This is a genomic window from Streptomyces avicenniae, assembly GCF_000719135.1.
Classification (GTDB): Bacteria; Actinomycetota; Actinomycetes; order Streptomycetales; family Streptomycetaceae; genus Streptomyces; species Streptomyces avicenniae.
This window is the reverse complement of the sequence record NZ_JOEK01000001.1, coordinates 450543-562212: the sequence shown is the minus strand read 5'-3', so window position 1 is coordinate 562212 and position 111670 is coordinate 450543. Positions and strand designations below refer to the sequence as shown.

Genomic DNA, 111670 nt, shown 5'->3' with positions numbered 1-111670 from the left:
GGCGCTCGCGAGGGTGCCGCTCGCAGCCGCCGTACTGCCGATCGACGCGAGGGCCGCCGCCATCCGCGTGCGGTCATCGGCCGACACGAGCCCCCAGGCGAGCGGATCGAGGCCGAGTTCGGCGGCCAGTTGAGGGGCCACCTCCCCGAGGGCCACGGCGACCCCGGGCCGCACCTCGACCAGGACCGTCGGTTCCGCCTCAGGCGACTCCGAGTCGTCGTGCATGCGATATCCCCCCAGAGTGCGTGCGACGGCCATACGCCGACGGCGCTCACAGCCGCACAGTACGGCAGGCCGTGGCGCGGCGGGTGACGTTTCGCCAGGGAGGGGATCGCCGAGGTGCGCCGCCCGTCCCTCGGTTCTCCAGCTCACGATCTCGCAGAAGAGGGCGCGACTGTCAGTGCCGGATGGAACACTGCGCGCAGGGAGAACCACCGTGCGGGACGGCCCGGCCCGGCCGGTCGGTGCTCCTGGCCGAGGGGCACGGGCGGGGACGTCCGTGACAGCTTCCGTCCGAGTGCCGCAAGAGAGGGATGCGCATGCGGAACCCTGTACGCGCCGCCGACCGGCGTATGGCCGCGCGGGACGCGGTCATCGCCGTCGAGCAGAAGGCGGTGGACCACGCCTACGCCTGCTACGAGGCGCGGTTGGCCGAGCTGACGGACAACTCCGTCGCCCACGCCTCCGCGAGCGGCAAGGACAGCGTCGCCAACCGCCTCGCGAACGAGGCCAGGGCGGACGCGTACGGGGGGCTCGGCGGCGAGGCCCTGGTCATCAGCCGCATCGACGTGCGCGAGGACCCCGGGCCAGGCACCGAGACGCTGTACGTGGGGCGGCGGGCCGTCTCCGACGTCCGTACGCGGGACATCGTCGTGGTGCTGTGGACCAGCCCGCTGGCGAAGAGCTGGTCCGACGCGCTGCCGGAGGCGCCGGGCGAGGTCCTGCTGCGCCGACGGCTGCGCTGCTCGGAGCGGGTGGTCGAGGACTACCACGACGACATCGACCTCCTCCCCGCGACCGCCCCGACCGCCGCGCCCGCCGCGGACGTCCCCGCGCAGCGCACGCCCGCACAGCCCCCGCGCCGCGCGCCCGCGCAGCCGGACGACTTCCTCCTGCGCGAGCTCCAGCGCTCGCGCGGCGGCCTGATGCGCGACATCGTGGAGACCATCCGCCGCGACCAGATGGCCCTGGTCACCGGCTCCCCCACCGACATCCTCGTGGTCCAGGGCGGGCCAGGCACCGGCAAGTCCGCCGTGGGGCTGCACCGGGTGACGTGGATGGTGGACAACAAGCACGTCCGTGCGCAGGACATCCTGGTCGTCGGCCCGCATCAGCACTTCCTTGAGTACGTCGGCCGCGTGCTGCCGACGCTCGGCACGCGGGACGTCAACTCCGTCCAGCTCGCCCGCATGTGAGCGGGCGAGGTCCGTGGCATCGACTCCGACGCCGCCCGGCTGGTGAAGTCGGACGAACGCATGGCCGCCGTCCTGCGCCGCCGCGTGGAGGACGAGTGCCGCCCCGGCGCCGTGGACGACCTGACGACCGCGGGCGCGTTCGAGGGCGAGGAGCCGGTCTTCACCGTCTCGGTCGGCAGCACCACGCTGCGCCTCCCGAGGTCCGGGGTCGTGGCGCTGGTCGAGGCGGCCCGCCGCGGCGACGGCTCGTACCGTGAGCGGCGCGACCGCTTCCGCAGCAGGCTCGTGGACCTGCTGCTCCAGGAACTCGTCGCCGTCGCCCCGCGCCGCAGCCGTGACGCGACGATCCGCCGGGACCTCGAACGCAACCGGCGCGTCGAGCGTCTGCTCGAACGGGTCTGGCCCTCGCCCGGCGCGCGCGAGGCGCTGCGCACGCTGTACGACTCCCCCGACCTGCTGCGGGCGTGCTCCGATGGCGTCCTGGACGATGCCGAGCGCGCCGCGCTGCACCGGCCGCGCTCGGCGGCGGCGGCCGACGAGCCGTGGACCTTGGACGACCACGTGTGCCTGGAGGAGCTGCGCCACCTCATCGACGGCGAGACGCCCCGCCGTTACGGCCACATCGTCATCGACGAGGCGCAGGACCTGACGCCGATGCAGGCGCGCGCCCTGCGTCGGCGGTGCGCAGCGGGCGGCTCGATGACGGTCCTCGGCGACCTCGCGCAGAGCACGGGCCCGCACGCCTACGCCGACTGGGACCGGCTGGGGACGCTCCTTTCCGACCACGGGGACTGGAAGGTCGAGACCCTCGGCACGAGTTACCGCGTGCCGTCCGAGGTGATGGGGTTCGTCGCGCCGCTCGCCCGGGTGGCGGGCCCCGACGTCCCCGTGCCCGCGGCGGTGCGTGCGGCGGGCGAGGGCGCGGTCACGACGGTCGCCACGGACGCGGCGCGGCTCCTGGCCGACGCCGAGGCGCAGGTGCGCCGCCTGCTCGGCTCGGACGACGGCCGCACGCTCCGCTCGGTCGCCGTGGTCGTCCCGGACACGGACTCCGCGCTGTTCGACGGGATCACCGCACGCCTCGCCGCCCTGCCGGACGTGGGCGACGACGAACGCGGCGCCGTCTCCGTCCTGACCGCCGCGCAGGTCAAGGGCATGGAGTACGACCACGTCCTCGTCGTCGAGCCGTCCGCGATCGCGGACGGCGGGCCGGTGGGGCTGCGCCGCCTGTACGTCGCGCTGACACGGAGCACGCAGAGCCTGACCGTGCTGCACACGGCCCCCCTTCCCGAGGCCCTGCTCCCGGGCGACGGCGGGGGCGACGCGCACGAGGCCGACCTCGGCCCCGCCGCCGCTACGGCGCGCCCGGAGATCGGCACGGACGTCCGCGTCCGCGTGCTCGGCCACACCGGTGGCGGGCACTACAAGGTGGAGGCGGTGCAACCACGCCTCGAACGGCCGCTGTTGCTCGCCGTGCGCCACGGATCGGCTCCCCCGCCGGTCGGTTCCCTCCTCGACACATGGGTCCTGCGGCACACCTCCGCGGTCAGCTTCGTGACGGTGGACGGCCGGGGAAGGCAGCCCATCTCCCCACGGATGAGCGTCCGTTACCTCGCGGCGCTCGACGTGCCGGCGCTGCTCGCCGCCGGTACCGTCCCGGACGACGCGCGGACGCGGCTCTCCGAGCTGAAGGGCATGGCGAACCGCTGCCTCCGCCTCGACCAGCAGGACTGGCTCGACGTGTGGCGTCTCCTCGGATCGCCCGACAGGGAGCGGCTGGCCGCGCTGCGCGACCTGGCGGGCGAGGCGGGCCGGGCCGTTTCCTCGGGGGCGTTCGACACGGCGGCCTTCCGGTCGGTGTGGGAGGCCAGCGGCTGGCCGGACGCGCTGCTGGCCGCCCGCCGTGACCTGGAGCGCCGAGCGGCCGACGCGTCAGGCGGGTCGGGCGAGTCAGGCGCCACGCCCGCGCCCCCCGCCGTCAGCACGCCCCAGGACACCGCCACCACGGTCGTCGCCGAGCCCGAGCCGAAGGACCAGCCCATGCCTGTCATCTCAGCCGACGTCACCGCACCGGCGGCGGAGCCGGACGCCACGGACCCCGTGGACGCGAGCGCGTCGCTCCGGGAACTCCTCGGTTCCGAGGCGGCGGCCGACCGGACGTGCCACCGGCACGAGTCGGTGCGGCACCGGCTCCTCTCCCGGCTCCACGACGCGGGCCTCTCTCCCGTGTCCGACCCGATCGTCGATGTCCGGGTGACCGCCGACTCCGGGCTGTGCGTGCTGTTCGAGGTCCTCGGCGAGGGCCGGACGACGTACGCCGATCTGCGTGCCGGGGCGTCGCGCCTGCGGGAGATCGACAGCGCGCGGTCGCTGACGGCCGATCGCCACTGCCTCGTCCTCAGCGGTCCTCCCGCCGAGCCCTGGTCCGTGGAGGCCGCGCGGGACAGCCACGGCATCGACGTCGTGTGGCTCACGCCCGACGGCTCGTGGGAGGGCGCCGGGGCGGACGGGGTACCGGGGCTGGGCTGACCTCCGCCGAGGGCCGTCGCCTCACGCGGCCCAGGGCAGGGGGCGCAGCCGCGGGTCGTCGGGCGTCGAGACGCGGCCCGCCACCGGCATGCAGACGAGCAGCTCGGCCCCCTGCTCCCCGGCGGTGATCCGCCGGTCCTCGCCGGGCGGCAGGACGACGGTCTGGCCCAGAACGGCCCGTTCCTCTCCCGCATCGGTCGTGACGGTGATCGATCCGGTCAGGACACACCAGATCTGCTCACGATCGACCTGGTGCACGGGCCCCTGGGCCCCGGCCGCCATCCGGGCGGTCCAGACGGCCGTCTCGCCCGCGCCGTGCGCGGGGGTGGCGCGGCGGGTCATGACGGCGTTGGGCGTGGTGATGACATCGACGGGGGCGGGAGTGACGACATGCATGGGAGGACCTCCGGGACCGGGACACGACAGGCGAGTAAAGTCGCCTTACTCATCGCACGAGTAAAGCAGCTTTACTCACATGTGTCACCATGGACCCGTGCCGCACGACCACGACCACGACCCGCTGCGCGACCTGGAGCTGCTGCTGCTCCTCGGCCTCGGCTTCCAGTCGCTCGTCACCGAGTTCACCGCGCGCCTCACCGCCGAGGGCGAGGGCGGCCTGCGCCCCGCGCACGGCCTCACGTTCCAGGCACTCGGCCCGCACGGCGCCACCGGCAGCGAGCTGGCGCAGCGGCTCGGCATCACCAAGCAGGCCGCTGGCCAGCTCGTGGACGACCTCGAACGCCGCGGCTACGTCCGGCGAGAACCGCACCCCGCGGGCGGGCGGCGCAAGCTCGTCGTCCTGACCGACGCCGCGCACCGGCACCTCGCCGTCGCAGGGGACGTGCTGCACGGTCTCGAGGACGAACTGGCGGCCCACCTCGGCGGCCCGGCCGCGATGCAGCGCCTGCGGGACGGGCTCGCCGCGCTCGTACGGGAACTGGCCGGGGAGACGCCGCCCCCGCTGCGCCCCGTCTGGTAGCCAACGGTGATACGTGACACCGCGCCTGACGTTCCCCCAGATCCTCCGCGCCGTCAGCCCAGCGCGACCGAGTAGGGCGCGAAGCGCCGGGTGATGTCGCCGGGGATGTCGGGGGCGCCGAGGATCATGAGATCGCAGACGGTGTCCCCGGTGAGCCCGTTGGCCGCGAGCCAGTCGCCCATCTCCGGGTGGCGCGCGTCCAGGTCGTAGCGCAGCGGCGGCCCGGCGGGCGCGCCCTCGGCGAGCCGGGCGACCAGCGCCTGCGCCGTCGCCACGTCGCGCGCGACGACCGGGCCGACGACCGTCGCGCCCGGCTGGGGCCACGCCGCCGCGAAGCCGGTGAGCCGCCCGTCCGCCTCGGCGACGAGGAACTGGTCGGCGAAGGACGGCAGCCGCGTCAGCAACTCCGTCCTGTCGGTGCCGAAGGCGGGCAGGTCGAAGGCGAGGATGCCCGGCAGGTCCGCCGCGGCGGCCGAGCGTACGCCCGCCGCCTCGGGCGCGGGGGCGGGCCGCGCGCCGGTGAAGTGGCCGAGGAGCGTGGTGGTCGTCCCGACGGTGCGGAAGCCGAGCCGCGCGTACACCGGCCTGCCCTGCGGCGTCGCGGTCAGGAAGACGGGCAGCCCACCGGCCTCGGCGACGGCGTGCCGCACCACCCGCCGCGCCAGTCCGCGCCGCCCGTACCGCTCCGCCGTGACGACCATGCCCAGGCAGCGGTAGGCGTCCGTGTACGGCGTCGAGACGACCGCCGCGATCAGCCCGCCCGCCGGGTCGTCCGGCGGGGCGTCGATCCCGTAGCCCTGCCCTGCGACGAGCAACAGCCGCCAGCGGTGCGCCTCGCGGGACCACCCACGGCTCTCGGCCAGGTCGAGACAGGCGTCGAGGTCGGCGAATCCGAGGCGCCGGATCGGCAGCGCGTCCGGATCGAGAGGGGTCGAGTCGGGCGGTGCGGTCGTCGTCACCCGACCAGCCTCCCCGATCCACGGGCGCGGTGGCGAGCCGTTTGTGCGAGTGCTCCGTCACACGTGGGGCGCGCGGACCGGCCGCACGGCGCGCGGCGGCGGGTGTGGCGTCCGGCGCGCGGGACCGGTAGGCATGGGGCCCATGACGGAATCCTCCACGCCCGGCGCCGACGTCCCCCTTCCCGCCACCCGCCGGGCCCTCGACCACCGGCTCGCCACCGCCCAGTCCGGCGGCCGTACGCCCTCCCTGCTCGCCGGGCTGGTGCGGGACGGACGCCTCGTCTGGTCCGGCGCGCGCGGCGAGCTGCCGGAGGACGCGGACCCCACGACCGTGCAGTACCGGATCGGGTCCCTCACGAAAACGCTGACCGCCGTCGCCGTCCTGCGGCTGCGCGACGAGGGGCTGCTCGACCTCGGTGACCGGATCGACGCCCACCTGCCCGCGCCCCACGCCCCCGGGGCCACCGTGGCGCAGCTGCTGTCCCACACGTCCGGCCTGGCCGCCGAGGCGCGCGGGCCGTGGTGGGAGCGGACGCCGGGCGAGCTGCGCCCGCGGCTGGCCGACGTCTTCGGCGCCGACCCGCACAAACATCCGGAGGGGCGCCGCTTCCACTACTCCAATCCCGGCTACGCCGTCCTCGGCGCCCTGGTGGAGGAACTGCGCGGCGCGCCCTGGGCCGAGGTGCTGCGGGAGGAGGTGCTGGAGCCGCTCGGCATGAGCCGTACGTCCCCGCAGCCGCAGGCCCCGCACGCGCAGGGCTGGGCCGTCCACCCGTACGCCGACGTCCGGCAGCCGGAGCCCGCCGTGGACACCGGCCGCATGGCGCCCGCCGGGCAGTTGTGGTCCACGGTCGGGGACCTGGCGTCGTTCGCCGCCTTCCTGACGGGGCAGCGGGCGGACACGGCGGTCCTCGCGCCGGAGACCCTGGCGGAGATGCGCGCCCCGGCCGCGCCGCCCGAAGTGGCGGACTGGGACACGTCGTACGGCCTCGGCCTCCAGCTGTTCCGGCGCGGCGGGCGGCTGCTGGCGGGGCACGGCGGCTCGATGCCCGGCTTCCTGGCGAGCGTCGTGACGTGCCCCGACGAACGGATCGCGGCCGTCACGCTGGCCAACGCCACCTCGGGGCCGCCCGTCACGGCCCTCGCCACCGACCTGCTGGCGCTCGCCGCCGACCTGGAGCCCGCGTTCCCCGAGCCTTGGCGGCCCCTGAGCGCCGCCGACGCCGATCCGGCGCTTCTCGCGCTCACCGGCACCTGGTACTGGGGCACCACGCCGTACGCGCTGCGTCTCGCGGCGGGCCGCAAGGTCACGCTCGGACCGGCGGGCGGGGCGGGCCGCCGCTCGGCGTTCCGCCCTGACGGCGCCGACGGGCGCACCTGGACGGGCCTCGACGGTTATTACGCGGGCGAGACGCTGCGCGCCGTCCACCACCCCGACGGCCGGGTCAGCCACCTCGATCTGGGCACGTTCGTCTTCACCAGGGAACCGTACGATCCGGCCGCGCCGCTGCCCGGTGGAGCGGATCCCGCCGGGTGGCGTTGATCACACGACCCGTCAGATCGGGAGATTGCGAGAAGTATCACAGCGTCAGTTTGTAACCGACATGTGTCGGGCGAAAGCCGAGCCGTTCGTAGAAACGGTGGGCGCCGGTACGCGTCCGGTCGGACGTCAGCTGCACGAGAGCGCATCCCTGACGCCGCGCCTCCTCGACGGCGAGCCGGATCAGCTCGCTCCCGATCCCGGCGCCCCGCGCGTCGGCGCGCACCCGTACGGCCTCGATCAGCGCACGTGGGGAGCCCTGCCGTGACAGGCCGTACAGGATGGCCAGTTGCAGCGTGCCGACCGTGCGGCCGTCCCGCTCGGCGACGAGGAGGTGCTGCGACGGGTCCGCGTCGATACGTGCGAACGCCGCCTCGTAAGGGGCGAGTTCCGCCGGATTCTCGCGGCCGGAACCGAGGATGTCGTCGGCGAGCATGGCGACGATGTCGGGGACGTCCGTGGCAGTGGCCGGCCGCAGGGTGATATCCATGGCGGCAGTCTAGGAATGCGACACGGCAGAAATTCAGCGGAAAGGCTGAAAAGGAACGAAAGGCACGTTACCGCCAGGGGGTTGAGTCTCAGCCGTATAACGGTAGGGTCGGACCGCATCCAGGCGGTGGGAAGCCGTTCAGTTTATGAGATGCGGGGGGCGTGAGGGCCGGGGTTTCCGGTTCACCACCCGCTCCCGGTGAGCACGCTGCCACGCTGTGCCACCAGGAGTTGATCGAGGCGAGGCAGGGTCATGACCGCGATATCGGCCGGTGACGGCGCCACCAGCACCACCACCGGAAATGGGCACGGGCCGGACAGCAGGCCGCCGTCGCACGACGCGCTGGTCATCCGCCGGACACTCGCGGAGATAGAGCCCGTGGCGGACAAGGCCACGTCGTACTTCTACGCGCTCCTCTTCGTCCAGGCCCCCGCGCTGCGCGAGTTGTTCCCCGCCGCCATGGACGCCCAGCGCGACCGCCTCTTCGGCGCGCTGCTCGTCGCGGCGGAACACATCGACGACTCGGCCGTCCTGACGGAGTACCTGGTCAACCTGGGCCGCGGCCACCGCAAGTACGGCACCCGCGCGGAGCACTACCCGCTCGTCGGCGAATGCCTGATGGCCGCGCTGGAACGGTACGCGGGCAGCGCCTGGGGCCCCGACGCCGAGGCCGCCTGGGTCCGCGCCTACACCACCATCTCCCAGGTCATGATCGACGCGGCGGCCGATGACGAACTGCGCGCCCCGCCGTTCTGGTACGCCGAGATCGTCTCCCACGAGCGCAGGACGCACGACGTCGCCGTCGTGACGCTGCGCCCCGACCAGCCGTACCCGTACCGCGCCGGGCAGTACGCGGCCATCGAGACACCGTGGTGGCCGCGCGTCTGGCGGTACTACTCCTTCGCGTCGTCACCGCGGCCCGACGGCCTGCTCTCGCTGCACGTCAAGTCGGTCCCCGCGGGCTGGGTCTCCCGCGCGGTCGTCCACCGCGCGCGGCGCGGCGACATCATCAGGATCGGCCCACCGGCCGGCTCGATGACGATCGACCACGCCTCGTCGCGCGGCCTGGTCTGCGTCGGCGGCAGCACCGGCATAGCCCCCATCAAGGCGCTGGTCGAGGACGTCGCCGCGCACGGCGGGCGGCGCCCGGTGGACGTCTTCTTCGGGGCCAACCGCGACACGGAGCTGTACGACCTCGACTCCTTCCTCGACCTGGAGCGGCGCCTGCCCTGGCTGTCGGTGCGCCCCGTGGTCGCCGAGTTCGCGACGCGCGGCATGCCCGGCCTGCTGCCGGAGGCCGTCGCGCAGTTCGGGCCGTGGCGGGAGAGCGACGGGTATCTCTCCGGTCCGCCGCAGATGATCCGCAAGAGCGTCGCGGCGATGGTCTCGGCGGGCATTCCCGCCGATCGGATACGGCACGACTTCATGGGCACCCTGGTGGGATCGTCGCAGTAGGCGACCGCAGCGGAAGAGGTGTGTGGGGGCATGGCAGGCATTTCAGGGGCCGGGTCCGGCGGGACCAGGGGGCGTCACCGAGGGGGACGGCTGCTGCCCGTGCGGCGCGGCGCCCCGCCCGCACCCTCCGTACCGTCCACGCCGCCGGTTCCTCCGGCGCCGCCGTCCGGGCCGCCCGCGCTGACGGCGTCGTCCTTCCCGGTACCGCCCGCGCTGCCTCCCGCGCCGCCGCTGCCCCGCCGGATCGCTCCCCAGGGCCGTCCGGGCAGCGACGGGGAGCACGCCGTGCAGCGGGCGATGGGCAGCGAGGACCGCGCGCAGCGGTTCTACGACGACCGGGTCCTGGACCATCTGAACGACCGGATGCGGGAGTTCGTCGCGCGCCAGGAGATGTTCTTCCTCGCGACTGCTGACCGGCACGGCGAGTGCGACAACACTTTCCGCGCGGGGCCGCCAGGATTCCTGCACGTCCTGGCGCCGGACGCCCTCGCGTTCCCCGAGTACCGGGGGAACGGGGTGCACGCCTCGCTCGGCAACATCTCGGAGAACCCGCACGCGGGCCTGCTGCTGATGGACTTCCAGCACTCCCGCATCGGCCTGCACATCAACGGCCGCGCCCGCATCGTCACGGACGCCGAGCTGCGCGCCCAGCACCCCGACCTGCCCGCCGACCCGCTGCCTGGCCGCCGCGCCGAGGTGTGGGTGCGGGTGGACGTCGAGGAGGCGTACGTCCACTGCGCCAAGCACATCCCGCATCTGGTGAAGGTGGACCGGCGCACGGCCCGCGAGTGGGGCACGGACGACGTCAAGCGCAAGGGCGGGGACTTCTTCGGCGCCGCGCGGGACGCCCAGGTGCGGCGTGCGCGTGAGTTGGGCGGCCGTCCCGCGCAGCACGCGCTGCTGCCCGCCGCGAGGCCGCCGCAGCAGCCACGACCGCCGCAGCCGACCCCGCCGTCACAGCCGGTCCCGTCCGCGGCGGCCTGGCGCGAGGAGGCCAGGCGCGCGCTGGAGCGGGCGCAGCGGGCCGCCACGGGTGCGGACGGCGGTGACTGGTTCGGCTCGGGCGGCGGCTGAGGCGGCGCTCAGCCGAGATCGGGGGCCAGCAGCGCCCGGATGCCCGCGATGTTGCGGATCAGGTAGGCGGCGAGCGAGGCGGGCACGATGTCGGCCGACACGAGGCCGCGCGGGGTGAACGGCAGCCGCACGATCTCGTACGTCCCGCGCGGCTCGTCCACCTCGGGGCCGTGCCGCAGCTCCGGGTCCATCGAGGCGAGACGGCAGACGAAGAAGTGCTGCACCTTGAGACCGCCGGGCGGCACGTCCTCGCCCGGCTCCGGCAGGTGCGGCACGGTGTCCACGAAGGCGGGCACCACGTCGGTGACCTTCGCGCCCAGTTCCTCGTCCACCTCGCGGTGCAGCGCCTCGACGACCGTGGCGTCGCACGGCTCGACGCCACCGCCCGGCGTGATCCAGTACGGGGCGCGCCCGGGCTTGGTGCGCTTGATGAGCACCAGTTGCAGCGGGCCGGTCGGGTCGGTGTCGTCGAGCAGGATGGCCCGCGCGGTGCGCTTGACAACGGGACGTGCAGAAGCCATGGAAGACTTGTCGCCCGCGCGCACCCCGGCGAAACCTCCCGTCCACCGGGGCGGTGCCGCCCGCGGCGACCGGCCACGGGGGACAGGTCAGCGGGACGCCGTGTCGAGCGCGGCGAGAAGGTCGGCGATCAGGTCGTCGGCGTCCTCGACGCCCACCGAGAGGCGGATGAAGCCCTCCGGCACCTGGTCGCCGCCCCAGCGACCCCGGCGCTCCGCGATCGAACGGACACCGCCGAAGCTCGTCGCGTCCCCGACGAGCCGCAGCGCCCCGAGGAACCGGTCGGCGAACTCCCGGTCGGGCAGGGTGAACGACACGACGCAGCCGAAGTGCCGCATCTGCCGCGCCGCCAGGGCGTGCGAGGGGTCCTCGGGCAGACCCGGGTAGCGCAGCCCGGTGACCTCGGGACGGTCGCGCAGCGCGCGGGCGACGGCGAGGGCGTTGGCGTCCTGCCGTGCGACGCGCAGGTGCAGCGTGGCGATGCCGCGGTGCGCCAGCCAGGCTTCCATCGGGCCGATGATCGCGCCGACCTCGGTCCGCCAGGCGCGGACGCGGGCGGCCAGCTCGGGATCGCGGGTCACGACGTACCCGAGGAGGACGTCGCCGTGGCCGTTGAGCGCCTTGGTGCCGCTGGCGACGCTCAGATCGGCCCCGAGGTCGAGCGGTCGCTGACCGAGCGGGGTGGCGAGGGTGTTGTCCACGGCGACGAGCGCGCCACGCGCGTGGGCGGCGTCGGCGAGGCGGCGGATGTCGCAGACGTCGAGCCCCGGGTTGGCGGGCGTCTCCAGCCACAGCAGGCGCGTGGCGTCGTCGAGGGCACCGAGCTGGGCGTCGCCGCCGGTCGGCGCGGTGCGGACGGTGACGCCGAAGCCCTCCAGGCGTGCCCGCACGCGGGGCAGCAGCTGGTAGCCGTCGTCGGGCAGGACGACGGTGTCGCCCGGCCCGGAGAGGCCGAGCAGCACGGCGGAGATGGCCGCCATGCCGGAGGAGAAGACGACGGCGTGTGCCTCCTGGCCGGGCGATTCCAGCTCGGCGACGGCCGCTTCGAGCGCGGTCCAGGTGGGGTTGCCCTGACGGCCGTAGGCGTAGGGGGCCGCGGCCGGGTCGCCGGGGAGGTGGAAGTGGGCGGCGAAGACCGGACCGGGGACGGGCGGCTCGTACGGCTCCGGCGTGGGCACGCCCGCCTGTACGGCGCGGGTTCCTTCTCCGGTCATGGGCGCTCCTGGTGCTGTCCGTCCCTGGCGCGCCCGCTCGGCCCGCCCTGTGCCCGACCAGCGTAAGAGGTCGCCTTCACGCGCGGCCGAGGAGCCGGTACCGACCCGGCGGCAGGGGGTCCGGGGTCAGGGGGAGGGGCGTCACGCGGCGGCGAGCGCCGCGCGTGCCGCCGCCCCCGACTCCCGCCCGTACGGTCCGCCGAACAGCACGGCGTGGACGAGGAGATGCTGGAGCTGGTGCAACGGCACCCGGGCGGCGCGGCCGGGCACCGGCCGGGTCTCCGCGTAGGCGGCGAGCAGCGCGTCGAGGTGCGGGCAGCCGAAGAGATCGAGCAGCGCGAGATCCGTCTCGGGGTGGCCGCCCTGTGCGGCGGGGTCGATGAGCCGCGGACGGCCGTCCGGCGACCACTGGACATTGCCCGACCAGAGGTCGCCGTGGATGACGGCGGGCGGCTGCGGCGGCCCGGCGATCTCGCCGATGCGGTTGCAGAGCCGTTCGACGGCGCGGGCGTCGGCCGGGGCGACCCGGCCGAGGTCGGCCGCCTGCCGCAGAAGGGGCAGAAGGCGATGTTCCACGTGAAACATCGCCCAATCGCCCGGTGTGTCCCCGGGGGCGGCGGAACCCGTCTGCGGAACGCGCCCCAGGAAGAGCGGGCCGTCCGTGCCGTACCGCGCGGCGGGGGTGTGGTGCAGGGCGGCCAGGTCCCGGCCCAGCCGCTCGGCCTGCGCACGGTCGGGGGCGGCGGGTTCCAGCCATTCCAGCAGGATGATCCCGGGGTCGTCCGGACCGCCGGTGGCCAGCACGTCCGGGACGGCGACCGTCCCCGTGCCGCGCAGGAGGGCGAGCCCGGCCGCCTCCGCGGCGAAGAAGCGCGGAGGCGCGTCGGCGAGCGTCTTGGCGAAGACGGTGCGGCCGTCGGCCAGGTCGATCCGGTGGGCGTCGGAGATGTCGCCGCCGGTCAGGGGCCGGACGGCGGTGACCGTGCCGTCCAGCAGCCGCCCCGCACGGGAGGCGAGGGCGGCGGTGTTCACCGGTGCCCGGCGTCGGTCTCGACGAGCCAGGCGGCCAGGCCCGGCATCGCCTCCTCGATGATCCGGAGCGAGTCGGCGAAGTCGGAGTCGTCGCCGTAGTACGGATCGGGCACGTCGAGGTCACCGGTACGCGCGGCGCCGGGGGCCGCCGCGCCGGGCCCGGTGGTGAAGGTGCGCAGCAGCTTCACCTTCGCCCGCTCCTCCGGTGTCGCGGCGAGGGCGCGCAGGGCGCGTTCATGGCCACGGTCCATGGCGACGACCACGTCGTAGCGCGCGAACCAGTCCCGCGCGAAGGCCCGCGCGACATGCGCGTCCGGCGCGGTGTCGTACCCCGCCGCGAGCAGCGCGTCCGTGGTGCGCGGGTCGGCGTGGTCGCCCGCGTGCCAGTCGCCGGTCCCCGCGCTGTCCACCACGAACCGGTCCCCCTCGCCCGCCTCGGCGAGCCGTGCGCGCAGCACGACCTCGGCCATCGGCGAGCGGCAGATGTTGCCCGAGCAGACCATGCAGACGCGGCGGGGAGCCGTCCCGTTCATGGATCAGTCCTTGTCCCGGTCGAGAACCATGTTCACGGCCCACGACACGATCGAGATGATCAGGCCGCCGAGGAACGCGGCGCCGAAGCCGCCCACCTCGAAGCGGTCGTCACCGGCGATCCAGCTCGTCAGCAGCAGCATCAGGGCGTTGATCACCAAGGTGAACAGCCCCAGCGTCACGATGAGCAGCGGAAGTGAGAAGAACTTGACGATGGGCTTGACGATCACGTTGACCACGCCGAAGATCAGCGCGACGACGAGCAGGGTGACGGTCTGACTGCCGGTGTCGGCGTCGCTCTCACCGAGGGTGATGCCGTCCACCAGCCAGACCGCCACGGCCAGGGCTACCGCGTTGGCTATGAATCGGAACAGAATGCTTGTCATACAGAGATCGTTACAGATGGCACGGTCGGCGCAAGGGGTTGGCGGAGCGATGAAGGAATTCCGGCTGGATCAGCTGGAGGCGGAGCGGACGGCGCACGACGGGGCCTATCTCCGGTTCCTCACCGAACGCACCATGTCGGCCGGACTCTACGCCCTCGACGTCGGCCAGCAGGACGGCCAGCGCCCGCAGCGCCAGGACGTCATGAACTTCGTCGTCAGCGGCCGGGGCTCCCTCACGGTCGGGGAGGAGACGACGACCGTCGCGCGCGGCAGCGTCGTGTTCGTCCCGGCCGGGGTGCAGGCCCGCTTCCACCACATCACCGAGGACCTCCGCGTCATGGTGATCTTCTCGCCGCCCGAGGGCAGCTGAGGCGGGGCCGTACCTCCCCGGGCCGCGGCGGCGCCGCGGCTCTCAGGGTCGCGTCAGGGGACGGTCAGGGGCAGACGGGGGCTTCCCGGCCTCCCACCTGCCGCCGGGCGGATCTAAGCTCGGAGACGTCGGAGCGCGCACGAACCGATACCGACGCTGTCGAACAGGAGCCCCGGACCATGAAGGAAGCGTTCAAGACCCTGCCCTGGTGGGTGCGGTGGATAGCCATCCCCGCCCTCGCCCTGGTGGTGTTCGGCAGCATCCTGCTCACGGTGATCACCTGGGTCGTCAGCGTGCTGTTCCGCGTCCTGCTGTTCGCCGCGCTGGTGGCGATCCTGATCTTCGTCGTCCGGAAGATCACCTCTTCTTCCTCCTCCTCCGGTGGCGGCTGGTAGCCGTCCCCGCGAGCGGCACGGAGGGCGCGCCGGGTTCCGTACCGGCCGCCTGGGCGGGCAACGCCGCCGGTGCGCGCGGCGGCCGGTCCGCGGTCACGACGAGCGCCGCGAGCAGCGTCGTCACCGGCACCGACGCCACCAGGCCGATCGACCCGACCAGGGTCCGCACGATCTCCTCGGACACCAGCTCGCTGAACGCGACGCTGCTGACGCTGCTGCGCGCGATCATGAACAGCAGCAGCAGCGGCAGCGCCGCTCCCGCGTAGGCCAGCACCAGCGTGTTCACCACCGACGCGATGTGGTCGCGGCCGATCCGCATCCCCGACCGGTAGAGCGTGAGCCAGCCGGCCGAAGGATCGGCCTGCTTCAGCTCCCACACGACCGACGTCTGCGTGACGGTCACGTCGTCCAGCACGCCGAGCGAGCCGATGAGGATGCCCGCCAGCAGCAGACCTTGGACCTCGATGCCGGGGTAGAGGCTGTGCACGAGCCCGGTCTGCTCGTCGGTGTTCCCTGTCAGGTGCGCCCAGCCGATGAACAGCGACCCCAGGGCGCCGATGAGCAGCAGCGACACCAGCGTGCCGAGCACGGCGACGGAGGTGCGCGCGGTCATGCCGTGGGTCAGGTACAGCGTGGTGAGCATGATCACGCTGCCGCCGATCACCGCGACGACCAGCGGGTTCGAGCCGTGGAGGATCGCGGGCAGGATGAACGTCGTCAGCACGGTGAAGCTGACGCCGAGGCCGATCAGCGCGAGCAGCCCGCGCAGCCGCCCCACCACCACGACCGCCAGCGCGAAGATGCCCGCGAGCAGCAGGATCGGCAGCTGCCGGTCCACGTCACGCACGCTGTACTGGAGTTCCTCCGGCGCGTCCGGCGCATAGGCGACGATGACCTCCTGGCCGACGTCGTACCGCTGTGTCGCGTCGGGCGGCACGACCTCGGTGAACGTACGCCCGGCGTTCTCGCCCGTGGTCACCTCGACGGTCGCCCGCTCGCACGGCCCCTCGCTGCCCCGGGGCACCTGCACGCCCAGGTCCTCGCACGGCGACTCCTCGACCTCGGTCACGCGCGCCTGCTCGGTCTGCTGGTCGAAGCCCACGCCCGTGTGCTCGTCCTGCTCCGGCGTACCCCCCGGCCACAGCAGCACGAGGCCCGCCGCCATCACGGCGGCGAAGGGGATCAGCACGGCCGCTATCACCTTGCGCAGCCGGGCCGAGACGGGCGCGGCGGGACCGTGCTGGTGCCCGTGCGCGTGGGAGTGCGGGTGCCCGGGAGGCGCGTCGTCGAGTCGGCTCACGCTCAGATCATCGCGTAAGAATCACGGCGCCCTGTTCAGCACACCCCGACGCGGGCTAGCGTGGGGCCGCTGATCAAGCACATCGCGGGAGCTCCGAGCACGGGGCTGAGAGGGCGCTGGGGCTGCGCCGACCGCCGAACCTGTTACCGGGTAATGCCGGCGTAGGGAGTGGGTCCGATGACCTCGCACGACACACGCATGTCCGACGTGTCCACCGTCGGCTCGCACAAGGGATATCTCACCGGTTCGCGCCCCGATCTGCGGGTGCCGGTGCGCCGTGTGCACCTGACCGACGGGACCGACGTCACCCTGTACGACACCTCGGGTCCTTGGACCGACCCGGAGATCGAGACTGACGTCCGCCGTGGCCTGCCGCCGCTGCGCGCCGGGTGGATCGCGGAGCGCCGCGCGGACGGGACGTCCGCCGTCACACAACTGGCGTACGCCAGGCGCGGGGAGATCACCCCGGAGATGGAATACGTCGCGCTCAGGGAGAACCGCCCGGCGGCCTTCGTCCGCGACGAGATCGCGGCGGGCCGCGCGGTCCTGCCGGTGAACGTCAACCACCCGGAGTCCGAGCCGATGATCATCGGCCGGAACTTCCTGGTGAAGGTCAACGCCAACATCGGCAACTCCGCCGTCACCTCGTCCGTGGACGAGGAGGTCGAGAAGATGACGTGGGCGACCCGCTGGGGCGCCGACACGATCATGGACCTCTCGACCGGCCGCGACATCCACCGGACACGGGAGTGGATTCTGCGTAATTCACCCGTACCGGTGGGAACCGTGCCGATCTACCAGGCGTTGGAGAAGGTGAACGGCAGGGCGGAGGAGCTGACATGGGAGATCTACCGCGACACGGTGGTCGAACAGGCCGAGCAGGGCGTGGACTACATGACGGTCCACGCGGGTGTCCTGCTCCGATACGTGCCGCTCACCGCACGGCGTAAGACGGGCATCGTCTCGCGCGGCGGCTCGATCATGGCCGCCTGGTGCCTGGCGCACCACCAGGAGAGCTTCCTCTACACGCACTTCGAGGAGCTGTGCGAGATCCTGCGCGCGTACGACGTCACGTTCTCCCTCGGTGACGGGCTGCGCCCCGGCTCCATCGCCGACGCGAACGACGAGGCGCAGTTCGCCGAACTGCGCACGCTGGGCGAGCTGAACCGCGTCGCCAAGGCCCATGACGTCCAGACGATGATCGAGGGCCCAGGGCACGTCCCGATGCACAAGATCAAGGAGAACATCGACCTCCAGCAGGAGATCTGCGACGAGGCGCCGTTCTACACGCTCGGGCCCCTGACCACGGACGTGGCACCGGCGTACGACCACATCACGTCGGGCATCGGTGCGGCGATGATCGCCTGGTGGGGCACGGCGATGCTGTGCTACGTCACGCCGAAGGAGCACCTCGGGCTCCCGAACCGGGACGACGTGAAGACCGGCGTCATCACCTACAAGATCGCCGCCCACGCCGCCGACCTCGCCAAGGGCCACCCGGGCGCCCAGGCATGGGACGACGCGCTGTCCGACGCGCGGTTCGAGTTCCGCTGGGAGGACCAGTTCAACCTGGCCCTCGATCCCGACACGGCACGGGCGTTCCACGACGAGACGCTGCCCGCCGAACCGGCCAAGACGGCGCACTTCTGCTCGATGTGCGGCCCGAAGTTCTGCTCGATGAAGATCAGCCAGGACATCAGGAACGACTACGGCGACGCGCTCGGGCTGACCGGCGAGGAGCAGGCGGCGCTGGCGGGCATGGAGAAGAAGTCGCAGGAGTTCGCGGACTCGGGCAACCGCGTCTACCTCCCGCTGACGGACTGACCCCTTCCCCTGGCCACACCCCCGGCCCGGCGTCTCCCCACCGGGCCGGGGGCTTCAGGTGCCGTGGTCGGCGCTTCTCCAGGATGCAGAGGTGCCAGGATTCGGGCGGGCCGATGTACGTCCAGAGGACGGGCGCGGCGTGGCTGCCCCATGTCCGATAGTCGGCCCACAACGTGCCGTCGGGGACTTCCAGGTGGACTTCCGTGGCCTGATCGTCGTCGGTGTCGGCGCTCTCGGACACCTCCCAGGTGCCCGGACCGCTCGCGGTGGAGAAGGCGGATCCCTCGTCACCCGGCGAGGCGGAGCGGTTGTGGAAGTACCCGCATGCGTGGGAGACGCTGAGCATGCCGTCCGCGGCGAGCACCAGCAGACCGCCCTCGTCGTCCTCCCACGTGCCCACCAACTGGCTCTCCACCAGTACGAGGGGGTCGCCTTCCGGTTCGGGAGGCGGGAGCAGGTCCCTCAGCGCGAGCAGCACCGTCAGCCCCAGGATGGCGACGAAGGGCATCGCCGCCACGATCCCGATGCAGATCAGGACGCGGCGGACGAGGGCGAACGGCCCTTTTCTCCGCCGGGATCTCGCATCGTCGTGGCGCCCGTGCGGATAGCCCACCGGCCCGTCGGTCTTCGGCATGCGCCACCCCCACAGAGCTCGCACCGGCCGATGAACATCTTCCACCCCCGGGTCTCGGCGGCGTGCGGTGGGTGGCGGTATCCCGGGTGGGGCTGCTCGATGAGGATCGGTCAGGATCGGCGAGGGTGTTCGCAACCTCCGCCCCCCTGGCCACCCGCCGGGACGGCCGATTGTCAGAGGTCCCGGTTACTGTCAGTACAGGAATCGGGGAACACACCGGTCAGGCAGGGGGTGGGGGCGTCATGACGAGCGCGGCCGAGGTGACGGCGGTGACAGCGGTGACGTACGCGGAAGGCTGGGACCTGTCCGCGTGCCGCCCGTTGACACCGCTGTCGAGGGCAGAGGCCGAGGGGCGGGACGCGGCGGGTGAGCCGTACGTGGTCGTCCACCGGGCGGCCGGGCGGTCCGTCCCCGTGGAGGTGCATCTCATCGCATGGGAAGCCCTGTACGTGGGCGTCTGGGCATACGACGCGCGGGGGCGTCGTGTTCGTGAGACGGACTGGCGTCTCATCGAGCCGGACCGCCTGTTCCTGCGCCATGCCGAGGAGTGGCGCTACGACGACGAGGACGCGGCCGAGTTCGCGCCCGACGTGTGGCACACCACGGTCGATGTCTTCCCCGGTGACAACGGATTCCGGACGGTCGAGCCGGACGGTCGGCGCGGTATACAGCTGCACGCCCCCACCGGTGTGCCCGAGGAGGACCGGTGGCGCGGGAGAGCGGCGTTCGGCGTGCACGCCCTCGCATCCCCAGGTCCTGAGCCTGCCCCGGGGACGCACGAGGACGGCGGGGACGGCGGGGACGGCGGGGACTGCACGGCCGGGGAGCCCGCCACCCGCTGGCTGCCACCCCGCCCCGCCGAAGCGGCCTTCCTGCGCGAGCTGTTCGAACCGGGCACGCGTCTCGCGACGGACATACGGCCGGAGATGACGGTCGGGGAACCACGGGAGATAGCCCGGCTCCGCCTGCCGAGCGGCAGGTTGGCGGTCGCGGACCCCTAAGGCGAGGAGCCCTGCCGCGAACTGACGCAGGAATTCCCGCCAGGCGCCCACCCGTTGCAGTCCGCTGTCCTCACCTTCGAGACGGAGTACGAGGGCAGGCGGTCCCGCCGCATGAGCGAGGTGGCTATCCGCCTCCTCCTCACGCCGGAGGCGCCGGTCTCGTGGGAACTGGCCACCGCCGCGGGCGACGACGTCCGGCTGCCGCGCGACGATGAGATCGTCGGCTTCGGCACGGACGGCGCCGCCGGGGCGTTCGCCGACGCCTCCGGCTGGGACGTTCTCGCGGACAGGTACCGGCGCTACCTCGACGAGGAGGACGACGACGCCGGGGAGACGCTGGACGAGGGGTACCTCCGGACCACGGACGAGGTGACGAGCGGCGATCTCGTCTCCTTCCTCACCGAAGGCGACGGGACCTTGCCCGTCTGGCTCGGGCGTTCCCGCACCGGTGATCCGGTCTCCGTCGTGGTGGTGACCGACTGGCTTCCCGGGCTGCGGCTGCTCGGGGCGGCCGACGTCAGCTCAGGGTGACGGTGTAACGGTTGGCCGTCCGGTCGAAGGTGACCGTGCTCGGGGGGACCGGGAAGCCGAAGTGCTCGGCCGCCCACTGGAGGACGGCCAGGGCCATCGCCTCGGGCTGGTGGTCGGTGAGGGGGTAGAGGAACCGTTCGACGGTCACCGTCACATGTCCCGCTCCGGCGGCGGCCGTCACGGCGGGCGCGACATGTCGCAGCCCCTCGTGCAAGAAGGCCAGGTCGTCCTCCACCGCGTGCGGTTCCCGGACGCGCAGCGACAGGCGGTCCGTGACGGGCACGCCGTCCGGCGGCGGCGGGCCGGTCAGCGCGCCCGCGGTCAGTCGGACGTACAGGCCCCACGGCCCTGCCAGATGACGGTAGACGGTGGTGGTCGTCTCCATGGCTGCCCCCTTCGTTCCTCACGGCGCCGGTACGGTGGGCCGCCCCGCCCCCGTCCCCGCCGGTGACCCGGCGGTCGTGGGCGTACCGGCCGTGGAGGAAGGTCTCCTGGCCGGGCGGCCCGAGATCCGGCGCGAGGCCCACCGACGCCCCGCCCGCCGAGGACGTGATCCGCGGGCCGGAGCGGCGTACCGCGCGGTCGGGCGACACCGCCGTACGGCCGCCTCCCCGCGAGGGGACGGCCGTGCGGGGGCCTGGTCAGAGCTGGCTCAGGATGGTCGGGTCGGTGATCGCGGCGTCGTCGGCGAGGAGGAACGCCTTGCTGAGGATGACGGACAGCATGCCGTCCCCCTCGAACGGCAGGTACGCCGCCGGGTGACGCCCGCCGTCCGCCTTGGGGACGACACAGAGGTAGCGGTCGTCGGGAATGATCATGATGTTGGCCGAACCGAGGTGTATGCGGTACGTGTGCAGGCTCCCCTTCACCTGGAGGAAATGGCCGTCGAGGGTGCAGCGATCGGCTATCGCGAGCCGGGGCACGAGCCGTTCGAGGAGCGCCCGGCGCGTCCGCGCCGACTCGCTCAACGTGCCGAACCCGTAGGACGCCCAGTACGCGCGGTGCCGCCCGCCGGGGCCGCCGTCCTGCCACGTCGGGTCGTTGCCGACGCTCGCCACGCCGACGAACAGATCGACGTCACGCAGCACTTCGCTGAGCACGAGCGGCGGTATCGACTCCAGGGCGAGCGGTTCGGTGTGCGGGCGCATCACGTAGGCGCCGCCCCCGCAGTGGGCCGAGTTCCGCGGCGCGTCGATCGGGTAGAAGCGCACCTGGTCGGTGACCAGCCGGGCGTAGGCGCCCGAGTCGGTGAGGTCGAGGTCGCGGTGGTCGCCCGAGTCCGCCTCGATCCAGAACTCGGCGCGCAGCCCCCAGCGCGGCAGGTCGCGGGTGGCGGGCGGGGCCTCGTCGTCCACCGCGAGCCGCAGTTTGTTGCGCCAGCCGCGGACGGCGGCGAGCGAGTGGAACTGGTGCTGACGCAGGACGTGGGCGGCGAAGCGGTTGGAGTACGTGCCGGTGGCGCGTTCGGCGTCGGTCAGCGGATACACCTCGCGGTGGGCCTGCTTGAACGGCTGGGTGATCATGCGTTCCTCAAGCCAGGCACGCCAGGCCGCCGTCTCGGCGGGCTCCCGGCCCGCCGGGTGCCACAGCGCCACCTCGGGACCGTCGGCCCCGGGACCGGCCGCCGCGGCGGGGCTCACCAGGTCTCCGGCGAGCGTGCGCGGGCCGCCGTCCGCCCAGCACACGGTCTCGCCATCGACGGTCCACAGGAGGCGGCGGGCGAGCGTGCCGACGAGCGGGTGGTCGAGATACCGCTCGCGCCAGGCCGCGTAGGACCACGTCCTGCGCGCGAGGAACAGCCGGTCGAGCCGTTCGCCCTGCGCCCGCAGGGTCCGGTCGATGTCCTTGACCGAGGACTTGAGCGCCTTCAGTTCCTCCGCGTGGTCCCGGCGGACGGCCACCGGGACGCTCCTGGTGACGCGTCCCGCAGCGGTACGCCAGGTGAGGACCGCCTTCGTGCGCTGGACCTCCAGGTGGGCGGTCGCCTCGCCGAAGGTCAGGACACGCCGCCCGCCCTCGGCCAGTCCGTGGGTGGGGACGGCCAGTTCCTCGATGTCGTCGCGGGTGATGCCGAGTTCGGCGGCGCGGGACTCCAGCGCGCCGTCGAGCATCCGCGCCGTCGCCCTGGCGGTGACGCGGGTGGTGAGCCGCGCCATCTCGGCGAGCGCGGCGTCGCCCTCGATGCGGGAGAGGGCGAGGACGGCGGCGTTGGCGACCTTCGGGTTGCGGGGGCCGGTGCCGGGGATCTTCCGGAGCGCGGCCTCCACGAGGACGCCGAGGGCGCTCGCGACGTCGGGATGCGGGGGCAGGCAGGTCGTGAGCCAGGCGAGACCGCGCAACGCGACGGCGTTGTAGGAGTCGAAGAGTTCGTTGACGCCCCGGTCGTACCGGACGCGCAGCGGCACGGTGCGGGGCCGTCCGACCAGCGCGGCGAGCGGCTTGACGGCGGCCAGCACCCTGTCCTGGCCGACCGCCTCGATCCGGGCGGCGGCCACCTTGCGCCAGGCGACGGTGGGCTTGGCGGCCGTCGCGGTCGTGAGATGGCGCAGCAGGGCGAGCCAGGGGTCGTCCGGCCCGTCCGCCAGGGACATCGCGTGTTCCGCCCACGGCTCGCCGACGTTGAGCACGGGCTCGGTGAGGCGCTTGCCGAGGGTCTGCATGCGGTCGGACGGCAGGATGGGGTGGTAGGGGTCGAGAAGGCTGCGGCGGACGGCGGCGACGACGGCCGGGTCCACGGCGCGGCCTGCGTCCAGTTCCGCGTGGGCGAGATGGCCGAGGCCGTCCCACTCCCAGATGAGGAAGTCCTCGGCGGCGTCGGCCAGTTCGCGCACGCGCTCCGCGGCGAGGCGGTCGGGCCCGGCCGCGGGCGGCAGGCGGGAGAAGAGGACGAGGACGCGCCGTCTGGTCTCCGTCCCGGTGACGGCGGTGAGCCGGTCGGCCACCTCGTCGGTGAACCGGCCGCGTACGTCGGCGGGGAGCGCGCTCAGGGTCGAGAGCTCCCAGTCCCAGACGACAGGGGCGTTTGGGACCTGCGCGGCCTCCAGGAGGAGATCGGCCGCCGTGTCCAGGGCGTCGGCGGCGACGGCGGTGCGGAAGCGGCGGACGCGGTCGATGAACTCCATCGCGTCAGCCCCCGGCCAGGGGGACGAGCCGGAGGAACGTGACCTCGGCGCCGGACGTCAGGTCCATCTCCTCGTCGAGGTCGGTGATCTGACGCTCCCCCACCAGGACCACGAACCCGTTGCCCGCGAACTCCTTCAGCGCCCGCTCCGTCCGCGCGGCGACGTCCGCTTGACGGGGTGTCCGCGGCGCGAGGCCGCCCGGCGCACGGTCGTCGGACTCCGCCACCTCGTGCTCGACACGGCGCCGTATCAGCTCGCGCAACGGGAGCCGCCCCTCGGCGACGTCGATCCCCCGGCCGGTGCTCCGGCCCCCCGATGTCGTCTCCTCGACGAACGTGACCTTTCCCATGACCAGGACCGTACGAGACGCCACTGACAATCCCGGGTTTACAAGTTTTACGTAGGTACGTAATATCCCCCCATGGAACTGGACGAACGCGTCGCCGCACTGGAGCGACGCGTGGCGGAGCTGGAGCGCCGTGGCACGGGCGAGCCCGGCGACGGCGGAGGCCGTGACGGCGCGGCGCCCGGCGGCGGGGAAGGGGGTCGGCCGTCCGCCGACCCCTTCTGGGCGCTGGAGGGCCTCAAGTCCGCGCTGGCGGACGAGGAGGCGGCCGACGGCGGCGTCCTGTTCACCGGCGCGGTCCGGCTGCCCACCGGCGAAGCCGTCGAGTGGCAGTGGAGCCGGACGACCGACGTGCTCCTGGAGAGCGACTGGACGGACGCGGCCGAGGTGTTCGCCGCGCTCGGGCACCCCGTGCGGATGCGGCTGCTCAAGGAGATCCTCGCCGGACGCCGGACCGTCGCCGAGCTGGCTGCCCTGGACGGCCTCGGCACCACCGGCCAGATCTACCACCACCTGCGGCAACTGACCGCCGCCGGATGGCTGCGCCCCGCCGCCAGGGGGCGGCACGAGGTGCCGCCGCAGCGGGTCGTCCCGCTGCTGGTCGCCCTCGCCGCCGCGCTGCCCTGACCCCCGCACCCACCGCACCCACCGCACCCACCCGAGGAGAGCAGCACGATGCGCATACCCGTACGGACACTCGGCGCCGTGGGGCAGGTGATGTGGTGGGTGTTCGCCGGCCTCGCCGTGACCAACCTCCTCTTCGACATCCGGTACACGTACCTGATCACCTGGCTCGCGGCCGTCCCGGCCGTCGTGCTGCCGTACGTGGCGCGGCGGCTGTCCCGGCCGCACGCCGAGCCAGTGGCCGTCGAGGTGGACCCGCCCGTCACCGGCCGCTGGCTCGGGCACAACAGCCCGGCGGACAAGGTCCCGAGCCACGGCACCAGGGGGCTCGGGCAGGCGTACGCGATCGACATCCTCGCCGAGCCCGAGGACCGGGCCGGGGCACGCCCGGCGTTCGGCTGGTGGCCGCTGATGCGCAGGAACGCGCACTTCCCCGCGTTCGGCGAACCGTTGTTCGCTGTGGCCGACGCGACGGTGGTACGCACCGGGGCCAAGCGGCGCGACCACCTCAGCCGCAACTCGTGGCCCGCCATGGTGTACCTGCTGTTCGAAGGCGCTCTGCGCAGCATCGGCGGCCCGTACTGGGTGGTGGGGAACCACGTCCTGCTCGACCTGGGCGACGGCACCTACGCCCTGTACGCCCACCTCAAGCGCGGCTCCGTCACCGTCAGGGCGGGCGAGCGCGTGCGCGCCGGGCAGGTGCTGGGGCGGTGCGGCAACTCGGGCAACACCACCGAGCCGCACCTGCACTTCCAGCTGATGGACTCCGACGACCTGCGCATCGCGCACGGCGTCCCGTTCCGCTGGCGCGGCGTCGGCGTCCCGGCGGCTGGCGAGTACTTCACCGTCCCCGAGACCGCCCCCCGTTGAGGAGGGCGGCCCGGAGGCAGGCGGCTCAGACGGTGAAGCCGCCGTCCGCGTGGAGCGAGGCGCCCGTGACGTACCCGGCCGCCGGGGAGGCCAGGAACGCCACCGCGCTCGCGATCTCGTCGGGCGTCCCGTAGCGGCCGAGGGCGGTGTACCCGTTGACGGTGGCCGCGTTCGGGCCGTCCGCCGGGTTCAGGTCCGTGTCGGTCGGGCCCGGGTGGACGAGGTTGACCGTGATGCCGCGCGGCCCGAGGTCGCGGGCGAGCCCCTTCGTCATACCGGTCAGCGCCGCCTTGCTCAGCGCGTACAGCGTGAAGCCGGGGAACACGGTTCGCTCGGCGACGTTGCTGCCCACGCTGATGATCCGGCCGCCCTCCGTCATGTGGCGGGCGGCGGCCCGGGACGCCAGGTAGGGGGCGCGGACGTTCACGGCGACCGTCGCGTCGAACGTGGCGCGGTCCAGTTCCTCCAGCGGGCCGACCGGGAAGGCGGCGGCGTTGTTCACCAGGACGTCCAGGCGGCCGGTCCGCGCGACCGCCGTGTCCACGGCCGCCTCGACCGCCTCCGGGTCCTCGCCGTCGGCCAGGACCGCGAACGCCCGCCGCCCGAGCCGCTCGATCTCCCCGACGACCGCCCGCGCGCTGTCCTTGTCACGCCGGTAGGTGAGCACGACGTCCGCGCCGCCGTCCGCGAGTCGGAGCGCCACCGCGGCGCCGATGCCCCGGCCGCCACCCGTCACCAGCGCCGTCCTGCCTGCGAAATCGTTTTCCTTCATGCCACCGATCGTGGCCCGGCGCGCGGCCGGGCACCGGCGGCGGCCGGACGTCGCGCTGCGGACGTGGTGTCCGGAAACCGCCACCGGCACAGGTCAGCCCCTTGCCGCGAACTCCGCGAGGGCGGCGCGGACATGGGCGCGGCTCGCCTCGTTCCCGAGGTGCCCCGCCTCCTCCGTCACATGGAGACGCGCGTCGGGCCACACCTGCGCGAGGGCCCAGGCCGTGTGCGGCGGACCGCCCATGTCGAGCCGCCCGTGCACGAGGACGCCGGGGATGCCCGCGAGCCGGTGCGCGTCCCGCAGCAGCGCGCCCTCCTCCAGCCAGGCCCCGTGCGCGAAGTAGTGCGTGCAGATGCGGACGAGCGCGACCCGTGCGGCGGGCGGCCGGTCGCCGAACGGGCGCGGGCCGCCCTTCGTCTCGCCCGAGAGGACCGCGTCCTCCCAGGCGCACCAGTCGGCCACCGCCTTGGCGCGGACCGCCGCGTCCTGGTCCTCCATCAGGCGGGCGTACGCGCCGACGACGTCGCCGTCGCGCGGGGTGCCGGGCGCCCCGGCGAGGAAACGTTCCCACTCCTCGGGGAAAAAGCGTCCGACCCCCCTGTACAGCCAGTCGATCTCCGAGCGGCGGGTCGTCGTCACGCTCGCGATGACGATCTCCGAGACGCGCTCCGGGTGTTGCTCGGCGTAGGCGAGGATCAGCGTCGAGCCCCAGGAGCCGCCGTAGAGCAGCCAGCGGTCGATGCCCAGGTGGGTGCGGAGGCGTTCCATGTCGGCGACGAGGTGGTGCGTCGTGTTGTGGCGCATGTCGGTGGCCGGGTCGCTCGCGTGCGGGGTGCTGCGGCCTGAGCCGCGCTGGTCGAGGAGGACGACGCGGTAGCGCTCCAGGTCGAAGAGGCCGGGCCTGACCGGGTTGCTCCCGGTCCCCGGGCCGCCGTGGACGATCAGCGCGGGCTTGCCCGCCGGGTCGCCGTGCGCCTCCCAGTGGACGTGGTTGCCGTCGCCCACGTCGAGCATGCCGCTGGTTCCGCTCATGTCACTCGCCCTCACGGTGTGTCGTCGGTGTTCCGGGGCGTGAATATAACAGTGCTTATATAGAAGCGCTGTTATATTCGGCGCCATGACCGCCCCGCCCCCCGACGCCGCTCTCCCCGACGCCGCTCCTCCCGGCCCGGCCTTCCTCGGCACGCGCCTCCGGCTCCTCCTCGACACGCTGGACCGCGACGTCCAGGCCGTCTACACCGACCTGGGCCTGCCCGACTTCCGCCCGCGCTTCGCGCCCGTCGTCCGCGCCGTGGCGGCCCGGGGCGCGCTGCCCATCCGGGAGGTGGCCCTCGCGATCGGTGTCACGCACTCGGCGGCCAGCCAGACCGTCGCGCAGATGGCCAAGGAGGGGCTGGTCAGCCTCACCCCCGGGGACGAGGACGCGCGCCAGCGCCTCGTGCGCCTGACCCCCGAGGCCGAGGCGCTGCTGCCGAGGATCGACGCCGAGTGGGCGGCGACGGAGCGGGCCGCCGCCGCCCTGGAGACCGAACTCCCCTACCCGCTCAGCCGCCTCGTCACCGAGACGCTCGCCGCGCTGGAACGCCGCCCGCTGCGCGAGCGGATCGGGGAGGTTCAGCGGGACGCGGGGGAGTAGGCGAACGGCGCCCACAGGGCACGGGTGTCCTCGGGCTCGGGGACGGGCGGGCCGGGTGGCCGGCCCGGCGCCTGCCAGCGGCGTACGGTGCCGGTGGCCCAGCCGGGGTCGCCCGACGCGGCGAACGCCGCCCAGGCGGCCGTGATCTCCCCGGGGCCTTCCGGGGAGTTGCCGAAGGCGTGGGGGATCTCCGCGCCGTGCCAGGCACCGTCGTAGCGCGCACGGTACGTGCGTCCACCGGCCGCCGTGTGGAGGTCCGCGAGGCGGCGGGTGTACTCCCCGAAGAGCAGGTCGCCGTGCACCGCCAGGTAGACGTCGGCGGCGGACGCGCCGGGCATCAGCGTCCGGTAGCCGTCGGTCAGCCCGGCGGGCAGCCGGGACCAGCGGGCGAACGCGGCGAGGTCGGTGTCGGTGCGGACCGGGCGGCCTTGGCCGAACGCGTCCATCAGCCAGAACTCGTGCGACGTCGTGCAGACCAGGAGATCGACGGCGGGGTCGGGGGAGGTGGCGGGATCGTCGGGCAGGACCGGGCCGTGGACGACGGGGTTGTAGGGGCGCGAACCGGCCGCGGCCACGGTGTCGGTCGCCGCGACGAGCGCGGCGGGGGACGCCTCCGCCAGCGGGCCCGTCCGCTCCGCCACGCGGCGGGCGATGCGGGTGGCGAGGCGGTGGGAGAAGACGGGGCCCACGGCGCTGTGGGTGATCGCCCGGCGGAAGAGGCCGCGGGCCGGGGCCATGAGGCACAGGACGGAGGTGGCGCCAGAGGACTGACCGGCGAGGGTGACGTTGTCCGGTGCGCCGCCGAACGCCGCCGCGTTGTCGCGGACCCAGCGCAGCGCGGCCACCTGGTCGAGGAGCCCCCTGTTGGGCGGGGCGCCGGGGACGAGGCCGTACCCCTCGAAGCCGAGGCGGTGGTTGAGGGTGACGACGACCATGCCGTTCCCGCTGGCGGCGAGGACTGCGCCGTCGAACTCGGGCTGGGCCGCGGAGCCGAAGGTGTACGCGCCGCCGTGCAGCCAGACCAGCACGGGCAGGCCGGACGTGCCGCGCGCGGCCGGTGCCCACACGTTGACGGTGAGGAAGTCCGCGCCCGCCGGGTCGTCCGGGTCCCACACCGGCGCGCCGGGGAGACGGGCCGACTGCGGCGCGACGGGGCCGAACGCGCCGCCGTCCCGGACGCCCTGCCAGGCGGCCGGGGCCTGCGGCGGGGGGAACCGGTCGCGGGCGGCTTCTCGAAAAACGAACGTTCGTTTTTTGCGGTTCGGCTCTGCGGAAAGGAACGTTCGTTTTCCACCACCCCACCCCGCGCCCGCCCCCCTGAGACGCGCGTACGGGATGCCCCGCGCCACGAGGACGGCGGAGCCGGGAGCGGCGGGCCACGCCCGCACCGTCCCCTGCCTCAACCGGATGTCCCGCGCTCCCACGCCCACCACTCCCCTCCCACGGTCCGCTCGTGGCAGCCTAGGTTGACCTCATGACAACTTCCGGCACCCCCCGCGTCCCCGGTACCGCGCTCGTCACCGGCGCCTCCCGTGGTCTCGGCGCCGCCATCGCCCGCCGGCTCGCCGCCGAAGGGCACCCGGTCGCGGTCGCCTACCGTTCCGGCACGGAGGCCGCCCACCGCGTCGTCACGGACATCCGCGCCGCGGGCGGCACCGCCGAGGCGTTCCCCACCGACGTCACCGACGAGGCCGCCGTCACCACGCTCGTCGGCGACATCACCGACCACCTCGGCCCGATCGGCGTCCTGGTCCTCAACGCCACCGGCCCCCAGCCCCTGACCGCCCCCGAGACCGTCACCTGGCAGGACCACCTCGACCAGCTCACGTTCTTCGTCAAGAGCCCCACGCTCCTCATGGAGGCCACCCTCCCCGCCATGCGCGACCTGGGTGGCGGCCGGATCATCCAGATCGGCTCCGACGTGCTCGAACGGGTCCTCCCCGACATGTCCCCTTACATCGCGGCCAAGGCCGCCCAGCACGCGCTGACCGAGATCTGGGCGCGCGCCCTCGGCCCGTACGGCGTCACCGTCAACACCGTCGCCCCCGGCTGGATCCCGGTGGAGCGGCACGCCGACGCGACGCCGGAGTCCCTCGCCGACTACGCCGCGGGGGTGCCGCTCGGCCACCTCGGGCGGCCCGAGGACGTCGCCGCCACCGTCGCCTTCCTCGCCTCACCAGCCGCCGGATTCGTCACCGGCGAACGCGTCAAGGTCAACGGCGGGCACACCCTCGGCTGACGGCGCCGGGCCCGTCCGCGCAGCGGGCCCGTCTCAGCCGTCGGCGCCCGCCATGACGCGGGCCAACAGGTCCCGCAGCGTGCCCAGTTCCTCCGGCGGCAGGTCGAAGAGCCCGCCGGTGAACGCGTGGTAGCGGCGCCCGAGCGACACGCGGCGCCGCCGCCCCTCGTCGGTGAGCGCGACCATCTTGACCCGCCGGTCCGCCGGGTCGGTGCGCCGCTCGACCAGCCCCCGGCGTTCGAGCCCGTCCACGATGCCGGTGACGTTGGACGCGTCGCAGGACAGCCACTCGGCGAGCCGCCGCATCGGGGCGGGCTCGTCCAGCCGGGCCACGACGATCGCCTGCGCGGGCGGCAGGTCGAGGCCCGCGGCGGTGTCGTTGAAGTCGAGACGGAGACGCTCCGAGATCTGCGTCACGAGCGAGGCCACCTCGTCCACGACCGGGTCGCTGTGCTGGGCGCTCATGCTCCCGATCGTACGCCGCGCCCTTCGGCCGGAGAACTGTTGAGCACCTCAAGCACATACCCTAGACTGCCCAAACAGTTGAGGTCATCAACAATGGTCGATCACAAGGAGTTCACCATGTCCACCCCTGCCCCGACACCCGACCGCCCCGGCACACGCGCCCTGCGCGGCCTCGCCGTCCTCGGCTCGGTCGCCGCGGCCCTGCTCGTCTGGCTCGTCGGCGACCCGGTCCTCGGCGCCGAGATGGTCTTCACCCAGGGCGACCAGGACCCCCAGGACGTCGGCGCCGCCGCCATCGTGCTCTTCTCGGCCGCCGCCGCCCTGCTGGGCTGGGCGCTGCTGGCGGTGCTGGAACGATTCGCCTCTGCCAGGGCCCGCACGGTGTGGACGGCCGTGGCCGTCGTCGTCCTGGCGCTCTCGTGCGTGCCGCTCCTCGACGTGGAGGCGACGGGCGGGACGAAGGCCGTGCTGGCGCTGACGCACTTCGCGGTCGCCGCCGTCCTCATACCGCTCCTGCGCCGTGCGTCGCCGCGAGTCGCCGCGCCTGCCGCGCCCGTCACGGCGGGGCCCGCCGCGTGAGCGACGGTGACGAGACCGAGAAGGTCATCGACAACGCGACGGGCTGGGTCGCGGAGCACATCCGCCGGTACGTCGCGACGGACGGCGCGGAGGGCCACGACTACCAGGGCCTGCCGACCCTGCTCCTGACCACCCGGGGACGCAGGTCCGGCGCGCTGCGCCGGACCGCGCTCATCTACGGCCAGGACGCGGGCCGTTACCTGCTCGTCGCGTCGAACGGCGGCGCCGACCGGCACCCCGCCTGGTACCTCAACCTGGACGCGGAACCGGACGTCACCCTCCAGGTCGGCGCCGAGCGCTTCACGGCCCGCGCCCGCACCGCCGACCCCACGGAGAAGGCGGCGCTGTGGCCACGCATGACCGCGCTGTTCCCCCTCTACGACACGTACCGGGGGCAGACGGACCGGGACATCCCGCTGGTCGTCCTCGAACGCCGCTGAAGCGGGGACGCCGCCGGTGCGGCGGCGTCAACCACGCCTCACCCTCCGCCCCTGGCGGTCAGTCCACGACGTGCACGCGCTGGTTCACCAGCTCGTAGCGCGCCCCGACGATCGCCAGGTCGCCGGTCGCGACCTTGGCGGCCAGATCGGGCTCGGCGGCCAACCGGGAGCGGACGAGGGCGACGTTCGCGGTGACCGTCGCGTCCACCCGCGCGTCACCCGTCACCGAGTGGTCGATCGCCGGGGTGATCTGGTCGGCGAGGTACTGGATGTGGGCGGGCAGATGCGTCCCGTGCTCCTCGGCCTCGACGGCCGCCGCGACCGCGCCGCACGACTGGTGGCCCAGGACGAGGACCAGGGGGATCCCCAGCTCCAGCACGCCGTACGCGATGCTGCCGAGCACCGCCTCGTCGAGCACCTCGCCCGCCGAGCGGACGGTCATCAGGTCGCCGAGACCCTGGTCGAAGACCAGTTCTGGCGGCACCCGGGAGTCGATGCAGCCGAGGACGAGGGCGAACGGGTCCTGGCCCCCGACGAGTTCCTGCCGCAGCACGCGGCCCTCGTGCGGGTGGCGCTCGCGGAAGGTGCGCCAGCGGCGGTTGCCCGCCGCCAGTTCGGTCAGGGCCTCGGCGGGTGTGGTCGGACGGGGCCTCCGGTCCGCGCGGCCTTCGGCGGCGGCGGTCGGGGCGGTGGCGAGGAAGGCACCGGCGGTCGCGGCACCCCCTGCGAGCGCGGTACGGAGCACGGTGCGGCGCGGGGCGCCGCCGGGTCTGTTCGCACGTACGGTCGATATCACGGCCGGAGACTAACCGTGTACCTATGGCCAACGGTTCTGTCTTGACGATCCGTTGAGCAACTCTTGACTCAACTGCGCCACTGGAAACGGCAGTTCATCTGCATGTCAGACGGCGTCCGGTCACAGGTCGCGTGGCGGCGGCATGCGGCGAGGGGCGGACGCCGTCAGCCGTCGTACCTGAGCTGGGCGTTCCCGGCGCTCCGGGCGTTCGCCTCCCGCACCTTCTCGCGTAACTGCCGCATGGTCGCGCTCTCCTGGTCGTCCCCGCGTGGTGGCGCGGGCGCGGCGGGGGCGCCGTCCTGGCTCGTCGTAGCGGTCCGCGTCATGGTTCCTCCACCCCGGGCGGTCCGGCCGTCACCGCCCTGGCACACTTCTCGTCGGTCCGTCCTCTCCGGCGGGACCCGGCGCGCCCGGCGGCCGTCCGGGCACCCTGCGCACCGGCCCCACGTCCACGGTGGTGGACGCACCCGCGCCGCACGAGGCGCACGGCCCGGCGCGTCGATGCGAACCGCTGCACGAATAACCACAGCGTGGGCGGCCCGTCACGCCCGTGAGGCCGCCCCGCGCGTACGTGCTCCCGTGTGAAGCGGCAGGCCGAGGCCGCGCATCCGCGTGCCTCGCGACAGCCGGGCGCAAGGGGCGGACGGACCGCGCGACCGTGCCACCGTCCGCCCGACCCCGCGCCCCGGCACCTCCCGGCGGCCACACGTCCCAGGGGGCGACCGCGGGTGGTCGGCGGGAAGCTCGAAAAAACGAACGTTCGTTTTCGCACACCAGCGGCCACCCTCCCGCATGTGCCGCCAACTCGCCTGGCGATCGCCCGAGTTGGCGTGAGATCATCAGGGCAATCGTTTCTTCGCTCGCCCGGGGGGGGTCCGCGTGATACGCCGGTCCGGACATGCTCGCTCGACCGCCCTCGCCCTCGGGCTGGTCCTCGTCCTCGGAGTCACCGCCTGCGGGACGGAGTCCTCGCCCGAGACCCGTACAGCACCGACCGACGGGAGCACCGCCACCACACCGGTGGCCGACCCGAGCGAAGGAACGGCGACGGACGACCACCACGAGACCGCGGCGACTGGCTGGGACACCCGCGAGAAGTCCGGCGAGGGCCGGAGGTCCGGCGCCGAGACCGCACCCGCCCGGCTCGAAAGCGTCTCCACCCAGGAGCACGAAGGCCACGACAGCGTCACCCTCACCTTCGACCAGGGCACCCCGCCGTACCTCGCCGTCTACGAAGAGCCGCTCGTCCTGCACACCGGTGAGGGGGAGGAGGCCGACCTGCCCGGCGCGCACGGCCTGAAGCTCGTCCTCGTCTTCACGACGGCCGACGCCGACGTCCCCCTCGACGGCACGACGGACACGGTCCGCGCGCTGGGACACCTGGGCTCGTTCGAGGGCGAGTCGGCCCTCGGCATCGGCGTCGGGCAGGAGGGCGCCGAGCGGCCCGGCTTCCAGGTGACGGCCGAGGGCGACACCCTCACCGTCGAGATCGCCCACACCTGACCGGCCGCCCGACCATCCGCCCGACCCGGCTCAGGCGTCCGGCGGGACCTCCCGCAGCACACGCGCCGGATTGCCCGCCGCGACCACACCGGACGGCAGGTCCCTGGTCACCACCGCCCCCGCGCCGACGACCGTGTCCTCCCCGATCGTGACGCCGGGGCAGACGATCACCCCACCCCCGAGCCAGACGTTGTCGCCGATCGTGATGGGCGCCGCGGCCTCCCACTTGGCGCGCCGCGCCCCTGGCTCGACCGGATGGGTGGGCGTCAGCAGCTGGACGTTCGGGCCGATCTGGCAGTCCGCGCCGATGGTGATGGGCGCGACGTCCAGGAACACCCCTCCGGTGTTGACGAACGTCCGGGCCCCGATCGTGATGTACCGCCCGTAGTCCACCCGGAACGGCGGACGCACGTAGGCGTCCTCCCCCAGATCACCGATCAGCTCCGCGAGGATCCCGACACGGCCCGGCTCCCCCGCCCGCGACGCGTTGAAGCGCTCGGTGAGACGCTCGGCGCGCGCCGCGTCGGCGCTCAGCTCCGGGTCGTCGGCGATGTACGGCTCACCGGCGAGCATGCGGTCCTTCTGGCTGCGCGCACCGCCTGCCCCGGCAGAGGCGTTCTCACTGGTCACGCCGCCGTTCTACCAGTGAGGGCGGCCGTACGTCAGGACGCACGGCCGCCGCCACGGGCCGGGACCGGCCTCACAGGACGTACGGTTCCCCGCCCTCGGCGCTCAGCGGACGGCCCGCGGCCTGCCAGGCGTGCATGCCCCCATCGACGTTCACGGCGTTCACACCGCGCTGGATGAGGTACTGGGCGACCTGGGCGGACCGCCCGCCCACCTTGCAGACGACGTAGACCTCGCCGTCGCCCGCGTTCCCGGCGATCTCCTCGAACCGTTCCATGACCTGGCCCATCGGGACGTGCACGGCGCCGTCCGCGTGCCCTGCGGTCCACTCGTCGTGCTCGCGGACGTCCAGCAGGGGCGCGCCCTCGGGGACGGCGGCGGCGGGCACGGAGGGGAGGGAAGCGAAGCTCATACCGCCGACCCTAACCGTTCGTCCCGGCCGCGCCCGCCCCGTCGCCGGCCTCGCCCGCCTCGTCAGGCGGCGCCGCGGGCGCCCGCGCGGCGCCCCCGTCGCGCTGACGGGCCAGCTCGGCCTCCCGTTCGGTGATCTGCCGCCGCAGTCCCTCGGCGACCTCGGCGAGCATGCCGTCCGGATCGTCACCCGCCATGCGCAGCATCGACCCCACGGCGCTGTCCTCCAGCGCGGCCACGGCGTCGGCCAGGAGGTCCTTGCGCCTGGCCAGCCACTCCAGCCGGGCGTACAGCTCCTCGTGCGGGAGACCGGCGGGCTCGGGCTCGGGGCCGCGGTCCCACTCGTCGGCCAGTTCACGCAGGGCCGGTTCGTCACCGCGCGCGTAGGCGAGGTTGACGCGCGAGATGAAGACGTCGCGGCGGTGGCGCTCGGTCTCGTCGGTGGCGAGGTCGGGGTGGCAGCGGCGCACGAGGTCGCGGTAGAGGCGGCGGACCTTCTCGCCGGGGCGCACGCGCGGCGGGCGCTGGACGGGCTGCTCGGTGAGCATGGCGTAGCCCTCGGTGCTGTAGCCGTCGCTGTCGAGCCAGCCGTGGAACAGCTCGGAGACCTGCGGCATCGGCGTCAGGGCGGCGCGGGCCTCGCGGGCGCGGCGTTCGTCCTCGGGGTCGCCGGTACGGGCGGCGACGGCCTCGGCGATGGCCGCGTCCAGTTCCTCGATGCGCCCGTAGAGCGGACCGAGGCGTTCCTCGTGGAGGCGGGAGAAGTTCTCGACCTCGATGCGGAACGTCTCGACGGCGATCTCGAACTCGATCAGCGCCGCCTCCGCGGCCCGGACGGCGCGCGCGAGGCGCTCGGCGGCCTCCTCGTAGGCGGCCCGCTCAGCGGGGTCGGGCGGGTCGGGGACGGCCTGGGGGGAGGACGTCTGGTTCTGCGCGTCGAAGGGGGCGTCGCTCGCTGCCATTGGGACAGCCTAAGGGTCAGGGGCGCAGCTGCTCGGGGCAGCGGGCGCCGCCGAGGTCGAGGTTCTCCTCCGCCCAGCGGCTCAGTTCGACGAGGGCGGGCCGCAGTTCGTACCCGGAGCGGGTCAGCTCGTACTTGACGCGCACGGGCGGACCGTCCACGACGTGCCTGGTCAGCAGCCCGAGGGCGGCCAGTTCCGAGAGGCGGTCGGAGAGCATCCGTTCGCTGATGCCGGGAACCGCGCGGCGCAGTTCGCCGAAGTGTCCTGGGCCGGACATGAGGGCCGCGACGACGAGCCCCGTCCAGCGCTTGCCGAGCAGCTCGAAGACGCGGTTGATGGCGGAGTCGGGCTCGCTACAGCCAGGTGGGCCCTGATTGTCCTGTGCGTCCGGCATCTGATCAGCCTATCCGGGGCGGCCCCGATCACCTCTACTGCAAAAAAGTAAGTGGGTGTGCTATTACTAGTTGAGTACTTCATAACAGTACCTGAGAACTTCACTTTCCCGGAGGAAGACCCATGGCCACGCTCCTGCACATCGACTCCTCGCTGAACGGCGACGCGTCCGTCTCCCGGGCGGTCACCCGCACCTTCCGCGAGGCGTGGGAGGAGCAGCACCCCGAGGGCGAGGTCGTCTACCGCGACCTCGCCGCCGCCCCTCTGCCCCACCTGACCGGCATCGCCTACCACACCCAGAACGTGCCGGTCGGCGAGCGGAGCGCCGAGCAGACCGCCGCGTTCGCCCTGCGCGAGGAGCTGACGGCCGAGCTGGAGTCGGCGGACGCCGTGCTGCTCGGCGCCCCGCTGTACAACTACTCGATACCGTCCGTGCTGAAGGCGTGGCTGGACCACGTGATCGTCATCGGCCGTACGGCGGGCGAGACCTCGACCATCGCGGGCAAGCCGGTGACCGTCGTGACCAGCCGCGGCGGCTCGTACGCCGAGGGCACGCCGATGGCGGGGAACGACTACGCGCAGCCGTACCTGGCATGGCTGCTGGAGGGCGCGCTCCAGCTCGACGCGACCTTCATCGTCCCCGAGCTGACGCTGGCCCACCTCGTCCCGGCGATGGCTCCCCTGCGGGACAAGGCGAAGGCGTCCGCGGACCGCGCCCACGACTCCGCGCGCGCCACGGCCAAGGAACTGGCGGCACGGCTGGCGGCCTGAGCGCCGCTCCCTCACGCGGCCCGGCCGCCGGACCTGAGCCGACGACCGGGCACCGCTCCGTTCCCTGCCCCGGCGAAGAAAAACGAACATTCGCTTTCCTCTCGCGCACGGGGCCGCCCGCCCGCGCGGCACGCGCGACCGGCGCCGCCGTCGGCTCCCTACGCGCGGTGCTCGGCGCCGCCGACCACGTCCTCCTCACGCGCAGCCGCAAAACGAGCGTCCGTTTTCCCCGGCTGCCACGACGGCTGCGGTACCCGCGGCGTCCGCGTACGCGTCCCGGCGTCCATCCGCCGCCGCACCCCGGCGACCAGCCGGGCCGCCGTGTACGTCGCCCCGTGGACGAACCGCATGGACGGGCCGAACACGGGCGCCGTCAGCAGCCCGGCGAAGAAGAGACCTGGCCGCGACGACTCGAACCCGGCGTCGAGGTCGGGCGCCCACGTCCCGCGCACCGTCCGCAGTTCCTCCCGCAGCCCGGCGTCGAGCAACCGCAGGCGCCGCAGGTCCGGCTCGAAGCCGGTGGCCGCCACGACGTGGTCCGCCTCGGCCGACTCCCGCACCCCCGGCCCGGACGCCGCCGCCAGATCGAGCCGCACCCCCACGTCCGACCCGACCGCCCGCACCACGCGCAGCCCGAGCCGCACCGGGACGACCTCCTCGACCCGCTCCCGCAACCACCACGCCCCCGCCGGGCCCAACGCCGTGTCCGCGATGTGCGTCCGCACCCCCGCGGGCAACAGCCGCACCCCACCCGGCAGACACGACCACGCCCAGCTGGACCAGCCGATCCCGAGACCGCTGTGCGGCGCACGCAGCTTCGCCAACGCGCTCCTCCGCAGCGGGACCGGCAGCGTGTTCCACCGCACGGCGCCCGCACGCGCCACGACCACCGGCCGCGCGCCCCCCTCCGCCAAGAGCGCCGCCGTCTCCAGCGCCGCCTGCCCCGCCCCCAGCACGACGACGTCACGCCCCCGGAAGCGCCCGAGGTCCTGGTGGTCGCTGCTGTGCGACGCCAGCCCGACGGGCAGCTCCCGCAGCGCCCCCGGCAGGTTGACGAACGGCATGACGCCGATGGCCAGGGCGACGTTGCGCGTCAGCATCGTCTCGCCGTCCGCCGTCTCGACCCGGAACCCCGCGCCGTGGGGCAGCACCGCCGTGACGACACGTTCCTCCACGGGCACCGGCAGCCGCTCGGCGAACCACAGCCCGTACCGGGTGAACGCCCCGATCGGCAGCGGCCTCCCGTGCTCCGCCCGCAGGCCGTGCGCCGCCGCGTAGGCGGCCAGGGTGTCCGCGGTGCCGGGCGAGGACAGGTTCGACGCCCACGGCTCCGACTTCAGATACATGCCGTCCGGCATGTGGTCGCGCCAGGACGCCATCGGACGCCCGATGACCCGCAGGTCGAGTCCGGCGGCGGCGGCATGGGCGGCGATGGACAGCCCGTAGGGCCCGGCACCCACCACAACGAGGTCATGCATCAGGGGTCATCTCTCTTTGTTCGTCCCGACTGGTTCCGGGCTGGTCACCGACATGTGGAAGGGCTCGCGAACGGCCCGCCGAGGGGTTCCGCGCCTCGGACGAGCCGCGCTCCCGGACGGCGGGCGCCCGCTCAGGCCACCGGACCAGGCGGCGTGCCCAGGCCCCGGTGGCGGCGAGGAAGGGCGCCGGGTCGTCCGCCGCGAACCACGCCCACTCCACCTCGCCCCGCCCCCCGCCGCGCCCGGCCGCGCGCCGCCCGGGCAGGCCGGACAGGGACGCCAGCAGCCCGTAGCTCTCCACGACGAACGTCCGCCGCCCCCCGGCGGGCCTGGCGGGCGCGGGCGGCACGGGCCGCCGTCCCGTCAGCTCCAGGTGCAGCGCCCGCACGACATCGAGTCCCGAGCGGTCCTCGAACAGCCGGAACTGCGCGCCTGGCCGTGGGTTGAAGTCCAGCAGGTGGTACGACCCGGTGTCAGGGTCACGGCGGAAGTCCAGGTCGAGCACCCCGCGGAACCCGACGCGGGCGGCCAGCCGCAGGGCGACGTCGGTCACCGCGCGGTTGGGCACCCAGCTCCCGACCGCCGTCAGTCCGGCGGCGCGCGGCCAGGAGAGCTCCTTGCGGCCCGTGCCGCCGAGCAGGCAGGTGCCGTCCGCCGCGAAGCAGCCGTGGAAGAACCAGTCCGCGCGGGGCCCGCCGCGCAGCATCCGTTGCAGGATCAGCCTGCTGCCCGCGTACGGCGACTGCTCGTACAGACGCCGCGCCTCCGCGGCCGTGCTGACGACGGTGGTGCTCCGCAGTCCTGAACCGGGCGGCAGGAGCCAGGGGCGGCTCCACTTGGCCACGACGGGAAGCCCCAGGGCGGTGACGGCGGCGACGGCGGCGGCCGGGCTCTCGGGCACGACGGTGCGCGGATGCGGGATGCCGAGGCGCCCGCAGAGCGCGGCGAGCCGCACCTTGTCCGCGGCCTGCTCGACCACGGCGGGCGGCACGTCCGGCAGCAGGAACGATTCGCGCAGCTCGGGGGCGAGGCGGGCGACGGCGAGGGCGCCGACGTCGTCCAGCGGGACGAGGACGGCGGGGCGTCCGATGCGGCGCGCGGCGGCGCGGAGGGCGGCGGCGACGTCCTCGGGGGCCGTGGGGTCACCGGCGAAGTGGTGGGAGGCGGCGAGGTAGCGGGAGCGGGCGAGGGGCGCGCCCCCCGGTTCGACGAACGCGTGCACCTCGACCCCCGCGCGGCCGAGGGACCTGACCACGCCGAGCGCCCCGTGGTGGAACGGGTTGCGGTCGAGGCGCAGGAGGAGCGCCGGAACCCGGGAGTCGAGGGGTCGCATGGGCCGAATCTTTCAACGCCGTGCGCGCCGGTAGGCCGTGTGGGCGGACGAGTCCGCGATCGGTGCGGCGGAAAGCCTTCCGGCGGCCTAGTGAAGGGATGGTGTGTCCATCGGATCAAAAGCCTGGCGGTCGGCCACGAGGAGGAGTGCGGCCATGCGTCACCGGATTGCGCTCGGCGCCGTGGCGGCAGGTCTGCTCCTCGCCCAGGCGGCGCCCGCGACCGCCGCCGCCGGGGGAGGCGGGGAGAGCCGGGGCGGGGACGGCGGAACCGTGGGAAGGACCGCTCCGTTCGGCGCGTTCCTCGGCTCGGGGCCCGAGGGCGTCCGGCACCTCGCCGCCTGGGAGAAGTGGCTCGGCGGGACCGGGGCGACGGTGGGTCACACCTATCTCCCGGGCGACCTGTGGTCGAACATCGAGGGGCGCGAGGAGTTCCTCGCACCGTGTGCCGAGTGGCGCGGCGCGCAAAAAGAACGAATGTTCGTTCTCAATGTCCCGATGCTCGACCGGAGCGAGTCCCACCTCCAGGACGCCGAGGTGGCCCGCCTCCTCACCGCCGGGGCCGACGGCCGCTTCGACCGGCACTTCCGCACCCTGGCCGAACGCCTCGTCGCCCTCGGCCTCGCCGACACCGTGCTCGTCCTCGGCTGGGAGATGAACGGCACGACGTACACGCACCGCTGCGCTCCCGACCCGGCCGCCTGGCGCGCGTACTGGCGGCGGATCGTCACCACGATGCGGGACGTGGCAGGTCAGCGGTTCCGGTTCGACTTCGCCCCGAGCCGGGGACGCGACGCGATCCCGTGGGACCGCTGCTACCCGGGCGACGACGTGGTGGACGTCATCGGCCTCGACGCGTACGACCAGCCGCCGGGCGACAGTTTCGAGGATCACGTCGAGCAGCCGTACGGGCTGCGCTTCCACGCCGCGTTCGCCGCCGAGCACGGGAAGCCGATCTCGTTCCCCGAGTGGGGGCTCTTCAGGAACGGCGACAACACCGCCTACATGCGGGGCATGCTCGCCTGGATCGCCGAGCACCGGCCGCTCTACCACACGATCAGCGACTACTGCCCGCACGGCGTCTGGCTCTGCGGCGACAACCCCGAGGCAGCCCGGCTCTTCCGCACCGCGCTGACCGGCACGCCGGTCGGCGGCGGCAAGGACGCCGGGAAGGACACGCCACGGCGCGGGGCACGCCACACGGACGGCGCCTGACCCGCCCGCACGCCGGGCCGCCCCCGCGTCCGGCCGCCCGGCCGTGTCCTCCCGGCGAAACGGAGCGTTAGCCCTGAACCGGGCCTGTTTCCGCTCCCGTTGAAGGTGACACATGCATCGAGCCACACACACCGCCGCCCGACCCGTGCAGCTGCCACGGCAGCCCACCATGTCGAACGCCGAGTACGCGGCGTCCCGGCACACCGTGTGGCTCAGCGCGACCGCCGTGATCACCGACCCGTTCGGCCGCGTCCTCGTCGTCGAGCCGACCTACCGCGACACCCTGCTGCTGCCGGGCGGCGGCATCGAGGCAGGTGAGACACCGGCCGAGGGCTGCCGCCGCGAGATCGCCGAGGAGACGGGGCTCGGTCTGGAGCCGGGGCGTGTCCTCGCGGTGGACCATGTCAGCCCGGCGATCGAGGGCATCCCGGACGACCTCCCGTTCCCCGGCGACATCCACATCGTGTTCGACGGCGGCACCGTTCCCGAGGAGACGGCGGGACGGCTGCGGCTGCCCGCCGACGAACTGGCCGGCGCGCGCTTCCTGCCCGCCGGGGAGGCGGCCACGCGCATGGCGCGGGCCGAGGGGCGCAGGCTCCTCGCCGCGCTGCGGGCCCGCTGGGGGCAGCCGGGCCCCGTCTATCTCCAGGACGGACGGCACATCGGCCCGCTCCCCGCGCTGGAACGGCACGCCGTCCTCAGCCGCCCGCGCGCGTGCGCCGCGTGGCCCTGGCGTCCGGGGGCCGAGCTGCCGACCGCGCTGCCGCATGTCGCGTCGTCCGGCTGGCTGTTCGCACCGGACGGACGCGTCCTCCTCACGGTCGATCCCGCCGAACGCCTCGTCGTCCTGCCCGGTGGCCCCCTCGACCGGTGCGACGGCGGGGACCCCGGTGCCGCGCTCGTCCGCACGGCGGCCGAGGGAGCGGCGGCCACGATCGCCGATCCCCGGGTGCTCGGCCACGTGCGCGACGTCACGGGCGCGCATCACGGGCTCGGGCCCTGCGCCCGCGTCCGCATGGCCGCGCGCGTCCTCGGCATCGGGGCGGCGGCGCCCGATCAGGCGACCGGGCACACCCGCCCCCGGCTGCTGGCGACACCGGCCCAGGCCGCCGCGCTGCTCGGCTGGGGCCCCTCGGCCACGGCGCAGGCCGAGGCGGCGTCCGCCGTCGCGGCCGAACGGTGGGGCATCCCCGCCGCACCGGCGTCGGCCGTCTCGGAGGTCCCGGCCGCGGGGCTCAGCTGGTGAGGACGCCGATGCGGCGGGCCTCGGCCAGCCACGCGGGGAACTCGGACAACAGCCGTTCGTACAGTTCCTCGTCCGGCACCTTCGCGATGTCGGCCACGGAGAAGAAGCCGACGTTGTCGATGGCCCGGTCGGGGAGCGTGTCGAAGCGTTCCAGCATGCCGAAGCCCGCCGATCCGAGGCCGACGAACTGCCAGAAGACCGGCTGTGACGCGGCGGCCCGCAGTTCCTTCTCGATCAGGTTGTCGCGGTAGACGCCGCCGTCGGAGAAGAAGAGGACGAGGGTGGGCTCCGGACGGGGCGCCCCCTTGACGTAGTTCCTGACCTCCCGGATGACGAGCTGCTCCTCGTTGCCGAAGCCGATGCGGCCCATGTCCACCTGGCCGGAGCGCAGCTCGGCCGCCTTGGCCTTCTTGCGCCCAGGTGCGGTGAAGTTCGTCCCGCGAACGTGGAGTTCGAGCCATTCGGGCAGGTCGGCGAGGCGCAGGTCGGGGAGCCTGGCCGGCTTGCTGGCGAAGGTCCACGCCTGCATGCCCCCGTCGTCGTCGAGCGTCGCGGCGACGGCGGCCATCCGTTCCACGACGTCGTGGACGACCCGGTCGGTGTAGAGGCGGGCCATCGACCCGGACGCGTCCAGGACGAGGACCACGCGCGCCCTGACCCCGGCGGCGCCGCGCTTGGCGAGGCTGACGGTGATCTGCTCCTGGCGCAGGTCGAGCCGCTTCCGCATGTCCACCGGCAGGTGTTCCACGGCCTCGGCCGTGCCGGGACGGGCGGCGGTGTCCACCGCGCCGGGCCCGGGCGCGGGCGGCACACCGTCCCCGGCTGCAGGCCCGTCGTCCACGCTGATCCCGAAATCGGTGGCGAGACCGGCGAGTCCGCTCTCGTATCCCTGGCCGACGGCCCGGAACTTCCACCGCCCGTCGCGCCGGTACAGCTCGCCGCTGACGAACGCGGTCTCCGTCGTCGCCGCCATCTCGAAGACGGCAAGCTCCTCCCCGCCGCGCGCGTCGAGCAGCCGCAGCCGCAGGTCACGGAACCCGCCGAACGTACCGCCGTCCGCCGAGGCCGCGAGCACCACCCGCTCGACCACGGGCTCCAACCGTGCGAGATCCACCTCGACGGTGTCCGCGCCGCCGTGCTTGCCCAGGTGCCTGACGGCGCCTGAGGGGTGCGCGGGCTGGTTGTAGAAGACGAAGTCGTCGTCGCCGCGCACCGTGCCGTCCGCCGTCAGGAGCAGCGCCGACGCGTCCGCGTCCGGGGCGTCCGGCGCGACGGCCCAGCTGAGGACAGCTCGCACGGAGGCCACCTCGACCGGCACATTGGCACCCTTGGCCAGAGATATCGGAGTCACCCGGCCAGTCTGCAACAGGGCTCAGGAACGGCGACCCGCCGGTGCGGAACCACCGCGACCAGCGCAAGCCCCGGCACACCCGAGACCCACACCGCCGTCACAACGGTGCGGGCCCCGGACGTCGGCGGCGTGAGCGGCGTCAGCCGCCGATGTACCAGCCGCCGGAGTTCAGCGCGGCGATGGCGATCACCGCAAGGACGATGTCCACGACACCGAGGATGATGCCCGCCCTCGCCATGCCTGTCGGCGTTCTCCGCTGCGACATCGCACCGAGGACGATCGCGAGGACACCCAGGGGGATACCGGCGAGGAAAAGGCCGACGATGCCGCACACCAGGCTGGCCACCGCCATGGCGCTGCTGTTCTGACGGGCCGGGGAGCCCGCGTAGTGCCCTGCCATGTCCGCCTCCGTCATTCGCGTGGTTTGTGACGAAAGCTCCGTTACCCCCGATTCCTTTGCCCACACGCCTTGTTGGTCCGGTGCCCGCGATCGGCTCGCTCAGGCGCCCCCGCCGCCGGACGTCGCCAGGGCGCCTACGCGCTCCCAGGGAGCGGGGCGCTCTCCGGCCGCCGGGCGGCGGCGTCGGGTATCCGCTCCTGACCCGACGCGTTGACGATCCGGCTTCCGGCGACGGGCGTCCGCCGCTCCAGCCCGGCCGCGACGAAGGCCAGGGCCAGTGCGGCGAGAGCCATCCCCGCGCCGACCAGGTTGGGCATCGTCACGCCCGCGCCCGCCGCCAGGACGAGCCCGCCGAGCCAGGCGGCCAGGGCGTTGCCCAGGTTGAACGCGCCGATGTTGAGGGCCGAGGCGAGCGTGGGCGCGTGCGCCGCGTTGTCCAGGATGCGCTTCTGCAGGGGAGGCACCGTCGCGAACCCGAAGGCGCCGATGAGCATGAGGGTGACGGCGGCGGCGACCTTGTTCTCCGCCGTGACGGTGAACAGGGCCAGCAGCGCGGCCAGACCGGCGAGCGTCACGTACAGCAGGGGCATCAGCGCCCGGTCCGCGAGGCGGCCTCCGACGAGGTTGCCCACCACGAGCCCCACCCCGAAAAGGATCAGCAGCCAGGTGACGCTGGACTCGGCGTACCCGGCGCCCTCGGTCATCATCTCCGCGATGTAGGTGATCGCCGCGAACACGCCGCCGAAGCCGAGGACCGTCATGGCCATCGCGAGGAGCACCTGCGGATGGCGCAGGGCGGCGAGTTCCCCGCGCAGCCCAGCAGCGCCACCGGCCCGGCCGCTCGCGGCGGCGTCGGTACGGCCCGCGTCACGGGGGACGAGCGTCGTGACGCCGAGCAGGGCGACGAGCCCGATGACCGCGACGGCGGCGAAGGTCAGCCGCCAGCTCACCTGCTGGCCGAGGAGCGTACCGAGCGGGACGCCCACGACGTTGGCGACCGTCAGCCCGGTGAACATCAGGGCTATCGCCCCGGCCCGCTTCTCCGGCGCGACGAGCCGGGCGGCGACCACGGAGCCGATGCCGAAGAACGCGCCGTGTGCCAGCGAGGCGATCACGCGCCCCGCGAGCAGCACCCCGAAGGAGGGGGCGACGGCCGACACCGCGTTGCCGACGGTGAAGAGAACCATCATCAGCATGAGCATCCGCCGAGGCGCCACCTTGGCCCCCGCTATTGCCATGACCGGCGCGCCGACCATGACACCGAGCGCGTATCCGGTGGCCGTGAAGCCGGCCAAGGGTGTGGAGACGTCGAACTCGGCCTCGAATTCCGGCAGCAGACCCGTCACCACGAATTCCGTGGTGCCGATGCCGAACGCTCCTACGGCGAGTGCCAGGAGTGCGATGGGCATGGCGGGAACACCTTTCTGTGCGATCACGACGAGCCGGCTCCGGACGCGAGCCCGCCCTCACGAGCAGTTTCCGACCGCTCGAACAGTAATTGCACACGCCCACTACATGCAAGCGCCGTCTATTTCGCTTGTGGGCTATCCTGGGGACACGCCGCGGGACACACGACCTGGAGGGGCCATGACGCGTCCGGAGCCGACCCTCGCCCAGGGCTGGTGCGCCCTGTCCACCCTCCACAACCGGATCGAGGCGCACATCGAACGCGCCCTCCAGCCCGCGCACGCGCTGAGTACCCGCGAGTACTCGGTGATCAACGTCCTCAGCCAGCAACACGACGGCGACGGCGGCCACTTCCGGATGAACGAACTGGCCAACGCGGTCGTGCTGAGCCAGAGCGCCACCACCCGCCTCGTGAACCGTCTGGAGGACCGCGGCCTGCTGACCCGCTATCTGTGCCCCGACGACCGGCGCGGCATCTACACCGACATCACCCCGGAGGGCCTGCGCCTCCTGGAAGCGGCCCGCCCCACCCACGACACCGCCCTGCGCGAGGCCCTGGAGGAGGCCGAGCAACAGGCCGACCTCGCCCCCCTCGTCGCGGCCGTCCGCGTCCTCCAGCCGACGGGCTGATCCCTCCCGCGTCACCTTCTCGATCCACATGCTCACCGAGAGTAGTCGAGGGGTCCGACAACGGCGCCCGGCGGTCGGACAAGGACGCCGGGCGACACGGCCGAATCCTTCAAGACCCCAGGTCAGACGGCTGCGTAGCCTGCGGGCATGACTCCTCGACTCGACCTGTTCGGCATCATCACCGACGACCTCGCCGCCTCCCTCGCCTTCTACCGCCGCCTCGGGCTCGACATCCCCGAAGGCGCCGAGAAGGACCCGCACATCGAGATCACCCTCCCCGGCGGGCACCGCCTGGCCTGGGACACGGCGGACACGGTCCGCACGTTCCTCCCCGACTGGACCCCGCCCCGGGGCGGCCACCGCATCGGCCTCGCCTTCCTCTGCGACGGCCCGGGCGAGGTGGACGCGCTCTGGAACGAACTCACCCTCGCCGGGTACGACGGCGAGAAGGCCCCCTGGGACGCCTTCTGGGGCCAGCGCTACGCCATCGTCAAGGACCCGGACGGCAACCCCGTGGACCTCTTCGCCCCGCTCCCCCAGGTCGCGAGCCCCAGCTGAGCCGTGCGCGACCGACGGGCGGATCAGCCGAACCCGGCGCGCAGCTCCGTCCAGGGCACGCCCGTCAGGTCCCTGACCTCCCGCGCCATGTGCGCCTGGTCCGCGTACCCGGCCCGCACGGCGACGACCGCCGCCGGCTCGTCGGCCAGCCGTACGGCCCGTTGCAGGCGCAGCACGCGCCCCAGCGTCTTCGGCCCGTACCCGAACGCCGCGACGCTCCGCCGCCTGAACTGCCGCTCGCTCCACCCGAGCAGACGCGCCGTGGCCGCGACGCCGTGCCGCCCGTCCAAGGCGGCGACCGCCGTCCCCAGCCACGCCCCCGGCGGGGCGGCGGAGCCGCCCAGCAGCCCGGCGGCCACCGATTCGAGCGCCGCCGCGACGTCCGCGTCGCCGACCGCCTCCGCCTCACCCACGCGCGCCGCCAGTTCACGCACCCGGCGCGACGGCAGCAGCACGTCCAGGTCCGCCCCTTGATCCGTCAGCTCATCCGCAGGCACGCCGAACGCCACGGGCCCCACCCCCGGCGCCAGCCGTACGCCCGCCACACGGGTGGCGCCCTCCCCCGAGCCCCCAGTCACGAACGCCCGGGTGTCCGGGCCCGCCACCCGCAGCCCCGCGCCGTCCCACAGCAGGTCCATACAGCCGTCGGGCAGCACGCGCTTGGCCCGGGGCAGCACGCTGACCCACACCTTCGCACCACCAAGCACCGCAAGCCGCGCCGCACGTTCCCGGTACACGCCGTCCAGCATGGCACGCTGCTGCTGTGCGCCATCTAGGACTGATCACCCTCCTCGTCCCCGACTACGACGAGGCCATCGCCTACTACACCGGGATCCTCGGCTTCGAGCTGCGGTCGGACCTGCCCGTCCACGAGCCCGGCAGGCCCAACAAGCGCTGGGTCGTCATCGCCCCGGGTCCCGACGCCCAGACCGGGCTGCTGCTCGCCCGCGCGGACGGCGAGCGCCAGACCGCGCGGGTCGGCGACCAGAGCGGCGGCCGTGTCGGCTTCTTCCTCTACACGGACGACTTCGACGCCGACCACAGCCGCCTCAAGAAGGCCGGGGTGACCTTCGAACAGCAGCCACGCAACGAGCCGTACGGCCGCGTCGCCGTCCTCACCGACCGCTACGGCAACCGCTGGGACCTCATCGAACCGGCGCCGGGGAAGAGCCCGGCGTAGTGCCGGAGGAGTTCGAGCAGCCGGTTCGCCGGCTGCGCGCTCCAGTGCGCCGTCTGCGGACGGGGCGGGTCGGCCAGCCGGGGAACGGCCCAGCTCAGGTGGTGCCACAGGACGCGTGCCCACCACACGTCCGCCTCGTCCGCCCGCACGCCGTAGCCCGCCAGGACGTCGGCCACACCGCGCGGCGGCACCTTGGCGAACTCGACGGCGGGATCGGTCACCACCGCGTCGCCCCAGTCGATCAGCGCGGTCAGGCCGCCGCCGTCCGGGCCGCCGACCAGCAGGTTCAGGGCGGACACGTCCCCGTGGATCAGCACGGGCTCGGGCGGCGCGGCCGGGATCCGCGCCGCGAGGTCGTCGAACCAGCCCGCGAGCCAGTCGGCCAGGCCCGCGCTCAGATAGCCCTCGGAAGCCAGCCGCTCGACGCCCGGCCTCGGATCGCCCCCCGCGTCGTCCACCGGCACGCCGGGAAGCGAGGGCAGCGGGCGGGCGCCGTGCAGCAGGGCGAGCTGACCGCCCAGTTCGCGGTGCACGGCGGGGGACGGCTCGCCGCCGTCGGGCACGGCGCCCGGCGCGCGGCGCAGCAGCAGGTACGGCAGCTCCGAGTCGTCGCCGAACTCGACGATCTCGGGCGTCCGTACGCCGAGCCCGGCCGCGTACGGGATGACGACGGCTTCCTTGCGCAGGTCGGCGGCGAGCGCCGGGTCGCGGTGCGCGATCTTCAGCACGAGCCCGTCCCCGAGCAGCCATACCGTGGCCGCCGCGCCCTGCACCGGGGACCGGGTCACGCGCGCGGCGGACAGGCCGTGGCGCCGCGCGGCGTCGAGGGCGATGTCCCGGAGTAACGGCACGGAACCGTCGCGGGCCCCCGTCACTGGGCGACCCCGGCGCCCGCCCCGCCGCCCGCTTCGTGGAGCAGACCGAGCAGCCGGACGAGTTCGGTCCGCTCCGGTTCCGTCAGCGGCGCGAGCAGGTCGGCCTGCGCGCGGGCCAGCACCTCGTCCGCGCGTGCCAGATGCCGGGCACCCGCCGTGGTTATGGTGATCACGTTGCGCCGCCGGTCGGCCGGGTCGGGATCGCGCACGACGTACCCGTCACCCGCCAGCTCGTTGATGGCGGCGACGACGTCGCTGCGGTCGATGCCGCACCGCCGCCCCAGCAGCGCCTGACTCGACGGGCCGAACTCCGCCAGCGCCGCCAGCAGCGCGTAGTGGTACCGCCGTGCCCCCATGCCCGCGAACGCCTCGCCGACCAGCCGCCCCGCATGCGTCGCCACATGCGTGAGAAGCCAGCTCGGCATGGCCCGAAGCCGGGCCGGGGCTCGATCCGTGGCCGCCGTCTCCATGGCCCGACCCTAACGCCTTCCTCGGACACCGCCCCCGGAATCCTCGGGCAGAGGCGGTGAACACGGCGGTCAGGTCGTGTAGTCGGCGTTGATCCGGATGTAACCGTCGGTCAGGTCGCACCCGAGGACCGTGGCCCGCCCGTCCGCGATGCCGAGGGTGACGCCGATCTCCACCTCGTCCTGGCTCATGACGCGCGTCAGCTCGGCCAGCACCTCGTCGCTCTGTTCGGCGGGGTAGACCTCGACCGCGCCGAACCGCACGGCGACCTTCTCCTGGTCGATGTCGGTGTCGTCCGCGTTCTTGCCGATGGCCATCACGACGCGGCCCCAGTTCGGGTCGGCCCCGTGGACCGCGGTCTTGACCAGCGGCGAGTTCACCACGCTCTTGGCGATCCGCTTGGCCTGCTCCCGGTCGCGCGCGCCCTCGACGGTCACGCGCAGCAGCTTCGACGCGCCCTCGCCGTCGCGCGCCAGCTGCTCCGCCAGGTCGAGGCACACGGCCCGCAGCGCCGCCGCGAAGTCGTCAGGCGCGACCGGGCCCGCCGCGCCGTTCGCGAGAATCGCGACCGTGTCCGAGGTGGACGTGTCGGTGTCGATGCTGAGCGAGTTGAACGTCTCGTCCACCGCCGCGCGCAGGGCCGCGTCCAGCTGCTCGGGCGTGACCAGGGCGTCCGTGGCGAGGTAGGCGAGCATCGTGGCCATGTCGGGCTCGATCATCCCGACGCCCTTCGCGACGCCGACGATCCGCGCGCCGCCGACCGCGCGCTCCGCCGTCTTCGGCCGCGTGTCGGTCGTCATCATGGCGCGCGCGACGGTCAGCGGCGTCGCGTCGAACGGGCCCCACTCGGCCGTCAGCCGGGCACGGACCGGGTCCATGGGCAGCGGACGGCCGATGACGCCCGTCGAGCTGATCAGGACCTCGTCCGGCGCGAGGCCGAGCGCGTCGGCCACGTGGGCGACGACCTCGGCGGCGTCCGCCGCGCCCTGGGCGCCCGTGGCCACGTTCGCGTTCTTCGCCAGGGTGACGACGGCGCGCAGCCGCCTGCCCGCGGCGTGCCGCCTGCTGAGGACGACGGACGGCCCGGCGAACCGGCTGCGCGTGAACATCGCCGCGCTGACCGAGGGCAGGTCCGAGACGATCACCGAGAGGTCGTCGCCCTGGTCCCGCAGGCCCGCGTGCGCGGTGAACGCGCGGAATCCGGCAGGCCACTCCACCGCATCACTATTCGACATGCCGCATATTCTTACATGGCCCGCGCGACTCGTCCAGAGGTGGCGGGATCGGCGAGGTCGGCGAGTGCGCGGGCGGCCGTCGCCTGCTCCTCGCCGGGCAGCGAACGTCCGGCATGGAGCATGTGGAGCGCCGTGGTCAGCCGCGCGCGGTCCTCGTCCGTGCCCAGATCGCCGACGTACGCGGGCAGGAGCACGGCCAAGGCCTTCAGGTCCGCACGGGCGCAGAGGGACGCCAGCAGGCCGGCCAGCGCCTCATCGCCCGCACGGGCCGCCGGGGCGCGGGCGGTGTCGCGCAGCCCTTGGGCGATGGCGTAGCGGGTCCAGTCGGCGTACGGCCCGGGAGGGACGTCGCCCATGTGCTCGGCGGCGCGCGAGAAGTGCTCGCGCGCCGCCGCCGTGTCCCCGAGGTCACGGTGGGCCTGCCCGAGGTTGAGGTGCAGCGACGGGTAGAAGGCGCTGACACGTTCGTCGCCGACGGCGTCGGCGCGGCGCAGGCACTCCTGGTTCCAGCGCAGTGTCTCCGCGGGCGTCGGCTGATGGCGCGCCAGGTAATGCGCGGCGACGCATGCGTCGTAGTCGTCCGTTGCGCTTTCCCACGCGCGAAGGAACAGGGCGCGGGCGTCGTCGGCGCGGCCCTGCGCCTCGGCCTGCATTCCTTCGCCGCATAGGCGAACGACGGGGTTCTGAGGGTCCATGCGTTTCTCCCGGGTTCTGGGTCAAGGGTGGGCGGGGGTCAGCTCGGCGGATCGGGTGCGCTGCGTACGGGCATCACGAGCGTGGTGAAGGTGCCCTGGTCGGCCGAGCGCACCACGACGGGGCCGTAGGACGACGACACCTCGAACAGCACGTCCGGCCCCACCCCCGCCTCCAGGGCTGCGAGCAGCACGGACGGGTCGAACGCGAGCCGCACGGGCGGCCCGGTACGGACGACGCGCGTGGGCTCCGGGCCGCCGGTGCCGTCGTCGAGCACGAACGCGGCCTCCCGTCCCGCCGCCTCCCGCACCGCCTCGGCCAGCGCCGCGCGGTCGTGGATCAACCGGGTCGTCACCGGTGGCATCCCGTCGAGGACCATCCGGTACGACGGGTACGCGCCGTCCGCCACCGGCAGCTCGCGCCCGGAGTCCACGCCCTCGCCCGACAGCCGTGCCGAGGCGTCCTCGACCGTGATCCTCACCTCGGGCAGGCGCAGCGCCCAGGCCGCCGCGGACACCAGCTCCTCCGGCGGCACGAGGACCTGCGTCGGCCCGCCCGTCACCCGTTCCGTGTGCAGCACCCGGACGGCCAGCCGGTAGCGGTCGGTCGCGACCAGCCGCACGTCCTGGCCCGTCAGCTCGACCAGCACGTGCCCCAGGACCGGGAAGCGCGCCCGCGCCTCACCCGACGCGGCGGCGGGCGCCACCTGCCGGACCGCGCTCGCCAGCTCGGCCGCACCGACCCACGCGTCGGCGCGCCGCGCGGCGACAGGCAGCTCCCGCAGCACCTCCTCGATCGCCGCCTCCGCCGCGACGGCCGTACGCCGAGTGCGTCGCGCGTGCTCCGTCAGCACCCGCCGTGCCTCGTCCGGCCCGTCGTCCAGCACCGCCCGCGCATCGACCAGCGGCAGCCCGGCGGCCCGCAGCCGCCGGACCGTGACGGCGCGGTCCACCTGCTGCGGCGCGTACCAGCGGTAGCCGGTCGCCGCGTCCACACGGGCGGGCCGCAGCACGCCGCAGTCGTCGTAGAAGCGCAGCGCGCTCGGCGTCAGGCCGACGCGCCGGGCGAAGACGCCGATGCTCAGCAGCCCGCCGCCCGTGTCCCCCGCGTCACTCACGTCCCTCGCATCCATGACACGAGAGTGCGGGTTCAGGCCGCTTGAAGGTCAAGCCGCGCCACCTGGCCGCTCTCCAGGGCGACGTACAGCGCTCCGTCCGCGCCGAACGCCAGGCCGTGCGGCTCCGCCGTGCCCGACGGCAGCGCGTACTCCCGCACCGTGCCGTCCGCTCCCACGTGGCCGACGCTGCCCGCCGCCCACTGCGTGAACCAGCAGCCGTCGCCCCCGGGGTCGGTCACCACGGCGTGCGGGCGCGCCGCGCGGTCGGGCAGCGCGTACTCCGTCACCGCCCCGTCCGCAGTGATGCGCCCGATCTGCCCTGCGCCGATCTCGACGAACCACATGGCACCGTCCCCGCCACGCGTGAGCCCGACCGGTGCGGCCCCTTGCGTGGGCAGGGGGAACACGGTGGTGCCACCACCCGGGACATGACGCCCGATGGCGTCCGCCTGGTTGAGGGTGAACCACAGCGCGCCGTCCCGCCCCGGCGCTATGGCCGAGGGGTACGCGCCCTGGACGGGCAGCGGGTGTTCCGTGACCTGTCCCTCCACGGTGATGCGCCCGATGCGGTCCGCGTTCAGCTCGGTGAACCACACGGCACCGTCCATGCCCGCCACGAGCCCGTACGGCCCGCTCTCCGGCGTCTGAACGGTGTAGGACGACGCGTGCCCCTCGACCGTGATGCGCCCGATGCGGTGGTCCCCGTACCTGCTGAACCACAGTGCACCGTCCGGCCCCGGCGCGATCATGGTGGGGCGACTGCCCGGGGCGTCGAGCCCATAGCGGTCCACCCGGCCGTCGATTCCCAGGCGCGCGATCTCACCACTGTGCACCAGGGTCAGCCACAGTGCACCGTCGGAACCCTGCGTGATTCCGTAGGGCCCCTTGCCCGGGTCGCCCAGTGGGATGAGTGTGAACATGCCGTCCTTTCGTCGCGGTCGTTCGGATTGTTCGCGTCGTTCCGGAGTTCCGGCCCCCGCGGGTCGTCACCGTGCCTCCTCGTACTGGTCCCGCCGCGTCAGCTCCAGCCGCTCGCCGCGCCAGCGCCGCCGCAACAGCCGGTCGTGGCTGACCACGACGAGCGCGCCGCCGTAGCCGTCGAGCGCCGTCTCCAGCTCCTCCACCAGCCCGAGGGACAGGTGGTTGGTCGGCTCGTCCAGCAGCAGCACGTCGGCCGGTTCGGCGAGGAGCCGCGCGAGCGCGAGGCGCTGCCGCTGACCCGCCGACAGGCCGCCGACCGGCACGGTGAGCTGCTCAGGCGCGAACAGACCGTAGGAGAGGAGCCGCGCCGCGTGCTCCTCGGGCGTGCCCGCCCGCCCGTGGGCGAACGCCGCCAGCAGCGTCTCGCCCGGCCGCCCCGGCAGGGGGTCCTGCGGCAGGTACGCGACCCGGCCGCGCCGGGCGACGTACCCCGCGTCGGGCTCGGTCACCCCGGCGAGGACGTCGAGCAGGGTGCTCTTGCCCGACCCGTTCGGCCCGGTGACCAGCAACCTGCCGCCCGGCGCGAGGGCGAGCCCGACCGGCGCCAGCCGTCCGGCAACTGCGACGCCCTCCGCGTCCAGCACGGTGCCGGGCCGCGCGTCCCCGGCCGCCGCGGCGAACGCGCCCGGGGCGAACCTGAGCGGTTCGGGCGGCGGGGGCACCGGGTCGGCGAGAAGCCTGCGGATACGTTCCTCCGCGTTGCGCACCCGGCTCGCCACCGACTGCTGGACCCGGCCGCCGTGCCGGTCGTACGCCATCTTGTTGCCGTCCTTCATGGCGCGGCCGGGGGCGACGCGGCGTGCGGTCGTGGCGGCGGTCCTGCGGTGGCCGGCCAGCTCCTCCTCCCAGTCCTCCCGCGCCTGCTCCCAGCGCCGCCTGGCCGCGGCGCGCTCGGCCAGGTAGCCGGCGTAGCCGTTCCCGTACCGGACGACGGTGCCACGGTCGGCGTCCACCTCCAGCAGGCCGTCGGCGACGCGTTCGAGGAAGACGCGGTCGTGGGAGACGGTCACGAGGGTGCCGCGCCTGGCGACCAGATGGTCCTGGAGCCAGGTGAGGGCGTTGTCGTCGAGGTGGTTGGTCGGCTCGTCGAGGAGCAGCACCTCGGGCGCCGCGGACAGCAGCGCGGCGAGTCCGAGCCGGACGCGCTGGCCGCCGGAGAGGCTGCCGACGCGGCGGTCGTGGGACAGTCCGCGCAGGCCGAGGCCGTGCAGGGCGCGCTCGACGCGGGCGTCCGCGTCGTAGCCGCCGCGCAGTTCGAAGACGGTCAGCAGCTCGCCGTACTCGGCGAGGCCGGTCTCGTCGCCGCGTCCGAGCGCCGCTTCGAGGCGGCGCATCCGGCGTTCGACGGCGCGGAGTTCGCCGAGTGCGCCGTCGATGACCTGGGCGACGGTGAGCGCAGGGGCGAGCTGTCCGTCCTGCGGCAGGTAGCCGATGCCGCCCTCCGCCTGGCGGACGACGCCGCCCGCGTCCGGTCGCTCGTCACCGGCGAGGAGGCGCAGCAGGGTCGTCTTGCCCGACCCGTTCTCGCCGATGATCCCCGTGCGTCCGCCGGTGGGGAACGCGCAGGTGACGGCGTCAAGGACGCGTCGGCCGCCGTAGGACTTCGTGAGGTCGCGTGCGCTGATCTGTGTGGGCATCCAGGTGCTCCCGTGCGTGGTGGATCGGTGTGGCCGACGGCCGCGGGGCCGGGTGAACACGCTGGACGAGCACCGGAATGACTCCTTCGAGGCGACTAGAGCGACGATTGTCGCGTTAGCATGATGGCATGGAGCCCGATTCCCCGGCAACCACGAAAGACGCCGCCACGCCCGCCCGGCGCCCCGGCGGGCGGAGTTCCCGCGTCAGGGAGCAGGTCGTCGCCGCCGTGCTCGCCGACCTGGTGGAGCGCGGGTTCGACGGCATGTCCATCGACACCGTCGCCGCCCGCTCCGGCGTGCATCGCGCCACCGTCTACCGCAGGTGGCGGGACGTCGGGGGCCTGCTGGCCGAGGCGTTGGACGCCACGAGCGCCGACGACTGGCCGCCCCCTGACACCGGCTCCCTCGCCGGTGACCTGCTGGCGCTGAACGACGAGGTGTACGCCGCGCTGACCGAGGCGCCGCCGGTGGCGCGTGCCCTGATCGCCGCCTCGTTCCGCTCCGGCGAGGCCGCGCGGGCGCTGGAACGTCTCTGGGACGACCGGTACGCGCGCTGCGAGGTCATCGTGGCCCGCGCCGTCGGCCGGGGCGAGGCCGCGCCCGACACCGACGCGCGGCGGTTGCTCGTCGCCGCCACCGCGCCGCTCTACCACGGGCTCGTCCTGCTGCGGAACCCGCCGGATCCCGACCTGCCCGCCCGCGCGGCCGAGGACGCGGCGCTGGCCGCGCGGGCGGGGGCCTACCGGTCGAAGAACGCGTAGAGCCGCCGGACGCGTCCTCCGGCGAAGACGGCCACATCGGTCCCCGACGCGACCGCCCGGCCGCCCGGCGGGCCGAAGTGCCAGGTGAAGCGCGCCTGTTCGTGGTGCGCGTCCACCGGCCCGGCCAAGGAGAACGCGAGGTCGGTCGGCCTGCCCTCGGCCAGGCGCCCGAAGAGCGCCGCGACGGCGTCGCGGCCCCGCGCGTCGTCGTCCGGGTCGGTGTAGCGGCAGTCCTCGGTGAAGACCTCGGCCACCAGCGCGCCGCGCCGCGCGCCGTCCCGTTCGTTGATCGCGTCGATCAGCCGCGCGATCACCGCGGCGTGCCGTGCGCTCACGGGACCGTCACCACGATCTTGCCGACCTGGCCGTTGCCCTCCAGGTACGTGTGCGCCGCGGCGATGTCGTCGAAGCCGAACGTCCGGTCGATCACCGGGGTGAGCGCCCCGGAGCGGAGCCCGGCGAGGACGAAGTCCTGGCCGCGTCGCAGCGCCTCGGGGTCCTCGACGACCAGATGGACGGCGTACCCGTACATCCGCAGCGGCCAGTTGCGCGGCATCGGCATGGGCCGGTCGTCCAGCCAGCCGTAGACGACGAGGACGCCGCCGCGCGCGACCGCGAGGGCGAGTGCGGTGAGCCCGGGGCCGCCGACCGCGTCGAGCACGACGTCGGCGCCGCGTCCGGCGGTCAGGTCGCGCACCCGGTCGGCCAGGTCGTCGCCCGCCGCGAGCACGTGCTCGGCACCGGCCGCGCGCAGCTGGTCGCCCTTCACGTCCGGGCTGCGCGTGACGGCGATCGGCACGGCGCCGAGGTGGCGGGCGGTCTGGACGGCGGCGAGCCCGGCGGAGCTTGAGGCGGCCGTGACGACCACCGTGCCGCCCGGCCGCACCCCGGCGACCTCGACCAGCGCGCCGTAGGCGGTCAGGTGCGAGATCCACAGTGCGGCGCCGGTGACGGGGTCCACGTCGGCCGGGCGGCGCAGCACCGAGCCGACGGGGACGGTGACCGTCTCGCCGTACACGCCCTGGGTGGACATCACGGGTCCGATCACCAGCACGCTCACCGCGTCCCCCGGCGCCACCTCCGTCACGCCGGGGCCGACCGCCTCGACGACGCCGGACGCCTCCCCGCCGAGGCGCGAGGCGGGGAGGGTCGCGTCGTACCAGTAGCCGCCGTCCCGGAAACGGGCCTCGCCGCGGTTGAGCCCGATGGCCTGCACCCGTATCCGCACCTCGCCCGCGCCGGGCTCCGGCGTGGGCAGCTCGGCGAAGCGCAGCACCTCGGGGCCGCCCAACTCGTCGAACAGCACGACTCTGCTCATGTTCCCGTCCCTCTCCCGGTCGGACAGAACGCCGCACATTTCCTGCACGGTGTTCAGTTTTCATATAGCGCACTTTAATAGAACGCCGTGCAGAGTCAAGCGGGGAGAGTGGCGCCGCTCACCCGGGAAGGGGCACGCCGACGCTGGCGTTGACGCCGACGTCAACGGTTAGCGTCGTGGGCGACCACCTCGACGGAAGGGGGCTCGATGCGTATCGGAGAACTGGCGGCCCGCGCGGGCACGACGCCGCGCGCGCTGCGCTACTACGAGACACGCGGCCTGCTTCCCGCACGGCGCGACGCCCAGGGGCATCGCACCTACGGCGAGGACGACCTGCGGCTGCTCCGGCAGATCCACGCCCTCCAGGCGTTCGGCTTCGGCCTGGAGGAGACGCGGCCGTTCGTGGAGTGCCTGCGCGCCGGGCATCCGACCGGCGACACCTGCCCGGCCTCCCTCGACGTCTACCGGAGCAAGCTCGCCGAACTGGACGCCTGCATCGCCGAGCTGAACGCGGTACGCGAGACCGTGCGCGAGCGGCTGCTGCTCGCCTCGGCGAGCGCCGCGCCGGAACCCCGCTGCGAGTTGGTCCCCCCGCAGACCGATCGAGAGGAGACCGAGCCGTGCAGCACACCGCGACCCATGTCACCGAGGTGACCGACGAGAGCTTCGCCGCCGAGGTGCTCGCCGCAGACCTGCCCGTCCTGGTGAAGTTCACCGCCGACTGGTGCCCGCCGTGCCGGATGATCGCCCCGGTGCTCGCCGAGATCGCGCGCGAACGCGTCGGCGAGCTGAAGATCGTCAGCCTGGACGTGGACCATCACCCGCGCACGGCCGCGGCCTACGGCGTGCTGTCCATGCCGACGCTGATGCTCTTCCGCGCGGGCGAGCCGGTGAAGTCGCTGGTCGGCGCCCGCTCCAAGCTCCGCCTGCTCCAGGAGCTGTCCGACGTGCTGTGACGGCCCGCCGCTCACTCGGCGGTACGGGCCCGTACGTCGGTGAAGAGGTGGTCGAGCAGCAGCGCGAGCGCCGCCCGTTCCTGCGTGGACAGCGAGGCGATGAGCGTCACCTCCCGCTCCAGCACCGCGTCCACGGAACGCTCGACGAGTGCGTGCCCGGCGCGCGTCAGGGTCACCTCGACCGAACGGTGTCCCTCCGCGCCGGGCGCCCGGGTGACGAGCCCCTGCCGCTCGGCGCGCGCCACGCGCTGCGAGACCGCCCCGGCCGTCACAAGCGTCCGCCGCGCGATCTCCCGGGTCGTCAGGACGTACGGCGCGCCGGACCGCCGCAGGACCGAGAGCAGGTCGAGCGTCGCCGCGTCGATGCCCGCCTCACGCAGCACGCGGGCCCGGTCGTCCGAGAACAGCTTCGCGAGCCACAGGATCGGCGTCACGATCTCGATCGATCCGGTCGGTGTCCCGGGCCGCTCCCGCTGCCAGGCGGCGGCGATCTCGGTGACGGGGTACGGCGCCCGCAACTCGCCCATGGCACCGTCTCCTCTGTCCTAGAATCATTTAGGTCTAAACATTAGCAGAGGAGCGCGAGATGCCCCGAATCGTCCTCATCACCGGCGGTACCAGCGGAATCGGTCGCGCCACCGCCCAACTGTTCGCCGCCGCCGGGGCCGAGGTCACGATCACCGGCCGCAGCCCCGGGACCGTCGAGGCCACGGCGAAGTCCATCGGTGCGCGGGGGATCGCCTGCGACGGCACGGACCCCGAGCAGATCGCCGCACTCGCGGAGCAGTTCACACACGTCGATGTGCTGGTCAACGCGGCGGGCGGCCTCGCCGATCCCCCGACGGACGGTCTGTCACCCATGGCGGCCCACGCGGCGCGGTGGCGCGCGGATCTGGAGCTGAACCTCCTCAGCGCGGTGCTCACCACCACCGCGTTCCAGGAGAAACTGGCCGAGGGCAGTGCCGTGATCAGCATCGGCTCCATCGGCGCGGAACGGCGTGGCGGCTCCTACGGCGCGGCCAAGGCCGCGCTCTCGGCCTGGCACACCTTTCTGTCCGCCCAGTTGGCCCCGCGCGGGGTGACCAGCAATGTCATCGCGGCGGGCTTTGTCGATGAGACCAATTTCTTCGGGGGCGCGCTCAGCGATGCCCGGCGCACGGCGCTGGTCGAGGAGACCCACAACAAGCGGCCGGGGACACCGGCGGACATCGCGGAGACGGCGTTCTTCCTCGCCTCGCCGGGCGCCCGGCACATCACGGGACAGACGCTTCATGTGAACGGTGGAGCCCATACGACACGTTGACGGCTTTTCCCGCGAGTGCGGTGTTTCACGTGAAACACCGCGCTCGTCCGGACTCGCCCGCCCGTCGCTATGCCTCCGCCGTGCCCACACCGACCTCGCCGTCGGCCGGAGACCGTGCACCGAGCTGACCGGCGACGGCGGTGCTGGTGGTGGCGCCGACCCTGCGGGCACGCCCGGCCAGCAGAACGATCAGGAGGGTCGGCACGAACAGCAATCCGAAGGCTGCTCGGTAGCCGACCAGTTCGGCCACGCCGATCCCCAGGCCCGCGGTGAGCACGCCGGAGGACAGGGCCATGACCGTGACCTGCCCCAGATTTTGGTTGGTCTGCATCGCACTGCTCGCGTAGCCCTGCCGACCGAGCGGACTGTGCGCGAGGGACAGCACCGTCAGGGAGGGCGCCAGCAGTCCCATGCCGACCGCTGCCACCGGCATCGCAGAGGCGGCGGTGAGAGCCGGTACTGCGGGGAAGGTCCCCAGCACGGCCAGCGCGACCGCCACCACCATCACGAGCGCGCCCACCGCGACCAGCCGATGCCGGGGCTGGTCCTCCAGCAGGCGCCCCTGCACCCAGGAGGCGGCGGCCCACGTCACGGCGGCCCCGGTGAACGCCAGGCCGATCCCCACCCCGGTCACCCCCCGCTCCGTGATCAGCATCAGCGGCACGAACGCCTCGATCGTGAAGTACGTTCCGGCGGCCAGGCCGTGCAGCAACACCGTGGCCGGGAGACCGCGGACCGCCCGCCATGTGCCCCGGGGCAGCAGCCGTGGCGCGAACAGCACGAGAAGACAGGCGCCCCCGGCCGCGAAGAGCAGGTGCCGCGCGTCCCAGCCGGACACGCCGTACTGCCCCAGCGCGGCCCCCAGGCTCACCAACGAGGCGAGCAGCAACGGCGGACGGGACGCGGCGCCGTCCGGCGGCTCGGCCCTCCTGTGCCAGGAATCACCCCGCAGCACACCCACCAGCACGAGCGCCGGAACCAGGGTCAGAGCGGCCAGGCCGAAGAACACCAGCCGCCAGGACCACCACTCGGACACCAGCCCGGCCACCGGAGGCCCCGCCAGCGACGGGACGATCCAGCACGCGCTCATCAAGGCCAGCACACGGGGCCGCAGCCGTTCCGGGTACGTCTGGCCGATGGCCGTGTTGATCGCCACCGCGACCATGCCCGCGGCCAGCCCGTCGAGGAAGCGCCCGCCCGCGAGCTGCCAGATGGACGTGCTGGTCGCCGAGACCACCAGGGTGACCACCGTCAGCGCCAAGCCCGCCGCCAGCGGGCCGCGCGCCCCGGAGCGGTCCGCCCAGTGACCGCTGAGGACCCCGCCCAGCAGGCTCGCCGCCACGAAGCAGCCCGCCACCAGCGGGAACAGGGAGACGCCGTCCAGGTCCCGCGCCGCCGTCGGGAGGATCGGGATGACGGCGAGGGCCGCGAAGCCGGTGAGGAACATCACCGCGGCGAAGCTGGCTGTGGCGGTCCTGTGGCGCCGAGAGAATATGCCCTCCTCGGCGGCCTCGGACCGCGCGGGCGCACCATCGACCATTGTCATCCGTCCAGTTCAGACCGTCACCGCAGGTATCCCGAGGTCGGACGCGCCACGCGCCGCCGGTCACGAGCACTTACGCTAGGGGGCGGACGCTCCCGCGGGCCAGGCTGTTTCGGCCCTGCACAGGCCACGCGCCCCCGGGTGCCGAGATGCACGGCCGAACACCTCGGCTCAGAAGCCGCCTTCCATGTTCACGAAGCGGGAGTAGTGGCCCTGGAAGGCGACGGTGATGGTGGCCGTCGGGCCGTTACGGTGCTTGGCCACGATCAGGTCGGCCTCCCCCGCGCGCGGGGACTCCTTCTCGTAGGCGTCCTCACGGTGCAGCAGGATGACCATGTCGGCGTCCTGCTCGATGGAGCCCGACTCCCGCAGGTCGGACACCATCGGCTTCTTGTCGGTGCGCTGTTCGGGACCACGGTTCAGCTGCGACAGCGCCACCACCGGGACCTCCAGCTCCTTCGCGAGGAGCTTGAGGTTCCTGGACATCTCCGAGACCTCCTGCTGACGGCTCTCCGGCCGTCTGCTGCCGCCGCTCTGCATGAGCTGGAGGTAGTCGATGACGACAAGCTGGAGGTCACTGCGCTGCTTCAGCCGACGGCACTTCGCCCGGATCTCCATCATCGAGAGGTTCGGCGAGTCGTCGATGAAGAGCGGCGCCTCGTTCACCTCGGCCATCTGGCGGGCCAGCCGGTTCCAGTCCTCGTCCGTCATGCTGCCCGAGCGCATGTGGTGCAGCGCCACCCGGGCCTCGGCCGAGAGCAGGCGCATGGCGATCTCGTTGCGCCCCATCTCCAGGGAGAAGATCACGCTGGGCAGTTTGTGCTTGATCGAGCAGGCGCGCGCGAAGTCGAGGGCCAGGGTGGACTTTCCCATCGCGGGGCGGGCGGCGATGACGATCATCTGGCCGGGATGCAGCCCGTTCGTCAGGGAGTCGAGGTCGGTGAAGCCGGTGGGCACACCGGTCATCTCGCCGCTGCGGTTGCTGATGGCCTCGATCTCGTCGAGCGCGCCCTCCATGATGTCGCCGAGCGGCAGGTAGTCCTCGGCGGTGCGCTGCTCGGTGACGGCGTAGATCTCGGCCTGGGCCGAGTTGACGATGTCATCGACGTCGCCGTCCGCCGCGTATCCCATCTGCGTGATGCGCGTCCCCGCCTGCACCAGGCGACGCAGGACGGCGCGGTCGTGGACGATCTCGGCGTAGTACTCGGCGTTCGCCGCCGTGGGGACCATGTGGACCAGCGAGTGCACGTACCCGGCGCCACCGACCTTGGCCAGTTCGCCGCGTTTCGTCAGCTCGGCCGCGATGGTGATCGGGTCGGCCGGCTCGCCCTTGGCATAGAGATCCAGGATGGCGCTGTAGATCATTTCGTGCGCCGGCTTGTAGAAGTCCTGGCCGCGCAGGACCTCGACCACCTCGGCGATCGCGTCCTTCGAGAGCAGCATGCCGCCGAGGACGGACTGTTCCGCGGCGAGGTCCTGTGGGGGCAGACGTTCGAACGCGGAGCGTTCGTCCATGCCCTCCTCGGCGCTCTGCCGAGGCCGTGCGACCTCCGCGTGCTCCTCCGACCCGAGGTCGTCCCACGAGGGTCCCGCGTGTTCGAGATCAGCCATCGATCCCGCCTCCTCCCGGCCCGGAAATCCGCCGTGCTGTCCTTCTTTGATACGGCACAGCTCTGACATCCAGCGGCCGGTGCGGGCACCTACGGTACGGGCACACGAGGGGAGGACCAACCAAGTTATCCACAGGCTATGTGGATTTCAGATCAGACCCTGTGGATGACGGCCCGATTCCTGTGGACGAAGCGGTGGACAACCGGGGCGCGCCTGTGGAGAACCTGACCAAGATCATCTAAAAAGCCCTCTGACCTGCACTTTTACCGATCCACGCCCACGGCCGGAAAAAAGTTGGGGATCGAGTACCGGAACGGACCGAACACTGCGCGCGGACATGTCACCACGTCCGCCAGGTAAGGACTCAGTACCCATTGCATCTATTACCTGTGGATGTTTGGATCACCCCATGCCCGCCCCTGTCCCCACCCGACGCCGTCAGGACCGGGAGATCCTCGCACTCGCCCTGCCCGCCTTCGGCGCCCTGGTCGCCGAACCGCTCTTCCTGATGGCCGACAGCGCCATGATCGGTCACCTCGGGACCCCGCAGCTCGCGGGTCTCGGCGTCGCCGCGGCGCTCCTCGGCACCGTCGTGAACGTCTTCGTCTTCCTCGCCTACGCGACCACCGCGGCCGTGTCCCGCAGCATCGGCGCCGACGACCCGGCCACCGCCATCCGCCGTGGGATGGACGGCATCTGGCTCGCCCTGCTCCTCGGGGCCGTCCTGCTCGCCGTCGTCCTGCCGACCGCGCCCGCCCTGGTCGATCTCTTCGGCGCCTCCCCGACCGCCGCCCCCTACGCGACGACCTACCTGCGCGTGAGCGCCGTCGGCGTGCCCGCCATGCTGATGGTCCTCGCCGCCACCGGAATCCTGCGCGGACTGCAGGACACCCGCACGCCCCTGTACGTCGCCCTCGCCGGTTTCACGGGAAACATCGCGCTCAACGCGCTCTTCGTCTACGGCCTGGACCTCGGCATCGCCGGATCGGCCTGGGGCACCGTCCTCGCGCAGTTCGGCATGGCCGCCGCGTACCTCCGCGTCGTCCTCAGGGGAGCCCGCGCGCACGGTGCCGACCTGCGGCCCAGCGCCGTGGGCATCCTCGGCAGCGCCAGGGCCGGGATCCCGCTGCTGGTGCGCACGCTCTCGCTGCGCGCCGTCCTCCTGCTGACCACCGCCGTGGCCGCCCGCCTGGGCGACGCCGACATCGCCGCCCATCAGATCGCGCTGACCGTCTGGACGCTCCTCGCCTTCGCCCTGGACGCCATAGCGATAGCGGGCCAGGCCATCATCGGGCGCTACCTCGGCGCGGGCGACGCCACGGGCGCGCGCTCCGCCTGCGCCCGCATGGTGCGCTGGGGCATCGTCTCCGGCACCGTGCTCGGCGCGCTGACGGCCGCGGCGAGCCCCGTGCTGCTGCTCCTGTTCACGGGTGACGCCGACGTACGCGACCACCTGCTGCCGGTCCTCCTGGTGGTGGCGCTCTGCCAGCCGGTCGCGGGGATCGTGTTCGTCCTGGACGGCGTCCTGACGGGAGCGGGCGACGGGCCGTACCTGGCGCGGGCCATGCTGCTGACGCTCGCGCTGTTCACCCCCGCCGTGCTCCTGGTACGCCCGCTGGGCGGCGGGGTCACGGCGCTGTGGTGGGTCTTCGGCGGCCTGATGATGGCCATCAGGCTCGTCACGCTGACCCTGCGCGCGCGGACGGGCCGCTGGGTGGTCACCGGAGCCGCACGCGCCTGAGACGGCGCGGGGACCGGCCCGCCCACGCCCCGTCGCACGACGATGGCCGCGCCCCGCCGAAGCGGGACGCGGCCATCGGACGTGTCACTTCGCGGCGTCCACCTGGAGGCCGACGTTCGCGACGACCTCGGGGTGCAGCCGGACGGAGATCCGGTGCGTGCCGAGGGCCTTGATCGGGGTGGTCAGCTCGATGCGGCGCTTGTCCACGTCGGGACCACCGGCCGTCTTCACGGCCGACGCGATGTCCGAGGGGGTCACCGAGCCGAAGAGCCGACCGCCGGTACCGGCGCGGACCTTCAGCCGGACCGTGACGCCCTCCAGCTGGCTCTTGACCTCGTTGGCCTGCTCGATCGAGGCGATCTCGCGGATCTTGCGACCGCGCCTGATCTGCTCGACGTCCTTCTGGCCACCACGGGTCCAGCGGATCGCCACGCCGCGGGGCAGCAGGTAGTTACGGGCGTACCCGTCCTTCACCTCGACGACGTCGCCGGGCGCGCCGAGGCCGGAGACCTCATGGGTCAGGATGATCTTCATGATGCGTGAACCACCCTGTCCTTATCGCGCGGTCGAGGTGTAGGGGAGCAGCGCCATCTCGCGGCTGTTCTTGACCGCCGTGGCGACATCGCGCTGGTGCTGGGTGCAGTTGCCGGTCACCCGGCGGGCACGGATCTTGCCGCGGTCGGAGATGAACTTCCGCAGCAGGTTCGTGTCCTTGTAGTCAACGTAGGAGATCTTCTCCTTGCAGAAGACGCAGACCTTCTTCTTGGGCTTGCGCGCAGGCGGCTTCGCCATGGTGTTTCTCCGGTGAGTTCAAACAGAAGTGTGGATGAGAGCCGTCAGAACGGCGGCTCGTCCGAGTAGCCACCGCCGGAGCCACCGCCCCAGCCGCCACCGCCGCCGCCCTGGCCACCGCCCTGCTGGCCGCCGGCCGGGGCACCGGTGGCCCAGGGGTCGCCCGCGGGCGCTCCCTGACCACCACGGCCGCCCTGGCCGCCACCGCCCTCAGGACCGCCCCAGCCGCCACCGCCGCCGCCCTGGCCGCCGCGCCCGGTGGCACGGGTGACCTTGGCCGTGGCGTTGCGCAGGCTGGCGCCGACCTCGTCCACCTCAAGCTCGTAGACCGTGCGCTTGACACCGTCGCGGTCCTCGTAGGTCCGCTGCTTGAGGCGGCCCTGCACGATGACGCGCGTCCCCTTGGTCAGGGACTCGGCGACGTTCTCCGCCGCCTGGCGCCAGACCGAGCAGGTGAGGAAGAGGCTCTCGCCGTCCCGCCACTCGCTGGTCTGCCGGTCCAACACGCGCGGGGTGGACGCGACACGGAACTTCGCGACCGCCGCCCCGGACGGGGTGAAGCGCAGCTCGGGGTCATCGACCAGGTTGCCGACGACCGTGATGACGGTCTCGCCTGCCATTGGGGGAACCTCTCGGCGGGGGTTAACTGCTGTTGCTGCGATGATGGCCTACGGCACTGACAGTGCTACTCGCTATGCCGGACGTTCCCGGCCGTCCCGTCGCCCGCCGAGCGATGCTCGCCGACCGGGGACTCAGCAGCCGTTCAGTGCGTGGCGGGGCGGAGGACCTTCGTCCGCATGACCGACTCGTTCAGGTTGAGCTGGCGGTCGAGCTCCTTGACGACAGCCGGCTCGGCCTGGAGGTCGATGACGGAGTAGATGCCCTCGGGCTTCTTGTTGATCTCGTAGGCGAGCCGGCGACGGCCCCAGGTGTCCACCTTCTCGACCTTGCCGTTGCCCTCGCGGACGACGGTCATGAAGCTGTCGATCAGGGGGGCGACAGCGCGCTCCTCAAGCTCGGGGTCGAGGATCACCATCAGCTCGTAGTGACGCATGCGTAAACCCACCTCCTTCGGACTCAGGCGGCCACGGTCGTTCCGTGGCAGGAGGGTCGTGATGCGTGCCCGCACCGTCCGGTGACGGAAGGGCGGACAGTACACCGTACCTGGCGTTGCCCTTCCGGTTGAAATCGGGGCGGAGCGAGGAGCACCCTGGAGAGAGCGGACAAAGGTGTCGTACCCGCACGTCCCCCCTGTCCTGGAGGTGCCCCGCATGGCTCAGGCCGCGCAGCACGGACCGCTGGCCCGTGCCGGATCCTGGATGAACACCGATGGCCGACCCCACCCGAGGGAGAACCGGCTGGCCTTCCTGACCCTGGCGCTCGGCGCCGCGGCGGCCATCACGGCGATCTTCTCCGGTCTCCACATCATCAGCGCCTGGGTCGGCGTCGCCGGTCTGCTGGCGGGCGGCTGGACCCAGATGCACTCCGCCACGACGGCGCAGCGCTTCGTGACGGTGATCGGCCTCGGCGCGGCCGGGGTGGGCCTCTACATCGGGCTGGCGAACGGCGGCTTCTGGAACGGCTGGCTGGACTGACGGCCGAGGGATGTCGGCCCTACAGGCGGCCGGACGGCGTGTGCGCCGTTAGGCTTCCGGCCAGACCCTGCGATTGACGCAGCCGGCGACCGGAGGAGCGCCCGTATGAGCCTGACCCTGAGGACCATCAGCCGCGAGGAGCATCTGGCGTACATCAACTCACTGCCGTCGGCCAGTCACATGCAGGTGCCGGCGTGGGGCGATGTGAAGTCCGCCTGGCGCTCGGAGTCGCTGGGCTGGTTCGACCGGGTGGGACGGCTGGTGGGCGCCGGTCTGGTGCTCTACCGCCAGGTGCCGCGGATGAAGCGGTACCTCGCGTACCTCCCCGAGGGACCGGTCATCGACTGGTACGCGACCAACCTTGAGGAGTGGCTGAAGCCGATGCTCGCGCACCTCAAGCAGCAGGGCGCGTTCTCGGTGAAGATGGGGCCGCCGGTCGTCATCAGGCGGTGGGACGCGGCGGCGATCAAGGCGGGCATCCAGAGCCCGGACGTCAAGCGGCTGCGGGACGTCCAGGCGACGTTCATCGAGCCGCGCGCCTTCGAGGTCTCCGACCGGCTGCGCCGTATGGGATGGCAGCAGGGCGAGGACGGCGGCGCGGGGTTCGGCGACGTGCAGCCCCGGTACGTCTTCCAGATCCCGCTGCGCGGGCGGTCGCTTGAGGAGGTCCACAAGGGCTTCAACCAGCTGTGGCGGCGCAACATCAAGAAGGCGGAGAAGGCGGGCGTCGAGGTCGTGCGGGGCGGTTACGACCAGCTCCCCGTGTGGCAGCACCTGTACGAGATCACGGCGGAACGTGATCATTTCCGGCCGAGGCCGCTGTCGTACTTCCAGCTCATGTGGCGGGCGCTCAACACCGAGGACCCGGACCGCATGCGCCTGTACATCGCCCAGCACGAGGGTGAGCCGGTCGCCGCCGCGACCATGCTGATCGTGGGCGGCCATGTGTGGTATTCGTACGGAGCCTCCGCCAACCACAAGCGCGAGGTCCGGCCGTCCAACGCCATGCAGTGGCGGATGCTCCAGGACGCCTACGGGATGGGGGCGGATGTGTACGACCTGCGCGGGATCGGTGACTCACTGGAGGACAGCGACCACCTTTTCGGCCTGATCCAGTTCAAGGTGGGGACGGGCGGCGAGGCGGCCGAGTACCTCGGCGAGTGGGACTTCCCGCTGAACAAGTTGCTGCACAAGGCATTCGACATGTACATGTCCCGCCGCTAGGACCGTCCGGCGTCAGCCCGGGAACCGGCCCGCGACACAGAGCCACCCAGAACGCTCACAGAGAACAGAGAAGAGGTCTCCTCGGCCATGGCGCTCACCCTCTACGTCGAAAACGACCGCTGGCGGGCGCACCAGCGGTCGGTGCTCGCGGACTTCCCGGACCTGATCCCCGTCTGCAAGGGGAACGGCTACGGATTCGGCCACGACCGGCTGGCCGAGGAGGTGGACCAGCTCGGCACCGGCATCATCGCGGTGGGCACGACGTACGAGGCCGCGACGATGAAGGACCGCTTCAGCGGCGACATCCTCGTCCTGACCCCCTACCGGCGCAGCGAGGAGCCCGTGCCGCTCCCCGACCGCGTGATCCGCTCCGCCTCCTCGGTGGACGGCGTGTACGGGCTGGTCGGGTCGCGCGTCGTGGTCGAGGTCATGAGTTCGATGAAGCGGCACGGCGTCACCCCGCGCGACCTGGGCAAGCTCCAGGCCGCGCTGGACGACGTACGTCTTGAGGGCTTCGCCATCCACCTGCCGCTGGACCGCACGGACGGCTCCGACGCGGTGGAGGAGGTCATCGGCTGGATGGACCAGCTGCGGGCCGCGCGGCTCCCGCTGGACACGATGTTCGTGAGCCACCTGACGGCGCCCGAGCTGGCACGGCTGCGGCAGCAGTTCCCGCAGACGCGCTTCCGGGCGCGGATCGGGACCCGGCTGTGGCTGGGCGACCACGGCGCCACGGAGTACCGCGGCGCGGTCCTGGACGTCACGCCGGTGGCCAAGGGCGACCGGTTCGGCTACCGGCAGCAGCGGGCCCCCGCGGACGGCTGGCTGGCCGTCGTGGCGGGCGGCACGTCGCACGGCGTCGGTCTCGAGGCGCCCAAGGCGCTCCAGACCATCACCTCGCGGGCGAAGGGCATGGCACGCGCGGGGCTCGCCACGGTGAACCGGAACCTGTCGCCGTTCGTCTGGGACGGCAAGCAGCGCTGGTTCGCCGAGCCGCCGCACATGCAGGTCTCGATCCTGTTCGTGCCCGCGGAGGCGTCAGGGCCGAAGGTCGGCGACGAGCTGAAGGCGATCCTGCGGCACACGACGACCCAGGTGGACCGGGTCGTCAACCGCTGACACACCCCGCCCGCTCCGCCGGGCGGCACAGACGGCGGCAGCCCCGGGTCGCGACCGGGGCTGCCGTTTTCTCATGTGTCCGTGGGACCGGCCGTGCGGCCCACGCGATCCGCCGTGCGGGTGCGGAGCGGGCTCAGCTCTCGACCTCGCCGCGGATGAACTTCTCGACGGCCTCGCGGGCGGCGTCGTCGAAGTACTGGACCGGCGGGGACTTCATGAAGTACGAGGACGCCGACAGGATCGGGCCGCCGATCCCACGGTCCTTGGCGATCTTCGCGGCGCGCAGGGCGTCGATGATGACACCGGCCGAGTTGGGGGAGTCCCACACCTCAAGCTTGTACTCAAGGTTCAGCGGGACGTCACCGAAGGCACGGCCTTCGAGGCGGACGTAGGCCCACTTGCGGTCGTCGAGCCAGGCGACGTAGTCGGACGGGCCGATGTGGACGTTCTTCTCGCCGAGGTCCCGGTCGGGGATCTGCGAGGTGACGGCCTGGGTCTTGGAGATCTTCTTGGATTCGAGCCGGTCGCGCTCCAGCATGTTCTTGAAGTCCATGTTGCCGCCGACGTTCAGCTGCATGGTGCGCTCCAGGACGACGCCCCGGTCCTCGAACAGCTTCGCCATCACGCGGTGGGTGATGGTCGCGCCGACCTGCGACTTGATGTCGTCGCCGACGATCGGCACGCCCGCCTCGGTGAACTTGTCCGCCCACTCCTTGGTACCGGCGATGAAGACCGGGAGGGCGTTGACGAACGCGACCTTGGCGTCGATGGCCGCCTGGGCGTAGAACTTCGCGGCGCTCTCGGAGCCGACCGGCATGTAGCAGACGAGCACGTCGGCGCGCGTGTCCTTGAGGACCTGCACGACGTCCACGGGGGCCTCGTCGGACTCGACGATGGTCTCGCGGTAGTACTTGCCGAGACCGTCGTGCGTCTCGCCACGCTGCACGGTCACGCCGCTCGGGGGCACGTCGCAGATCTTGATGGTGTTGTTCTCGCTGGCGCCGATGGCATCGACGAGGTCGATGCCGACCTTCTTGGCATCGACGTCGAAGGCGGCGACGAACTCGATGTCCGAGATGTGGTAGTCGCCGAACTGGACGTGCATCAGACCCGGAACCCGGCTGTCCGGGGCGGCGTCCTTGTAGTACTCGACGCCCTGTACCAGCGAGGCGGCGCAGTTGCCCACGCCGGCGATGGCTACGCGAACCGAACCCATACCGGTTTGCTCCCTGTGTGTGTGCTTGACCTGCCCCGCTACGTCGCGGGGTGTTATGTGGTGGTGTCGTCGGACGGTGGCCACTCGCGCTCGCGCGTGAGGTCCCGATCGTCGCGCTGGTCGCGCTGATCGCGTCCTTCCCGCTCGCTCTCGATCAGCTCGTTGAGCCAGCGGACTTCGCGCTCCACGGACTCCATGCCGTGTCGCTGCAGTTCGAGGGTGTAGGCGTCCAGCTTCTCCCGGGTGCGCGCCATCGAGGCGCGCATCTTCGCGAGGCGTTCCTCCAGCCGGCTGCGCCGTCCCTCCAGGACGCGCATCCGCACGTCGCGGGAGGTCTGGCCGAAGAACGCGAAGCGGACGCCGAAGTGCTCGTCCTCCCACGCGTCGGGACCGGTCTGGTCGAGCAGTTCCTCGAAGCGTTCCTTGCCCTCGGCGGTGAGCCGGTAGACGATCTTGGCCCGGCGGTTGGACAGGGGTGCGGCGGCCCGGGGGTCGGCCGGGTGATGTCCCGGCTCCTCGGCCAGCCAGCCCTGCTGCACGAGCGTCTTGAGGCACGGGTAGAGGGAGCCGTAGCTGAAGGCGCGGAAGACACCGAGCGAGGTGTTGAGCCGCTTCCGCAGCTCGTATCCATGCATCGGGGATTCACGCAGCAGGCCGAGGACGGCGAACTCCAGAATCCCTGAGCGTCGGCTCACCGGTGAGACCACCTCCGTCCTCATGCGCGTGCCTTGTCCGTCCGTGTGCTGTGCCGTGCCCTGGTGCCTTCGCCGACGTGCGCTGGCGCGCCGTCATGCGTTGTCTCGTCCCGATGTATCGGTGCGATACATCCTGACGATAGAACGGCCCGGAAGAGTCGGCAAGCCGAACGTCGGTGAACGGGGTCACATCTTCTCTTCACCTTGCGTGATTCGCACCAATTGCTCCCCATCCCTGGAAACGCCGGTGCCGGTGCTGCGTAGTCTTGGGCCGTGCAGACCACCGCGGCGGGGAACTTCAGGGCGCAGATCGGCGTCTTGGTCCGTGGTGCCGTGCGTCCGAACATCAGGTCGGGCCGCACTTCGGGGGAGTCGAACAAGCCAGTAGTACCTGCCGTCACGAGGCGATGGCGTCTGTCCGAGGAGTAGCTGTCCCATGAGCGAGCACCGTCGCAAACAGCCGCCAGGGCGCGGTCGCCGCGCCGCGGCGTCGTCCGGCCGCCGGGCCGGTCCGCCGCCACCGCCGCCACCGGCGGACGACGGGAGGGTGGGAGACACCCTCTCCGGCGCGACACGCGAACAACCGTACGGAAGCCGGGCGGAGGCCAGGCGTGCCGCGCAGCGCGGCGGCCGGCGGCGCGGAGGGCGCCCGGACGCGCGGAAGAAGCGCTTCATCGACTACCCGCGGTCCGGATACACGGGGATGCGCCGCTGGCTGCCGTCCTGGCGTCAGGTCCTCGGCTCGGCGATGGGCTTCTTCCTGATGATGGTCGGGCTCGTCGGCGTCGCCTACTCGATGACCGACATCCCGAACGCGAACGACGTGGCCAACGCCCAGAGCAACACGTATCTGTGGGCCGACGGCAGCCGCATGACGTCGTTCGGCGACGTGAACCGGCAGATCGTCCCGCTGGAGGACATCCCCCAGGAGGTGCAGGACACCGTCGTCGCGGTGGAGAACGCCTCCTTCTGGGACGACGCGGGCATCGACCCGGTCGGCATCGGCCGCGCCATGCTGAACATGGCGCGCGGCGGGGACGTCCAGTCGGGCTCCACCATCACGCAGCAGTACGTGAAGAACATGTACCTCAGCTCCGACCAGACGATCTCCCGGAAGTTCCGTGAGCTGCTGCTGTCGGTCCGGGTGGGCATCGAGCAGTCGAAGGAACAGATCCTTGAGGGATACCTCAACACCTCCTGCTTCGGCCGGAACGCGTGCGGTATCCAGGCGGCGTCCGAGACGTTCTTCAAGAAGAGCCCCGACGAACTGACGACCGGGGAGATCGCCTTCCTCGCGGGTCAGTTGAAGGGCCCCAGCCTCTACGACCCCTTCGATCCCGAGACGGGTGAGAGCAGCGAGGCCCGGCAGCAGCGGTCGGAGAACCGCTGGCTGGACGTCCTGGGACGGCGCGTCACGGTCGGGCAGCTGACCGAGGCGGAGCGGGACGCGATCGTCGCCGAGGGGTTCCCCGAGGTCCAGCCGCCGGAGCGCGCGGTGAACATGACCGGGCAGATCGGGTATCTCGTCGAGCTGGCGAACAACTACATCTTCGCCAACACGGATCTGGACTCGGACGAGTTGGCCGAGGGTGGCTACACGATCCAGACCACGTTCGACCAGACGATGATGGACCAGATGGAAGCCGCGGTGAACGAGGCCTCGGAGGCGCTCGACCCGGAGGAGCGCCCGGAGGACCGCTACGTGCAGTTCGGCGGCGCGGCCGTGGAACCGGGTGACGGCGCGATCCGTGCCATCTACGGCGGCCCGGCGTACGAGGAGCACTACGTCAACAACGCCGACAGCCCGAACGTCCAGGTGGGCTCGACGTTCAAGCCGTTCGTCCTGGCGGCGGCCTTCCGGGACGGCATCCGTGACCCCGACGGGGGGCCGGAGCAGGGGCCCGACAGCCGGACCGTCGTGTCCCCGGAGAGCATGTACCGCAGTGAGGACGGGCTCGTCATCCAGACGTACGACGGCGAGACGCTGATGGTGGACGACGAGGCGACAGGGGAGCAGGTCCCCTGGGAGCAGGACAACTTCGAGGGCAACTCCCAGGGTGACATCACGCTGCGGGAGGCGACCAACGTCTCGGCCAACAGCCCCTTCGTCCAGCTGGGCATGGACATCGGCCCGGACACGGTCGCGGAAGCCGCCATGGACGCCGGACTGCTGGAGGACAGCCTCGGCCCGCACGGTGAGGACGTCCCCACGTTCGCCCTGGGTGTCTCGCACCCAGGACCGATCCGTATGGCGACGGCCTATTCCACCTTCGCCGCGAGCGGCGAGCAGAACGAGCCGTACTCCGTGTCGGAGCTGCGGCGAGGTGACACGGTGGTCCTCGACCGCCCGGACTCGCCCACCCAGGCGTTCGAGTCGGACGTCGCGGACACCGTGACGAACATGCTCGAAGGCGTCATCCAGGACGGCAGTGGTTCCCGCGCCGCGGACATCGGCTTCCCCGCCGCAGGGAAGACCGGGACCACGGACGACAACAAGAGCGCCTGGTTCGTCGGGTACAGCAGCGAGCTCTCCACGGCGATCGGCATGTGGCGCCAGGCGGACTCGGAGGAGGACATCTACGAGGGCGACGACGTCAGCGTCGGTCAGTTCCTAGAGATGTACGAAACCGCTGGCCTGCCGAAGATCACCGGTGGCTCGCTGCCGCTCACGACGTGGATGAGCTTCATGAGCGCCGCGTCCAACGGCGAGGAGCAGGAGTTCCCCGAACCGCCGGACGACCTGGGCACCATCGTCTGGGACGAGCAGGCCGAGAGCCCGACGCCGAGTCCGACCGAGACCGAGGACCCGACGGACGAGCCCACGCAGGAGGAGGAGTCCGAGGAGCCCACGGACGAGCCCACGGACGAGCCGACCACCGAGGAGCCGCCGCCCCCCTCGCCGACCGAGACCTGTGGCGACATCTTCAACCCGTGCAGCGACGGGGGCGCCACGGGTGATCCCGGCGGTGCGGACCAAGGCACCACGGGGGAGCCAGGAGGCGCCGACCAAGGCACCACGGGCGAACCCGGCGGGACCACGGAGGGAACGCCGGGCGGGCCGGAAGGAACGGACCGCGGCGCGGACGGAGGCAACGGCGGAATCTTCTGACCGCTGTGCCCTGACCTCGTGACGGTGGGGCCGTGCGGCAGGATGTGGTCATGGACCATCCCCTGCCGCGACCGGCCGCACGGCCCACCGTCCAGGACGAGGTGGCCGCCGCAGCAAGCGAGCTGATCGGCGGCCCCGCCGGCCGACGGGCGCTGCCCGGCCGCGACCGGCGGAACCCCCTGCGGATCGTCGCTCTGGTCATGATCGGGATGTTCGCGCTCGGCATGGCACAGAAGGCGTCCTGCTACGAGGGCGGATGGTTCGAGAGCCCCACGGCCCAGTACACCCACGCGTGCTACTCCGACATCCCGCACCTCTACACCGGCCGCGGCTTCGCCGAAGGGCTCACTCCGTACTTCGACGCCATCCCCGACCGGATCTCCGGCGGCATGGAGTACCTGGAGTACCCCGTGCTGACCGGCCTCCTGATGCAGATGACCGCGTGGGTCACCCCGGACTCCGCGGCCCAGCCCGGTCAGATCTACTGGATGGCCAACTCCGGGCTGCTGATGATCTGTGCGGTGGTCATGGCCCTCTGCGTCAGTCGCACCCACGCCCACCGCCCCTGGGACGGCCTGCTGGTCGCCCTCGCCCCGGCGCTCGCGCTGACCGCGACGATCAACTGGGACCTCCTGGCGGTGGCACTCACCTCGGCGGCCCTGTTGATGTGGTCCAAGAGCCGTCCCCTGGCCACCGGCATCCTCATCGGCCTGGCGACAGCCGCCAAGCTCTATCCGGCGCTGCTCCTCGGGCCGCTGTTCATCCTCTGCCTCCGCGCGGGCCGCTGGCGGGCCTTCGGGACGACGGCCGCGGCGGCGAGCGCTGCCTGGCTCGCGGTGAACCTGCCGGTGATGATCGGCGCTCCGGACGGGTGGGCGAAGTTCTACACCTTCAGCGAGGAGCGCTCCGTCGATTTCGGCTCGTTCTGGCTGATCATCGCCCAGCGGACGGACTTCGACCTCAGCTCGGTCAACGCCTATGCCACCGGGCTGGTCCTCCTCGGCTGTGGCGCGCTCGCCCTGCTGACGCTCAAGGCGCCACGTCGCCCACGACTCGGACAGTTGGCCTTCCTGGTGGTCGCGCTGTTCATCCTGACCAACAAGGTCTACTCACCGCAGTATGTGCTGTGGCTGATCCCGCTCGCGGTGCTCGCCCGGCCGCGCTGGCGGGACATCCTGATCTGGCAGGCGTGCGAGGTGCTGTACTTCCTGGGGATCTGGATGTACCTCGCCTACCTCAACTCCGAGGACCATGACGGGCTTTCCCTCGACGGCTACCAGTGGGCCGTGATCCTGCACCTGGCCGGCACCCTCTACTTCTGCGCGATGGTGATCCGGGACATCGTCCGTCCCGAGAACGACATGATCCGGCGCGACGGCTCCGACGACCCGGGCGGCGGCGTCCTGGACGGCGCGGCCGATGTCCTCACCTTGCGTCGCCCCGCCGTCTCCAGCGTCCAACCGACGCCCTATGTGAAGTGGGGGACCCGTGGCGACAGAACCGACCCAGCGGATGTTTCACGTGAAACGTAGCGGACCGGGACAGCGGGACGGCACCTCCGGTCAGCTCCGGGTCCTGCTGCGCGTCGCCGGCTTCCGGCGGCTCCTGACCGTGCGGCTCCTGTCGCAATTCGGCGACGGCGTCTTCCAGGTCGGACTGGCCACCTATGTGGTCTTCTCGCCCGAGCAGCAGACCACCCCCGGCGACATCGCCGCCGCGATGGCCGTGCTCCTGCTGCCCTACTCGCTCCTCGGGCCCTTCGCGGGTGTTCTGCTCGACCGCTGGCGCCGCCGCCAGGTACTGCTCCATGGCAACTTGCTGCGGAGCGGCATGGCGCTCGCCACAGCCGTTCTGGTCCTGGTGGACGCGGCCGACTGGCTGTTCTATCTCGCCGCGCTCTCGGTGACCGCGGTGAACCGCTTCATCCTCGCCGGGCTCTCCGCCGGTCTCCCCCAGGTCGTGGAGCGCGATCAGCTGGTCATCGCCAACTCGCTCTCGCCCACCGCGGGAACACTGGCCGCGACGATCGGCGGCGGAGCCTCCTTCGTGGTCCAGCTGGTCGCCCGCTCACAGGGGGCCGAGGACGCCGCCGCGCTGCTGCTGGCCGCCGCCGTCTATGTCGTGGCAGGACTCTCCGCCCTGGCCCTCCAGGCCCACCAGCTCGGCCCGGAGAAGCAGCCGGCGATGCCCCGTCTCGCCACAGCGGTCGCCGACAGCGCACGCGGTCTGGTGGCAGCCCTCCGCCACCTCGGGGAACGGCCCGTCGCCGCGTGGACCCTCGCGGGAGTCGGGGTGCTCCGCTTCTGCTACGGCGCGCTGCTGGTCACCGTGCTGATGCTGGCGCGCTACTCCTGGTCGGACGGCAACGCGGGAAGCAATGAGGGGATCGCCCTGCTCGGCGTGGCGGTCGCCGTCTCCGGTGCCGGATTCTTCGCCGCCGCGCTGCTGACCCCCTGGGCCGTGACGCGGCTCGGCCGACTGGGCTGGTTCGCCGCGTGCGCGGGAGCGGCGGCCGTACTGGTGCCCCCGTTGGGCCTGACCTTCCGCCCGCTGCCGGTGCTGGTGGCAGCTTTCCTTCTGGGGCTGGTGACCCAGGGGCCCAAGATCGTCACGGACACGGTGGTGCAGTCCGCTGTGGACGATGCCTTCCGGGGCCGCGTCTTCTCCCTCTACGACATGCTCTTCAACATCGCCTTTGTCGGCGCGGCGGGGCTGGCGGCCCTGATACTGCCGTCCGACGGCAGGTCGGCCGCTCTCCTGCTGACCGTCGCCGTGCTCTACGCCCTGACCGCGTTCACCGTCCACCGGCTGCACCGGTGGACGGTTTCACGTGAAACGGTCACTTCTGGGCAGCCCACCACTCTCTGAGCGCCCGCTCGGCGGCGTCACGGTCGAGCGGCCCCTGTTCGATGCGCAGCTCCAGGAGATAGCGGTAGGCGTTGCCCACCTCGGGCCCCGGGCCGATGCCGAGAACGGTCATGATCGCGTTTCCGTCGAGGTCCGGCCGGATCGCGTCCAGCTCCTCCTGCTCCTGCAGGCGCTCGATCCGCTGTTCCAGGCCGTCGTAGGCGGCGGAGAGAGCCTGTGCCTTCCGCTTGTTCCGGGTGGTGCAGTCCGACCGGGTCAGCTTGTGCAGACGGCTGAGCAGGGGTCCGGCGTCCCGTACATAGCGACGCACGGCGGAGTCCGTCCACTCCCCGGTGCCGTAGCCATGGAAACGCAGATGCAGCTCGACCAGACGTGAGACGTCCTTGATCATCTCGTTCGAGTACTTGAGCCGGGTCATCCGCTGCTTGGTCATCTTGGCCCCGACCACCTCGTGATGGTGGAACGAGACGCGGCCGTCCGTCTCGAACCGTCGAGTCCGGGGCTTGCCGATGTCATGCAGCAGGGCCGCGAGGCGCAGCACCAGGTCGGGCCCGTCGTCCTCCAGCGCGATGGCCTGTTCCAGGACGGTGAGGCTGTGCTCGTACACGTCCTTGTGGCGGTGGTGCTCGTCCCGCTCCAGCCGCAGGGCGGGCACCTCGGGCAGTACCCGTTCCGCCAGGCCCGCGTCCACGAGAAGGGTGATGCCCTTGCGGGGGTGCTCGCTCACGAGCAGCTTGTTCAGCTCGTCCCGCACGCGCTCGGCCGACACGATGTCGATGCGGTCCGCCATGGCCTCCATGGCGGCGCGGACCGGCTCGGCGACCGTGAAGTCCAGCTGCGCGGCGAAACGGGCCGCGCGCATCATGCGCAGCGGGTCGTCCGAGAACGACGACTCGGGAGTCGCCGGAGTGCGCAGCACGCGCTGGGCGAGGTCGCTCAGCCCGTCGTGCGGGTCGATGAACTCCTTGCGCGGCAGAGCGACCGCCATGGCGTTGACGGTGAAGTCGCGCCGCAGCAGGTCCTCCTCCAGCGAGTCCCCGTATGCCACCTCCGGCTTGCGCGACGTGCGGTCGTATGCCTCCGAGCGGTAGGTCGTGATCTCCAGCTGGAAGTCACGGACCTCCCGCTCGCCGGGCCCGGCCGCCTCTCCCGGGGCGTCCGGGGCGACCTTGCGGCAGCCGACGGTGCCGAAGGCGATGCCGACGTCCCAGACCGCGTCCGCCCAGGGCCGGACGATCCGCAGCACGTCGTCGGGCCGGGCATCCGTCGCGAAGTCCAGGTCGTGGCCCAGCCTGCCGAGCAGCGCGTCCCTGACCGAGCCCCCTACCAGGGCGAGCGAGAAACCGGCCTCGGCGAAGCGGGCGGCCAGGTCGTCGGCGACGGGAGCGACCCGCAGCAGCTCACCGATGGCCCGCCGCTGCACCCGGCCCAGCTCCGGGGCGTCGGGACGGGCGTGTGTGTCTTTGGTGTCGTTCGGCACAACAGCACAGGGTACGTGGCCGGTCCCGGGCGGTACCCCCCGCCGGGGTAGGGGAGACGCGGCACTCAGCCGCGGCGATCATCGTTACCATGAGGGCCGATCGGTACGAGGGAACGGGGCTTGCGCGTGGCAGAGGTGGCAGAGACGGTGTCCTGCACCCCTCCGGACCGGCGCCCGGAGGCCGTCGGCCGTCGGCCGAGGCGGCTGCGCGTCCTGCTCGCCGGACTGGCCGCGGGAACGCCCCTCCTGACCGGCCTGGGCGCCGCACCGGCGTCCGCCGCCGTCCCCGTCGAGGTCACCCCTGACTCACAGCTCACGACCGTGTCGATCACGGACGTGTCCCCCGCCTCCCCCGGCTCGGACGACACCGTCACCGTACGGGGCACGGTCACGAACAACGGCGACACCGCCATCCTGGACGGCTCGGTGGCCGCGCGGACGGGGGTGGAGCTGACCAGCCGGAGCGCCATCGAGGACGCGCTGCGGCGTGACGGCTTCACCGACCGCACCGTCGATGGCTCGATAGTGGACGACTACGCCCAGGAGCTGGGCACCGTCGATCCCGGGCTGTCCGCCACCTTCGCCCTCGACGTCCCGGTCGAGGAGCTGGAGCTGGGCGAGGACGGCGTCTACCAGATCGGTGTCACCCTCACGGGACAGACCGAGGCGGAGCGCTGGGACCACATCTACGGCATGGGCCGGACGCTGCTCCCCTGGCAGCAGGGCGGCGCCGACTCCGGCCGGACAGGGCTCACGGTCCTGTGGCCGCTGATCTCGACCACGCATCTCACCGCCGAGACCGGGCCGGACGACGAGCAGACACCGGCGTTCCGTGACGACTCGCTGCTCCAGGAGATCTCCCCCGGCGGCAGGCTGGACCAGTTGGTCGAGCTGGGCGCGAACCTCCCGGTGACCTGGGTGATCGATCCCGATCTCCTGGCCTCGGTGGAGGCGATGACCGAGGGCTACCAGATCGACACCCCGGGCGGGGCGGTCAACGGCGAGGGCCAGGAGGAGGCCGGGGCCTTCCTCCAGCGACTGCGGGAGGTGGTCCGCGACGAGGAGGTCGTGGCCCTCCCGTTCGCCGACCCGGACATCGCGGCGCTCGCGCACCGGGGACAGGAGGTCAGGGGCGCGCTCGGGCATCTCAGGGACGCCACGGTGATGGCGGGCGACACGGTGCAGGCCATCCTGGACGTCGAGGCACGCACGGACTTCACCTGGCCCGTGGAAGGCGCGATCGACCCGGAGATCGTCTCCGTTGGCACCTCGGCCGGTGCCGACAAGATCATCGCCCGCAGCGACAGCCTCCGGGCGCCGGACTCCCTCGTCTACACGCCGTCCGCTCCCCGCCCGCTGGGTGACGACATCACGGCCGTCGTCGCGGACGCGCGGCTGTCCACGCTCTTCGAGGGCGACATGGCCAGCGGCGCGGCGGCCTCCCTCGCCACGCAGCAGCTCCTGGCCCAGACCCTCTCCATCACCCAGCAGGAGCCCGCGAACGAGCGGAACATCCTGCTGGCCCCCCAGCGGATGCCCAGCGCCCGGCAGGCGCAGGCGATGGCCGATGCCGTCACGACCCTCCAGCAGGACGGGAGCTGGGTGCGCTTCGCCCCGCTGTCGGAGACGGCGACCGCCGAGGCGGATCCCGCGCTGTCCCCCGACGTGCCCTCGGCCGCCGACTATCCGCAGTCCCTGCGTGACCAGGAACTGCCCACCAGCGCTTTCCAGGCCATGCGGCAGACGCAACGGGCGCTGGACGAGTTCGCGGTCATCCTGACGCAGCGGGACCGGGTGGAGACGCCGTACGGCAACGCCATCCGGCGCGAGATGTCCACGTCGTGGCGCGGCGAGGCACAAGCCGCGTCCGAGTACCGCGCCAGTGTGCAGAACGGCCTGGAGGAGCTGAGGAGCCAGGTCCGCATCATCCAGAAGACGCCGATCATGCTCTCCGGTCGCAGCGCCACCATCCCGATCACGATCCAGAACAATCTGGTGCAGGACATCGAGGGTCTTGAGCTGCGGCTCACCTCGACCCGCCGGTTCGGGCTTGAGGTCAGCGCGCCCCAGGAGATCTCCGTCAGCGGTGGCCACAGCCAGTCGGTCAAGTTCAGCACCATCGCGCGCGCCAACGGCAAGACGACCATCCACGCCCGGCTCTACACGGCGGACAACAAGCCGTACGGCGAGACGATGGCGTTCCAGGCGGACGTCAACTCCATCACCTCGACGGTGATGATGGTGATCGCCGGAGGTCTCCTCCTCGTGGTCCTGGCCGGTATCAGGATGTACAGCCAGCGCAAGCGCGCGTCCCGTATATCCGAAGCCGAGGAGGCCGGAGGCGAGGTGACCGGCACCGACCGCCCGGACGCCGACGGCCCTGCCGACGGTCACTCCGGGCACGGCCAGGACACGGACGCGGAGCCGACCCCGGGCGACCCGGTGCCCGAGCCCCCTGACCGCCAGGACGGCGGCGCGGGGGAGCAGGGCCGGGGAACGGCGGACGGCGAGCCTCCGGGGGCCGTCCCGCCCCGCGAGGACCCGGCGGGTGAGCCGGACAACGACACCGGCGGCGACAGCACCGGCACTCCGGCCAAGGGTGAGAGGCTGGACGACGACCAGTGAGCCGCCGGCCGGCCAGGCACCACCGGCCCGTGATTCTTGAGGTGGAGTAGCGATGGAACCGCCGTACGACCGTGAGGACGGCCAGGCGCCGGGTGGTGGCGACCCGTCCGACAGGCGGTCCGGCTACCCGGGGCAGCCGCGTCAGCCGGGCGCGCCCGGCGATGTTCCAGCCCCGCCTCCCGGCTACGGCCCGGCGGGCGGCCACGGAGGTCCCTACCACCAGGGCGCTCCGCAGCAGGGCGGCTACGCCCCTGACGGCTACGGCGCCGCGGGGCCGCCTCCGGGCGCGTACGGCCAGGACGGCTACGGCGTCGCCCCTGGGAGTGAGTTCGGCGCGCCGTACGATCCGGCCGCTTATCCCCAGGGTCCCCAGCCGCCTCACCAGCCCTTCCCTCCGCAGCACGCGCAGCAGTACGGCGGGGATTACCACGATCCCGGCTACCAGCCGTACGCGGGGAACGACAGGAGTCGGTCGCCGTACGGCGCAGGACAGGCTTCCCACGAGCCGCCGGGCGCACACCCCGGCTACCCGCAGGAGCCCTATCCCTACGGTCACCAGGGTCCGGGCGCGGGTGGGCAGGTGCCTGACGGCTACGGACAGCAGTACGGAGGTCCGCAGGGACGGCCCTACGGCGGCAGCGGTATCGATGGCCTGATGAACATGTCGGGCGAACAGCCGCCGGGGCCCGGCGGCCCCGGACACCGGCCGGATCTCGACGACGCGTTCGCGCATCTCTTCCGTGATCAGCAGAGCGGATCGCAGCCCTATCCGCCGCAGACCCGGCAAGGTCAGCATCAGGACCAGGGCCCGCCCGCACCCCAGGGGCGGCAGCACGTCCCCCCGGGTGGCCCCCCGGCCGAGCCGTACCCGCGCGACGAGTCCACGGGGCGTGAGGCGGCGGAGGCGGAGCAGCCCGACCGGACGGCCCCGGCGAAGAAGCCGGGCCGGGCCACGAGCCTGCTGCGTTCGAGCGCCGTCATGGCGGCGGGAACCCTGGTGTCCCGTCTCACCGGCTTCGTCCGGCAGCTCGTGATCGTGGCGGCCCTCGGCGCCGCCGTGCTCGGTGACACCTACACCGTCGCCTGGGCACTGCCGAACATGATCTACATCCTGACCATCGGCGGCGGGCTGAACTCGGTGTTCGTCCCGCAGCTCGTCCGCTCGATGCGGAACGACCGCGACGGCGGCGACGCCTACGCCAACCGCCTGCTGACGCTGGTCATGGTGATCCTCGGCGCGCTGGTGGTCGTCGCGGTGTTCGCCGCTCCCCTGCTGGTCCGGCTCATGTCGGCGAAGATCGCCGACGATCCGGCCGCCAACGACGTCGCCGTCACCTTCGCGCGCTACTTCCTGCCGACGATCTTCTTCATGGGCATCCACGTGGTGCTCGGCCAGATCCTCAACGCCCGCGACCACTTCGGCCCGATGATGTGGACGCCGGTCCTCAACAACATCGTGGTGATCTTCACCTGCGGGATGTTCCTGTGGGTGTACGGCACCCAGCGGACCTCGGGTGTCGGTGTCACCACGATCACGCCCGAGGGCATCCGCCTGCTCGGTGTCGGCACCCTGCTCGGGCTCGTCGTCCAGGCCCTCGCGATGCTGCCCTACCTGAGGGCCGCGGGCTTCCGGGTCAGGCCCCGCTTCGACTGGCGCGGTCACGGCATGGGCAAGGCGGCCAAGCTCGCCAAGTGGACCGTCCTGTTCGTGCTCGCCAACCAGGCGGGGCTCGTCGTCGTCACCCAGTTCGCGACCTGGGCCGGGGACGACGCGGAGCGCGCGGGATATCCGGGCACCGGCTTCATCGCCTACAACAGCGCCCTGCTGATCTGGCAGATGCCTCAGGCGATCATCACCGTGTCGGTGATGGCGGCGCTGCTGCCCCGGCTCTCCCGCTCCGCCGCGGACGGGGACGCGGGCGCGGTGCGCGACGACCTGTCCCACGGTCTGCGTACCTCGGCCGTGGCCATCGTCCCCATCGCCTTCGCCTTCGTGGCGCTGGGCGTCCCGATGTGTACGCTGCTCTTCGGAGCGGCGGGCGAGGACGGAGCCCGTTCCTTCGGCTACATCCTCATGGCGTTCGGTCTGGGGCTCATCCCCTTCTCCGCCCAGTACGTGGTGCTGCGGGCCTTCTACGCGTACGAGGACACCCGCACCCCCTTCTACAACACGGTGATCGTCTCCCTCGCCTGGATCGTCCTGTCGGCCATCTGCTTCCTGGCACTGCCCGACCGCTGGGTGGTGGCCGGGATCGCCCTGAGCTACGGCCTGGCGTACGCGATCGGCGTGCGGACCGCCTGGCGGCGCCTGCGCCGCCGGATGCGCGCCGATCTCGACGGCTCGCGCATCGTCCGCACCTACATCCGCCTGGCGGGCGCGAGCATTCCGGCCGCACTGGCGGGCGGCGCGGTCGGCTTCGTGGTCCTCGGGGCGCTCGGTGAGGGCTTCGTGGGCTCTCTCGCCGCCCTCGCGGCCGGTGGTCTGATTCTGTTGGGGATCTTTTATGTGGCCGCCCGACGGATGCGGGTCGAGGAACTGACCGCACTTGTCGGAATGATCCGGGGACGGCTCGGCCGCTGAAATCTCGCTTTCTGGGCATTCGGTCCGAGGAGGCCACGCACGACACCCGTCGGCCATCCGGCGTACGGCTTCCGAACGTATTCCTATGTCGTGCACCACTGCGGACTACCGGCACAATGAGTCTGGCAGTGTCAACAGCCTGACAGCCGAGAACGGGGAGGCGGAACGACGGTGGCCGAACGGAGCACGGCGACGAGTCCACCGCAGGGTCCGACCGGCGTCCGCGACACCGCGGACGGCTCGGACGCCCAGCGCGCCGACACGAGCACGATGCCGCTCACCCCGGGGTCCACGCCCGCGTCCCCCGGGACGCAGGAGAAGGGCGCCGACCGTCCGAAGCCCACGGAGCTGCACAGCGGGCACAGACTCGCCCAGCGCTACCGGCTGGAGGAGTGCATCACCCGACTGGACGGATTCAGCAGCTGGCGCGCGATGGACGAGAAGCTCCGCCGCGCCGTGGGCGTCCATGTGCTCCCCGCCTCGCACGAGCGCGCCGCCTCCGTCCTGTCCGCCGCCCGGTCGGCCGCCCTGCTGGGTGATCCCCGCTTCGTCCAGGTCCTCGACGCCGTCGAGGAGAACGACCAGGTGTACGTCATCCACGAGTGGCTGCCCGACGCGGTCTCGCTCAGCACCCTCCTCGCCGCCGGGCCGCTCGATCCGCACGAGGCGCTCGCCCTGGCCGAGCAGGTCGCCCAGGCCATGGCCGCCGCGCACCGCAAGGAGCTGGCACACCTCCGGCTGACACCGGCGACCGTGCTGCGCGCCGGTCCCGGCCAGTACCGCATCAGGGGCCTCGCCGTGGACGCCGCGCTGCGCGGCATCACCGCCGACAACCCGCCCCGTGCCGACACCGAGGCCATCGGCGCCCTGCTGTACGCCGCCCTGACGCAGCGCTGGCCGTACGGTGACGGCGCCTACGGACTCAGCGGTGTCGCGGGGCTGGGGAAGGGCGCCTGGGACTCGCTGGCCACTCCTGACCAGGTCCGCGCGGGCGTGCATCGCGGCCTGTCCGAGATCGCCATGCGCGCCCTGGTGAACGACGGCGCGACCGCGGCCAGCCAGAAACCGGCCTGCACGACGCCCATGGACCTGGAGAAGGCGCTCACCGCGCTGCCCCGCATCAGGCCCCCGGAGCCGACGCCGTCCGCCATCCCGAGCTTCCAGCACACCACCTACCAGCGGGGGACTCTCGGCACCGGTCCCGGCACGCCAGGCGCCGGCCTGCGCCCGCCGCCGCCCCCCGAGCCCGCCTTGCCGGGACGTACCGGGACGGCACTCAAGTGGGGAGTCTCCGCGCTCCTGATCGCGGCTCTCGGTCTGGGCAGCTGGCAGATCGCCGACACCTTGCTCTCCGGGGAGAACTCGGGTGGCGACACGACCGAGCAGGTCGCGCCTCCGTTGGAGAACAACGACGCGCCCGAACCTGGCCCGCTCACCGTCGAAGAGGTCACCGAACTCGATCCGCTCGGGAACGAGCAGAATCGGGAGGGGGTCGATCTCGTGCTCGACGGTGACGAGGAAACCTTCTGGCACACCAAGAACTACTACGGTCCCGGGTTCGCGAACCTCAAGGAGGGCACCGGGCTCGTCCTCGACCTCGGCGAGGTCCAGCCGGTCAGCTCGGTCACGGTCAACGCCCTCGGTGACACTCCTGTGCAGCTCCGCGTCGCCGACGCCGACGCCAGCACCGCACCCGGCTCGCCCGACGACTTCGAGACCGTGGCCGAGGGAAGCGGCCAGTCCGTCACGCTGAACCCCGAGAGCGCGATCGAGACACGGTTCGTCCTCGTCTGGCTCACCGATCTGCCCCAGGGCGACGACGGAAGCTACCGTGGCCGCATCACGGAGGTCTCCGTCACCGGCTGATCGATCGCACGAGGTAGGCAGCGGGCCGCGTCGGCCCGGCAGGGAAGAGGGGAGGTGTGCGCCGTGGAGGAGCGTGCCCCCCGCGCCCCGGCCTCCACCAGCGACGAGGAGCTGCTCGCCCGGCACACGCAGGGCGATCCCGATGCCTTCGGCGAGATCGTGCGCCGCCACCGGGACCGGCTGTGGGCTGTGGCGCTGAGAACCCTCAGCGACCGCGAGGAGGCCGCTGACGCTCTGCAGGACGCCTTTGTCTCCGCTTACCGCGCCGCTCACACCTTCCGCGGCCAGGCGGCCGTCACGACCTGGCTGCACCGCATCACGGTGAACGCCTGTCTGGACCGGATCCGCAAGGCGAACAGCCGACGGACCAGTCCGCTGCCCGAGCCGGAGCGCCTGGAGAACCTCCTCGAACCGCACGAGTCCGCCGAGGCTCCCGCGGAACGCGGCGACCTCCGGCACCAGTTGCACCAGGCTCTCGCGGAACTTCCGGTCGAGCAGCGGGCCGCCCTCGTCCTGGTCGATATGCAGGGGTACTCCGTGGCCGAGGCAGCCAGCATCCTGGAGACACCGATCGGGACGGTCAAGAGCCGGTGCGCCCGAGGACGAGCACGCCTGCTGCCCCTGCTACGCCATCTCCGTCCACGCCGACCCGAGAGCGACGCGGGGCGGAACCGTACACCGGGCGCATCCGTCCCACCCCCGAGAAATGCCGGGGAGACCGGTGCCATGCAGGGAGGAGGTGGCGGACACTCATGAGCGAGATGCCCCAGCACCCGGATCCGGCGGAGATCGCCGCGCTCGACGAGGAGCTGCTCCCTCCTGCCGAGGAAGCCACCCTCCGGGCCCATATCGCCGACTGCGCGGCCTGTGCCGAGACCGCGGCTGAGTTCGTCGTGCTACGCCAGCACCTCCGCGACCTTCCGCTTCCCCGCATCCCTGACGATGTCGCGACCCGAATCGACGCCGCGCTGGGCGCGCTACATGTTTCACGTGAAACAGAGCCTGCCGACGAAAGCCACGCTCCCGCTCTTCCGTCGGACGAGCAGCCCGACACGCCGGGATCGGCAGACGGGGGTGCGGAGCCCGTCGTCCGACAGCCGCGGCCTCCGGCCGTGCGGACCGAGGAAACTGATGTCGGTCGAGAGGTGAGAGGGCGGCGTGCCCGGGCACTCGACCGGGTGTCGCGGCCAGCGCCCAAACGCTGGCCCCGCTTTGCGCTGGCTGCGGCCGGCGCGGTACTGGCAGTCGCGCTCGGCAGCACCGTGCTCGATTCCCTGGGCCCGACCACCCACCAGGACGGCGGCGGGCAGAGCGAAGCGGCCGATGCCGATGCGGGCCAGGCAGCAGACCCGATGTTGGAGGACCAGGTGCGCGATCTGCTTGCGGAGAGCGAGGCGGCGGAATCACTGGCGAGCCCGGAGAACGCCACGGAGCCCGCGGCGCCGTCCGGCCCAGCGGGCGCAGGCACCGAGGGCTTCCCTGAAGCGCCCCCTGGCTCGGGCGGTGAGACGACCGGCGACGAGGAGGGAGGTCTCGAGGTCATGCTGGATGTCCCGACCTGCGTGGAGGATGCCATCGGGCGCACCGAGGTTCCGCTGGCCGCGGAGGAGGAGGACTACGCGGGTACCGACGCCTATCTGGTCGTCTTCCCGCACTCGGTGGACCCGGAGCGCGTGGACGCGTATGTGGTGGACGCGGACTGCGTCAGCGCCACCCCACCGGTCTCCGGCGAAGTACTCGTCCGGGCGAGCTATCCGCGCGACTGACCGCGCTCCCGCCGTGCCTCGGGCCGGGAATGTCTGGGACCCTAGGATCGGTTATTGACTGTGGGTCCCGGCCGGGACCCGGGCGAGAGACCCGAGACAAGGAAGACTCCCGTGAGCGACGTCCGCAACGTGATCATCATCGGCTCTGGACCCGCCGGTTATACGGCAGCGCTCTACACCGCGCGTGCATCGCTCAACCCGCTGGTCTTCGAAGGATCGGTGACCGCTGGTGGCGCGTTGATGAACACCACCGAGGTCGAGAACTTCCCGGGTTTCAAGGACGGGATCATGGGTCCTGACCTGATGGACGGCATGCGGGCCCAGGCCGAGCGTTTCGGTGCGGAGCTGATTCCGGACGATGTCGTCTCCGTGGACTTCAGCGGCGAGATCAAGAAGGTCACCGACACCACCGGCACGGTGCACCAGGCGAAGGCCATCATCGTGGCCACGGGCTCTCAGCACCGCCGGCTGGGCCTCCCGCGCGAGGACCAGCTCTCCGGCCGCGGCGTCTCCTACTGCGCCACCTGCGACGGCTTCTTCTTCAAGGAGCAGGACATCGCGGTGATCGGCGGCGGGGACACGGCCATGGAGGAGGCGACCTTCCTCAGCCGGTTCGCGCGCAGCGTCAGCATCGTGCACCGCCGCGACACGCTCCGCGCCTCGAAGGCCATGCAGGAGCGTGCCTTCGCCGACCCCAAGATCTCCTTCGTCTGGGACAGCGAGGTCGCGGAGATCCATGAGACCGACACCAAGCTGTCCGGCCTGACCCTCCGCAACACGCAGAACGGCAAGACGTCCGAACTGCCGGTCACCGGGCTGTTCGTGGCGATCGGCCACGACCCGCGCGTCGAGCTGTTCACCGGCCAGCTGGAGCTGGACCAGGACGGCTATGTCCAGGTCGAGGCTCCCACCACGCGGACCAGTGTCCCGGGCGTGTTCGCCGCCGGTGATGTCGTGGACCACACCTACCGCCAGGCGATCACCGCCGCGGGTACCGGATGCTCGGCGGCGCTGGACGCGGAGCGGTACCTGGCCGCGCTCAACGACGCCCAGACCGTCACCTCGGCCGTCTGACACAGAGACCACCGCACTTCCCTAGCAGCCCACCGAAAGTAAAAGGAGAAGCACCATGGCCGGTGCCACCGTAATCGCCACTGATGCTGACTTCGAGGAGAAGGTCCTCAAGAGCGACAAGCCGGTCCTGGTTGACTTCTGGGCCGAGTGGTGCGGCCCCTGCCGCATGATCGCTCCGGCTCTGGAGGCCATCGCGGCCGAGCACGCGGAGCGGATCACCATCGTCAAGCTCAACATCGACGAGAACCCGGAGACGGCCGCGCGGTACGGCATCATGTCCATCCCCACCATGAACGTCTACCAGGGCGGCGATGTGGTGAAGACGATCGTGGGCGCCAAGCCGAAGGCGGCGATCGAGCGCGACCTGAGTGACTTCATCGGCTGACCCTCATCAGCTCCGGCAGTGGGCCCCGGCATGTTTCACGTGAAACATGCCGGGGCCCGCTGCTGTACCACCGAAGGCCTCAGGCGGGATGGAGAACGCCACGCGGTCGTCCCGAGTGGAACAGCCGGTCCCATGCCTGCTCCATGTCCACACGCCAGGAAACCGTGCGCCGTAGTTCCAGCCGCAGCCGGGGAACGTGTGGATGCGGACGCACCTCTTCGAACCCGACCGCCTCCAGATAGCGCGCCGGTGCCAGGCAGTCGCCATACGGCTCGGAGGCGGACGCCGCGCGCGGACGAGCATCCCCGAAGGCTTCGACAGCACGCACACCACGTAGCAGCAGATCCTTCGCCATCGACTGCACAAGGACCCGGCCGATGCCCTGCCCTCGGTGGTCGAGAGCGATCCAGGCTGTCATCAGCTGGACGGCGTCGGCGGTCACCGGACCAGTCGGAAAGGAGAGCGAACGCGGTACAGCGGAGGGGGGAGCGTACAGGAGGAAGCCCACCGGGCGTCCGTCCACATAGGCCAGCCGACCACAACTGCCCCACTCACGCAGGACGGTGACGGTCCATTCCCTCTTCACCAGTTCCGCCCGGCCGGTCCGCCTCACCGCATCCGCACCGTCCGGTGCCCGCTCCCAGAAGACGCAGCTCCGACAGCGGTCCGGGAGATCGGCGAGGTTGTCCACCGTGAGCGGCACAAGATGACGCCCCATGGATTCATCGTATCCATGGGGCGTCGGGAGCGGCGGGGTCCGCGAGGGGGAAGCCGGTTCAGCGCGCTCGCGGCCGGGTACCGGTCATGCCCGGTCAGGACTCTCGGCGGGCTCCGCGGCCTCGTCGTCGTCCCGGTCCGTGCCGCGATTCTCCAGCACAGGACCCTCACCGGGGGCGAGCTGCCCCAGGATGCGGTCGAGATCCTCCATCGAGGCGAACTCGACGACGATCTTCCCCTTCTTCTGCCCCAGGTCCACCTTCACCCGCGTCTCGAAGCGGTCCGAGAGGCGGCCCGCCAGCCCGTCCAGAGCCGGTGAGATGCGCTTCCCGGCGCGTGGCCCGCGGGCCCGCGGGCCCTTGGTGGCGACGGAACCGAGCAGGGTGACGATCTCTTCGATGGCCCGGACGGACAGGCCCTCGGCGACGATGCGGTGAGCGAGCCGCTCCTGCTCCTCGGCATCGTCCACGCCGAGCAGTGCCCGCGCGTGGCCCGCGGAAAGGACTCCGGCCGCCACCCGCTTCTGCACACCGGCGGACAGCCGGAGCAGCCGGAGGGTGTTGGACACCTGCGGGCGGGAACGCCCGATCCGGTCGGCCAGCTCGTCATGGGTGCACTTGAAGTCCCGCAGCAGTTGGTCGTACGCGGCGGCTTCCTCCAGCGGGTTCAGCTGAGCCCGGTGCAGGTTCTCCAGGAGGGCGTCCAGGAGCATCTTGTCGTCGTCGGTGTGCCGGACGATCGCGGGGATGGCGTCCAGGCCCGCTTCACGGCACGCGCGCCACCGGCGCTCGCCCATGATCAGTTCGTAGCGGTCGGTACCGAGCTGCCGGACCACCACGGGCTGGAGCAGGCCGACCTCCTTGATGGAGGTGACCAGCTCGATCAGCGCGTCGTCGTCGAAGACCTCACGCGGCTGCCGCGGGTTCGGCGTGATGGAGTCAAGAGGCAGTTCGGCGAAGTAGGCGCCCGACGTCAGCTGCTCCTCCTCCGTGCCGACGGCCGCCTCGGCCGGTGGTGCGGGCTCGGGCACGCCGGGAGCGGCAGCTCCCCCGCGCTCCTCGCTCTCCACGCCGGACGGGATCGGGAAACCGCGCGCCGGATTGAGGACCGGCAGGGCTGTCGGGGACGCCGAAGCGCCGCCCTCGACATCCGTGAGGGTCTCCGGGCGCTGGGGAGCCGCCGGGATCAGTGCCCCGAGCCCCCGGCCAAGACCTCTACGTCGTTCGCTCACTGTGCCCCCTCCACCGGGCCGCGCTGCTCCTGCTGCGGCAGAACATGCTGAGACGTCGTCGCACCCCGCACGGCGATCTCCCGTGCCGCTTCCAGATAGGAGAGCGATCCGCTGGAGCCGGGGTCGTACGTCAGGACCGTCTGCCCGTAGCTGGGCGCCTCCGAGATGCGGACGGACCGCGGGATGTTGGTCCGCAGGACTTCGGTGCCGAAGTGACTGCGAACCTCCTCGGCCACCTGTGACGCCAGCCGCGTGCGGCCGTCGTACATCGTCAGCAGGATGGTCGAGACATGCAGATCCGGGTTGAGGTGACCGCGGACCAGTTCGACGTTCCGCAGCAGCTGTCCCAGGCCCTCCAGGGCGTAGTACTCGCACTGGATCGGGATCACCACCTCGGCTCCGGCGACCAGCGCGTTGACCGTGAGCAGGCCCAGCGACGGCGGGCAGTCGATGAAGACATAGTCCAAGGGCTGCTCATAGGCGCTGATCGCGCGCTGGAGCCGGGACTCCCGCGCGACCACGGAGACCAGCTCGATCTCGGCGCCCGCCAGGTCGATGGTGGCCGGGGCGCAGAACAGGCCCTCGACGTCATTGACCGGCTGCACGACCTCGGCGAGCGGTCGGCTCTCGACCAGGACGTCGTAGATCGAGGGGACATCGGCGTGGTGGTCGATGCCCAGTGCCGTGGACGCATTGCCCTGCGGATCGAGGTCGATCACCAGCACACGGGCACCGTGCAGCGCCAGCGATGCCGCCAGATTGACCGTGGTGGTGGTCTTGCCGACGCCGCCCTTCTGGTTGGCGACGATCATGATGCGGGTCTGTTGGGGCCGGGGCAGGGTGCCGCCGGATCGATACATCGCCTCGACAGCCCGCTGGGCAGCCCTGCCGACCGGGGCGTCCCCGGTAGGTGGCGGTGCACTGGGCGCGATGTCCACCGCGCCCCCCGGGGCATCCGCCGACTCTGACCGAGGGCCGGGGACCGGATCGGCCGTCGGGCCCGCGATATTGGCGTCGGACCGCAATGGTTCACTCTCCTCGACACGCGCAGCCTTCGTGGGTTCAAAGCCTGCCATGTCTTGGGGGTCGGGAACCAGCGAGGTCCGGGTACCTGTGGACAACGGGCGGTCTGTGGATACCGGCGCCCCCCGTGTGGGTGAGGAGCGGCGGGGAGAACGGTCTCGCGATTCGGAGGCCGCGCGTCCCCGGCTGATGATTCCCTGCAGCAGAGAGCGGCGTTTCACGTGAAACACGATGCCCAGCGCATCGACGGACGGCGGCTCGACACTCCGCGCCCGCTGCCACATCCGGCGCTTTTACCGTCGCATCGGCCGAACACCGAGGGAATCGGCCGGGAGAAGCAGCGGGCTGGCAGGGCAGGGCGGCTGATCGCGCGGGGAGGACCTGCGCGATCAGCGTCCGGTGCGGCCGGGACGGCCGCCCCGGCGAGCCGCCCTAGCCCGCTTCGTGGCGAACCGGACGCCGCCCGGGCTCTCGCCGACCTCGACCCGCACGACGGTCGAGGGAGGATCGACCACCTCGGCGCCCACCCGGAGCACCGAGCTGCGGACGGCTCCCAGCTTGGCCAGCGCCGCCCGTGCGCCCTTCAGCTCTTCCTCGGCGGTGTCGCCCTTGAGCGCGAGCATTTCGCCGTAGGGGCGGAGGAGCGGGACACCCCAGCCGGCCAGCCGGTCGAGCGGCGCGACCGCGCGCGCGGTCACCACATGGACGGGGGTGAAGGTGCTGAGCACCTCTTCGGCCCGGCCGCGCACCACGGTGACACGGTCCTCCAGGCCGAGCAGCTCGACGACCTCCTGGAGGAAGGTGGTGCGCCGCAGGAGCGGTTCCAGCAGGCTGATCCGCAGGTCGGACCGGACGAGCGCCAGCGGGATACCGGGCAGACCCGCGCCCGAGCCGACGTCGCAGACGGTCACTCCCTCGGGGACGACCTCGGACAGTACCGCGCAGTTGAGCAGGTGGCGCTCCCAGAGGCGGGGCACCTCACGCGGACCGATGAGCCCGCGCCGGACCCCGACCTCGGCGAGCAGGTCGGCGTAGCGGACCGCGTCGGGAAGACGGTCGCCGAAGACCCGCCCCGCCGTCTCCGGCGGTGGCGGGACCTTCAGCGGTTCGTCCTCGGGGAGCGCCTCACTCACGGGAGGACGACCACCCGGCGCTGCGGCTCCTCGCCCTCCGACTCGCTCCGCAGCCCTGCTGCGGCGACGGCGTCATGGACGACCTTGCGCTCGAACGGTGTCATCGGCTGGAGCTTGATCGGCTCCTTCGTCTCCTTAACCCGCTGCGCGGTCTCGGTGCCGAGCGCGGTGAGCTTCTCGCGCTTGCGCGCGCGGTGCTCGGCGATGTCCAGCATCAGGCGGCTGCGCTCACCGGTCTCCCGGTGGACGGCGAGCCGGGTCAGCTCCTGGAGGGCCTCCAGCACCTCGCCGTCCCGTCCCACCAGCTTCTGGAGGTCGCGCGCCGAGCCGTCGGCGATGATCGACACCGCGGCCCGGTCGCCCTCGACGTCCATGTCAATGTCGCCGTCGAGATCGGCGATGTCCAGCAGCCCTTCCAGGTAGTCGGCGGCGATCTCGCCTTCCTGTTCCAGGCGGCTCAACGCGTCGCCGGTCTCGGCCGGGGCGGGCGCGGACGAGGTGGTCTCCGTCACGGGTGGCGCTCCTTCTTACTTCTTGCTCTTCGCGGACGGCTTGTTCTTGCCCTGGGGCGGCTTCTTGCCCGGCTGCTTCTTGCTCGGCTGCCGCCCCTGCCCTGCGCCCGTGGTCCCGTTCTCCGACGCCGACGGCTCCGGGTCGCCGGCCTTCCGCAGCGTGGGCTTCTTGTCCTGCGGGGTGTCAGGCGTACGCGGGGTCCGGGCCTGGTTCCTGGGCTGCTGGGCACCACCCTGGCGCTGCGACTTCGACTGGCGCTTCGGCTGCGCGCGGGGGCCACGGTCGGCCTCGGCCGCCTTCTGCGCCTCGGCCTCGGCGGCCGGGTCCTGCAGCTTGCCCTTCTTCCGCAGACGCTCCTGGCGCTGCTGGTAGGCGAGGCTGCCGGGGGTGGGGTTGCGCTGGATCACATAGAGCTGCTGGCCCATCGACCAGACGTTGGTCGTCAGCCAGTAGATGAGGACGCCGACGGGGAAGTTGATGCCGAAGATGGCGAACATGATGGGGAAGACGTACATCAGCATCTTCTGCTGATTCATGAACGGCGTCTTCGCGGTGAGGTCCACGTTCTTCGTCATCAGCTGGCGCTGGGTGAAGAACTGCGACGCGGACATCAGGACGATCATGATGATCGTGACGGTGCGGACCTCGCCGAGCGAGGCACCCAGCTGCTGGACCTTGTCCGCGCCGTCGAGGAAGCGGCTGGCGATGGGGGCGCCGAAGATCGTGGCCTGCCGCGCGCTGGTGACCTGCGCCTCGGTGAGCACACCGACCGTCTGGTTGTTCGCGATGTGACTCAGCGTCTGGAAGAGGGCGATGAAGAACGGGGACTGCGCGAGGATCGGCAGGCAGCTCGCGAGCGGGTTGGTACCCGTCTCGCGGTACAGCTTCATCATCTCCTCGGACTGCCGCTGCCGGTCGTTCTTGTAGCGCTCCTGGATCTTCTTCATCTGCGGCTGGAGCGCCTGCATGCCCCGCGTCGCCTTGATCTGCCGCACGAAGAGCGGGATCAGGCAGATACGCACCACGACCACGAGGGAGACGATCGACAGACCCCAGGCCCAGCCGCTGTTCTCATCGAAGATCAGGCTGTACAGCGAGTGGAACCGGATGATGATCCATGAGACAGCGATATACAGAGGACTGAGGATCGAATTGATCGTGTCCACGGGTCAGGCTCCTTGGGCATTGTTGGGGGCACCCCCGGGCGAGGCATGGGAAAGTGTCCGGTGCCGCAGACGGTCGCGCAGCCGCTGATGCCAGACCGGGCGTTTCCGGGGAGGAACGTGATCGACTCCACCGGGCGACCAGGGGTTGCAGCGCAGGATGCGCCAGGCCGTCAGAGCCGTCCCCTTCAGCGCGCCATGCCGACCGATCGCGGTGTACCCGTAATGGGAACACGACGGGTAGTAACGGCAGACAGGACCGAGCAGTGGGCTGATGGTCCACTGATACAGCTTGATCAACAGCAGCAGCGGGTACTTCATGGCCGTACCCCTCCCAGCAACCGCTCCAGCGCGGCATCGAGCTCCCGGGCCAGCTGATCGCTCGCTACATCGCCCGCTCCAGGCAGGGCCCGCACGACAACCAGGCTACCGGCGGGCAGAAGCGTCAATCTGTCGCGTACCAGATGGCGCAGGCGCCGCTGCACACGGTTACGGACCACGGCATTGCCCACGGCCTTGCTCACGACGAAACCCGCACGCGGCGCAGGAAGGGATTCCTGCGCCGGGTGCGGGTCACTGACGCCGCTCAGATGGACGACGAGGTGGGGGCGTCCGGCCCTGCGCCCGCGGCGCATCGCCGTCGCGAAGTCCTCGCGCCGCCTCAGCCGGTTCTCGGAGGGCAGCACCGCATGGACCTGTGATCAGGCAGGTCAGGCGGAGAGCCGGGCGCGGCCCTTGCTGCGGCGGTTGGCGACGATGGCGCGGCCGGCCCGCGTCCGCATCCGCAGCCGGAAGCCGTGGGTCTTGGCCCGGCGCCGGTTGTTCGGCTGGAAAGTGCGCTTGCTCACTCGGGGGCTCCAGAAGATCTTCGGTGTCCGGCACAGGCTGGCCGAGACAGGATGTGGACCGCCGACAGCTGTCACCGTGCGCCCGCGAGGAACTCGCCACGCCCGAGTCGGCCGCTGTCCACCTCGGTGAAGGACAGGTCTTCGGAGGCATGCGGCAGCAGCTGTCGATGGCTCGACCGGGCAACGGTACGCGCGGCGCGACCCGCAGGTCAAACTCGGACGGCGCAGCGTTGTGCACAGGCTGTGGACAATGACTTGATGTGCGTACGCCACGCTGACTACCGTGGCTGAACCCGGGATCCTTTCCCGACCGCCCCGGAGTCACACCCTCGGGCGCCCGACGACGCCAGCGCCGCCCCCCTGCGAGTGAGAGAGTGTGCCCCGTGGCCGACCTACCAGCAGATCTTGCCGCGGTCTGGCCACGCGCCCTGACGGCCATGCTGGCCGACACCCAGCGCCTTGAGGCCAAGGACCACCGCTGGCTGGAGGACTGCCAGCCCCTCGCGCTCGTCTCAGGCACCGCGCTCCTCGGGGTCTCCAACGAATACGCCAAGAGCGTGCTCGAAGGACGCCTCGCCCCGCTGCTCGGCGACGTCCTGAGCCGTGAGTGCGGCCAGCCGATCCGGCTGGCGATCACCGTGACCGCGCCACCGCCGGAGCCGCGCCGCGCGCCGCCGGAGCCCGTGCCGCACGAGGCGCAGGTCCGGGACCGCGCGGAATCGCCGGGGCACGACCCGTACGGCGCGGGCGGCTATGCCGGGCAGCCGGTCGCACGCGCGGCGTACCCGGACCACCCGCAGGCGCCGAGGCCCGGCGCCGTGCCCGGCGGCTGGCAGCAGCCCGCGCCGCACGTCCCGCACTCGGACTACGGGTCGTACGGACGCGAGCCGTCGTCGTACGAGCAGTACGGCTCGGGCGGCACGGTCCCCGCCCAGTCCACGCTGCCGCCAGGCCCCGGCGAGCCGACGGCGCGGCTGAACCCGAAGTACCTCTTCGACACCTTCGTGATCGGCGCCTCGAACCGTTTCGCCCACGCGGCGGCCGTCGCGGTGGCGGAGGCCCCGGCGAAGGCGTACAACCCCCTCTTCATCTACGGCGAGTCGGGCCTCGGCAAGACCCACCTCCTGCACGCGATCGGGCACTACGCCCGCAGCCTCTACCCGGGGACGCGGGTGCGCTACGTGAGCTCGGAGGAGTTCACGAACGAGTTCATCAACTCGATCCGCGACGGCAAGGCGGACGCGTTCCGCAAGCGTTACCGCGACATGGACATCCTGCTCGTGGACGACGTCCAGTTCCTGGCGAGCAAGGAATCGACGCAGGAGGAGTTCTTCCACACCTTCAACACGCTCCACAACGCGAACAAGCAGATCGTGCTCTCCTCGGACCGGCCGCCCAAGCAGCTGATCACGCTGGAGGACCGGCTGCGGAACCGTTTCGAGTGGGGGCTGATCACGGACGTCCAGCCGCCCGAGCTGGAGACCCGGATCGCGATCCTCCGCAAGAAGGCCGTCCAGGAGCAGCTGAACGCGCCGCCCGAGGTGCTGGAGTTCATCGCGTCACGCATCTCGCGGAACATCCGCGAGCTGGAGGGCGCGCTCATCCGGGTGACGGCCTTCGCGAGCCTCAACCGGCAACCGGTCGATCTGGGCCTGACCGAGATCGTCCTGAAGGACCTCATCCCCGGCGGGGAGCACGCCACCCCGGAGATCACCGCCGACGCGATCTCGTCGGCGGTCGCCGACTACTTCGGCCTGACGGTGGACGACCTGGCCGGCTCGTCCCGCAGCCGCATCCTGGTGACGGCGCGCCAGATCGCGATGTACCTGTGCCGTGAGCTGACGGACCTGTCGCTGCCGAAGATCGGCCAGCACTTCGGCGGCCGTGACCACACGACGGTCATGCACGCCGACCGGAAGATCCGGGCGCTGATGGCCGAGCGGCGGTCCATCTACAACCAGGTCACCGAGCTGACCAACCGCATCAAGAACGGCTGACGGCACCGCCGCGCGCCGGGCAGGGCGGCGGCCCCGCACGCGTCCTGTCACGGGCCCCGGTACGCCGGGGCCCTTCGCGTGCGCGCCCCCGCTGACGGACGTACCGCGTGGGGGCGCCGCCGTCCTCGTCGCCCGCGAGGGCGGGTCGTCACACGCCCGCTCACGGGCTCGTCCACCGCCTGTGGAGACGCTTCCCGGCGTCGAGGGCGGGCGCGCACGCCGCGACCGGCCGGGAGAGGCGCGGGAGGACTCCTGAGGCGGCGTTCGATTACCGTGCCGGGAAGCGGAGTTGTCCACAGGGAGAGGCGGTTTCGCCCGTCCACACCCTGTGGGCGCCGGAAGTTATCCAGACCGCCGTCCACAGGTCGCGGGCTGACGGAACATCACCGCAGCTCATGGGGCTGGGGATATGTGGGAAACGATGATCCACAGGCTGTGGACGGAGGAGGGGCCACGTTCCGGCCCTGCGGAGTTGTCCACCGGCTACCCACAGGCGCAGGCCCGTTATACACAGGAAACCGCAGGTCATCCACAGCTCTGTCCACTGTTCGGCAACCCGATGCGCGCTCTCACCGGCGAGAGTGAATCAGGTCACACGGGGAGGCGCGGGAGGCTGTGGGTAACCGGGCGAAAGCTGGGGACGGACCTGTTGAGAACTCGGCGGTGTCTGTGGACGGGCTGTGGACGGCCGCCGACTGTCCACAGGAGCCCCCTGTTCGTCCACCGCCCCACCCACAGGGCCTGTGGACAAAAAACGGCGCATGACCAGGGGAAACGGGGTTATCCACGGTTTCCACAGGCCCTACTACTACGACTACGGATATAAGCCGGTCGCTTCGTTTGAAAGCAGGGGCTGTGCACAACTCGGCCCGGAGGCGGTCTACCCACCGGACGTCGATTTGACTCACCGATGCGCCTAATGTCAGTGCTGTGAGCCAGACTGGTGCTCGTCCAGAGCCAGCAGGCGAGCAGCCAGCAACAGCGGGAGGCGGCTGAAGTGAAGATCCGGGTGGAACGCGATGTGCTTGCGGAGGCGGTGGCCTGGGCCGCACGCAGCCTGCCGGCCCGGCCCCCGGTGCCGGTGCTCGCCGGGCTGCTGCTGAAGGCCGGTGAGGGGACGTTGAGCCTCTCCGGCTTCGACTACGAGGTCTCGGCCCGGGTGTCGGTCGAGGTCGAGGTCGAGGACGAGGGCACGGTCCTCGTCTCGGGGCGCCTCCTGGCCGACATCTGCCGCGCCCTGCCGAACCGTCCGGTGGAGATCTCGTCCGACGGCGTGCGCGTCACCGTCGTCTGCGGTTCCTCGCGGTTCACGCTCCACACACTCCCTGTGGAGGAGTACCCGGCGCTGCCGCAGATGCCGACCGCGACCGGCACCGTCCCGGCGGACGTCTTCGCCTCGGCCGTCGGACAGGTCGCCATCGCGGCGGGCCGCGACGACACGCTGCCGGTCCTCACCGGCGTCCGCATCGAGATCGAGGGCGACCGCGTGACGCTCGCCTCGACCGACCGCTACCGGTTCGCCGTACGCGAGTTCCTGTGGAAGCCGGAGACGGCCGACATCTCCGCCGTCGCCCTGGTCCCGGCCAAGACACTGCTGGACACGGCGAAGTCCCTCAGCGGCGGCGACACGGTCTCCCTGGCGCTGGCGGGCGCCGGGAAGGGCGAGGGCCTGATCGGCTTCGAGGGCGCGGGGCGCCGTACGACCACGCGGCTGCTGGAGGGCGACCTCCCGAAGTACCGCACGCTCTTCCCGACGGAGTTCAACTCCGTGGCCGTCGTCGAGACCGCGCCGTTCGTCGAGGCCGTCAAGCGCGTCGCCCTGGTCGCCGAGCGGAACACGCCGGTGCGCCTCAGCTTCGAGCAGGGCGTGCTGATCCTGGAGGCCGGGTCGAGCGACGACGCACAGGCTGTGGAGCGCGTGGACGTCGAGCTGGAGGGCGACGACATCTCCACCGCGTTCAACCCCGCGTTCCTGCTGGAGGGCCTGAGCGCGATCGACTCGCCGGTGGCCCAGCTGGCGTTCACCACCTCGACCAAGCCCGCCCTGCTGACGGGGAAGCCCGACGCCACGGCGGAGGCCGACGAGGCGTACAAGTACCTGATCATGCCGGTGCGGCTCAGCGGCTGAGCGGGGTTCCGGAGCCAGGGTCGCCCCCGCGCGGGGGTGAGCAGGTGAGCGGCCCGGCCGGACAGCTGTGCGCGCGGGGCCCGAAGTAGGCTCGGGACCGGTTCGCAACGCTATGAAGGAGTCCTGATGGAGCTCGGTCTCGTCGGCCTCGGCAAGATGGGCGGGAACATGCGCGAGCGCATCCGCCAGGCCGGCCACACCGTCGTGGGGTACGCCCGGGAGGCGGACGTCGCCGACGTCCACAGCCTGCGGGAACTCGTGGACTCGCTCGCCGCCCCCCGCGTGGTGTGGCTCATGATCCCGGCCGGTGCCCCCACCCAGTCCACGATCGACGAGCTGGCCGACCTGCTCGCCCCGGGCGACGTCGTGGTGGACGGCGGCAACTCCCGCTGGACCGACGACGCCCGGCACGCCGAGCAGCTCGGCGCCAAGGGCATCGGCTTCGTGGACTGCGGCGTCTCCGGCGGCGTCTGGGGCATCCAGAACGGCTACGCCCTCATGTACGGCGGCGACGCCGAGCACGTCGCCAAGGTCCAGCCGATCTTCGACGCGCTCAAGCCCGAGGGCGACTTCGGCTCGGTGCACGCCGGGAAGGTCGGCGCCGGTCACTTCGCCAAGATGGTCCACAACGGCATCGAGTACGCGATGATGCAGGCGTTCGCCGAGGGCTGGGAGCTGCTGGAGGCCGCCGACGAGGTCACCGACGTCCGCGAGGTCTTCCGCTCCTGGCAGGAGGGCACGGTGATCAGGTCCTGGCTGCTGGACCTCGCGGTGCGCGCGCTCGACGACGACGAGCACCTGGCCCAGCTCCGCGGCTACGCGGCCGACTCGGGCGAGGGCCGCTGGACCGTCGAGGCGGCGATCGACAACGCCGTGCCGCTGCCGACGATCACCGCGTCCCTGTTCGCCCGCTTCACCTCGCGCCAGGAGGACTCGCCGCAGATGAAGATGGTCGCCGCGCTGCGCAACCAGTTCGGGGGCCACGCGGTGGAGAGCTCGAAGTAGCACCGCCGTGCATGTGACGCACCTGTCGCTGGTGGACTTCAGGTCCTACCCCCGGGCCGAGGTGGAACTCGGCCCGGGAGTCTCGTCCTTCGTCGGCCCCAACGGCCAGGGCAAGACCAACCTCGTCGAGGCCATCGGCTACCTGGCGACGCTCGGCAGCCACCGTGTCGCCTCGGACGCGCCGCTGGTGCGGATGGGCGCCGAACGGGCCGTCGTCCGCGCCGCGGTGACCGAGGGGGAACGCGCGCAGCTCGTCGAGCTGGAGCTGAACCCGGGACGCGCCAACCGCGCACGGCTCAACCGCTCGACCCAGGTGCGCCCCCGCGACATCCTCGGCGTCGTGAGGACCGTCCTGTTCGCCCCGGAGGACCTGCACCTGGTGAAGGGCGACCCGGGGGAGCGGCGGCGCTTCCTCGACGAGCTGGTGATGGCGCGTACGCCCCGGCTCGCGGGCGTCAGGGCGGACTACGAGCGGGTCCTCAAACAGCGCAACACCCTGCTGAAGTCGGCCGCGACGGCCCGCCGCCACGGTGGCCGCGGCGCCGACCTGACCACCCTCGACGTCTGGGACCAGCACCTCGCCCGCTCGGGCGCCGAGCTGCTCGCCCAGCGGCTGAGCCTCGTCACCGCGCTGCGCCCGCTGACCGACAAGGCGTACGAGGAACTGGCGCCCGGCGGCGGCCCGGTCGCCCTGGAGTACCGCTCATCGGCCGGTGAGACGCCCGGGGTCGGCACGCGCGAGGAGCTGTACGAGGTGCTGCTCGCGGCCCTCGGGGAGGCCAGGCCGCAGGAGATCGAACGCGGGGTGACGCTCGTCGGCCCGCACCGGGACGACCTCCTCCTGCGCCTGGGCGACCTCCCGGCCCGCGGCTACGCGAGCCACGGGGAGTCGTGGTCGTTCGCTCTCGCCCTGCGGCTGGCGTCCTTCGCGCTGCTGAAGGACGAGGGGCCGGAGCCGGTGCTGGTGCTCGACGACGTCTTCGCCGAGCTGGACGGGCGGCGCCGGGAGCGGCTGGCCGAGCTGGTCGGGCCGGGCGAGCAGGTCCTCGTGACGGCCGCGGTGCCGCAGGACGTGCCCGCGACCCTGGCCGGGGCGCGTTTCGCGGTGGCGGACGGGCAGGTGGAGCGTGAGTGACGCCGACGGCCGCCCCCCGGGGGACGTGCCCGGCACGCCGGACGGCCGGGGCGCGGCCCCGGAGCTGTCCGGCGTCGATCTGGCGCGCGTGGCCCTGCGCGCGGCGCGCGAGCAGGCGCGGGCGCGGGGCGCGATGACCCAGCAGTGGAAGCAGGCGCGGCGGGGCGGCCTGCGCTCCGGGGCGCGCGCCGACGGCCGCGATCCCCTGCCGCTCGGCGCCGCGATGGAGCGGCTGAGCGCCGAACGCGGCTGGGAGATGCCGCTCGCGGTCGGGGGCGTCCTCGGCCGCTGGCCGGACCTGGTCGGGCCCGAGGTCGCGCAGCACTGCGCGCCCGAGGCCTACGACGAGGAGACGCGCGTCCTCACCGTCCGGTGCGACGCGACGGCGTGGGCGACGCAGCTGCGGCTGCTCACGCCCCAGCTCCTGCGCCGTCTCAGCGCGGACCTGGGCCAGGGGACCGTCAGCGCGATCAAGGTCCTGGGGCCCTCGGGACCGGCGCGCACGCCGGGGAGGCTGCGCGCGCCGGGCAGCCGGGGGCCCGGGGACACCTATGGCTGACCGGCCGCCGGGCGGTGCGGAAGTGATGCCGGTCACGTTCGCAGATCGTTGACAGGCGGAAGCGCTGAGCGCCGCCGTGAGCCGATCTGGGGCCGGTCCCACATATGGGGAGTCATCGCATGCCGGTTCAGGGCGGCACATGCGGACTGAGGGGCCCGGAAACAGCCACTACGGTTTGCGCTACCGGTAGACTGGACCAACCCGCCCCGTTGCGGACCATGTCGAACGCCACAGCCGCTCCTCTTTGCCGGAGTTGGCTCGTGCTGTGCCAGAAAGGGCGCTTCGTGGCCGATTCCGGCGATGCCAACAACACCACACCGACCCCCGCCGAGCCCGCGGACGGTTCCTCCTACGACGCCAGCGCGATCACGGTGCTGGAGGGGCTGGACGCGGTCCGGAAGCGGCCCGGCATGTACATCGGCTCGACCGGCGAGCGCGGCCTCCACCACCTGGTCTACGAGGTCGTGGACAACTCGGTGGACGAGGCCCTCGCGGGTCACGCCGACGCCATCGACGTCACGCTCCTCGCGGACGGCGGCGTACGCGTCGTGGACAACGGTCGGGGCATCCCCGTGGGCATGGTCCCCTCCGAGGGCAAGCCGGCCGTCGAGGTCGTCCTCACGGTCCTGCACGCGGGCGGCAAGTTCGGCGGCGGCGGGTACGCGGTCTCCGGCGGTCTGCACGGCGTGGGCGTCTCCGTCGTGAACGCGCTGTCGAAGCGCGTCGCCGTCGAGGTGCGCCGGGACGGCTACCGCTGGACGCAGGACTACGCGCTCGGCGTCCCGACGGCCCCCCTCCAGCGGAACGAGCCCACCACCGAGACGGGCACCACCGTCACGTTCTGGGCCGACGGCGACATCTTCGAGACGACGGTCTACTCCTTCGAGACCCTGTCCCGCCGCTTCCAGGAGATGGCGTTCCTCAACCGGGGCCTCACCCTCCGGCTCACCGACGAGCGCGAGGCCGCGAAGCAGACCGCGGGCGCCGACTCGGCGGACGGCGACGGCCACGACAAGCCGCGGACCGTCACGTACCACTACGACGGCGGCATCGCCGACTTCGTGCGCCATCTCAACTCCCGCAAGGGCGAGATGATCCACCCGTCCGTGATCGAGATCGCGGCCGAGGACACGGAGCGCAAGATCTCCGTGGAGATCGCGATGCAGTGGAACGCCCAGTACACCGAGGGCGTCTACAGCTTCGCCAACACGATCCACACGCACGAGGGCGGCACGCACGAGGAGGGCTTCCGCGCCGCGCTGACCGGCCTCGTGAACCGGTACGCGCGCGACAAGAAGCTCCTGCGCGAGAAGGACGACAACCTGACCGGTGAGGACATCCGCGAGGGCCTGACCGCGATCATCTCCGTCAAGCTCGGCGAGCCCCAGTTCGAGGGCCAGACGAAGACGAAGCTCGGCAACACCGAGGCCAAGACGTTCGTCCAGAAGATCGTCCACGAGCACTTCGGCGACTGGCTCGACCGCAACCCCTCCGAGGCCGCGGACATCATCCGCAAGAGCGTCCAGGCGGCCACCGCGCGCGTCGCCGCCCGCAAGGCCCGTGACCTCACCCGCCGCAAGGGCCTGCTGGAGACGGCGTCGCTGCCGGGCAAGCTGAGCGACTGCCAGTCGAACGACGCGGTCCGCTGCGAGATCTTCATCGTCGAGGGCGACTCGGCGGGCGGCAGCGCCAAGGCCGGTCGCGACCCCCAGTACCAGGCCATCCTGCCGATCCGCGGCAAGATCCTGAACGTGGAGAAGGCCCGCATCGACCGGGTGCTGCAGAACACCGAGGTCCAGGCCCTCATCTCCGCCTTCGGCACCGGCATCCACGAGGACTTCGACATCACGAAGCTCCGCTATCACAAGATCATCCTGATGGCGGACGCGGACGTCGATGGCCAGCACATCAACACGCTGCTGCTGACCCTGCTCTTCCGCTTCATGCGCCCGCTCGTGGAGGCCGGGCACGTGTTCCTCTCCCAGCCTCCCCTCTACAAGATCAAGTGGGGCCGGGAGGAGTGGGAGTACGCCTACTCCGACCGCGAACGCGACAGCCTCATCCAGCTCGGCCGCGAGCGCGGCAAGCGCATCCGCGAGGACTCCATCCAGCGTTTCAAGGGCCTCGGCGAGATGAACGCCGAGGAGCTGCGGGTCACCACCATGGACCAGGCCCTCCGCGTGCTGCGCCAGGTGACGCTGGACGACGCCGCCGCGGCCGACGACCTGTTCTCGATCCTCATGGGCGAGGACGTGGAGGCCAGGCGCTCGTTCATCCAGCGCAACGCCAAGGACGTCCGCTTCCTGGACATCTGAGCAGGACGACGACCGCCTCCCCACAGCAGCCGAAAGGAATCGGACCGAGATGGCCGATGACACCCCGCCCACCGTGATCCCGCCCGCCGGGGACCCGGGCTCCCTGCGCATCCAGCCGGTGACGCTGGAGACCGAGATGCAGCGCTCGTATCTCGACTACGCGATGAGCGTCATCGTCTCGCGCGCGCTGCCCGACGTCCGCGACGGTCTGAAGCCGGTCCACCGGCGCGTGCTGTACGCGATGTACGACGGCGGCTACCGTCCCGAGCGCGGCTACTACAAGTGCGCCCGCGTCGTCGGCGACGTCATGGGCACGTACCACCCGCACGGTGACACGTCCATCTACGACGCCCTCGTCCGCCTCGCCCAGCCCTGGGCCATGCGCATGCCGCTCGTGGACTCGAACGGCAACTTCGGCTCGCCGGGCAACGACCCCGCCGCCGCCATGCGGTACACCGAGTGCCGCATGGCCTCGCTGGCCATGGAGATGCTCCGGGACATCGACGAGGAGACCGTCGATTTCCAGGACAACTACGACGGCCGCAACAAGGAACCGACCGTCCTGCCCGCCCGCTTCCCGAACCTCCTGATCAACGGTTCGGCGGGCATCGCGGTCGGCATGGCGACGAACATCCCGCCGCACAACCTCCGCGAGGTCGCGTCGGGCGCCCAGTGGTACCTGGAGCACCCGGAGGCCACGCCCGAGGAGCTGCTCGACGCCCTGGTCGAACGGATCAAGGGCCCCGACTTCCCCACCGGCGCGCTGATCGTCGGCCGCAGCGGGATCGAGGAGGCGTACCGCACCGGGCGCGGCGCCATCACGATGCGCGCGGTCGTCGAGGTCGAGGAGATCCAGGGCCGCCAGTGCCTGGTCGTCACCGAGCTGCCCTACCAGGTCAACCCGGACAACCTCGCGCAGAAGATCGCCGAGCTGGTCAAGGACGGGCGGGTCAGCGGCATCGCCGACGTCCGCGACGAGACGTCCTCCCGTACGGGGCAGCGGCTCGTCATCGTCCTCAAGCGGGACGCGGTCGCCAAGGTCGTGCTCAACAACCTCTACAAGCACACCGACCTCCAGACCAACTTCGGCGCCAACATGCTGGCGCTCGTGGACGGCGTGCCGCGCACGCTCTCGCTGGACGCGTTCATCCGCAACTGGGTCGCGCACCAGGTGGACGTCATCGTCCGCCGCACCAGCTACCGGCTGCGCAAGGCCGAGGAGCGCGCCCACATCCTGCGCGGCCTCCTCGCCGCGCTGGACGCGATCGACGAGGTCATCGCGCTCATCCGGCGCAGCGACACCGTCGATGTCGCGCGCCGCGGCCTGATGGGCCTGCTGTCCATCGACGAGATCCAGGCGAACGCGATCCTGGAGATGCAGCTGCGTCGCCTGGCCGCCCTGGAGCGGCAGAAGATCGTCGCCGAGCACGACGAGCTGGAGCAGAAGATCCGCGAGTACAACGCGATCCTCGCCTCCCCCGAGCGGCAGCGGCAGATCATCTCCGAGGAGCTGGCCGCGATCGCCGAGAAGTTCGGCGACGACCGGCGCACGGCGCTGATCCCCTTCGAGGGCGACATGTCCATCGAGGACCTGATCGCCGAGGAGGACATCGTCGTCACCATCACGCGTGGCGGCTACGTGAAGCGGACGAAGACCGACGACTACCGGGCGCAGAAGCGCGGCGGCAAGGGCGTGCGCGGCACGAAGCTGCGCGAGGACGACATCGTCGATCACTTCTTCGTCTCGACCACGCACCACTGGCTGCTGTTCTTCACGAACAAGGGCCGGGTGTACCGGGCGAAGGCGTACGAGCTGCCGGACGCGGGCCGCGAGGCGCGCGGGCAGCACGTGGCGAACCTGCTGGCCTTCCAGCCGGACGAGCGGATCGCCGAGATCCTCGCGATCAGGGACTACGAGGCGGCGCCCTACCTGGTGCTGGCGACGAAGTCGGGGCTCGTGAAGAAGACGGTGCTGAAGGACTACGACTCGCCCCGCTCGGGCGGCGTCATCGCGATCAACCTCCGGGAGATGACGGACGGCGGCGACGACGAGCTGATCGGCGCAGAACTCGTCTCGCCCGACGACGATCTGCTGCTGATCAGCAAGAAGGCGCAGTCGATCCGCTTCACCGCGACCGACGACACCCTGCGGCCGATGGGCCGGGCGACGTCGGGCGTCAAGGGCATGAGCTTCCGCGAGAACGACGAGCTGCTGTCCATGAACGTCGTGCGCGAGGGCACCTACGTGTTCACCGCCACGGACGGCGGGTATGCGAAGCGCACGCCGGTGGACGAGTACCGGGTGCAGGGGCGTGGCGGCCTCGGCATCAAGGCGGCCAAGATCGTCGAGGACCGCGGTTCGCTCGTCGGCGCGCTCGTGGTCGAGGTCACCGATGAGATCCTGGCCATCACGCTCGGCGGCGGAGTGATCCGCACGCGGGTCAGCGAGGTGCGGGAAACCGGCCGTGACACCATGGGCGTCCAGCTGATCAACTTGGGGAAGCGGGACGCCGTGGTCGGCATCGCCCGCAACGCCGAGGCCGGCCGCGAGGCCGAGGAGGTCGAGGCGGAGGGTGACGACGCCGGGACCGGGATCGAGGACGGCGCGGCCCGCGACGGCTCGGTCCGCGACATCAGCGACATCGAGGACACTGAGGAGTAACGCGTGAGTGAAGCCACGGGCGCCTCCGGCGGCGGGGCGGGGAACGACGGACCCCCGCCCGCCCCACCAGGCGTCCCACCGGGCGGCGGCGCCCGTGGCGAAGTCTCCGGGGGCAGCCGCGCCCGGACCAGATCCCGTAAAGCGACCCGTGGGGGGACCACGATGACCAGCGCCAGACCCACGGACCAGTACCCGCAGGGTCAGGGACAGGGCGGCTACCACCCGCCGCAGGCGTACCCGTCGCCGCCTGGCGGCGCCCCCACGGTGGGCCCCCAGCAGGGTCAGGGCGGCCCGGCGCAGCGCGTGGCGCGTACGGGCGCCCGTACGGTCCCGCGGACGCGCAAGGCCCGTCTGCGGGTCGCGAGGGCCGATCCGTGGTCGGTGATGAAGGTCAGCTTCCTGCTGTCGATCGCCCTGGGCATCTGCACGGTCATCGCCGTGAGCCTGCTGTGGATGGTCATGGACGCGATGGGCGTCTTCACCACCATCGGCGACACCATCAGCGAGGCGACCGAGACGGACACCGAGAGCGGCTTCGACCTCGTCGGCTTCCTCTCGCTGTCCCGGGTGATGCTGTTCACGTCTGTGATCGCCGTGATCGACGTCGTGCTCGCGACGGCGCTGGCGACGCTGGGCGCGTTCATCTACAACCTGTCGGCCGGCTTCGTCGGCGGCGTCGAAGTGACCCTGGCGGAGGACGAGTAGTCGGCCGCCCGGTGCCGAGCCGGGCGGTGCTCAACCGATTTGGGGAGCGGGCCAGGCATGCGCTAGCCTTTCATCCGCGCGGGGCTATAGCTCAGATGGTTAGAGCGCATCCCTGATAAGGATGAGGCCACAGGTTCAAGTCCTGTTAGCCCCACCGCGTCGCCCGGCCCGGCGGAGACGTCCTCCGCCGGGCCGGGCTCTTCGTGTCAGGACACGATTGGGTATCATCGGGCGCCAGACGATCCGATCACGTTTGAAGAAGGACGAGGTAGCGCGGTGAAGAAGCTGCTCCTGGTCGCCCTGGCCGCTGTGGCCGGTCTGCTCGTGTACCGCCAGATCCAGGCGGACAAGGCTGAGCAGGACCTGTGGACCGAGGCGACGGACTCCGTGCCGTCCGGGTCCGCCGGGGCCTGAAGGACCCCCGACACCCACGAGACACACAACGCGCCTCCTGGCCCCTTCCGCCGCCTCCGCGGCGGGGGACCGGGAGGTGCTGTCATGTGCGACTGCGAAAGGGCGGGGCGCGCGTGGGTGCTGTCCGCGGTGCACGACGCCGTCGTCGTGCACCGCCGTCGTGTCAGCCCTGGTGGTGCTCGTAGTGCTCGACGGCCTCGCGGGTACGCGCGATGCCGTAGACCCGCAGGAACTCGGCCAGTTCCGGGTGGCTCTCCGCGAGCAGGCGGGACGCGCTCTGGATCTCGCCCGCGTCGGAGACCGACCTGAGCAGCGCCTGGATCTCGCGGACCACGCGTTTCGTCGGATTGGCCGGGACTCCCACCGAACCGGGTCTGGTGGCCGTCGAGTTGGGGCTGAGAACGTTCCCGCCCGCGGTGCGGCGGATCTCGTCCATGGCGGCCGTCGCCTCGGCCGCGCTGATGCGACCGCCTCTGACTTCCGCGGCCAGATCCTGGAGCGAGCGGACGCGCTGGACGACGGCCGGATTGCCGATCTTCGCGCGTTGCCCGCTCATGAGCTGCGACAGCATGGGCGCCGAGAGGCCCAGAACCACCGCCAGTCGTGCCTGGTTGAGGCCGAGGTCCGCGATCAGCCTGCGGAAGAGCGTCCCGAGCGGTTCGCCGTACCAGGTCGTCTGCTGCTCTCTCGCCTTCTCTGTGGACTCCTGCTGTGTTGCGTCCATCGGTGTCTCCCCTGTTCTCCCCTGATCGCTTCACGTGAGCGAAGCTGCGCGTCATCCTACGGAGGGACCCGTACCCGGGGCGATACCCGGTCGGTATCCGGCGGGCGGATTGGGTACCCTGGTCCTCGGCCGTTCCCCGGACTTCCGGAAGCGGTCGCGGGGCCTTAGCTCAGTTGGTAGAGCGCCGTCTTTGCATGGCGGATGTCAGGAGTTCGACTCTCCTAGGCTCCACAACCCACCTCCTCACCCCTTCTCGCCCCGCCTGTGGCGTGGCGCGGGGTCAGGAGGCGTCGAGCAGCTCCGCGGGCGGGGTCCGGTCGGCGTCCACCGGTTCGGTGCGCTCCAGTTCCCCCCAGACGATGTAGCGGTGCCGCGACGTGTAGACCGGCGTGCAGGTCGTCAACGTGATGTAGCGGCCCGCCTCGGTGGCGCCCGACTCCTCGGGGACCGGCGCGAGGACCTCGGTGTTGAACTTCGAGGTCTCGGGCAGGACGGCGAACGTCCGGTACACGTACCAGGTGTTCTGCGTCTCGAAGACGATCGGGTCGCCCTCCTCGATGCGGTCGATCGCGTGGAAGCGGGCGCCGTGGCCGTCGCGGTGGGCGGCGAGCGAGAAGTTGCCCTCGTCGTCCCAGGGCATCGCCGACTCGACGGGCTCGTCGTAGTAGCCCGCCACACCGCCGTTGAGCACGTCGAGCCCGGTGCCCTCCTTGACGAGGATCTCGTCGTCGCTCATCGCGGGGACATGGAGGAAGCCGATGCCGTCCTCCGGCTCGTACGCGCGCGGGACGGTGGCGTCCTCGCCGTCCGGGTCGTCGTCGGCCGCCCAGTGCTCCCTGACGGCGTCGCTGTCCTCCCTGGCCTCCTGGTTGGCGACGACATTGGTCCACCACAGGGAGTACGCGACGAAGAGGGCGAGGACGACGCCCGCCGTGATCAGCAACTCGCCCGCGACGCCCACGGCGAGCGCGACGCGGCGCCTGACCGGGCTCACGGGCCGTGGCGCGGGGGCTTCCGGGGTTTCCTCGGGGGCTTCAGGCTCCTCCGTGCTGTCGGCGCTGTCGGCGCTGTCGGCGCTGTCGGGTTCCGTGGTGGCCGTGACGGTGTCCGTCTCGGTGGGGGCGGCGGCCGGTTCCTCCGGCGGGCCGTCCGGTTCACTGGACGAGGGCATCCGGCTTCCCTTCGCTACGAGGCCGCTCTTCGGTCAGTTCGCCCCAGACGATCAGCCGGTACGTGGAGGTGAACTCCGGCGTGCACGTCGTCAGCGTGATGTAGCGCCCCGGCTCGCTGAACCCGCCCTGCTCGGGGACGGCGTTCAGGACGGCGACGTTCGACGGCGAGGTGGAGTCCAGCCGGCTGGACATCTCGTAGGTGAAGTAGGCGTCCTCGGTCTCGATGACGATCGGGTCGCCCGGGTCGAGCTGGTTGATGTAGCGGAACGGCTCGCCGTGCGTGTTGCGGTGACCGGCGAGGCCGACGTTCCCCTGCTCGTCCCAGGGCATCGCCGTCGGCAGCCCGTCGGCCTCGGTGTAGTGGCCGACCAGGCCGTTGTCGAGGACCGCCTCCTCGTCCACGCCCTGCGCGATGGCGACGCGGACGTCGAGGGTCGGGATGTAGAGGATGGCGAAGCCCTCGCCGGGCGAGAAGGCGCCAGGGGCGCGGGGGTCGGGGGCGTCCCCGGCTCCCTCGCCGTCGCCCGGGGTCTCCCACTGCTCCTGGAGGGAGTCCGCCTCGTGCCGCGCGTGCGCGCGGGCCTCGACGTTCGTCCACCACAGCTGGTAGACGACGAAGAGGAGGAGGACGGCGCCCGTGGTGATGAACAGCTCGCCGATGACGTTGCTGATCGCGGTGCCGGTCTGCCGGGCGGCCTTCGCGGCTGCCTTCGCCGCGCGGCGGCGCGCCGCGCGGCCACCGGTCACCTCGCCGTCCACCGCGCCGGTCGGCCGGGGCGGGGGCGGCGGGGGCGCGTCCCCGCCGTGCCCCGCCCGGCGGCGCGCGCCGCCACGGCCGCCCTGCGCGGCGCGGCGGCGCGCGGCCCGGCCGCCGGTGGTGTCGGGGACGGGTGTGAGCGCGGGGGCGGGCGCGGTGAGGTCCGCGGGGCGGCGCAGGCCGACCGTGGCGTGGTCGCGCTCCTGCGGGGGCGTCAGGTCGTCGGGCGGGGCGGGTACGGCGTCCCGCGTGGGGGCGTCGGGTGCCCGGTGCGCCGGGTCGGGCGGCGGGGGCGTGAGGTCGAGGACCTGGGTGGGGAAGTCGGCCGGTTCCTCCGGCGGTCCCGCGTGCCTGCCCGAGGTGGCGCGGCGCGCGGGTATGCCGGTGCCGGGGAGCGCGGCGGGGAGGTCCTGCGCGTGCGCCGGGGCGTCCCGTGGGGGTGGGGGCGGCTGTTCGCCGGAGGACGCGGGGTACGGCGCGTCCTCCGGGCGGCCGTGTGTCACGCCGCCGACTCCTGTCGGCCGACCGCTCCCACGACGGGGGCCAGGCCGTGCGAGCGCTCGACCGCGCCCTGGGCGCCGCAGACCGTGAGCCAGTTGGCCAGCATGCGGTGGCCGCCCTCGGTGAGGACGGACTCGGGGTGGAACTGGACGCCCTCGACCGGCCGTTCGCGGTGGCGCAGCCCCATGATGACCCCGCCCGCCGTGGTCGCGGTGACGTCGAGCACGGGCGGCACGGTGGCGACCTCGACCGCGAGCGAGTGGTAGCGCGTCACGGTCAGGGGGCTCGGCAGCCCGGCGAAGACGCCTTCGCCGGTGTGCGTGACGGGAGACGTCTTCCCGTGCAGCAGCTCGGGCGCGCGGCCGACGATCCCGCCGTAGGCCACGGCCATGGCCTGCATCCCCAGGCAGACGCCGAAGACCGGCGTGCCCGTGGCGTCGCAGTGGCGGATCATGTCGATGCAGACGCCCGCCTGTTCGGGCGTCCCTGGCCCTGGGGAGAGCAGGACGCCCGCGAAGCCGCCCTCGGTGACGTGCTCGGGCACGACCGCGTCGTTGCGCAGCACCTCGCACTCGGCACCGAGTTGGTGGAGGTACTGCACGAGGTTGTAGACGAAGCTGTCGTAGTTGTCCACGACGAGGATGCGGGTGCTCATGGGGGCGCTCATTCGACGGTCACGTTGTTGAAGGGGAGCAGGGGCTCGGCCCACGGGAACACGTACTCGAAGAGGAGATAGACGACTCCGAGCACCAGCACGACGGAGACGAGCAGGCGCACCAGCGTGTTGCCCGGCAGGTGCCGCCA

At 72.2% G+C, this 111670-nt stretch carries 113 protein-coding genes and 2 tRNA genes (2 of these 115 only partly in view); 53 read left to right on the top strand and 62 right to left on the bottom strand.

The window, feature by feature from the left end; all coding sequences use genetic code 11:
* On the bottom strand, positions 1-225 hold the start of the coding sequence (locus IF27_RS02630; protein ID WP_052847566.1) for a hypothetical protein. Its footprint begins 1416 nt before the window's first position; only the first 225 of its 1641 coding nucleotides appear in the window; it begins with the start codon at positions 223-225; the stop codon falls past the left edge of the window.
* Between the two features lie 314 nt (positions 226-539).
* On the opposite strand from IF27_RS02630, the gene IF27_RS31925 reads away from it, so the two are divergent.
* Entirely contained in the window at positions 540-1415 is an 876-nt protein-coding gene (locus IF27_RS31925; RefSeq protein ID WP_338058186.1) for a helicase domain-containing protein, read from the top strand.
* 42 nt (positions 1416-1457) lie between these two features.
* Positions 1458-3944: an ATP-binding domain-containing protein gene (locus IF27_RS02625; RefSeq protein WP_338058185.1), complete on the top strand. Its 2487-nt coding sequence runs from the start codon at positions 1458-1460 to the stop codon at positions 3942-3944.
* Between the two features lie 21 nt (positions 3945-3965).
* Here IF27_RS02625 and IF27_RS02620 read toward each other — a convergent pair whose 3' ends face one another.
* A complete protein-coding gene (locus tag IF27_RS02620) occupies positions 3966-4340 on the bottom strand; it encodes a cupin domain-containing protein (protein WP_052847565.1) in 375 nt (124 codons plus the stop codon).
* 97 nt (positions 4341-4437) lie between these two features.
* Here IF27_RS02620 and IF27_RS02615 point away from each other — a divergent pair, with 97 nt between their 5' ends.
* Positions 4438-4923, top strand: coding sequence for a MarR family winged helix-turn-helix transcriptional regulator (locus tag IF27_RS02615; protein ID WP_223290883.1), 486 nt, complete (start codon positions 4438-4440; stop codon positions 4921-4923).
* Positions 4924-4976: 53 nt separating this feature from the next.
* On the opposite strand, the gene IF27_RS02610 is transcribed toward IF27_RS02615, so the two are convergent.
* Positions 4977-5882, bottom strand: a complete 906-nt coding sequence (locus IF27_RS02610; protein WP_052847563.1) for a GNAT family N-acetyltransferase — start codon at positions 5880-5882, stop codon at positions 4977-4979.
* A 142-nt stretch (positions 5883-6024) separates the two neighbouring features.
* Between IF27_RS02610 and IF27_RS02605 the strand changes: the two genes are divergently transcribed.
* The gene (locus tag IF27_RS02605) at positions 6025-7425 is read left to right on the top strand and encodes a serine hydrolase domain-containing protein (protein WP_052847911.1); all 1401 of its coding nucleotides are present in this window, start codon (positions 6025-6027) and stop codon (positions 7423-7425) included.
* 37 nt (positions 7426-7462) lie between these two features.
* On the opposite strand, the gene IF27_RS02600 is transcribed toward IF27_RS02605, so the two are convergent.
* Positions 7463-7912, bottom strand: coding sequence for a GNAT family N-acetyltransferase (locus tag IF27_RS02600; RefSeq protein WP_052847562.1), 450 nt, complete (start codon positions 7910-7912; stop codon positions 7463-7465).
* Positions 7913-8164: 252 nt separating this feature from the next.
* Here IF27_RS02600 and IF27_RS02590 point away from each other — a divergent pair, with 252 nt between their 5' ends.
* Both IF27_RS02590 and IF27_RS02585 read left to right on the top strand, forming a co-directional pair.
* Entirely contained in the window at positions 8165-9367 is a 1203-nt protein-coding gene (locus tag IF27_RS02590; protein WP_110945455.1) for a globin domain-containing protein, read from the top strand.
* 30 nt (positions 9368-9397) lie between these two features.
* Complete coding sequence (locus IF27_RS02585; RefSeq protein WP_420821967.1) at positions 9398-10441, top strand: pyridoxamine 5'-phosphate oxidase family protein; 1044 nt, start codon at positions 9398-9400, stop codon at positions 10439-10441.
* Between the two features lie 8 nt (positions 10442-10449).
* Here IF27_RS02585 and IF27_RS02580 read toward each other — a convergent pair whose 3' ends face one another.
* The 5 genes from IF27_RS02580 to IF27_RS02560 form a co-directional block, all read right to left on the bottom strand.
* Entirely contained in the window at positions 10450-10962 is a 513-nt protein-coding gene (locus tag IF27_RS02580) for an NUDIX domain-containing protein (RefSeq protein WP_052847910.1), read from the bottom strand.
* A gap of 87 nt (positions 10963-11049) precedes the next feature.
* The gene (locus IF27_RS02575; RefSeq protein WP_052847558.1) at positions 11050-12174 is read right to left on the bottom strand and encodes a cystathionine gamma-lyase; all 1125 of its coding nucleotides are present in this window, start codon (positions 12172-12174) and stop codon (positions 11050-11052) included.
* Between the two features lie 141 nt (positions 12175-12315).
* Positions 12316-13206 carry a fructosamine kinase family protein gene (locus IF27_RS02570; RefSeq protein ID WP_052847557.1) on the bottom strand — a complete coding sequence of 297 codons (891 nt, stop codon included), beginning with the start codon at positions 13204-13206 and terminating at the stop codon, positions 12316-12318.
* Positions 13203-13739, bottom strand: a complete 537-nt coding sequence (locus IF27_RS02565) for a low molecular weight protein-tyrosine-phosphatase (protein ID WP_052847556.1) — start codon at positions 13737-13739, stop codon at positions 13203-13205. The genes IF27_RS02570 and IF27_RS02565 overlap by 4 nt, the downstream gene beginning before the upstream one ends.
* A 3-nt stretch (positions 13740-13742) precedes the next feature.
* Complete coding sequence (locus IF27_RS02560) at positions 13743-14123, bottom strand: phage holin family protein (RefSeq protein WP_052847555.1); 381 nt, start codon at positions 14121-14123, stop codon at positions 13743-13745.
* 49 nt (positions 14124-14172) lie between these two features.
* On the opposite strand from IF27_RS02560, the gene IF27_RS02555 reads away from it, so the two are divergent.
* Positions 14173-14493, top strand: coding sequence for a cupin domain-containing protein (locus tag IF27_RS02555; RefSeq protein ID WP_052847554.1), 321 nt, complete (start codon positions 14173-14175; stop codon positions 14491-14493).
* 179 nt (positions 14494-14672) lie between these two features.
* Positions 14673-14888: a DUF5326 family protein gene (locus IF27_RS02550; protein WP_052847553.1), complete on the top strand. Its 216-nt coding sequence runs from the start codon at positions 14673-14675 to the stop codon at positions 14886-14888.
* Here IF27_RS02550 and IF27_RS02545 read toward each other — a convergent pair.
* The gene (locus tag IF27_RS02545) at positions 14851-16188 is read right to left on the bottom strand and encodes a YibE/F family protein (RefSeq protein ID WP_052847552.1); all 1338 of its coding nucleotides are present in this window, start codon (positions 16186-16188) and stop codon (positions 14851-14853) included. The genes IF27_RS02550 and IF27_RS02545 overlap by 38 nt on opposite strands.
* Before the next feature lie 177 nt (positions 16189-16365).
* On the opposite strand from IF27_RS02545, the gene thiC reads away from it, so the two are divergent.
* From thiC to IF27_RS02525, 3 genes are all read left to right on the top strand, one after another.
* A complete protein-coding gene (gene thiC / locus IF27_RS02540; protein WP_052847551.1) occupies positions 16366-18012 on the top strand; it encodes a phosphomethylpyrimidine synthase ThiC in 1647 nt (548 codons plus the stop codon).
* An 876-nt stretch (positions 18013-18888) separates the two neighbouring features.
* Positions 18889-19647: a hypothetical protein gene (locus IF27_RS02530; protein WP_052847549.1), complete on the top strand. Its 759-nt coding sequence runs from the start codon at positions 18889-18891 to the stop codon at positions 19645-19647.
* A 21-nt stretch (positions 19648-19668) separates the two neighbouring features.
* A complete protein-coding gene (locus IF27_RS02525; protein ID WP_110945453.1) occupies positions 19669-20178 on the top strand; it encodes a DUF4241 domain-containing protein in 510 nt (169 codons plus the stop codon).
* On the opposite strand, the gene IF27_RS02520 is transcribed toward IF27_RS02525, so the two are convergent.
* From IF27_RS02520 to IF27_RS02510, 3 genes are all read right to left on the bottom strand, one after another.
* The gene (locus IF27_RS02520) at positions 20165-20563 is read right to left on the bottom strand and encodes a hypothetical protein (protein WP_052847547.1); all 399 of its coding nucleotides are present in this window, start codon (positions 20561-20563) and stop codon (positions 20165-20167) included. The two genes, IF27_RS02525 and IF27_RS02520, sit on opposite strands and share 14 nt — an antisense overlap.
* Positions 20564-20819: 256 nt before the next feature.
* Positions 20820-23300, bottom strand: a complete 2481-nt coding sequence (locus IF27_RS02515; protein ID WP_052847546.1) for a DUF4132 domain-containing protein — start codon at positions 23298-23300, stop codon at positions 20820-20822.
* A 4-nt stretch (positions 23301-23304) separates the two neighbouring features.
* Entirely contained in the window at positions 23305-23649 is a 345-nt protein-coding gene (locus IF27_RS02510; protein ID WP_052847545.1) for a hypothetical protein, read from the bottom strand.
* Between the two features lie 72 nt (positions 23650-23721).
* Between IF27_RS02510 and IF27_RS02505 the strand changes: the two genes are divergently transcribed.
* Positions 23722-24273: an ArsR/SmtB family transcription factor gene (locus tag IF27_RS02505; protein ID WP_052847544.1), complete on the top strand. Its 552-nt coding sequence runs from the start codon at positions 23722-23724 to the stop codon at positions 24271-24273.
* Between the two features lie 48 nt (positions 24274-24321).
* Positions 24322-25140 (top strand): M23 family metallopeptidase, encoded by an 819-nt coding sequence (locus tag IF27_RS02500; RefSeq protein WP_110945452.1) that lies wholly within the window; start codon positions 24322-24324, stop codon positions 25138-25140.
* A gap of 25 nt (positions 25141-25165) precedes the next feature.
* Here the strand turns inward: IF27_RS02500 and IF27_RS02495 are convergent, their stop codons facing one another.
* Both IF27_RS02495 and pip read right to left on the bottom strand, forming a co-directional pair.
* A complete protein-coding gene (locus IF27_RS02495) occupies positions 25166-25912 on the bottom strand; it encodes an SDR family NAD(P)-dependent oxidoreductase (protein ID WP_052847543.1) in 747 nt (248 codons plus the stop codon).
* Positions 25913-26005: 93 nt separating this feature from the next.
* Positions 26006-26944, bottom strand: coding sequence for a prolyl aminopeptidase (gene pip, locus IF27_RS02490; RefSeq protein WP_110945451.1), 939 nt, complete (start codon positions 26942-26944; stop codon positions 26006-26008).
* A gap of 85 nt (positions 26945-27029) precedes the next feature.
* Between pip and IF27_RS02485 the strand changes: the two genes are divergently transcribed.
* The gene (locus IF27_RS02485) at positions 27030-27548 is read left to right on the top strand and encodes a MarR family winged helix-turn-helix transcriptional regulator (protein ID WP_052847541.1); all 519 of its coding nucleotides are present in this window, start codon (positions 27030-27032) and stop codon (positions 27546-27548) included.
* Here the strand turns inward: IF27_RS02485 and IF27_RS02480 are convergent.
* Positions 27527-28897, bottom strand: coding sequence for a carboxylesterase family protein (locus IF27_RS02480; RefSeq protein ID WP_338058191.1), 1371 nt, complete (start codon positions 28895-28897; stop codon positions 27527-27529). The two genes, IF27_RS02485 and IF27_RS02480, sit on opposite strands and share 22 nt — an antisense overlap.
* 125 nt (positions 28898-29022) lie before the next feature.
* On the opposite strand from IF27_RS02480, the gene IF27_RS02475 reads away from it, so the two are divergent.
* Positions 29023-29787, top strand: coding sequence for an SDR family oxidoreductase (locus tag IF27_RS02475; protein ID WP_052847539.1), 765 nt, complete (start codon positions 29023-29025; stop codon positions 29785-29787).
* Between the two features lie 33 nt (positions 29788-29820).
* Here the strand turns inward: IF27_RS02475 and IF27_RS02470 are convergent, their stop codons facing one another.
* On the bottom strand, positions 29821-30252 hold the full coding sequence (locus IF27_RS02470; protein WP_052847538.1) for a MarR family winged helix-turn-helix transcriptional regulator: 432 nt from the start codon (positions 30250-30252) through the stop codon (positions 29821-29823).
* Positions 30253-30369: 117 nt separating this feature from the next.
* Between IF27_RS02470 and IF27_RS02465 the strand changes: the two genes are divergently transcribed.
* Both IF27_RS02465 and IF27_RS02460 read left to right on the top strand, forming a co-directional pair.
* A complete protein-coding gene (locus IF27_RS02465) occupies positions 30370-30831 on the top strand; it encodes a DUF6069 family protein (RefSeq protein ID WP_052847908.1) in 462 nt (153 codons plus the stop codon).
* Positions 30828-31271 (top strand): nitroreductase family deazaflavin-dependent oxidoreductase, encoded by a 444-nt coding sequence (locus IF27_RS02460; protein WP_052847537.1) that lies wholly within the window; start codon positions 30828-30830, stop codon positions 31269-31271. The genes IF27_RS02465 and IF27_RS02460 overlap by 4 nt, the downstream gene beginning before the upstream one ends.
* 58 nt (positions 31272-31329) lie before the next feature.
* Here the strand turns inward: IF27_RS02460 and IF27_RS02455 are convergent, their stop codons facing one another.
* Together IF27_RS02455 and IF27_RS30795 are read right to left on the bottom strand one after the other, a co-directional pair.
* On the bottom strand, positions 31330-32064 hold the full coding sequence (locus tag IF27_RS02455; protein ID WP_190232791.1) for a carbonic anhydrase: 735 nt from the start codon (positions 32062-32064) through the stop codon (positions 31330-31332).
* Between the two features lie 167 nt (positions 32065-32231).
* Positions 32232-32393: a hypothetical protein gene (locus IF27_RS30795; RefSeq protein WP_190232772.1), complete on the bottom strand. Its 162-nt coding sequence runs from the start codon at positions 32391-32393 to the stop codon at positions 32232-32234.
* A gap of 553 nt (positions 32394-32946) precedes the next feature.
* On the opposite strand from IF27_RS30795, the gene IF27_RS02450 reads away from it, so the two are divergent.
* Positions 32947-33570, top strand: coding sequence for an AMIN-like domain-containing (lipo)protein (locus tag IF27_RS02450; protein WP_190232771.1), 624 nt, complete (start codon positions 32947-32949; stop codon positions 33568-33570).
* A gap of 30 nt (positions 33571-33600) precedes the next feature.
* On the opposite strand, the gene IF27_RS02445 is transcribed toward IF27_RS02450, so the two are convergent.
* From IF27_RS02445 to IF27_RS02430, 4 genes are all read right to left on the bottom strand, one after another.
* Positions 33601-34143, bottom strand: coding sequence for a sugar O-acetyltransferase (locus IF27_RS02445; RefSeq protein ID WP_052847534.1), 543 nt, complete (start codon positions 34141-34143; stop codon positions 33601-33603).
* 127 nt (positions 34144-34270) lie between these two features.
* Positions 34271-34609: a rhodanese-like domain-containing protein gene (locus IF27_RS02440; protein ID WP_052847533.1), complete on the bottom strand. Its 339-nt coding sequence runs from the start codon at positions 34607-34609 to the stop codon at positions 34271-34273.
* A 10-nt stretch (positions 34610-34619) separates the two neighbouring features.
* Positions 34620-35570, bottom strand: a complete 951-nt coding sequence (locus IF27_RS02435; RefSeq protein ID WP_223290882.1) for a J domain-containing protein — start codon at positions 35568-35570, stop codon at positions 34620-34622.
* A 16-nt stretch (positions 35571-35586) separates the two neighbouring features.
* Complete coding sequence (locus IF27_RS02430; protein ID WP_052847532.1) at positions 35587-35964, bottom strand: winged helix-turn-helix transcriptional regulator; 378 nt, start codon at positions 35962-35964, stop codon at positions 35587-35589.
* 122 nt (positions 35965-36086) lie between these two features.
* Between IF27_RS02430 and IF27_RS02425 the strand changes: the two genes are divergently transcribed.
* Entirely contained in the window at positions 36087-36734 is a 648-nt protein-coding gene (locus IF27_RS02425; RefSeq protein ID WP_052847531.1) for an FMN-dependent NADH-azoreductase, read from the top strand.
* A 158-nt stretch (positions 36735-36892) separates the two neighbouring features.
* On the opposite strand, the gene IF27_RS02420 is transcribed toward IF27_RS02425, so the two are convergent.
* Together IF27_RS02420 and IF27_RS02415 are read right to left on the bottom strand one after the other, a co-directional pair.
* Positions 36893-38212 carry an NAD(P)-binding domain-containing protein gene (locus tag IF27_RS02420; protein ID WP_110945450.1) on the bottom strand — a complete coding sequence of 440 codons (1320 nt, stop codon included), beginning with the start codon at positions 38210-38212 and terminating at the stop codon, positions 36893-36895.
* A complete protein-coding gene (locus IF27_RS02415; protein ID WP_190232770.1) occupies positions 38205-39545 on the bottom strand; it encodes a carboxylate--amine ligase in 1341 nt (446 codons plus the stop codon). The genes IF27_RS02420 and IF27_RS02415 overlap by 8 nt, the downstream gene beginning before the upstream one ends.
* Positions 39546-39699: 154 nt before the next feature.
* On the opposite strand from IF27_RS02415, the gene IF27_RS02410 reads away from it, so the two are divergent.
* Both IF27_RS02410 and IF27_RS02405 read left to right on the top strand, forming a co-directional pair.
* Complete coding sequence (locus IF27_RS02410) at positions 39700-40758, top strand: glycoside hydrolase family 26 protein (RefSeq protein WP_110945449.1); 1059 nt, start codon at positions 39700-39702, stop codon at positions 40756-40758.
* 112 nt (positions 40759-40870) lie between these two features.
* Entirely contained in the window at positions 40871-42004 is a 1134-nt protein-coding gene (locus tag IF27_RS02405; RefSeq protein WP_052847529.1) for an NUDIX domain-containing protein, read from the top strand.
* On the opposite strand, the gene IF27_RS02400 is transcribed toward IF27_RS02405, so the two are convergent.
* The 3 genes from IF27_RS02400 to IF27_RS02390 form a co-directional block, all read right to left on the bottom strand.
* The gene (locus tag IF27_RS02400; RefSeq protein ID WP_223290881.1) at positions 41994-43355 is read right to left on the bottom strand and encodes a VWA domain-containing protein; all 1362 of its coding nucleotides are present in this window, start codon (positions 43353-43355) and stop codon (positions 41994-41996) included. The genes IF27_RS02405 and IF27_RS02400 overlap by 11 nt on opposite strands.
* Positions 43356-43494: 139 nt before the next feature.
* Complete coding sequence (locus IF27_RS02395; RefSeq protein ID WP_052847906.1) at positions 43495-43755, bottom strand: DUF4190 domain-containing protein; 261 nt, start codon at positions 43753-43755, stop codon at positions 43495-43497.
* A gap of 134 nt (positions 43756-43889) precedes the next feature.
* Positions 43890-45164, bottom strand: coding sequence for an MFS transporter (locus IF27_RS02390; protein ID WP_052847528.1), 1275 nt, complete (start codon positions 45162-45164; stop codon positions 43890-43892).
* 178 nt (positions 45165-45342) lie between these two features.
* On the opposite strand from IF27_RS02390, the gene IF27_RS02385 reads away from it, so the two are divergent.
* Positions 45343-45792, top strand: coding sequence for a MarR family winged helix-turn-helix transcriptional regulator (locus tag IF27_RS02385; RefSeq protein ID WP_052847527.1), 450 nt, complete (start codon positions 45343-45345; stop codon positions 45790-45792).
* Between the two features lie 147 nt (positions 45793-45939).
* On the top strand, positions 45940-46350 hold the full coding sequence (locus tag IF27_RS02380) for a VOC family protein (protein ID WP_052847526.1): 411 nt from the start codon (positions 45940-45942) through the stop codon (positions 46348-46350).
* Positions 46351-46373: 23 nt separating this feature from the next.
* On the opposite strand, the gene IF27_RS02375 is transcribed toward IF27_RS02380, so the two are convergent.
* Positions 46374-47087: a helix-turn-helix domain-containing protein gene (locus IF27_RS02375; protein ID WP_052847905.1), complete on the bottom strand. Its 714-nt coding sequence runs from the start codon at positions 47085-47087 to the stop codon at positions 46374-46376.
* A gap of 26 nt (positions 47088-47113) precedes the next feature.
* Between IF27_RS02375 and IF27_RS02370 the strand changes: the two genes are divergently transcribed.
* Positions 47114-47530, top strand: coding sequence for a VOC family protein (locus IF27_RS02370; protein ID WP_052847525.1), 417 nt, complete (start codon positions 47114-47116; stop codon positions 47528-47530).
* On the opposite strand, the gene IF27_RS02365 is transcribed toward IF27_RS02370, so the two are convergent.
* From IF27_RS02365 to IF27_RS02335, 7 genes are all read right to left on the bottom strand, one after another.
* On the bottom strand, positions 47476-48381 hold the full coding sequence (locus IF27_RS02365; protein WP_190232769.1) for a phosphotransferase family protein: 906 nt from the start codon (positions 48379-48381) through the stop codon (positions 47476-47478). The two genes, IF27_RS02370 and IF27_RS02365, sit on opposite strands and share 55 nt — an antisense overlap.
* Positions 48382-48401: 20 nt before the next feature.
* Positions 48402-48830 carry a MarR family winged helix-turn-helix transcriptional regulator gene (locus tag IF27_RS02360; protein ID WP_223290880.1) on the bottom strand — a complete coding sequence of 143 codons (429 nt, stop codon included), beginning with the start codon at positions 48828-48830 and terminating at the stop codon, positions 48402-48404.
* 114 nt (positions 48831-48944) lie between these two features.
* A complete protein-coding gene (gene argJ / locus IF27_RS02355) occupies positions 48945-50108 on the bottom strand; it encodes a bifunctional glutamate N-acetyltransferase/amino-acid acetyltransferase ArgJ (protein WP_052847522.1) in 1164 nt (387 codons plus the stop codon).
* A gap of 11 nt (positions 50109-50119) precedes the next feature.
* Positions 50120-50803 (bottom strand): hypothetical protein, encoded by a 684-nt coding sequence (locus tag IF27_RS02350; protein ID WP_052847521.1) that lies wholly within the window; start codon positions 50801-50803, stop codon positions 50120-50122.
* Between the two features lie 38 nt (positions 50804-50841).
* Positions 50842-51918, bottom strand: a complete 1077-nt coding sequence (locus tag IF27_RS02345; protein WP_223290879.1) for a DNA polymerase III subunit beta family protein — start codon at positions 51916-51918, stop codon at positions 50842-50844.
* A 32-nt stretch (positions 51919-51950) separates the two neighbouring features.
* Entirely contained in the window at positions 51951-52838 is an 888-nt protein-coding gene (locus IF27_RS02340; RefSeq protein WP_052847519.1) for a Vgb family protein, read from the bottom strand.
* Between the two features lie 66 nt (positions 52839-52904).
* Complete coding sequence (locus IF27_RS02335) at positions 52905-54536, bottom strand: ABC-F family ATP-binding cassette domain-containing protein (RefSeq protein ID WP_052847518.1); 1632 nt, start codon at positions 54534-54536, stop codon at positions 52905-52907.
* 128 nt (positions 54537-54664) lie between these two features.
* Here IF27_RS02335 and IF27_RS02330 point away from each other — a divergent pair, with 128 nt between their 5' ends.
* Positions 54665-55297 (top strand): TetR/AcrR family transcriptional regulator, encoded by a 633-nt coding sequence (locus tag IF27_RS02330; RefSeq protein WP_052847517.1) that lies wholly within the window; start codon positions 54665-54667, stop codon positions 55295-55297.
* On the opposite strand, the gene IF27_RS02325 is transcribed toward IF27_RS02330, so the two are convergent.
* Together IF27_RS02325 and IF27_RS02320 are read right to left on the bottom strand one after the other, a co-directional pair.
* Positions 55276-55632, bottom strand: coding sequence for a nuclear transport factor 2 family protein (locus IF27_RS02325; protein WP_110945448.1), 357 nt, complete (start codon positions 55630-55632; stop codon positions 55276-55278). The two genes, IF27_RS02330 and IF27_RS02325, sit on opposite strands and share 22 nt — an antisense overlap.
* Complete coding sequence (locus tag IF27_RS02320; RefSeq protein ID WP_052847903.1) at positions 55629-56615, bottom strand: zinc-dependent alcohol dehydrogenase family protein; 987 nt, start codon at positions 56613-56615, stop codon at positions 55629-55631. Before IF27_RS02320 ends, IF27_RS02325 begins: the two co-directional genes overlap by 4 nt.
* 207 nt (positions 56616-56822) lie before the next feature.
* Here IF27_RS02320 and IF27_RS02315 point away from each other — a divergent pair, with 207 nt between their 5' ends.
* Entirely contained in the window at positions 56823-57269 is a 447-nt protein-coding gene (locus IF27_RS02315; RefSeq protein ID WP_052847516.1) for a MerR family transcriptional regulator, read from the top strand.
* Positions 57236-57571 carry a thioredoxin gene (gene trxA / locus IF27_RS02310; protein ID WP_052847515.1) on the top strand — a complete coding sequence of 112 codons (336 nt, stop codon included), beginning with the start codon at positions 57236-57238 and terminating at the stop codon, positions 57569-57571. The genes IF27_RS02315 and trxA (IF27_RS02310) overlap by 34 nt, the downstream gene beginning before the upstream one ends.
* An 11-nt stretch (positions 57572-57582) precedes the next feature.
* On the opposite strand, the gene IF27_RS02305 is transcribed toward trxA (IF27_RS02310), so the two are convergent.
* On the bottom strand, positions 57583-58098 hold the full coding sequence (locus tag IF27_RS02305; RefSeq protein WP_052847514.1) for a MarR family winged helix-turn-helix transcriptional regulator: 516 nt from the start codon (positions 58096-58098) through the stop codon (positions 57583-57585).
* 59 nt (positions 58099-58157) lie between these two features.
* On the opposite strand from IF27_RS02305, the gene IF27_RS02300 reads away from it, so the two are divergent.
* Positions 58158-58874, top strand: a complete 717-nt coding sequence (locus IF27_RS02300) for an SDR family NAD(P)-dependent oxidoreductase (protein ID WP_052847513.1) — start codon at positions 58158-58160, stop codon at positions 58872-58874.
* Between the two features lie 67 nt (positions 58875-58941).
* On the opposite strand, the gene IF27_RS02295 is transcribed toward IF27_RS02300, so the two are convergent.
* On the bottom strand, positions 58942-60414 hold the full coding sequence (locus IF27_RS02295; RefSeq protein WP_110945447.1) for an MFS transporter: 1473 nt from the start codon (positions 60412-60414) through the stop codon (positions 58942-58944).
* A gap of 174 nt (positions 60415-60588) precedes the next feature.
* Positions 60589-62028 (bottom strand): replicative DNA helicase, encoded by a 1440-nt coding sequence (gene dnaB, locus IF27_RS02290; protein WP_052847511.1) that lies wholly within the window; start codon positions 62026-62028, stop codon positions 60589-60591.
* A gap of 409 nt (positions 62029-62437) precedes the next feature.
* Here dnaB and IF27_RS02285 point away from each other — a divergent pair, with 409 nt between their 5' ends.
* Complete coding sequence (locus IF27_RS02285) at positions 62438-63769, top strand: MATE family efflux transporter (RefSeq protein WP_052847510.1); 1332 nt, start codon at positions 62438-62440, stop codon at positions 63767-63769.
* An 84-nt stretch (positions 63770-63853) separates the two neighbouring features.
* Here IF27_RS02285 and rplI read toward each other — a convergent pair whose 3' ends face one another.
* The 4 genes from rplI to rpsF form a co-directional block, all read right to left on the bottom strand.
* A complete protein-coding gene (rplI, locus tag IF27_RS02280; RefSeq protein ID WP_052847509.1) occupies positions 63854-64303 on the bottom strand; it encodes a 50S ribosomal protein L9 in 450 nt (149 codons plus the stop codon).
* 21 nt (positions 64304-64324) lie between these two features.
* Positions 64325-64561: a 30S ribosomal protein S18 gene (rpsR, locus tag IF27_RS02275; protein ID WP_003978893.1), complete on the bottom strand. Its 237-nt coding sequence runs from the start codon at positions 64559-64561 to the stop codon at positions 64325-64327.
* A 44-nt stretch (positions 64562-64605) separates the two neighbouring features.
* Positions 64606-65181, bottom strand: a complete 576-nt coding sequence (locus IF27_RS02270; protein ID WP_052847508.1) for a single-stranded DNA-binding protein — start codon at positions 65179-65181, stop codon at positions 64606-64608.
* Between the two features lie 143 nt (positions 65182-65324).
* Positions 65325-65615 carry a 30S ribosomal protein S6 gene (gene rpsF / locus IF27_RS02265; RefSeq protein ID WP_052847507.1) on the bottom strand — a complete coding sequence of 97 codons (291 nt, stop codon included), beginning with the start codon at positions 65613-65615 and terminating at the stop codon, positions 65325-65327.
* Positions 65616-65832: 217 nt separating this feature from the next.
* On the opposite strand from rpsF, the gene IF27_RS02260 reads away from it, so the two are divergent.
* The 3 genes from IF27_RS02260 (at position 65833) to IF27_RS02250 (ending at position 68499) form a co-directional block, all read left to right on the top strand.
* Entirely contained in the window at positions 65833-66156 is a 324-nt protein-coding gene (locus tag IF27_RS02260) for a hypothetical protein (RefSeq protein WP_052847902.1), read from the top strand.
* A gap of 105 nt (positions 66157-66261) precedes the next feature.
* Entirely contained in the window at positions 66262-67380 is a 1119-nt protein-coding gene (locus IF27_RS02255; RefSeq protein ID WP_052847506.1) for a lipid II:glycine glycyltransferase FemX, read from the top strand.
* 87 nt (positions 67381-67467) lie between these two features.
* Complete coding sequence (locus IF27_RS02250) at positions 67468-68499, top strand: alanine racemase (RefSeq protein ID WP_052847505.1); 1032 nt, start codon at positions 67468-67470, stop codon at positions 68497-68499.
* Positions 68500-68632: 133 nt separating this feature from the next.
* On the opposite strand, the gene IF27_RS02245 is transcribed toward IF27_RS02250, so the two are convergent.
* Both IF27_RS02245 and IF27_RS02240 read right to left on the bottom strand, forming a co-directional pair.
* A complete protein-coding gene (locus IF27_RS02245) occupies positions 68633-69715 on the bottom strand; it encodes an inositol-3-phosphate synthase (protein WP_052847504.1) in 1083 nt (360 codons plus the stop codon).
* A gap of 53 nt (positions 69716-69768) precedes the next feature.
* Complete coding sequence (locus IF27_RS02240) at positions 69769-70410, bottom strand: PadR family transcriptional regulator (protein WP_052847901.1); 642 nt, start codon at positions 70408-70410, stop codon at positions 69769-69771.
* 436 nt (positions 70411-70846) lie between these two features.
* On the opposite strand from IF27_RS02240, the gene IF27_RS02235 reads away from it, so the two are divergent.
* Genes IF27_RS02235 through IF27_RS02225 form a run of 3 tightly spaced genes read left to right on the top strand, consistent with a single transcriptional unit; the run spans position 70847 to position 76387 of the window.
* Complete coding sequence (locus IF27_RS02235) at positions 70847-73519, top strand: transglycosylase domain-containing protein (protein ID WP_110945446.1); 2673 nt, start codon at positions 70847-70849, stop codon at positions 73517-73519.
* A 50-nt stretch (positions 73520-73569) separates the two neighbouring features.
* Positions 73570-75051, top strand: coding sequence for a glycosyltransferase family 87 protein (locus IF27_RS02230; RefSeq protein ID WP_052847502.1), 1482 nt, complete (start codon positions 73570-73572; stop codon positions 75049-75051).
* The gene (locus IF27_RS02225; RefSeq protein ID WP_223290878.1) at positions 75041-76387 is read left to right on the top strand and encodes an MFS transporter; all 1347 of its coding nucleotides are present in this window, start codon (positions 75041-75043) and stop codon (positions 76385-76387) included. The genes IF27_RS02230 and IF27_RS02225 overlap by 11 nt, the downstream gene beginning before the upstream one ends.
* Here the strand turns inward: IF27_RS02225 and IF27_RS02220 are convergent.
* A complete protein-coding gene (locus IF27_RS02220) occupies positions 76359-77867 on the bottom strand; it encodes a CCA tRNA nucleotidyltransferase (RefSeq protein ID WP_052847500.1) in 1509 nt (502 codons plus the stop codon). The genes IF27_RS02225 and IF27_RS02220 overlap by 29 nt on opposite strands.
* Before the next feature lie 126 nt (positions 77868-77993).
* On the opposite strand from IF27_RS02220, the gene IF27_RS02215 reads away from it, so the two are divergent.
* The 7 genes from IF27_RS02215 to trxA (IF27_RS02185) all read left to right on the top strand — a co-directional run bounded on the left by IF27_RS02215 (position 77994) and on the right by trxA (IF27_RS02185) (position 88164).
* Positions 77994-80492 (top strand): DUF6049 family protein, encoded by a 2499-nt coding sequence (locus IF27_RS02215; protein ID WP_190232768.1) that lies wholly within the window; start codon positions 77994-77996, stop codon positions 80490-80492.
* 52 nt (positions 80493-80544) lie between these two features.
* Positions 80545-83073 (top strand): murein biosynthesis integral membrane protein MurJ, encoded by a 2529-nt coding sequence (murJ, locus tag IF27_RS02210; RefSeq protein ID WP_110945444.1) that lies wholly within the window; start codon positions 80545-80547, stop codon positions 83071-83073.
* A gap of 171 nt (positions 83074-83244) precedes the next feature.
* Positions 83245-84939: a protein kinase family protein gene (locus IF27_RS02205; RefSeq protein ID WP_052847499.1), complete on the top strand. Its 1695-nt coding sequence runs from the start codon at positions 83245-83247 to the stop codon at positions 84937-84939.
* A 63-nt stretch (positions 84940-85002) separates the two neighbouring features.
* Entirely contained in the window at positions 85003-85695 is a 693-nt protein-coding gene (gene sigM / locus IF27_RS02200; RefSeq protein WP_052847899.1) for an RNA polymerase sigma factor SigM, read from the top strand.
* On the top strand, positions 85692-86705 hold the full coding sequence (locus IF27_RS02195) for a hypothetical protein (protein ID WP_052847498.1): 1014 nt from the start codon (positions 85692-85694) through the stop codon (positions 86703-86705). Before sigM ends, IF27_RS02195 begins: the two co-directional genes overlap by 4 nt.
* 111 nt (positions 86706-86816) lie before the next feature.
* Positions 86817-87779, top strand: coding sequence for a thioredoxin-disulfide reductase (gene trxB, locus IF27_RS02190; protein WP_052847497.1), 963 nt, complete (start codon positions 86817-86819; stop codon positions 87777-87779).
* 55 nt (positions 87780-87834) lie between these two features.
* Positions 87835-88164: a thioredoxin gene (trxA, locus tag IF27_RS02185; RefSeq protein WP_052847496.1), complete on the top strand. Its 330-nt coding sequence runs from the start codon at positions 87835-87837 to the stop codon at positions 88162-88164.
* Between the two features lie 79 nt (positions 88165-88243).
* On the opposite strand, the gene IF27_RS29860 is transcribed toward trxA (IF27_RS02185), so the two are convergent.
* The 9 genes from IF27_RS29860 to rpmH form a co-directional block, all read right to left on the bottom strand.
* Positions 88244-88882, bottom strand: a complete 639-nt coding sequence (locus IF27_RS29860) for a GNAT family N-acetyltransferase (RefSeq protein WP_110945443.1) — start codon at positions 88880-88882, stop codon at positions 88244-88246.
* Positions 88883-88966: 84 nt separating this feature from the next.
* Entirely contained in the window at positions 88967-90112 is a 1146-nt protein-coding gene (locus IF27_RS02180) for a ParB/RepB/Spo0J family partition protein (protein ID WP_110945442.1), read from the bottom strand.
* Positions 90109-91188 (bottom strand): ParA family protein, encoded by a 1080-nt coding sequence (locus IF27_RS02175; RefSeq protein ID WP_110945441.1) that lies wholly within the window; start codon positions 91186-91188, stop codon positions 90109-90111. Before IF27_RS02175 ends, IF27_RS02180 begins: the two co-directional genes overlap by 4 nt.
* A 336-nt stretch (positions 91189-91524) precedes the next feature.
* Entirely contained in the window at positions 91525-92268 is a 744-nt protein-coding gene (gene rsmG, locus IF27_RS02170) for a 16S rRNA (guanine(527)-N(7))-methyltransferase RsmG (protein WP_052847493.1), read from the bottom strand.
* Complete coding sequence (locus IF27_RS02165) at positions 92265-92780, bottom strand: Jag family protein (protein WP_052847492.1); 516 nt, start codon at positions 92778-92780, stop codon at positions 92265-92267. The genes rsmG and IF27_RS02165 overlap by 4 nt, the downstream gene beginning before the upstream one ends.
* 15 nt (positions 92781-92795) lie before the next feature.
* Positions 92796-93938, bottom strand: coding sequence for a membrane protein insertase YidC (yidC, locus tag IF27_RS02160; protein WP_052847898.1), 1143 nt, complete (start codon positions 93936-93938; stop codon positions 92796-92798).
* A 12-nt stretch (positions 93939-93950) separates the two neighbouring features.
* Positions 93951-94265: a membrane protein insertion efficiency factor YidD gene (gene yidD, locus IF27_RS29855; RefSeq protein WP_110945440.1), complete on the bottom strand. Its 315-nt coding sequence runs from the start codon at positions 94263-94265 to the stop codon at positions 93951-93953.
* On the bottom strand, positions 94262-94630 hold the full coding sequence (gene rnpA / locus IF27_RS29850) for a ribonuclease P protein component (protein WP_110945439.1): 369 nt from the start codon (positions 94628-94630) through the stop codon (positions 94262-94264). The genes yidD and rnpA overlap by 4 nt, the downstream gene beginning before the upstream one ends.
* Positions 94631-94654: 24 nt before the next feature.
* Positions 94655-94792: a 50S ribosomal protein L34 gene (gene rpmH, locus IF27_RS02150; protein ID WP_016906158.1), complete on the bottom strand. Its 138-nt coding sequence runs from the start codon at positions 94790-94792 to the stop codon at positions 94655-94657.
* Between the two features lie 437 nt (positions 94793-95229).
* On the opposite strand from rpmH, the gene dnaA reads away from it, so the two are divergent.
* The 10 genes from dnaA (at position 95230) to IF27_RS29845 (ending at position 107712) form a co-directional block, all read left to right on the top strand.
* The gene (dnaA, locus tag IF27_RS02145) at positions 95230-96789 is read left to right on the top strand and encodes a chromosomal replication initiator protein DnaA (protein WP_052847490.1); all 1560 of its coding nucleotides are present in this window, start codon (positions 95230-95232) and stop codon (positions 96787-96789) included.
* Between the two features lie 997 nt (positions 96790-97786).
* Positions 97787-98917 carry a DNA polymerase III subunit beta gene (gene dnaN, locus IF27_RS02140; protein WP_052847489.1) on the top strand — a complete coding sequence of 377 codons (1131 nt, stop codon included), beginning with the start codon at positions 97787-97789 and terminating at the stop codon, positions 98915-98917.
* A gap of 126 nt (positions 98918-99043) precedes the next feature.
* Positions 99044-99922 carry a phosphogluconate dehydrogenase (NAD(+)-dependent, decarboxylating) gene (gene gnd, locus IF27_RS02135; RefSeq protein ID WP_052847488.1) on the top strand — a complete coding sequence of 293 codons (879 nt, stop codon included), beginning with the start codon at positions 99044-99046 and terminating at the stop codon, positions 99920-99922.
* 7 nt (positions 99923-99929) lie between these two features.
* Entirely contained in the window at positions 99930-101057 is a 1128-nt protein-coding gene (recF, locus tag IF27_RS02130; protein WP_052847487.1) for a DNA replication/repair protein RecF, read from the top strand.
* 25 nt (positions 101058-101082) lie between these two features.
* Complete coding sequence (locus IF27_RS02125) at positions 101083-101616, top strand: DciA family protein (protein WP_052847897.1); 534 nt, start codon at positions 101083-101085, stop codon at positions 101614-101616.
* Positions 101617-101876: 260 nt separating this feature from the next.
* Entirely contained in the window at positions 101877-103931 is a 2055-nt protein-coding gene (gene gyrB / locus IF27_RS02120; RefSeq protein ID WP_052847486.1) for a DNA topoisomerase (ATP-hydrolyzing) subunit B, read from the top strand.
* 49 nt (positions 103932-103980) lie between these two features.
* Positions 103981-106593 carry a DNA gyrase subunit A gene (gene gyrA / locus IF27_RS02115; protein ID WP_052847485.1) on the top strand — a complete coding sequence of 871 codons (2613 nt, stop codon included), beginning with the start codon at positions 103981-103983 and terminating at the stop codon, positions 106591-106593.
* Between the two features lie 162 nt (positions 106594-106755).
* Positions 106756-107298 carry a DUF3566 domain-containing protein gene (locus IF27_RS02110; protein WP_052847484.1) on the top strand — a complete coding sequence of 181 codons (543 nt, stop codon included), beginning with the start codon at positions 106756-106758 and terminating at the stop codon, positions 107296-107298.
* A gap of 80 nt (positions 107299-107378) precedes the next feature.
* Positions 107379-107452, top strand: a tRNA-Ile gene (locus tag IF27_RS02105).
* A gap of 122 nt (positions 107453-107574) precedes the next feature.
* A complete protein-coding gene (locus IF27_RS29845) occupies positions 107575-107712 on the top strand; it encodes a DLW-39 family protein (protein WP_223290877.1) in 138 nt (45 codons plus the stop codon).
* A 163-nt stretch (positions 107713-107875) separates the two neighbouring features.
* On the opposite strand, the gene IF27_RS02100 is transcribed toward IF27_RS29845, so the two are convergent.
* The gene (locus IF27_RS02100; protein ID WP_052847483.1) at positions 107876-108436 is read right to left on the bottom strand and encodes a helix-turn-helix domain-containing protein; all 561 of its coding nucleotides are present in this window, start codon (positions 108434-108436) and stop codon (positions 107876-107878) included.
* Between the two features lie 158 nt (positions 108437-108594).
* On the opposite strand from IF27_RS02100, the gene IF27_RS02095 reads away from it, so the two are divergent.
* Positions 108595-108667 (top strand) — tRNA-Ala (locus tag IF27_RS02095).
* A gap of 49 nt (positions 108668-108716) precedes the next feature.
* Here IF27_RS02095 and IF27_RS02090 read toward each other — a convergent pair.
* The 4 genes in view from IF27_RS02090 to IF27_RS30790 are tightly spaced (at most 8 nt apart) and all read right to left on the bottom strand, a layout consistent with a single transcriptional unit that may run on beyond the window.
* Positions 108717-109607 carry a class E sortase gene (locus IF27_RS02090; protein WP_110945436.1) on the bottom strand — a complete coding sequence of 297 codons (891 nt, stop codon included), beginning with the start codon at positions 109605-109607 and terminating at the stop codon, positions 108717-108719.
* Positions 109591-110868, bottom strand: a complete 1278-nt coding sequence (locus tag IF27_RS02085) for a class E sortase (protein ID WP_190232767.1) — start codon at positions 110866-110868, stop codon at positions 109591-109593. The genes IF27_RS02090 and IF27_RS02085 overlap by 17 nt, the downstream gene beginning before the upstream one ends.
* Positions 110865-111521, bottom strand: coding sequence for an aminodeoxychorismate/anthranilate synthase component II (locus IF27_RS02080; protein ID WP_052847482.1), 657 nt, complete (start codon positions 111519-111521; stop codon positions 110865-110867). The genes IF27_RS02085 and IF27_RS02080 overlap by 4 nt, the downstream gene beginning before the upstream one ends.
* Positions 111522-111529: 8 nt before the next feature.
* Positions 111530-111670, bottom strand: partial view of a hypothetical protein gene (locus IF27_RS30790; RefSeq protein ID WP_190232766.1) — the 3' portion only. The gene runs 15 nt beyond the window's last position; the window shows 141 of its 156 coding nt (coding positions 16-156); the start codon falls outside the window, past its right edge; the stop codon is at positions 111530-111532.

Excerpts from the sequence above, each read along its gene's own strand:
- IF27_RS02475 (WP_052847539.1), top strand. The coding sequence starts at position 29,023 with ATGACAACTTCCGGCACCCCCCGCGTCCCCGGTACCGCGCTCGTCACC.
- IF27_RS02175 (WP_110945441.1), bottom strand. The coding sequence starts at position 91,188 with ATGGCAGGCTTTGAACCCACGAAGGCTGCGCGTGTCGAGGAGAGTGAA.
- IF27_RS31925 (WP_338058186.1), top strand. The coding sequence starts at position 540 with ATGCGGAACCCTGTACGCGCCGCCGACCGGCGTATGGCCGCGCGGGAC.
- IF27_RS02510 (WP_052847545.1), bottom strand. The coding sequence starts at position 23,649 with ATGGGAAAGGTCACGTTCGTCGAGGAGACGACATCGGGGGGCCGGAGC.
- IF27_RS02350 (WP_052847521.1), bottom strand. The coding sequence starts at position 50,803 with ATGGACCCTCAGAACCCCGTCGTTCGCCTATGCGGCGAAGGAATGCAG.
- IF27_RS02405 (WP_052847529.1), top strand. The coding sequence starts at position 40,871 with ATGCATCGAGCCACACACACCGCCGCCCGACCCGTGCAGCTGCCACGG.
- IF27_RS02090 (WP_110945436.1), bottom strand. The coding sequence starts at position 109,607 with ATGCCCTCGTCCAGTGAACCGGACGGCCCGCCGGAGGAACCGGCCGCC.
- IF27_RS02320 (WP_052847903.1), bottom strand. The coding sequence starts at position 56,615 with ATGAGCAGAGTCGTGCTGTTCGACGAGTTGGGCGGCCCCGAGGTGCTG.
- IF27_RS02515 (WP_052847546.1), bottom strand. The coding sequence starts at position 23,300 with ATGGAGTTCATCGACCGCGTCCGCCGCTTCCGCACCGCCGTCGCCGCC.
- dnaA (WP_052847490.1), top strand. The coding sequence starts at position 95,230 with ATGCTGGCCGACACCCAGCGCCTTGAGGCCAAGGACCACCGCTGGCTG.
- IF27_RS29860 (WP_110945443.1), bottom strand. The coding sequence starts at position 88,882 with ATGGGGCGTCATCTTGTGCCGCTCACGGTGGACAACCTCGCCGATCTC.
- IF27_RS02585 (WP_420821967.1), top strand. The coding sequence starts at position 9,398 with ATGGCAGGCATTTCAGGGGCCGGGTCCGGCGGGACCAGGGGGCGTCAC.
- IF27_RS02470 (WP_052847538.1), bottom strand. The coding sequence starts at position 30,252 with ATGAGCGCCCAGCACAGCGACCCGGTCGTGGACGAGGTGGCCTCGCTC.
- IF27_RS02580 (WP_052847910.1), bottom strand. The coding sequence starts at position 10,962 with ATGGCTTCTGCACGTCCCGTTGTCAAGCGCACCGCGCGGGCCATCCTG.
- IF27_RS02315 (WP_052847516.1), top strand. The coding sequence starts at position 56,823 with ATGCGTATCGGAGAACTGGCGGCCCGCGCGGGCACGACGCCGCGCGCG.
- IF27_RS02270 (WP_052847508.1), bottom strand. The coding sequence starts at position 65,181 with ATGGCAGGCGAGACCGTCATCACGGTCGTCGGCAACCTGGTCGATGAC.
- gyrA (WP_052847485.1), top strand. The coding sequence starts at position 103,981 with ATGGCCGATGACACCCCGCCCACCGTGATCCCGCCCGCCGGGGACCCG.
- IF27_RS02335 (WP_052847518.1), bottom strand. The coding sequence starts at position 54,536 with ATGCCCACACAGATCAGCGCACGCGACCTCACGAAGTCCTACGGCGGC.
- IF27_RS30795 (WP_190232772.1), bottom strand. The coding sequence starts at position 32,393 with ATGACGCGGACCGCTACGACGAGCCAGGACGGCGCCCCCGCCGCGCCC.
- IF27_RS02295 (WP_110945447.1), bottom strand. The coding sequence starts at position 60,414 with ATGGTCGATGGTGCGCCCGCGCGGTCCGAGGCCGCCGAGGAGGGCATA.
- IF27_RS02420 (WP_110945450.1), bottom strand. The coding sequence starts at position 38,212 with ATGCATGACCTCGTTGTGGTGGGTGCCGGGCCCTACGGGCTGTCCATC.
- IF27_RS02505 (WP_052847544.1), top strand. The coding sequence starts at position 23,722 with ATGGAACTGGACGAACGCGTCGCCGCACTGGAGCGACGCGTGGCGGAG.
- IF27_RS02500 (WP_110945452.1), top strand. The coding sequence starts at position 24,322 with ATGCGCATACCCGTACGGACACTCGGCGCCGTGGGGCAGGTGATGTGG.
- pip (WP_110945451.1), bottom strand. The coding sequence starts at position 26,944 with ATGAGCGGAACCAGCGGCATGCTCGACGTGGGCGACGGCAACCACGTC.
- IF27_RS02550 (WP_052847553.1), top strand. The coding sequence starts at position 14,673 with ATGAAGGAAGCGTTCAAGACCCTGCCCTGGTGGGTGCGGTGGATAGCC.
- IF27_RS02605 (WP_052847911.1), top strand. The coding sequence starts at position 6,025 with ATGACGGAATCCTCCACGCCCGGCGCCGACGTCCCCCTTCCCGCCACC.
- IF27_RS02395 (WP_052847906.1), bottom strand. The coding sequence starts at position 43,755 with ATGGCAGGGCACTACGCGGGCTCCCCGGCCCGTCAGAACAGCAGCGCC.
- IF27_RS02300 (WP_052847513.1), top strand. The coding sequence starts at position 58,158 with ATGCCCCGAATCGTCCTCATCACCGGCGGTACCAGCGGAATCGGTCGC.
- IF27_RS02385 (WP_052847527.1), top strand. The coding sequence starts at position 45,343 with ATGACGCGTCCGGAGCCGACCCTCGCCCAGGGCTGGTGCGCCCTGTCC.
- IF27_RS02495 (WP_052847543.1), bottom strand. The coding sequence starts at position 25,912 with ATGAAGGAAAACGATTTCGCAGGCAGGACGGCGCTGGTGACGGGTGGC.
- IF27_RS02305 (WP_052847514.1), bottom strand. The coding sequence starts at position 58,098 with ATGGGCGAGTTGCGGGCGCCGTACCCCGTCACCGAGATCGCCGCCGCC.
- trxA (WP_052847496.1), top strand. The coding sequence starts at position 87,835 with ATGGCCGGTGCCACCGTAATCGCCACTGATGCTGACTTCGAGGAGAAG.
- IF27_RS02590 (WP_110945455.1), top strand. The coding sequence starts at position 8,165 with ATGACCGCGATATCGGCCGGTGACGGCGCCACCAGCACCACCACCGGA.
- IF27_RS02415 (WP_190232770.1), bottom strand. The coding sequence starts at position 39,545 with ATGCGACCCCTCGACTCCCGGGTTCCGGCGCTCCTCCTGCGCCTCGAC.
- IF27_RS02435 (WP_223290882.1), bottom strand. The coding sequence starts at position 35,570 with ATGGCAGCGAGCGACGCCCCCTTCGACGCGCAGAACCAGACGTCCTCC.
- IF27_RS02445 (WP_052847534.1), bottom strand. The coding sequence starts at position 34,143 with ATGCTCGCCGGTGAGCCGTACATCGCCGACGACCCGGAGCTGAGCGCC.
- IF27_RS02575 (WP_052847558.1), bottom strand. The coding sequence starts at position 12,174 with ATGACCGGAGAAGGAACCCGCGCCGTACAGGCGGGCGTGCCCACGCCG.
- IF27_RS02285 (WP_052847510.1), top strand. The coding sequence starts at position 62,438 with ATGCCCGCCCCTGTCCCCACCCGACGCCGTCAGGACCGGGAGATCCTC.
- argJ (WP_052847522.1), bottom strand. The coding sequence starts at position 50,108 with ATGTCGAATAGTGATGCGGTGGAGTGGCCTGCCGGATTCCGCGCGTTC.
- IF27_RS02340 (WP_052847519.1), bottom strand. The coding sequence starts at position 52,838 with ATGTTCACACTCATCCCACTGGGCGACCCGGGCAAGGGGCCCTACGGA.
- IF27_RS02425 (WP_052847531.1), top strand. The coding sequence starts at position 36,087 with ATGGCCACGCTCCTGCACATCGACTCCTCGCTGAACGGCGACGCGTCC.
- thiC (WP_052847551.1), top strand. The coding sequence starts at position 16,366 with ATGACCTCGCACGACACACGCATGTCCGACGTGTCCACCGTCGGCTCG.
- rplI (WP_052847509.1), bottom strand. The coding sequence starts at position 64,303 with ATGAAGATCATCCTGACCCATGAGGTCTCCGGCCTCGGCGCGCCCGGC.
- IF27_RS02245 (WP_052847504.1), bottom strand. The coding sequence starts at position 69,715 with ATGGGTTCGGTTCGCGTAGCCATCGCCGGCGTGGGCAACTGCGCCGCC.
- IF27_RS02560 (WP_052847555.1), bottom strand. The coding sequence starts at position 14,123 with ATGACAAGCATTCTGTTCCGATTCATAGCCAACGCGGTAGCCCTGGCC.
- IF27_RS02100 (WP_052847483.1), bottom strand. The coding sequence starts at position 108,436 with ATGGACGCAACACAGCAGGAGTCCACAGAGAAGGCGAGAGAGCAGCAG.
- IF27_RS02235 (WP_110945446.1), top strand. The coding sequence starts at position 70,847 with ATGAGCGAGCACCGTCGCAAACAGCCGCCAGGGCGCGGTCGCCGCGCC.
- IF27_RS02255 (WP_052847506.1), top strand. The coding sequence starts at position 66,262 with ATGAGCCTGACCCTGAGGACCATCAGCCGCGAGGAGCATCTGGCGTAC.
- IF27_RS02230 (WP_052847502.1), top strand. The coding sequence starts at position 73,570 with ATGGACCATCCCCTGCCGCGACCGGCCGCACGGCCCACCGTCCAGGAC.
- IF27_RS02620 (WP_052847565.1), bottom strand. The coding sequence starts at position 4,340 with ATGCATGTCGTCACTCCCGCCCCCGTCGATGTCATCACCACGCCCAAC.
- IF27_RS02410 (WP_110945449.1), top strand. The coding sequence starts at position 39,700 with ATGCGTCACCGGATTGCGCTCGGCGCCGTGGCGGCAGGTCTGCTCCTC.
- IF27_RS02530 (WP_052847549.1), top strand. The coding sequence starts at position 18,889 with ATGACGAGCGCGGCCGAGGTGACGGCGGTGACAGCGGTGACGTACGCG.
- IF27_RS02600 (WP_052847562.1), bottom strand. The coding sequence starts at position 7,912 with ATGGATATCACCCTGCGGCCGGCCACTGCCACGGACGTCCCCGACATC.
- yidD (WP_110945440.1), bottom strand. The coding sequence starts at position 94,265 with ATGAAGTACCCGCTGCTGCTGTTGATCAAGCTGTATCAGTGGACCATC.
- IF27_RS02330 (WP_052847517.1), top strand. The coding sequence starts at position 54,665 with ATGGAGCCCGATTCCCCGGCAACCACGAAAGACGCCGCCACGCCCGCC.
- IF27_RS02260 (WP_052847902.1), top strand. The coding sequence starts at position 65,833 with ATGGCTCAGGCCGCGCAGCACGGACCGCTGGCCCGTGCCGGATCCTGG.
- IF27_RS02195 (WP_052847498.1), top strand. The coding sequence starts at position 85,692 with ATGAGCGAGATGCCCCAGCACCCGGATCCGGCGGAGATCGCCGCGCTC.
- IF27_RS02440 (WP_052847533.1), bottom strand. The coding sequence starts at position 34,609 with ATGAGCTTCGCTTCCCTCCCCTCCGTGCCCGCCGCCGCCGTCCCCGAG.
- IF27_RS02520 (WP_052847547.1), bottom strand. The coding sequence starts at position 20,563 with ATGGAGACGACCACCACCGTCTACCGTCATCTGGCAGGGCCGTGGGGC.
- IF27_RS02555 (WP_052847554.1), top strand. The coding sequence starts at position 14,173 with ATGAAGGAATTCCGGCTGGATCAGCTGGAGGCGGAGCGGACGGCGCAC.
- IF27_RS02565 (WP_052847556.1), bottom strand. The coding sequence starts at position 13,739 with ATGAACGGGACGGCTCCCCGCCGCGTCTGCATGGTCTGCTCGGGCAAC.
- IF27_RS02485 (WP_052847541.1), top strand. The coding sequence starts at position 27,030 with ATGACCGCCCCGCCCCCCGACGCCGCTCTCCCCGACGCCGCTCCTCCC.
- IF27_RS02390 (WP_052847528.1), bottom strand. The coding sequence starts at position 45,164 with ATGCCCATCGCACTCCTGGCACTCGCCGTAGGAGCGTTCGGCATCGGC.
- IF27_RS02380 (WP_052847526.1), top strand. The coding sequence starts at position 45,940 with ATGACTCCTCGACTCGACCTGTTCGGCATCATCACCGACGACCTCGCC.
- IF27_RS02080 (WP_052847482.1), bottom strand. The coding sequence starts at position 111,521 with ATGAGCACCCGCATCCTCGTCGTGGACAACTACGACAGCTTCGTCTAC.
- IF27_RS02360 (WP_223290880.1), bottom strand. The coding sequence starts at position 48,830 with ATGCCGAGCTGGCTTCTCACGCATGTGGCGACGCATGCGGGGCGGCTG.
- IF27_RS02430 (WP_052847532.1), bottom strand. The coding sequence starts at position 35,964 with ATGCCGGACGCACAGGACAATCAGGGCCCACCTGGCTGTAGCGAGCCC.
- gnd (WP_052847488.1), top strand. The coding sequence starts at position 99,044 with ATGGAGCTCGGTCTCGTCGGCCTCGGCAAGATGGGCGGGAACATGCGC.
- IF27_RS02110 (WP_052847484.1), top strand. The coding sequence starts at position 106,756 with ATGACCAGCGCCAGACCCACGGACCAGTACCCGCAGGGTCAGGGACAG.
- IF27_RS02465 (WP_052847908.1), top strand. The coding sequence starts at position 30,370 with ATGTCCACCCCTGCCCCGACACCCGACCGCCCCGGCACACGCGCCCTG.
- rpsR (WP_003978893.1), bottom strand. The coding sequence starts at position 64,561 with ATGGCGAAGCCGCCTGCGCGCAAGCCCAAGAAGAAGGTCTGCGTCTTC.
- dnaB (WP_052847511.1), bottom strand. The coding sequence starts at position 62,028 with ATGGCTGATCTCGAACACGCGGGACCCTCGTGGGACGACCTCGGGTCG.
- IF27_RS02250 (WP_052847505.1), top strand. The coding sequence starts at position 67,468 with ATGGCGCTCACCCTCTACGTCGAAAACGACCGCTGGCGGGCGCACCAG.
- murJ (WP_110945444.1), top strand. The coding sequence starts at position 80,545 with ATGGAACCGCCGTACGACCGTGAGGACGGCCAGGCGCCGGGTGGTGGC.
- rpsF (WP_052847507.1), bottom strand. The coding sequence starts at position 65,615 with ATGCGTCACTACGAGCTGATGGTGATCCTCGACCCCGAGCTTGAGGAG.